This window comes from Pedosphaera parvula Ellin514, from assembly GCF_000172555.1.
In the GTDB taxonomy this organism is placed as follows: Bacteria; Verrucomicrobiota; Verrucomicrobiia; order Limisphaerales; family Pedosphaeraceae; genus Pedosphaera.
Genome location: NZ_ABOX02000028.1, coordinates 1 through 81,301 on the forward strand (window position 1 = coordinate 1; position 81,301 = coordinate 81,301).

Genomic DNA, 81,301 nt, shown 5'->3' on the forward strand with positions numbered 1-81,301 from the left:
TCCTGAACAGTGACGTTCGCATTCAAAGATTTACTCACCTTCGGAAGAATCACCCCTTTGAAAACTGCTGAGCTCGTACCTACGAAGTAGGCGATGACCAGCAAGACGATAAGAATAAGGAAGACCCAGCCTAATTTTCGGAGCCATCCACTGCGCTTTTTACCAGCAACAACTTCAGCCATAATTTAATTCCCTACTGACTTTCTGCCTATTTTTGACATCATTTCCATCAATCCCTGCAATGGGGAAAACTCTCACCCACTGCGGCGTTGGACTCATGAAACAATAACTTTGTTCAACCGATGAGCCCTGACCAAATGTAGATTGGAAGACCCTCACAGGCAATCATTGGTTACTAACAACCAGAACTCCTGAATGTGATTTCAGCATTCATTTAAAACACTTGATCTTTTCCAGTCGGTATCATTCTGACTCACTCCTGTCAGAAAATTCTTTTTAAACCTTCCGATACCTTCTAATGCCTTCCGATGGCTTCCGATACCGTCCGAACCAACTGAGGACGGAGAGGCGACCCACATCCAAACCTGATAACTTGTCGCTTTTGAATTTCATGTAAGTTCAAAAAATTATCTGCCGTTAACACTCGTTAACTCGTGTTAGCTCCGGTTAACTCGAGGTCGGAGCCTCGGGGAATTTCGAACTGACCAAATGTGATTCTCCATGACAGGCATGTTAAAAAGGGTCCATTGTCTTTCTTTCATGACCTTTATTTTAACCCGCAGACACTAACTGAGTCAATGATTATGATTCATGAATATCCAGACTAAAAGAGTAAAAGGAGGTTTGTTGGCAGTGTATATGCTTACTAATGCTTCCCAATTTCGCTTTTTCCTCGGCTCCTTGTAGTTGTGTTTTCTTCTCTCAACTGGCCAACAACTTTTCCGCCTCTTCCAACCACTCAACTTTGCAATCCTCTCCACTTCAGTGATATTCTTGCCGCATGCATAGGCCTCTCCAATCCCGTCGTTCGATGAAATGAAAGTCTCCATCGTCATACCAGCGTTTAATGAAGAAAAGCTGATCGGCGAAACATTGCGTCGTATTCAGGATGCCATCGTCGCTTTCAAGGAACGCCAATGGCAAACCGAAATTGTCGTCTGTGACAACAATTCGACTGACCGTACAGGAGAGCTGGCGCGACAAGCAGGAGCGAGTGTTGTTTTCGAACCAGTGAACCAAATTGGCCGCGCTCGCAATTCCGGCGCTCGCGCAGCTTCTGGCGATTGGCTCATATTTGTCGATGCCGATTCCCATCCGAGTCGCGAACTGTTTGCTGAAGTGGCGGACACCATCACGAGCGGCAAAGTGCTGGCTGGCGGATGTACCGTCAAACTCGATGGTGGCTCTTTCTGGGTACATCGAGTCGCCGGTTTATGGAACACTGCAAGCCGAACTTTGCACTTGTTGGCAGGATCTTTTATTTTTTGCGATGCGTCGGCGTTTCGTGAACTGGGTGGATTTGATGAAAAGCTTTACGCCAGCGAGGAAATCGAATTAACCAAAAGACTGAAACGTTTGGCCAAAGTGCGCGGAAAGAAAATCGTTATCCTCCATCGATATCCATTGATAACCTCCGCCCGCAAAATGCATCTTTATTCAAGAGGCGAGCACGTCCGTTTTCTTTTCAAAACCATCTTCAACTGGCGCGGCACCCTCACCAACCGCGATGCCTGCCACACCTGGTACGATGGCAGAAGATGAGGTCAGCGCCGTTCAGGATAATAAGACGCGGAGAAGTATTCCGGCGATGATCGCACAAAATATCAATCCACCAACAACCAGGTAAACAATTATCCTGCTTCGTCCTTTGATTTTTTCAGGTTGATTCATCGGCTTTGTTCAACACGGAGAACTTTATATCCACCATCGTACAAATGCACGTGTCTTTTCCCACCCCTGGGTTTGCGCACGCTGAAAGCCTGCGAGTATGAAAGCCCGGGGTCCAGCCCGACTTTGGGCGCAACCCCGGGTAAAACGTACAAATAGTATCCCCGCTTCGGCCTGCGATGTTAAATCGTTCAACGCGCGCAATCCGAAGCGGAACCCACCGGCGCAATCCGGGGCACGCCCCACGTTATTCCTGCCAATATTTTATTCACCTCACTCAACGGTCAAAAGGTGATATCCCTTCTCATCCACAGGCAGTTTTGCAACATCATTCAGCGAGAGCTTGCGAACAACATGATTGTTCGATTTAAGCTGAATCACACGAAGGTTGTACGGAGAACCATCACTGATCTTCACAATATCGAACAAATAAGTATCGCATCCGCGCTGCAGTTGCGGAACATCCACAATCACGCGTCCGTCAGCAGCAACTCGATACTCACTTTCGTTGGCTACGCTGATTGTGTAATGCAACGGCATCGCCGACTTCACACGAAACTTTTGTTGGGAAGCTTGGTTGTACGGACGAAGCACTTGAACACAGCCACAAAATAGCCCTGAACAAAGCACCAGGCTCGTGAGTAACATCCTGCGTGTGGGATTCGCAAAGCTGCGCTCGACTATAAAGGGCATAACCATATCCAGGTTTACAAAACTCTGAGATGATCTTGTCCCGGGACGAAATTCATTGCCAGAGCAAACAGAATCATGGAAAACCTTTGCCATGAGTTCCATGCGCCTGCTTTTCGGAATCCTGCTCTCGCTACTGACAGGTTTTGAAACTTCTCTCCTTGCTGATACAGCAAGCCAGGTAACGGGCAGTGAGCCATCCGCCGGTTGGGCCGAAGTGGAAATCACCCCACCGCTCGGCATTTATCTTGGCGGTCGCGGCGGCCCCATCACCAAGTCCACCAAGGTTCTCGATCCGCTCTACGCCCAGGTAACCTACCTCAAAGATGCCAAAGGCACCGGACTTGTCCTTGTTTCTCTCGATACGGTGGGCATTGCGCATGATCTCAGTGACCGGATTCGCACCGCCATCGTGCGCGAACTGGGGGTTGAATATAATTTGGTGGTCATCAACTGCTCCCATACCCACAGCGGACCATATATGATTCGCGATTTGATGGCTGCGGTTGAGCCAACACCACCTATTGAATCGGATTATTTCAAATCTCTTACCGACAAACTAATTCTCGCAACTCGTACCGCTAAAACCAATCTCTCTCCTGTGACGGTCGAGGTTTTTGAAGGCACATCCAAAGTCGGTATCAATCGCCGCGGCAAAAACAAGCAGGGTAAGATCGGAATCATTCCAAATCCCGACGGCCCCATGAACGAAAAGCTCTGGGTAATGAAACTCACACCCACGAATGGCAAAGCTCCGGCGCTGGTCTTTTCGTATTCATGTCATCCAGTGATTGTTTATGAGTACGCGGGTTCTGCAATCTCCGCCGACTTTCCAGGCGTCACTCGTAACACTCTGCGTGAGAAACTCGGGAAGGACCTGCACTGCCAATTCATTCAAGGCACCGCTGGCGACATGCGGCCCCGAATCCTGGCCGATTTGCAAAAAAAGCGATTCCGCGCTCCGAAGCCGGAAGATCTCCAACAAGCCGGTCACGATCTGGCTGATGATGTGATGGCCACCCTTAAGACCAGTGGAACCAAACTAAACCTGAATCTCGCCGGCACCATGGATCGTCCGTTCCTTCCGCGTGATAAACCTCCCGGAAAGGAAATTTATGAAGCGATGGCAAAAGAGGAAAAAAGCAAATATCGACAAGCCGTTGCTGCGTATTGGCTGCCCAGGTATGAATCAGGAGATGGCTTTTCTCGTGGTGATGCCTGGCCTCTCGGCTTGATCCGTCTCGCCGATAATCAATGGGTGGTTTACTCCGGCGGCGAGCCTTGCGCGGAGTGGGTTCCCAAAATCACACAATGGCTCGCTCCTCGCCATCTCGTAGTTTGGGGTTACAGCCAGGAATCGATCAGTTATTTGCCAACTGAAGAGATGTTGGCCGCAGGAGGTTACGAAGTGCACGAATCCAATCACACGCGCAGCACCACTCCGGCGGCCTTTGCCCCGGGAATCAATGAAGCTGCACGCCAAAGCCTGCTCCGTCAGGCGGCTTTCATCGAGGCTCCGGTGAAGTAACGTGTTTGACTCATTAAGAACAGGGGACGATAGTCGGACAGGAGATATTATGAACGAATTGGCACAAAAAGAATGCGTTCCCTGCAAAGGCGGCATGCCGCCGCTGAAGGGCTTCGAACTCAACAAGCTTGCCGATCAGTTGGGCAACGGCTGGCAGGTGATCCACGAGCATCATCTGGAGAAGGATTACAAATTCAAGAACTTCAAAGAGGCCCTGGCTTTCACCAACCGAGTGGGCGAACTCGCAGAGCAGGTTAATCACCATCCCGATATCTATCTCGCCTGGGGCGAGGTAAAACTGACGCTTTGGACCCATAAGATCGACGGCCTCACCGAAAGCGATTTCGTCTTTGCCGCGAAGGCGGACACCGTTCTCTGAACTGAGTGAAGTTTGGGAAGGTATTTTACAAAAGCCGATTCAAGCAACTTTTGAATGGGTTTCCTGAAACCATCATTCCTTCTCGTTAACCCCGTCGCTTCAGCGCGGGGGTGGGCGCTGTGCCGCTCTTCTGTAACCGTTTCCAACGGTTTCCACTCACCCATGCCAATCTCCGTCCGTACTCCAAATTACCCCGCGACCGCTTAAGGTCCGTAGGACCGGCACGTGTATAGTTACGCGCCTAAAAAGAATTCTCGCTTCGGCCTGCGATTTAAAACAATTCCACCCACTCACCCGAAGCGAAATCCACGAACGCAATATTGCGCACTCTATTCATTCCTCCGAAAATTTTACCCGCCTCACTTATTCCCCTTCTTCCAGACTCATCGGATTCTTCGCAAAGGCAAATTCGGACACCGTCTTTCCACCAATCAAGTGTTCTTGGATGATCCGCTCCAAGACCGGGGGCGTGCACGAGTGATACCAAACACCCTCGGGATAAACCACGGCAATCGGCCCCTTGATGCAAACTCGCAGACAATTCGCCTTGGTACGAAACACCAACGGCTTCGGACCCACAAGATTCAATTCCTTCAGCCGCTTCTTTAAAAACTCCCACGCTTCAATGCCGACACTTTGCGCGCAACACTTCGGATCCGTTTGGTCAGCGCACAGGAAGATGTGGTGCTTATACGATTCAAGGCCTAAAGTCTCGGCGGCAGATTTCAATTCGTTCGTCATGGCTTACAACAATGCTAGATTATTACTCGACTATCATGAATTCATCCTTCGCGTTGTTCGAGAAAATAATCTCTGGCGGCCAAACCGGTGCCGACCGTGCCGCACTCGATTTCGCCCTGGCTCATGGCATCCCACATGGCGGTTGGTGTCCAAGGGGTCGCCTTGCAGAAGACGGACCACTCGGTTCGCAATACCAGCTTACAGAAATTCCCTCCGCTGATTCCGCTCAACGCACCGAATGGAATGTCCGCGATTCCGACGCCACCGTGATTTTCAGTTTAAACTCCGAGCTCTCCGGCGGGACTCTGAAAACCTTGGAGTTCACGCAAAGCCACGGAAAACCACTTCTCCACATTCTCCGCTCGGAACCAAATCCTTCTCAAAGCCTGGCAAGCTTCATTCAACATCACAGAGCCAAGTCGCTCAACATCGCCGGCCCGCGTGAATCGGAAGAACCCGGCATCGGCATTTTTGTTCGGAACGCTCTGGAAAAGTTGTTCCTTCAGGGCAGGCCTGCTTAATTCCTTTTGAGACTCCGACTTACTTGTTATCGAACAAGTAAAGATCAACGATTTTGTTTGCGACGCTCGGCAATTCCGCGTCGTGCTCGTTGCTCAAAACAATCACCGTAAAATGCTGCTCAGGAAATCGGGAAATGATGGTGCGAAAGCCAATCGAATCTCCGGTGTGGTAGATGTGCTTCAGTCCACGATATTCAGAAAGAAACCATCCGAATCCATATCGGATTCCATTCTCATGCTCCGTTGATTTTCCGGGAGTATAAGCAGCTTCAAACGTCTTTTTTGAAACCAGCTTCAGATTGTATAGAGCCTGATCCCATTTGTAGAGATCGTTGACCGACGAGTAAATTCCGCCGTCGCCTAACACTGAGCTGGTTAGACTTTGGTCCGTGCGACGAAAGCCATCTTTCTCCGGTGAATAGCCGTACGCGCGATTCGAAACCGCGGAGATGCCTTGTTCATAAGCCAGGGTGTGGTCCATTCTCAAAGGCTTGAAAATGTTTTCACTGAGAAATGATGCGAAGGTCTGTCCGGAGACTCTTTCCACAATCAATGCCAGGAAAGCAAATCCAGTATTGCTGTATTTAAATTGCGAACCCGGTGAGAAATACGTCTTGTCTTGTTGCTTCAGCAGACGGAGCACATTGATATCCAGCACAGGAATCGTCGTCCCTGGAGGGATGATATCCTCGTAATCGATCAAGCCGGATGTGTGATTCAGCATGTGCCGAACCGTGATGGATTTCCCATATTCCGGAAACTCAGGAAAAAATTTGGTAATGGGATCATCGAAAGAAAGCTTTCCCTGATCGGCCAGAATCATAATGGCCATCGCGGTAAACTGTTTGCTCACGGATGCCAATCGATAATTGCTGTCGGGTGTGGCACAAACCTTTCCTTCCCCATCAGCCAGGCCATAAGATTTGGTAAAAACCTTTTTGCCATCAAGAATGACCATCACGCTCGCACCCGGCCCGTTCGTTCGGTCAAACTTCTTGAACAGGGTATCGATTGCTGTTGTGTGGTCTTTGATCTCCGCTGAGTTGGCAGTCGTTAATCCCATAAACGTCAAACTGAGCAGGAACAATAGTGAAGTTATTTTCATTGTCCAGAATAGGTATGCAATGGTTGATTCTGTATTCAACTGCCCGGCAAACCACGCCGCTTTATGCCTGTAACAATCATTCCGATTTCAATCAATGGCGGACCGGGCTTGCGCGAATCCAACCAACCGTTTAGATTGCATTTTCCACCGCGCCTAAAGAAAGGCTCGCGTTTGCAGACAGTGATGGTGACAAAAGCCTCATCCGTTCCTGCCGGTACTGGGTTAACCTCATTGGGAAATGAGAATCCAAGAATCACCATCAACCGATCAAATTCCTGTCTCGTAGCATCCACCTGAACGCTCTGTTTAAGCTCGCCACCGGAGCGGGTAATCACCTGCGCGGAGCCGGAGCGGGTGGATGCAAACAGGCTGAGGCGCACCTCAATGGAACTGCCATCTGCCAAATCCTCGGTCAAAGTGATCAACCATTCCGGCGCATCCTCACGGAAAAACTCGGAGGGTTGTTCTGGTTGCTCAGTCGGTTTTGAAAAGAGTCTTTTTAGAAAGCTCATAACTCAGGTGATTCGTTGTGACTTAATAATCGCAAAGCCTGACTACTTGAGCAACGCCAAACCCACAACTCCTACGACAGCTATAATCCCGCCCACGATGGAATGCCGACTCGGTCGTTCACCATCGATAATCCGTATTATCGGCATGGCAACCAGAGGAGTCGTTGCCACGATCGAAACCACGATAGCCGCCGGTGTGGTCTGAAACGCCCACTGGTAACAGCTCACCCCGAGCGTCTGGCCTGCCAGGCTGTTGGCCAGTATCCACGGTAGCACCCGACGCCACTTCTCCCAGGAAGGCAGGGTGTCAATTTCGTCAGACCGATTGATATGCAATTTGATTGACCGCCATTTCACCACCAGAAGACAAATACCCGCTACCAACAAACCACCAATGATCCGCTGAAACGCCGCCGTGCCGCCATCGATGAAATCCTCCTTGCTGTGAATCATGCCGTATGCCTTTCGGCTCAGCACCGCCCCGACGCCATCCCCCAGAGCTGCGAATACGCAAAACAAAACCCCGGGCACAAATTTCTCGCGCGAAAGTTTTAAGTGTCTGCCTGGAGCCAGTGAAACAACAATGCCAACCAAAATGATGCTTCCATAAAACACCTGCATTGGACGAAGCGTCGTGCCCAGCCAAAGCCATTCGATCAGTGCTGTCAAGGGGGGTGCCATGCACCGAGTCAAAAGGAGCGTCATTCCAGGACCAAGCCGTGGCAAAGCCTGGAAAAGAGCCACATCACCCATCCCGATTCCAATAATTCCACTCAGCAAAAAGATCGGAAAGGTTTCTCCCGACAAACCTTTGCCCATGGAAAATGCCCAGATCGATAGAAAGCACGTGGCAAAAGCCAGACGCCAAAAATTTGCTTCCGTTCCACCAATCAACTTTGCAGAACGACTACCACAAATGACTGAAATGGAAAAAAAGATGGTGGTTAAAAATGCGGGGAACATTTTAAAAGTCGGGCGTCGGCGGGTTAAAAAAATTCAGTCGCATGAAGCAATGCTCTCTTCATGCGACTGATGAAATTTCGATGGCCCGGTTAGACCATGTTAATGAGTTGCGGCGTGTTCAAAATGGTTGCGGCGGGGATCGGTGGCCGAAATGACCACACTCACGGATTTCTGATTGAAACCTTTGAAGCCGCCATGCCGTTGCAGGTTTTCGAGATGGCTGCCCAGCGCACCCTCATTCATGAACTTATCGAATTGCTCCTGAGTGATGAGTTTCGCAGAGAGCAGGTGTTCAGCTCGATCACGCGCCACCTTCCAACGTTCTCCTTCAGTGAAGGCCTGCCGGAGGAATTCAAAATTGGAAAATGGATTCATCGTTTTGATGCCATGTTCCTGCAATTGGTCGCGGAGCAAGTGGTAATCAAAGCGGGCTTCCAGATGGTGCATTCCGGCGCTAAGAAAACTTTCCCCATGCAAACCACACCACAGTCCCACCGTGCCCAACTTGGGAGCCGCTGGCAGGCGATGGCTGGCGAAATCGATCTGGGTTTCATCAGGCATCAAATCAACATCCGCAAAAACGGTGATGCCAACGATGGCTTGTTCAGAAATCTGCGCTCCCCAACCAGCTTCGGCTCCAGCATAATAGCGCTCACGCTTCTCGAAGCCCAACTTTAGCAAAATCTCCATCAAATCAACGAAATGCTGACGGGATGCTCGGAAGGTATGATGGTCATGATTGCCCCAGCCGAGACCCAATTGATCCTGGCGGAACTTTTGCACCCGGGCAGCGCGATTGCGCAATTCCCAGTAGGCACGCTCTTCTTCAAAGTAAATCTGACAGGTCTGATCACGACCGACGAGGGAGATGCTTTGATCCAACAAACGGTTGGCGAGCACGAAACCTTCGGCATCATTTGCAAAAAATCGACGACGGGTTTTCCACATCTCCTTCACCTTCAAAATGGCTTCCAATTCGCCAGCCTTATGCGGAGCGGGAACGAAACCTCGATAGGCGCGGCGTTCGACGGCTTCCAAGGTCGTGCCATTTTCTTCCGCAACGGTAGTCCGGCGAAAACGAGTCAATGGAGCGCCTTCAATCTCGCCTGCAAGGTTATGACGCGCCGCGAAATCCGTGACAAATTCGGGACGGAGCGCAATGACCGAAGGATTCTGCTTTTGGCCCGCACGCAGAACCACACGGGGCAGGGTGGCGCGAGGATGATGCAGCACCACATCTCCCTTGGCAGCTTCGGCTTCTTCGTCGCTGCTGAAGCCAACTGCACGCAACGTCTGTTCATCGGCGGGTGACAGAACCAGGTGATCAACCCATTCAAAAAAGTCGGTGCCTGTTTCGTCGCGCATGCGCTCAGCCAGGCGTTTTGCAAAGCTGTTCAGCGTCAGAAAACGGCCGATGTGCTCGTTGAGCAACTTTTCTGCATCATAAGCAAGCGGCCAATCGAACCGTGACGGGTCGTAAGGGGTGGAGTCGCGAAGCGGGTTTTTCGCTAGGCCGATAGTAGTTTCAGTGGCTGGGCTGGTCATAAAAATACTCTTGGTTTCTATATAATCTGAATCGGGAGTCGAATCAATTGTAATTCGGCAGAGTTTTTAAAAGAAAAAGGGCAACATCGTTGCCCTTTCGAACTGTTGTGGATGAGATCAGGAGCCAAATTGGATGCCTTGAGCCAGCGGCAATTGAGTCGAGTAATTGATGGTCACAGTTTGGCGGCGCATATAAGCCTTCCAACTGTCGCTGCCGCTTTCGCGACCACCGCCCGTGTCCTTGTCACCGCCGAAGGCGCCGCCGATTTCCGCGCCGCTGGTACCAATGTTCACATTGGCAATCCCGCAATCGCTGCCACAGCAGGTGAGGAATTGTTCAGCCTCGCGCATTTCATTGGTAAAGATGGCTGAACTAAGCCCCTGGGGAACGGCATTGTTCTGCGCAATGGCTTCGTCCAAATTATTGTAAGGTATCAGGTAAAGAATCGGTGCGAAGGTTTCTTCATGCACGATTTTGTAATCACCTTTGGCGGATGCAATGCACGGACGGACATAACGACCACCCGGGAATTGTGCGCCGCTGAGAAGCTCGCCTCCATAAAGCACTTTGCCGCCTTCGCGCTGGAGCTCCTTGATCGCGGTTTGCATCGCATCAACTGCCCTGGTGCTGATTAAAGGTCCCATGAGGACCCCGGACTCCAGCGGGTTTCCGATACGAACCTGTTTGTAGGCGGACACAAGCCGCTCCGTTAATTGCGGCAGGATGGATTCGTGTGCAAATACACGGCGCGTGGAAGTGCAGCGTTGACCGGCAGTGCCGACCGCACCGAACACAATGCCTCGAACCGCCAAATCCATGCTCGCACTTGGGGTGACAATAATGGCGTTGTTGCCACCAAGTTCCAGCAGGCTGCGGCCCAGGCGTTTGCTGACTACTTCGCCGACCTGGCGGCCCATGCGGGTCGAACCCGTTGCAGAGATAAGCGGCAGACGACGATCATTTGTCATTCGGTTGCCAACGGTTTCGGCATCGCCTGAGACGAGTGTGAAAATGGCGGGGTCGATATTGTTATCCCGGCAGACCTTCTCGGCGATTTTGGTGGTGGCAATCGCTGTCAGCGGAGTCTGGCCGGAGGGCTTCCAGATGACGGAGTTGCCGCAGACAGCAGCCAGTGCGCTATTCCACGACCAAACGGCGATTGGAAAGTTGAAAGAGGTGATGACTCCGACCACGCCCAACGGATGCCATTGCTCCATCATGCGATGCTGCGGACGTTCGGAAGCAATGGTGAGTCCATAAAGCTGGCGGGACAGGCCGACCGCGAAATCACAGATATCAATCATCTCCTGCACTTCGCCTTCACCTTCGGCTGTAATCTTACCTGCTTCCAGGGATACCAATTGGCCGAGATCTTTCTTGGCTGCACGGAGGGCATTGCCCAACTGACGGATGATTTCTCCGCGTCTGGGTGCAGGAACGTTGCGCCAGGATTCATAGGCTTTTACGGCAGCCTGAACCGATGTTTCATACTCTTCGGCTGTGGCCTGCTTCACCTTGCCCAGCACCTTGCCATCAATGGGCGAAATGCTGTTAATGACTTTGCCATTGCCGGTCCATTTGCCGTTAAACACACCGGGATTCACATCGCGGAGTCCCAGCCGCTTAAACAGGGCTGCGGGTGAGAAGGCGCTCTTTTTGCTCGAGGAAGTTGATTTAGCCATGGGTCAAAAGTTGCAAAAGTTTAAGTATTCAAACGACGGCATTCGCCATCCATAATCCGCAAGGCAGCTTCAATCGTATCCTCTTTTACGTCAAGGACCGGGCGGAGCCGAATCGAGCGGTCACCACAGCGAACGACCAGCAATCCGAGTTCATAAGAGCCTTTCCAAAAAGCATCGCGCATGGTGCCGTTGGGGAGATCGAAGGCAAGCATCAAGCCTCGACCACGCACGGCGCTGATCACCGGATGTTTGCGCGCCAGATTCTGCAACTCGCTTTGGAACAGTTCGCCCTTGAGGCGCGCGTTTTCCACGAGCTTCTCCTCTTCGATGATGCGGAGGAAATGTGTGGATCGAACGAAATCGGTAAAGTTGCCGCCCCAGGTCGAATTGATGCGGCTCGGCACGCGGAAAACATTTTCCTTCACTTCATCCAGGCGCGGTCCAGCCATGATGCCGCAAACCTGGGCTTTCTTGCCGAAGGACAGCAAATCAGGCATGACGCCGAAATGCTCGCAGCACCAGCCTTTGCCGGTTAATCCCATGCCGGTCTGAACTTCATCAAAAATCAGCAAAATATCATTCTCATCACAAATGCTGCGCAAAGTTTTGAACCATTCGGTGCGGAAATGATTGTCTCCACCTTCACCCTGAACGGGCTCAATAATAATGGCGGCAATATCCGGACCCTTTTGGGCGATGACTTCGCGAATCTGTTTCTCGGCAAGCTTTTCCTTCTCGGCCGCTGCCTGGGCACGCTGTGCTGCTGGCAGGGAGTAATCGATGTAAGGGGAGCTGATGCGCGGCCAGGGAAATTTGGCGAAGTACTGCACCTTCTTGGGGTCAGTATTCGTCAGGCTCATCGTGTAGCCAGTACGACCATGAAATGCTCTTTCGAAATGAATAATTTCAGTGCCGCGTTCGCCAAGGCCGGCTGCCAGGTTCTTGCGCACTTTCCAGTCCATCGCAGCTTTAAGGGCATTTTCCACCGCCAACGCACCGCCTTCGATAAAGAAGAATCGGTTCAGGGGTGGTAAAGGCATGACGCGGGCGAAGGTATCTACGAAGGTGGCGTACTGTACCGAATACATGTCGGCATTGGCCACCTTGATCTTCGCGGCTGCAAGCAGATCGGCCTCCACATCGGGCCGGCTGAGATAGGGATGGTTATAGCCAACGGGTGTGGAGGCATAAAAGCTGTACAGATCGACAATTTCCCTGCCGCTGGGGGCGTCCACGAGAATGGACCCACGGCTTTTCTCCAGATCTATGACGATCTTGAAGCCATCCACCAGGATATGTTTTTCGAGTTCAGCAATTACGTCGCGTGCTGCGATTGTCCCGCGGATTTTAGCCGCTGGCTTGCTGCCTGTTTCTTTTGAAGAAAACTTTTCGATCGTCGGCATATAAGTCTAAAGGAATATAGAACCTAACAGTAAGACTGGCTACGCTAATCAGAAGTCGTATGCGGATTCAAGCGAAATGGGGATTTGTCATATGGCACTTTTGTGCACTTCCAAATTTCATTTTCCAAGTGCAATATGGCCTGTTAGCGTTTCACCTCGATTATTTACATATGAACTTGAGAGCAATTCTGCTGGGTTTTCTATCGCTTTCTGCCAGTGCTGGGGTCATGGGCGCCGAGCTTAGGATCGGTATCATTGGATGCGACACTTCGCACGCCACGGCTTTTACGAAGATTTTCAATGATCCCACCGATAAAAATCATGTCGAGGGCGCCAAAGTGGTCGTCTTTTATAAAGGCGGCAGCGCTGACATTAAAGATAGTGCCGACCGTGTTGAAAAAATTGCCGGGGACTTGCGCGAGAAATATGGCGTGAAGGAAATGACATCCGTGGACGACTTATGCAAAGAGGTGGATGTGGTTTTGTTGGAGAGCCTGGATGGACGGCCCAAACTGGAGCAGGTGCGTCCTGTGCTCAAAGCTCATAAACCAGTCTTCATCGACAAACCGATTGCGAGTTCGCTCAAGGAGGTCCTGGAAATCAACAGGTTGGCGAAGGAGAGCAAAACACCCTGGTTCAGTTCCTCCGCCTATCGCTTTTACAATAGCATGGTTGAATTAAAAGGCACCAACGTCGGAACAATCATGGGAGCCATTTCATACGGGCCTTGCGAACTGGAGGAGCATCATCCTGATTTCTTTTGGTATGGCATTCACCCGACCGAGGCTCTCTTTACCGTGATGGGGCCGGATTGTGTGAGTGTCGTTCGAACATCGACACCAGATACGGATGTAGCAACAGGCGTGTGGGCTGGTGGCAGGGTGGGAACCTTTCGAGGAGCTCGGAATTCGTCTGTTGCTTCGGTCCATAAAGTAACTGTATTTGGGAGCAAGGCGGTGGTTGAGCAAGCGAAGGGAACTGATGATTACGCCCCGTTGGTGCGGCAGATCATGAACTTTTTCCAGACTGGTATTGCTCCAGTCCCGAATGAAGAGACGATTGCCATTTATGCCTTCATGGAAGCTGCTGATGAAAGCAAGCGGCAAGGCGGCAAATCGGTGAAGATTGCCGACGTCATCAGCAGGAATGGTGGACTTTGATCCGGCCTGGTCTGGATTATTATTTCCCCGGTTGAGCCGCCAGTAGCTCTGTAATTAGTCCGCTCTTTTCAGGAATGAGCGTGATACGGGCTTCGCCCGCAATAATTTTCTGGGTTTCGAGGATTTCAAACAGGGCTGCGGCAACTTCCGGATCCTGTGAAAGCTTTTGCAACGCCTGCCCGACAATTTGCGGCCGCATGGCGCCTGCTTTCGCAAAGGCAATGGCTGCCTGGCGCTCCGCAGTGCTGGTGATGATGCTCACCTGGTTGGCCCCGTCCTGTTTGATTGCAGAGGTGACCTGCCGCAACCGATTTACCACTTTTTCCTCGATCTGTTTAATCATGCCGGTGTCGCGGAAGTGAACCTTGCGAATGTAAACTGACCCGAGTTTGTAACCCCATTCGTGGGATTGCGGGGAAACTTCGGTGCGAACGGTCTGGCTCATGGAATGACGGTTCTCCAACATGTCCGCCAATTTCATGTTGCTCAGGCACCGGACAGTCGAGTTGCTCACGTTGGCGGCGAGTGAACCGCGAGGGTCGGCATTCTTATAGAGATACGAAACCGGGTCACTAATGAACATTTCATACCAGATTCCAATTCCCATCGGCGCCCCTTCTTCGGAGTTCACCGGTTGGCTGCGGAGATATTCCTGATCCAGTCGCAGGTCGATTACAAATCGATGCCCAACCCAATTGATGATTGGTGCGCGCCAGCCAAGTTTGAACAACAGAATGTGCAGGCCAGGCTCATCAATGGTGGTCACCACTTTTCCGAACAGCATATACACATGGCACCGCCGCTCCTCCACGATGGTGTATAAGCCGAATATTCTTAAGACGCCAAGCAGGATGGGCACTATGATAAAACAGGCCACGAACGTGATGGCGGCAGCCATTAAAAGGTGAATCATTTTTTTACCTCCAGAAATACTTGTTGTGCCTGGTTGAAAAGGGTGAGCCGTACATTTCGCACGTAGGAGGGCAGGGCTTCCTTCCCGCTCCGCTTCAACTCGGTGAGTTGGTTCGCGAGCGAGTTCAATGGCTCCACTTCGGCCTGGGCCTTGAGAGTTTCGATTTCCACCGCGCGCTTCGATTGTTCAATGCGCTGGTCAGCAGCAGCCTGGGCCAAACTTATATCCGAAGAGACGAGATTGTGGGCGGTGTTAATCGCGGCCAGGGCGGATTCCACCTCGGGCGGCGGATCAATGCCGGTAATTAAGGAAGCATCCAGGACGATGCCATATCGAGCGGAGGAGGAACGACATTCGCTGTCCATGCGTTCATTCAAGTCACGTAAGTTCTTGCGCAGATCATTGATGGAGATTCCGGAAGTGCTGACAACTTCGTCGGCCGGGTTGGAAGATGATGCCGGCGCTTCAAAGTTGGCAATCCGTTCACGCAGCACCGAAACGAAGTAACCCATGACGTGAGCAATCGGATTTTTTACTGCAAACAAGTAGGCATAGAGGTTCCGTTCAGCGATGCGGTAACGAATCTGTCCTGTGAGCCCGGTATTTAACTGATCCTTGGTTACGGCTTCCAGAATGGTCCCGCTCACATTCGCGGAGCGGTTTTCCGGATCGAAAGCCATGTTCAGGGTCTGTGTGGAGACAGTCACCTTATAAACTTTTTCCCAGGGCCATTTCCAATATGGGCCACCGGGTGGAATTACCCGAACTTGAGGGTAATTGTATCGTTCCTTTTCTTCGGCATCGAGAGGTTCGGAGATGGGATCATCCAGAGTCGTCGCATTGGGAACTCGTTCGGCACGTCCGAAGCCGGTTTTTACTGCTCGTTCATTTTGGTCTACGGTATAAAACCCTCCCGCAACATAACGTATGGCAAACCATGCAACGAACCCAATTAGACAGCCTAGGATGATGGTCATATAGTATTTAGGTTTGTTCTTTAGTAATGGACCAACCCTGCCAAGCCAAGTGGAAACGGACCTCGGGATTGTAATGGAGAGTAAACCTGATAGCTGGTGGGAGAGTTCTTAACCCTTTAATAATCAGGCAGCAGGATGCGTTATGGAGCAGTAGTATTAACCATTGCATTTTCCATATGCAGGTTTATGATTACAGTGTTTGTTAGATAACTTGTCGATTTCAAGGCTAGGAAAATCTTCAGTTGAACGAGTATTCAGTGATGATTTGAAACCCGGCGGTCGGGAACGGTCTGGAAAGAAACGGTCAGTCTAAGGAAAAGTAAATCATCATGAGTACTAAACTCTACGTGGGAAATCTCCCATTTACTGCAACTGAAAATGAATTGCAGGATATGTTTGCCCAACACGGTCCGGTGACCAGTGTTGATTTGATCATGGACAAATTCAGCGGCCGTCCTCGCGGTTTCGGATTCGTTACCATGGAAACCCAGGAAGGCGCCCAGGCTGCTGTCCAGGCGTTGAATGGAACTGATTTTGGTGGTCGCCCGCTAACGGTTAACGAAGCCCGTCCTCGTGAAGAACGCGGCGGTGGTGGTGGTGGAGGCGGTTACCGCGGTGGTGGCGGAGGCGGAGGCGGTGGTGGATATCGCGGCGGCGGCGGTGGTGGTGGACGCGGCGGAGACCGCGGTTCTCGTCGCGAATACCGCGGCTAATTGTTAGAACCCCATTTTCATGGTGTGGGATTCATCGGAGTTCCACACCTTTTTTGTTTCTTTTCAAAGACTGCCCTTTGACGTCTGAAACAAGTTTTTAAATCCCGGCAGTTCGTGAAGGAAAGTAATGGAAGATCATATTGAAGTAGAAGGTAGAATCCTGGCCGTTTTGGCGGGAACGATGTTTAAAGTCGAACTCGATAACAAGCATCAGGTGCTCGCGCACATTTCCGGCAAAATGCGCAAGCGCTTTATCCGTCTGACAGTGGGTGACCGCGTGAAGATGGAAATGTCCCCCTACGATTTGGACAAGGCCCGCATCGTGTATCGCCTGCAGTAAAGAGTTGGACAGTCAGGGCTTGATCTCGACCCAAAAGGGAGAAGCCCAGGCGCGGTTGCCGTCAGCTTGTTGCAACCGCACATAAAAAATATGGGATCCGGTGAGGGTCCCATCTGGTTCGAAGGAAAATGTTCCTTCTGCCGCATTCCCTGGAAGACTTTTCTTAAGGTCTCCATCCACCAGTAAATCCACACTGGAAATTGGGGCTGTTCCTTTCACTTCGACTTTGATCGGTGACATTGAGTTGGTGCTGAAACTTTCTCCCATCCAATGTTCACCAGCAAAAACCTTCAGTTTGATATGCGCCGTGGCTCCAAACGTGCGCCTTGCCTGCATCGCCCGAAAAATGCTCTCGCGCGTTGGTTTCTCGGCCCAAACACAGGCGAAGCTGGCATCAGTGGAAAGATGATCGCTGCTGGCAATAATGCCGAACTTATGGCCGCGTAAGAGACCTTCCTTCGCATCCTTCTCTTTGGCATCATTGCGAAAACCCTGATAAATTTCCATTAGGGGCCGATGCACATCGTCTTTGTAGTTCCACAAAATGCGGTTAAAAGGCTGGTGTGCAATCGTGAAGGTATTTGTATCCAACTCGGTCCAGAACTGAGTGAGCGGATAGGTGTGTGGACGCAGCATATCGTCACGCAGCGAAATGACGTTATGATCCGTGTCCACCCGGCTGCGTTCATAAGAATAAAAAGGGACGAAACGATCGATGAGTTGGTGCCGATTCACTTCCTTCCGACTGCGCCACCAGATCAAGCTAAGCGGGTTTCCCATGGCCAGGTCATGCGTGTGATCGGTGATGCCGAGAAAGTCGAGTGGTGCCGCATCAATGGCATAGCGATAAGCGTCGTCAATCGAGCCATCGCTCGGGGCAAAGCAGAGCGAAATGTCCGTGTGACGGTGAAGGTCGCCAGTGAAGAGTTCGTAGCCCTTGCCAGCGAGTTCAGTCGAGGGACGGATATGTTTGGCTGGTTTGGAATGTGGTGATGAAGCCTGTTCGATTTTGACAGAGGACACTGGAATCGCTGAGGTGCCTGCTTCCAAATGAATGTTCGCAATCGCAACACCGTGGGGTTTCTCTGATTTCCGACGATCGGTGCGCCCGGTCGTCCACACAGTTGCGATGCCATCCTGACCGGGAACTGCCGAAAAACGTTGTAAGCTGTCACCTTGCCCCACCTCGAACGAATAGAGTTTTGACCAGTTGTCACCTGTGAGACACCTTGCGTAGAGCAGCGAGCTATCCTGTTTGTGATGCTCTGGAACGATGCCGATCCAGGGAGTGTAAAAGTGGCGATAGGTAATCCAGAGACGGCCCTTGGGATCGATTGTCAGTTGACCTCCTTCATAGAAAGCCCCGGTGTATCTGAATCCTGCACGCGCTTCAGGTCGTTTGGCGGCGGCTTCCAGGGAGGGCATGGGAATTTCAATAGTCCGAATAACCGCCAGCGATTTGGAATCCAGTTCCGCCAGACGCAAGCGGCGAAAGCGATGGAGTGGGCCGAGTTGATCGGTAATCAGGGTGGAATCTTTTTCGCCTGGCGTGCGGGCACGATAAGCCTTGCCCCAATTTTCTCCATCCTCCTCCCATAAAGCCCAAAGCCGCCCGGAAGGTTCGGCCGCAATCTGAGCATGCGCCTGGAAGGCAGGGCCGTCGGCTACAGTGACAATCCTGCCAATTTCATTGCCATGCAGAGTGCGTGCCAGCACGTTGTAACTCTCGCCATCGTAACTATCCCAAACGATGTGGACATCGCCGGACTTGGTGATCGTGAGGGCAGGGGCCCAATCGCCTAGAGGTGAGTCGCTGATGCGTATCGGCTCTTGTTGATCATGGGAAGTCACATGCCGTGCGAAAATATCGAATTGACCATCATGATCACCCTGCCAGACAAACCACAAACCTTCCTTCGCATCAGCGACAACGCGATGGTTGATGTCGGCGCCTGCACCGGGACTGACGCGGATGGGAGCGGCGAACGATCCATCCTTCTTGAGTTGTTGAACGAAAACATCCCAATCTCCATCCCTGGCAGCTTCGTACGAAACCCAAAGTTCGCCTTTGGCATCGATGACTGGAGTGGGATTGGCAAAATCACCAGGTTCGGTGTTGAGGCGGATTTTTTGTGACCAGCTGCCATCAGGTTTGCGGCAACCAACCCAAAGGACATCGCCCTTTCCCGGTTGAAGTTCCAGCCATGCCAACCACAACCCATCAGGAGTTGAGGCAACCCCGGCATCGTAAAATAATTCATTCTCCAGCATGGTGGCTGGAATCTTTTGATCCGCGGGATCGTAAAGAAAAAATGGTTCCTGCAATTTTTGAGCACGAAGGCTCAGGGCAATGAGCAGGAAGAAGCAGAAGAGAAATCCGCGTTTCATCATGGTTGGTGAGCTAGACGAAACGCCGTTTGTAAAGGTTACTTCAGCTTTAAGAAGTTCTTCAGGATGGTGCGACCCTGATCCGTCAAAATGCTCTCCGGATGAAACTGCACGCCCCAGATGGGATATTCCTTATGACGCACGCCCATGATTTCGCCTTCGTCGGTTTCAGCAGTAATTTCCAGGCAATCTGGAATGGTATCGCGCTTGATCACGAGTGAATGATAGCGGGTGGCTGCAAAGGGATTCGGCATGTCCTGGAAGAGATACTTGCCATCATGCGAAATCGGCGAGGTTTTGCCGTGCATCATGCGATAATTCACAACGACTTCAGCGCCGAAGGTATGGCCGATGCATTGATGGCCGAGACAGACACCAAAGAGCGGTAGCTTGGGGCCGAAGGTGCGGATGATTTCGTTGGACAAACCCGATTCGCGCGGCGAGCAGGGACCGGGCGAAATCATGATGCGTTCAGGGTTCAGGTCCTTGATCTGGTCAAGCGTGATCTGGTCATTGCGATGGACCTGCAGGTCCACCTTCATTTCGCCCAGATATTGCACCAGGTTGTAAGTAAACGAATCGTAATTGTCGATAACGAGAACCATAAACAGACAATCAGCCTACACTACGCTGGAGGATTTGGAAACCGTAAAGGTCAGACTTCAAAAACTTTCAAAAACTTCTTTCCATCCCCGTTAACATTCTGTATCCCATCACCCGAAGAATTTCCGTGTGCGGCCCTTACGCTCGCGTCTTTGTTTACCCCGTCCCCGGCTAGCTCATCACCAACTATTACAACACCATCGCATCCCGCGTGAACCCGCCCGGAAACTTCACGGCGGCCAGCTTCCTCACACCCAACGGTCCGTCAGACGACTGCAATCCCACCGGCCCCGTTGATCTAACCAACGTCATCTCGACGCCAACTCCCAGCAACGGCACCACTGTGGGCCTCACCATTCCATCCGAATCGACCGCATGTCTTAAGCAGCAGGATTTTACATTAAAGCTTTGTCCAGCAGATAAATCCCTGAATACGGCCAGTGCTCAAGTTCCACATCTACCAGTATGACAAGCGCTTGGTCCGCGCCGGTCTCAATCATCGCACGCTCGGCAAAATTTCTCACAACTAAGTCACGCTTGGGGTATATTTCTGTTAATACTGGAGTAGCCACCACGACGGCGTTTAGAACTGCAGATTTCACGGGATTCCAAATAGCCTCTACATTTTCGAACGTTGAATGCAGTTGCTGTTTTACTTTTGTGGAAAGTTCTCCAAATTGATCTTCAAAAGCATGTTGATCTTCATCAGGCATGTCGAGAAGCACGCAGCCGATCTCATATCGTCTTCTAACACCTTTTCTGTCTAATGCTTCAAAGATCTGTTGCCACCATTTGCTTAACGATCGTTTGGGACGTTCAAATTGAACGTCATCTGAAGAGCCCATGAAAAAAGGATCCAATTTGCTACGGAGGCGGCTAAGCACAAGAAGGACCTTGGAGTCTGGTAGAGATTTTTCCGCGAATCCAGTTTGAAGATAGTAGACTAGCAGGTCGAGTTCATCCCCAATAAACTGGCGGTGCAGCTCGAAAGCAGCGCGCCGGGTTAAATAATGCAACAACTCATAAGGCGTTGCAAAAAGTTCTAATGCAATCTCAAGGTCTGCTAGCGACACGGTCGGAACTGGAGGAACGTTAGGCCTTGCAAGGCCCGCAGCCTGCAATCCAGGAAGTTGAGTCGCTATCGGCCCAAATCTTTCCAAAGTGATGGTTAAGCAAAAAATTTGTTTAATTTTTGACGCATCAACTTTGTTTACGGCTCCTCTCTCAGTTGTAAAAGCGTGTTTCCGTGGATGATCTCGCAATAAGGCGGCGAATGCATGAGCTTGTTTTGTTGCTTCAGTGATCAATTGCTCAATTTCCTGTTTGATGCTGAGTCCCCCCCTTTTTGCTATCGGATTAATCGCACCGGACTTTTCTTCGACAATAAGGGCGATAGAGTCGAAGATCAAAAGGAGGTCGTTTTCACCTTTTTCCCCCGCATCAGGATTTTCCCATTTACTGCCTTTGAAACACTCCGCATCAGGAAACCTCTGCTGGAATAGTTGGGAAGTATATTGCTCTAAAAATTCCCCTCGTCGCTTCAAATATTTTTGTTTTAAGGCCGGACTTTGACTTATAAGTGCTTCAAACAATAGAAAGCAGAATCCTTGGAAGAGCGACAAGATCGGCCAGAATAGAATATTGGGCGTCGCTCGAATGATAGGTCGCAGCCAGATCGGGTTGGCAAGAAGTAGATGGTGTCTGTTCGAATCACGCAACTCTCCGAGTTCCATCGCCCAATTGGAAAACATCCGTTGGACGTCCGGCGCAATGGCAGTATCCGAATAGGCGTTGACGAAATCACCTGCTTCGAACGCGAATGCTGTAAGCAAGAATGAATTGCTACGGTTCAAAAGCATCACTCGAACATTCTCAAACGTCCAGCCATTATCTCTTACCCAACTCCTTACCACCTCAACTTGGATGCCGTTATCCTTGAAAACTCGTAGATACGCCTCAACAGCACCTTCCACAGTCTTCGGTTTCATGAAGGATTTGACTCTAGTGACGTGTTCTTGAAGTCGTTGGCCAGCGGATTCAAGTTGCGAGCGAACAGCATCGACCACCAAACAAACACGGATGCCAAGCTCGCCTTCGATCGCTTCTTCGAGAGGCTCGTATAGCTGCTTCAGGACACGAATGGTTTGCTCTTCATAGCCCCAGTTTCTCACCACCATGGTGTGAGTTCTCAGCATCGAACGAAACCGCAACGTAGCGATTTCTTCATCGGAAAGAGTGGCGCTGTAATCAGCAAAATCTTTTGCGCTGTATAGATATGCGACATACGACGTGAGGTCTCGAAATTCTTGGAACTCCACCCCAACTCCGGCACCTACTACTACGGCTATCGCTACTATGAACCCAACCTCCAAAGGTGGTTAAACCGTGATCCAATAAAGGAAGCGGGAGGAATTAACCTCTACGGGTATGTGGGCAACAGTCCGATCAACAAGATTGATCGATTTGGGCTTCAATATGAGCCAGTGGTAGAGGAACTAGAACCGTTATTGCAAGAATTGGAACCAGCGATAGAAAAAGTAGAAGCTGAGGTTGAGGAGGGAGTGGAAACGCTATGGAGTAAGGTTGAAGATTTTTTCTCTGACAATGCAAATCAAGCCCGGGTGAACCAAGGATTGGGCCAAGCGGCTGAAAACGCAACCGGTCTTCTAAAGAATACGACACGTATTCCGTCATTGAATGGCACGGCGTGCTATCGTATTCCTGACCTGTTGCCTCAAGGATAAATGACACCGGGGATTGGACCGGATTTGGGTATTCGTTGCCTCACATTAAATGACACCGACGTGTTTATTGTTTTTCCCTCCGTCAGGAGGGTCCTTTTGCCCCTGCTGCTGCAGCAGCAGGGGCAAAAAAATTTCTCATTCTTCCATCCCGTCCTCATTTTAAGATCGGTCTGAGTTGTTTATCCGTTTGCCTGGCCAGTTCAAAGGGATCGACGGCGTAATACCAGTCGCGCAACCGTTGCGCCTGTTTCCTACCCAGTTGTCCGCTGCTCACCAGCCGCTGGTAGGCCGTCTGCGGACGGTCGTGACGGCGAACCCAGCGGCTGCCTTCCCGATGCTTGGCCACCAGCTTGGCTGAGGGCAGAAAAAAGTTCTGCAATGGCCCCCAGGTTTCCTTGTAAAGCTGGTTGATCAAGGGCACCGCTGCCGGAGATTCCAACCGGGCATAGCCCAGAACCTGCCGCGGCCACATCCAGTTCTTCTGCTCCACATGCGCATTGTCATCTTTATGATAAGGGCGTGAGCGGGTGAGTTTTACGGGCACCACGCGCTCCTGCAGGTAACGCACCAGATGCCAGTTCAGCCATTCGCTCCCATTGTCAAAATCCATCCCCAGCAAAGGAAATGGCAGGTTTTTTTCCACGTCCCGGGTTTGCTCCAACACCCCTTGGGCACCCTTGTTCCACACGGCCCGACCTTCCGTCCACCCACTCCCCAAACACGTGTAGGTCAGGCTCCAAATGAAATCACCCGCCAGGCTGGAACCGCAATGCGCCACGCTGTCCGCCTCCAAAAATCCCGGACGTTGCTCATCCCACACTTCCCCCTGAATGGGAATCTGGGTCCGCAACAGCGTGCCGGGCCGGGTGCCACATAACCGGCGAGGGACTTCCGCTTTGAGCGGCGCCAGCAGCCGGTCCAGGGTCGCGGCACTGACCTTTCCCAAGAGCTTCTTCTGTGCTGGCAAAAGACTGCCGTAGTGCTTGCCATAATGCGGCAACCACAGGGCCAGCGCCGGTTCCAGCCGCTTGCCACAAAGCTGTTCACTGGCTTTCCAGATCCGCTCGACCACCTCACGCACCGGCTCATAGACCGGTTCGGCCCCGGGGCGCACTCCGCCCTTGGGCTTGGGCAATTGATCCCCCAACAACTTGATCGCATGCTTGCGATCATAGCCATGATGTTCACAAAACTCATCGAGCATCCGCGTTTTTCCTTCCCGCCCTCGACCGGCATACCGCCTCCGCAAACGTTCCAACTCTTCCGTCCGACAACTGCTCTTTGGCATCTTCATTCTCCAAGTTTGTCGGTGTCATTTTCCCGTGAGGCAACGTATTCCTTCAGTCCGGCTTCCCAACCTCTCTCCGGTGTCATTAATTATGAGTCAACTCGCTGACCTACTCAATCCCGCGTTAAAACTTATTGGGGACACCAAAAACGTGCAATATCTTTCGATGACTCCTCAACTTCAGGATTTTATTGCTTACGCGCAGCAAATGGGGTATCAGTTTCAATTAACTGTCTCTGCTAATACTACATTGTCATCATCGGTGATAAATGCCGTTCCAAATATCATAGTGCAACAATTACCATGAGGAGATTTTCGCAGCCAAAGCGGTCGAATAGAACTGCGGGCGAGCTGTTGAAGCAGCGAGAGCGAGACCCGCAGTATCAAGATCGCTTACAGGAACAGGAAAGGCAGCGGATAGCCGCGGGAGAAGAATTTAAGGCGGCAGTGGCGCCATTAATGGCGGAACTGGCTTCATGTGGATACGATATTGGCTCGCTTGCGGCGCTTGCACAATCCGACGCATATAAAAATACTGTTCCCATCCTAACGAAGTGGCTCGTCAAGACAACAAATCCACTCGTTAAAGAAACCATTATCAGAGCGCTGTCAGTTCCATGGGCGAGCGATGCCGCAAGAGTACTTGTGACAGAATTTCGTAACACTCCTGATAGTGCGAATACGGGGTTGAAGTGGACCATTGGCAGCGCCCTTGAGATACTTGCTGACGACGAGATTTCTGACGATCTTATCGATTTGATAGAGGATAAGCGTCACGGCATTGCTCGACAAATGCTAGCCATTGCGTTGGGGAAAACAAAAAATCCTCGAGCAATGGCTGTGCTTATCAAGCTGCTTGAGGATGATGAAGTTTCTGGACATGCTATTATCGGGTTGAGAAAGCTAAATGCTAAAGAATGCCTGCCGACCATTGAACGCTTCATTAACCATCCGAAGGCTTGGATTCGCCGAGAAGCGAAAAAAACTGTCAATAAACTAAAAGACATGGGGCATTAGTGGGTTGAGAATACCATCCTCGCCGTCCTCAACAATAGACGGCAACCAATAGCAGGCTTTTGGCCAACTTTTCCGATGGCGGTACCGGTCACAGCTTCACGTTACTCACGGCCCTGTCTCTAAGTTAATAAAATAAATCCGATTAGTCCTATGAATCCTAATCGAGTTAACTACATTAACTCCGCAGAGTCATTCTTGAATCAAAACAGATGAAACTACCGTACAAAGAAGGAACCTGGTTCGCTGTCCCACTCCGACAAGGTGGTTTTGCCATAGGTGTAGTTGCGCGGGCTACTGCGAAAGGAAAAGTCATCCTCGGCTACTTTTTCGGGCCACGGCGGATGTCGGTTCCAACACTGGAAGAGGTGGAAACTTTGAACCCACAGAACGCCATTCGTAAGCTTCAGGTCGGCGACCTTTCACTAGTTAAAGGTGAGTGGCCAATCATCGGCCTTTCCAAATCATGGGAGCGGGCGGATTGGCCAATGCCGGTCTTCATCCGCCGCGATCCTCTGCGGCCCAAGGCTTGGCTGGTCTATCGCTCGGACACCGACCCCAATGTTGTTATTAGAGAAGAACCCGCGCCAAATGGACTCACAGGTTTGGAAAATGATTCATTATCAGGTGCGGGTGCTGCCGAAATTGTATTAACCAGGCTACTCACGAAGTGAGCGCTTTTGATATAGCTACGGGAGAATAGCGACAACTCCTGAACGAAAGGCGATGATGGTCAAGTATCGTATATATTTTTACAATTCAGAAACCGGAGAAACGGTTTTGCCGAAAAACGCTGTCGAGAGCGACCTCTTGCGCTCCCAAACCTTGTTTTTAAGTCTAAAGCAGCCGGACAGCTTTATCGGTTTTGAAACCGGGAATAACACAGTGATTCAATTACTCCTTCAGAAAAATGCCATGTGGTGGCTGGAACTACTGGATACCAGCAAACCCAAAGCCATTGGAACTCAAATCAATATTCCAATGGCAGAACGTGCCATTGAACTGATATATTCTGGCGATGTGAATCTCATTCGGTTCAAAGCTGAATATCCGTTCTTGCAGTGGAAGGAAGTTAGCTCGGAGCGGTCGTAATAATATTGCTTCGTAATTCTTAAGGTGTGCAGAAAGAGCATTGGCTAGGACAATGTCTTAAGCACCGGAGGAATCAGGTCCATGGAAACTTTTTGGCCGAATGCAACACGGCCAATCTTCTCAGCCAGGACGAATTTGATTTCACCGCTGCTTACTTTCTTGTCGAGCATCATGGCGGCGAACAAACGTTTCATTTGACCGGCATTAAGCTTCACCTTTATCGGGAGACCAGATCGCTTAAATAATTTGCGGATGCGATCGACGTCTTCACGGGGCAGGCCGAGCACTTGGGCGGAGAGTTCGGCGGCGGCAACCTGACCGATGGAGATGGCTTCGCCGTGAAGATATTTGCCGTAACCTGAAATGGCTTCCAAACCGTGACCTATCGTGTGGCCGAAGTTCAGGATGGCGCGAAGCCCGCTTTCGGTTTCATCCTGCCCGACGACATCGGCCTTGATCTCACAACTGCGTGCGATGACGCTCGCGAGTGCGTTGATATCCCGCTTGAGGAGTTTGGGCATGTTCCGTTCCAAATCAGCGAACATCGGTGCGTCGTAAATAATGCCATACTTGATGACTTCAGCCAGACCGGAGCGGTATTCGCGAAGCGGCAGGGTATTTAGCGTATCCAAATCGCAGAGGACGAGGCGCGGCTGATAAAATGCGCCGACAAGATTCTTTCCAGCTTTCAGGTTCACCCCAACCTTGCCGCCAACGGAACTATCGACTTGAGACAGCAGAGTCGTTGGAACCTGGACAAAAGCAATCCCGCGCAAATATGTGGCCGCGACGAAACCAGCGAGGTCGCCCACGACGCCACCACCCAGTGCAACGATGAAGGACTTGCGCTCCAGGCGATGCTTCGCAAGTTGATCATAACAGGATTGGACTGACTTAAGACTCTTGGACGACTCTCCTGCAGGGAAAGTAATCAGAACTGGATCAAAGCCTGCCTTTTTGAGTGAAGCCAGCGCGGTTTTGGCAAACTTGGGAGCGACGTTGCTGTCGGAGATAATGGCGCAACGCTGGCCAAGACCGAGCTTGGAGCATTCACTTCCTAGGCTCTTGAGCAAGTTGCGATCAATGAGAATATTATAACTGCGGTTGCCCAAGGGCACGTTGACACTTCGCATGGAGCAACAATAGGGATTCCAGACTGAATCCCGCAAGCCTTAGGTTATTTGAATCCATTCGAGAAGTGCGGGTTTAATTTGTTTTGAAGATGGAATAAAAGCGTTGGGAATCTTTACCACCGCTGGTGTCCACCCAGGAAGCACTTGAACCTGCGGCGGTGATCGTAGTGCCAAAGTCGTTCCAATTATCACTCAGCCTGGTTTTGTAGAGCACATGATACGAACCACCCGACTGGCTCGGCCAGGTGAGTTTCACGCCATTGGCATTTACTTGAATTGAAATTCCAGTGACGTTGGTGCTCCCGGTGATGGTCACAGTATCATTCTCCGGCCAGCCGATGGTGTAGCCTGGGGAAGGAAAGTCATCAGTGATCGCCACGGTCACTGTTTCAGAACCGGACTGGCCCGCGCCAACAGGAATGACATCGAGAGTGGCCGAGGCTTGCCCGGCGGGAATGACGATAATGCCGGGAGTGTTGTTCGGCGAAACCTGAAAATCACTCTGGGCGGCAGTGCCGGCAAAGAAGTAATGGACGGCCAGGTCGGTGCTCGTATCTCCAACACGCGTAATAGTGAACGTGCCATGCGAGGAGTTTAGCCGTGAAGCAGTGGGCGTTGTCGCCATGATAGTAACGGTCGGATTGCCGGGCGGAGGTGGTGGCGGTCCGGTGCCAACGGTAACTGTCGAGAAAATTCCCTGGCTGGCGTTGTAATAGGTTCCGCTGCCACTGAGCTCCAGTTTCACTGCGCGAACCATGTAGGTGAAAGTACCGGATGGCACGGTGGCATCGGTGTAGGAGGTGTTGGTCACGGGCGAATTGTTCACGCGGATGAATGGGCCGTTGGCATCTGCTGAACGATAGATGTTGTAGCCGATTACGGAATCGCCTGAGCCGTTCCAGGAAACATAGACTCCACCCGGGTTTGCGCTCAGGTATAAATTGGACGGTGGCGCCACTACATGCATGCGCAAAGCGGGGTCGCCCATGAGTGCAATGTGAACGTAGCCCGCATACTCGTTTAAGTCATTTTGGTAGAGACCGTACTGGCCATTGTTTTGAGTCAGACGCGTGCTGTAGCCGATCGGTTGCCCTAAAGCCATGTGGTGGCAAAACCAATGCGGACGACCACTCCAACCGCAGGCAAGACCGTAGGTTGGTGTCGCCAAAATGGAGCGCATCAAATCATCCTGCACATCCCAATCACCCAGCCAACTGCCGAAGATCAGCGTAAAGACCGCCTGTACATTGTTGCCTACAATATCGGTCGTGGTGCCGGTGTAATAATTCCCCTGGTTGCCGATGCCGTTGATGCTGCTCCATTCACCGGGGCCGCAGGCATAGGCCCAAAGGTAAGGGTTGGAGTTCAGCCATCGAATCCATGACCCTTCGTTCGGCAAGGAATCGATATTATTTGCTCCGAAGAAAGGAGCAAAGTTGCGCCAACCGCTGGCAGCGAAAGCTTCACCATCATAAAAGCCAAAGTAATCGCCCACCACTCCGCGCCGGGGCACATCGATTTGTTTGAAGCGAAAGTTATGATCCTTATTCAGATAGTTGCGCAGCAGGTCGAGTTCGCTCGGGAACGAGGGTGGGCTGTTCCAGGTGTTTTGACCGGGCATGTTCGCCAAGTCTACGCGGCCGACCATGAGTCGAACGGTGCCCGGTATGGTGGATTGATCAAATTTGCCGTCGTACGGGACGTTATGGTTGCGCGAGTCACTGGCGTTCACATCGTAAACCCAATAATCCGTCCAGTTGCCGTCCATGTCGCCATAATAAACATCTGCCGGCCAGGCGCCCTGGTGATCAGGAGGATGTCCGTCAGGGGAGATATCGCCGGAGTAGGGAACAGGCACATGACCAAAGAGGAAGACAGCCTTCACATTTTGTGGGTCGCCATTGTATTGGCCTTGAATCCATGACTTCACACTTTGGACCGAATCGCCGCGACCAACGTCCTGGCGCACTACGGACCATCCATCACCAACGAGGTCTTGTTGCAAAAGGCTAAGTTCATTTGCCAAGTCGGAGGCGTAAGTGTTATCAACCACGAGCAGCAGGGTGCCACGGGATTCAATCAATGGCGCATCGATGCCCGCATAATTGTAACCATAGCTGGTATAAGCCGAGGCCTGTTTTACGATTTGGTATTCGTAAGTGCCGCCGTCATTGACGTTGTAATCGGTGTAACTGGTGGAGTTGCCAGAGAGCGTGGTTCCGGAACCCCAATCTGTGGCATCAAGGGATTTGCGGTAGATAGTGTAGCTGTTGGGAATGCCGAGAGTATCCTGCGGCCATGTCAAAGTAATTTGAGGTGGCGATGACTGAACATACGCGCTGACGCGAACGGAGTATTCCCACGTGGCATCGACAGCCAAAGCGGTTCTCAGCCCAAGCGCCCAACAGAGCAACACGATGACGCTGAGTTTCGTTTTAAAAGTCTTTACAAAAGCATTCAGGCGTATGTGCCAGCCTGCCTCGGACCGGGGGACCTTCCGATATATCATACGGGTTTCCTTTATACTTCTGCATGGGCGCTAAGGTGGTCGAGAGAGCTCGATCCTGCAATTGGGGTCTAAACCTGAAAAGGCCGGGTAATTTGACTGAGTTTGAAAGGTGGTTTCCACCACCATGGCAGATCAGGTGCCAAGGTGGAAATGGTGCAGTCGGGCCAATGCGGATATTCAGGATGATCCCTGATTGCGCTTGAAAGATCGCCCTGTTTCGCATTCAAGTATTAGCGAATCATGAAATACCTTTGTTGTTTGCTGATCTTGATTTCGCTTCAGTCGCCTGCGTGTCTGCGAGCAGAAAGTTCAAATACTCTTTGCGTGATGAGTTTCAACCTGCGGTATGCTGACCTGAAGAAACCGCATGCGTGGCCGGATCGCAGGCCGGCGATGCAGGAGTGCATCAAGAGCGTTTCGCCGGACGTCATGGGGACACAGGAGGGGTTGTATGGACAGATCAAGGATATAGCCAGCGATCTGCCGGATTATGATTGGATCGGGCTGGGGCGAAATGGTGGCAGCCGGAGTGAATTCATGGCGGTATTTTATCGCAAGTCGCGGTTGGAACCGATGGAATACGATCATTTCTGGCTCTCCGACACACCGGACGTGATCGGCTCATCGACGTGGGGCAACAAGAACCGGCGCATGGTCACGTGGGTGCGTTTCAAGGACCGCCAGACGGGCAAGGAATTTTATTTCTTCAACACCCATTTCGATCACGAAGTTCAGAAGGCGCGAGAGAAGAGTGCGGAATTGGTGCGTCAACGCATCGAGGGATTGAAGACTGAGTTGCCAGTGATCCTGGGCGGTGATTTTAATGGGGGTGCAGGGACGAATGCAGCGTATAAGATTTTGATGGAGGGAGATTTTCTGAAGGATACCTGGGTCACTGCGCCGCAACATCGGGGAAACGTGGTCGGAACTTTCCATGGGTATCACAAGGCGGTGCCGAATGGACCGCGCATTGATTGGATTTTGACGCGTGGGCCGGTGACGGCGGAAGCAGCGGAAGTTATTACATTTTCCAAGAGTGGCGAAATGCCGAGTGATCATTTTCCGATTGCGACATGGCTGGAATTTAGATGAGAGTTGAGAGTAGGTTGAGTAGCCTCTCTCATAATGAATACTTCAAGGCTTTTGGAATAGTGTTACGTTGAGTGTGGATGGGGGTGATGTTTATGGCGGACAGGCGGATAAGAAGTTTTGAAGGACGACGCGGGACGCAGATGGCAGGTGCACACATGTTGAGGGGAACGAAAGGGCGCACGCATGCTGCGCTGGTATCGAGCAGCGGAACGGGAGAAATTCATGTGGTGATGCCCGATGAAAATGAGGGACAGCGTCCACTCCGCCGGAGGCGTGAGAAGAGGGTGTGTTAGTGGAAAATCCCTTTCAAATGCAGAGGGACTCGGATAAGCGCAGATTATGAAAAGCCGAGGACGGGGTGGGGGACGTAGGATTCTTCAAGGGCTTTGATTTCTTCGAGGGTGAGTTTCAATTTCAAGGCGGCAAGGGCGTCATCAAGGTGATGCGGTTTGGAAGCGCCGATGATGGGGGCGGTGACTGCTGCTTTGTGCAGGAGCCAGGCGAGGGCAACTTGAGCGGGCGGGACGCTTTTGGCTTTGGCAACCTGACCAACGCGTTCGACAACACGGCGATCGGCTTCCTGGGTTTTGCTGTAGAGGAATTTTCCGAATTCATCCGTCCCGGCGCGGGCCGTGGAGGGTTCGTCTTCCCATGGACGGGCGAGTCGACCGCGTGCGAGCGGGCTCCAGGGAATCACGCCGATGCCTTCGGACTGGCACAAGGGAATCATCTCACGTTCTTCTTCGCGATAGAGCAGGTTGTAATGATTCTGCATGGAAACGAAGCGTGTCCAACCGTTTTGATCGGCGAGATGCAAGGCTTTGCAGAATTGCCAGGAATACATGGAGGAAGCGCCGATGTAACGGGCCTTGCCGGATTTGACGACGTCGTGCAGCGCTTCGAGGGTTTCTTCGATGGGTGTTTCGTAATCCCAGCGATGAATCTGGTAGAGATCGACGTAGTCCATGCCGAGTCGTTGCAGGCTGGCATCGATGGCGGTCATGATGGCCTTGCGAGAAAGTCCACCGGTGTTTGGCTTTTTGCGCCAGGGATAAAAGACTTTCGTGGCGAGAACAATTTCGTCGCGTTTGGCAAAATCGCGGAGAGCGCGACCGACGATTTCTTCGCTGGTGCCATCGGAGTAGCTATTGGCGGTGTCGAAGAAATTGATGCCGACATCGAGTGCTCGTTGAATGAAAGGACGGCTTTGCTCCTCGTTGAGCGTCCAAGGATGACTGCCGCGTTCCGGCACCCCGTAGGTCATGCAGCCGAGGCACAGGCGGGAGACTTTTAAGCCGGTTTTGCCAAAATTTACGTAATCCATAATTCCCATCTCGTTGTTGAATGTAGTTTAAATGAAGTGGGATGGTTGTGCGAGTATTGAGATTATCGGATGCGACTTTAGAGGATGAAGTTGAGAGGGGAAGAATTAGAAGCGCAGGGACCAGTTTCTCCAGACTATTACAGACTATAATTCGTTAGTAATAGTGACCTTGTCAGTGGCCAGAAGGAGGACGGAGACGTCTTTGGGCAGCGCGGATTAAACCCACTGCTTCAGGATGATCCTGTTGTTCAGCCAGGGCAACGGCGTCATATCTTCCGAATTCCCTTTCGGGATCTGGATCATCTGTCGCTGTGGCAAAAGGGTCGGCGCCGGCAGCAAGCAAAAGTTTTATATTTTCCAAATGACCATTATAAGCTGCATAGATGAGGGCGGTGTGGCCGTGCGTCCCCCGTGTGTTCACATTTGCCCCTTTATCCAGGAGCATTTTCAAAATCTGAGGATAGGGACGTTTGGCAACCTCCATTAAGGCCGTGGTGCCGGCATTATTCTTTTTGTCCACCTTAGCCCCTTTGGCCATTAACAGTTTCACGACTTCAGCGTGTCCTTCCCGGGCAGCAGCCATGAGAGGATTATAAAATTCCCCACCGCTGTCCGCAGAACCAAAAAGGTCCACATCCCCACCTCGTGAGAGTAAAAACGCAGCGACTTCGAGCTTTCCGTTTTGACAGGCATAGACGAGAGGAGTCATACCATTTTTAGCTCTTCCATCCACTTTAGCGCCGTGGTCCAGGAGGGTTTGGATGACCTGGAGATTTCCGCCATGGACGGCAAAGGCGAGAGTTGTTGAGCCTTCGTCACTAGAACTCCGCCCGTTGGCGTTGGCACCTTTCGCAAGGAGCGCTTTCGTAATCTCCAGATTGCCGATTTTGGCCGCGAATATGAGGGGTGTCCAACCTTCTACATTGCGAGCATCGACGTGCGCACCATGATTTAACGCTTCAGTCAGCGGATTTATTTCGCCATGTTCAGCGGCGGAAAGGAGCGTTGCGTCCCAATCTTCGGCCGACAGGTTCACAACCGCGATCCCGCCCCAAAGGAAACTAAAGAGGACGGTTTGCCAAAATGTTACGATTGCGCTCCTAAAAATCATGTTCTGTTTCCAAGTTCATTCATCCGGCTTCCAGCCATGTTAGCAATAATGCGACCAACCATAACCCGTTTGCAGGAAGTGCCTCGTGACTGGCAAAAGGTCGTGCCAATGAAACCGTTGGCCGACGATTTGCTCCAGATGACAAGCAAGGATGGGAGCATGGCAACTGTCCAAATGCTAAACAGATTATGTCCAGTTTTAATTGTTTTAAACCCGGGAGGCGCAGTTGCAGCCACGGTATTCTTCCAATGTTGTTCCTCCTGCTAACGATGCTCGGAGGATTTACCGTCTGGGTGACTGATAGTTCAGCTGCGGCGGAGCGGGGCGTCAAATCCCATGCTGTACGACTCGGGATTGGCAGGTTCAATTTGGGAGTGGAGCCGAATGCTGAGCAATCGAGCGCACTTTTAGCCGATCTGCTGACTGCCCGGTTGTCCGAAGTAAAGGAGGTGGAGCTGGTAGAGAGACAGGCCATGGATCGGATTGTAAAGGAAATGTCATTGTCGCTTTCCCAACCAATGAAAGCGAGCGAGGCCGTCCAGGTTGGAAAACTAGCTGGTGCAGAGTGGCTGTTGACTGGATCCCGTCAGAAGTCGGGTGGCATCGACTCGCTCGTAATAAAAATATTGGACGCACAGACCGGGCAAATTCGTGATCTGGCACTGATTCCTGTTCAGAACAATGACGTGAATCAGACCGGCGACCGCATCGTAGATTTTGTGAAAAATTCCACCAGGATTTATTCACATCATGAACAACGTATCGTGTTTGGAATCGGCAACTTCGAAAATTTGAGTGTCGATGATCGGTTCGGCAGTTTTGGCAATGCACTTCGGACGAGTCTTGAGAGCTCTCATCAAGGAACACGGGTTTCCATTGTTGAACGTTCACAGATGGATGCATTGTATAGTGAGCTGCGTTTAAACCTCGCGGGATTGACAGAAAATAATGGCTCCACTCCCACGATTCGTCCGGCTTTTGTGCTGGTTGATGGGATTTATCGAACGTTTCAGGATACTCAATTCAAGATAAGTCTGGTGCTAAGGGTGCAAAGGATCGGAGGCATTGTGAAAACATTCAGTTTCAAGGAAATCCCTGGGGCCGAGCTGGATGTCAAAATCGCCAAGGCCATTGATTCTGTCATCGAAAATACTGACGGCACGCACCCCCCCACCTTAAAACAAAAGGAGTCTCAGGAGCATTTCGAAAGGGGCAAAGCGCTTTCCAGTTTGAGAACTTTGGTTGATGGTTATTCTTTCATTGGAGGGTATTTGATTAGTGAAAATAAGGAAAAGCGCCGGGAGAACATCGAAGCTGCCGTGCAGGAATTCCAGGCGGCTCTGCTCCTGCAACCCGAGTGGGACGAAGCCAAGATGTACCTGGCTTTTTGCTTGTGCTCGCCGGACATAGATAGACCCGAACAGGCAAGAGATTATTATCAGGAGGTTATGTCCACCGGTTCGGACGCAAAGATGCGGGAGTTGGCACGCACACTTTTCATACGATCTTACTTACAGCGGGATGACCGGAAGGCAATCCAATTGCTTTCCGCCGAGGCGGAAAGTACCACGAATGCGGACCGTCGGCTAAGGGTTTTCCGAATGATGGAGGAACCTGCAACGCAGCTTTTTCAAGCTGGAAAGATGTCAGCGGAGGAAAGGGTCGAGTATGCAAAGAAAATGGCGTTTGCGGCCTGTGAAAGAGATTTGGCATTTGCCGGGACAGTCAAGGAGAAGGATATGGACTGTTATCACATCGTCGACGGGTTTTTCAGCGAAGTCTGTTTGTTTTTACCGCGCGATAATGCACACAAGTACATCGAACAAATTTCTGATGTGATGGTGAAAGAGTTTCCAAGCATGGAGGTTTATATTCTTGGCTGTGCGTTCGTGCACGTTCCAATTGAGTCGGGACGCCATCCCAACCGACTTCGTGAGTTGTTGGCCGTTCTGGCTGGAAGTCCCGAAATAGTCAAAGCTCAAAGCCGAAGGAATCATGATTTGTTTTTACGCATTGTGGAACGGTCCATGTCCGGGAAGCTTTATGACCTGGCTGAGAAAGCTGGAACGATTGTTACGATGTTCCACGATCAAGACATGGGATGGGCGGGAAAAGAATTTCAAATTTGCATGGCTTACTGCGATCGCGAGCAGGGACGCTGGCGCGAAGCCCTGGCTGCGTTTGAATCCATGGGTAAATTGGAGATGTTGATTGGTCCTGAAGGCCCGTGGGGGAAGGAAAGAACCGAATTTAGCGCGGAAAAGGCAGCGGAGGAATGTCGTCAACATCTGGGTATTGCCGGACATTTACCAGCGGATTCTGAGGACCAGGCGAAGCGTGCACCCGGGAAGTTTTCCCTTGGAAAGTCCCTGGCGACACTCGGGCAGAATTTTTTGATTGCGTGCGACGGGAACCGCATCTGGATGGCGGACGGTTGTTTGCTATTTGAATATGATAAAAGCGAGGAAACGTATCGAGAAATAAAGCTGCCAGATGGTATAGAGCACGAAATTACCTGCATTTGTGTGGATAAGGAGCAGGTTTGGTTAGGCACTGCCGGAAATGGCATCCTGGAATTGAACAAACATACGGCACAAATTAAAGTTTATCGCGACGGGCTGTTTCTTCCGAATATTAGTTCTTTATTTCTAAGTGGAAACCGACTCTGGATCGGCTATGGCAAGCGGAGCGAAGGAGGAGTTGGTTACATGGATCTCCCGAGCAAACAAGTGCATGGACTTGGTGTCGAACTGAACGAGAAAAGCCTGCAAACCGTCACCAGTGGACTTTCTCGACACTTTGTAGGCAACCCAGAGCATGGTCCGCCAAAGGAAAGAATCGCGAGTTTTTCTCAAATCATCCCGGACGAACTTTGGGTTTTGGTTCGAGGGGTTGGTCTGAAGCGCTATTATGTAAGCAAAGATGAATGGAGGCTCAGTGTTGATGAATGGAATTCGTTGAATAGCACGATAAAGATTGATCGATCCACCTTTCGAGCCGTGGTCGCCACCCCGAATGCATTCGTGATGGCCAGTGACAGTTATGCTGGTGGGATCGATATTTACGATCGGGAAAAGCAACAACACCTTGTGGTTCCACTTCTAAAATGCCTGCGGGAGGAAAATGGCTATCGATTCAAGGGAGTAAAAGCATTGGCACTTGATGGAGGCCGCGTTTGGGCCGGGGGAGAAGGTTTTTTAGCACTTATCAATATAGCCACAGGCAGGGTGGAGAAGCTATGTGATTTGCGACACGAAGGCGTGGTTATTAAATCCGTTCAGGTTGAAGGCGATGACCTGTGGGTCTCAGCTGGAAACAAGCTGTATCGTTTGCCCCGAGAGCCAGCTCATGAGGTAAAATAGAGAATTTTTTGGGGCGCAAGTTGAGAGAGATGGTCTACTTCATGTACTGAGTTGGTTGCGTAACTCGCGAGGGAGATTAGGGTGCGGGGCGCAAGTCTCTCCAGACGGGCAATGTTCCTTACCAACGCAAGTGAAAGTGCCTGGCGGTGGGATTGAATTCCTGGGTGCTGGTGCGGAAGTGGGGTGATTTGAAATTATCAGAGTTGGAATTTTACGAGGGGAAGCAGCGGGCGAATTGTTTGAGGAGGGCGATTTTTCCTTTGAGGCGGATGCGGCGGGTGAGGAGAGCCCAAAGGATGTTGCGTTCTTTGCGAAGAAAGCCGAGCCAGGTGGTGGCGTCGGCGGTGACGTGGAGGTTGGGCGTGCCGATGAGTCCTTCCTGAACTGTGAGGCGTTTGTCGCGGATGGTGATGGTGGCATTGACAGATTCCGCGCCGGTAAAAGTAAAATGGTAGGTGACATCCAGGCCGGCAGATTGATTGGGCTGAAAGGCGACATGGAGGCGATTCAGTAATTGGGCAATGGAGGAAACGTAGAGACCGTTGTGCACTTGCTTTACGGTTTTGCAGGGGAATCGTTTTTTGACGTGGTCCTCGGCATCGGAACCGGGGATGACGTAAATGGTTTCCTTCTTTTCCTGCAGCGGGCGGAGGATGTCGGTGACGAATTGCTTTTTATTGGTGAGAAAACGACTGATGACGTCTTCACCGGCAGGACAGACGGCAAGACAGTAGGCCGCCTTGTAATTGGCACCGAAGGAGAGGCTTTGCCACATCGAGGTGGTTTCGGCACCGGTGACACGGCTCCGGTAATCGCGGGCGTTGCGACTATCGGCGATGGTCTCGACCCAATCATTGAAGCCGCCCATGAATTCGCGATAGTTATGGGTGTAGCAGGCGGAAAAATTAAAATGGCCGTCCGCGTGGATGGCTCCGACGGGACAGGCGGCAACGCAGAGTTTACATTCGACGCAGGGATTGTAATCGATTGGGTGGGAGTATTGAGTGACTTCGGCATCAATCAATATGGTGCCGAGAAGGATGAAACTGCCGAACTTGGGGTGAATGACATTGCGATGGATGCCCATGCGGCCGAGTCCGGCGGCTTCAGCAAGCGGTTTATGCGAGATGACCCAGAGCCGGCCGGGGAAACGATCGGCTTCCATTGGAAAACCGGCACTGATATTGAGCGCGCGGATGGATTTTCGTTCCAGTTCGCGGCTAATATTGTGGCCAACTTCGCTGATGATGTCGCTTGCTTGATGAAATTCCTTGTTGGCGAGGGAGCGGAATGGTGAGCGGATGGGCTCGCGATTCATGCGACAGGTGAAGCTGATGAGGGTGCGAGTGCCGGGCAGGGCAGTGAGGATATCGGCGCGCTCGGGGTCGAGGGCGGGGCGATTTAACTCAACGAATCCGACGTCGTCGGCACCGAGTTCAAGGCAAAGCTGGCGGAGAGAATCGGCGTTGAGAATTTGCCTGGAAGAGGAGGCCGAAGGTGAAGCGGTGGAGGCATTCATAAAGGTTATTTGCGGACAGCGGATGCAGGGTCTGCCAGGGGATTAAAGATTTTAGTCTTCTGAATGTTTTTGAGGCCCCAATCCGCAATGCTGCGCATCAAGGGACGGAGTGTGAGGCCCTTTTTAGTCAGTTCATAGCGGATGCGGCGTCCGTCAGCGGCATCACCCACCATGCGGATATAACCCGCGGCTTCGAGCATTTTCAGACGGGCGGAAAGAATGTTCGTCGCGATGGCTTCGGGTGAGGCGAGGAATTCCTGGTAATAATGTTTGCCGAAGAGGAGGTCGCGAACGACGAGGAGGGTCCAGCGATCGCCGATGATATCGAGCGTGCAAGCGACGGGGCAAGGGGAACGTCGGGTGGTTTTCAATGTCGATTCCATACACTGGAATATTACTTGCATAGTGCAAGTTAGTCCAGAGATAACTTGCGAAGTGCAAGTCAAATGTGATTCGCCGGCCGCCTACGCGGTCAGCACGATGAATTGGGTTGAAGCGCAAGGCAGGTCCGGGAAGCGGAGCAAGCGAATGTGCCTGGCGGGAGGATTTGGGATTGTGGGGCGCGTTCGCGGAGAAGCTCGATGTGGTGAGGAGTGTTACCGACGAGGTCAGAATTCGACAGGAGTCTCTTTCCACCATTAATTGCTTGCTGGCGCGCAGGATTTGAATCCCGGGTACCTTTTAAAGCGGCGGGGCGGGGAGGGGTTTGCGGACGAGGTGGTCGGGATATTGGTCGAGGCGGGCTTTGGTCCAGCGGGCGTATTCGGCGTGGCCGTCGGCGTAGACATAGTTGGCGCCTTTGAGGTGGCGATTGTATTTGATCCAGCCCTGATTGGCGTAGTTGCCGGAACCCCATTGAACGAGCGCGGCTTCGCCGACCCAGGTGTCGTAGTCGTCCTGGGAGACTGCGCCGTAGTCGGGGTTGTCACGGGCGTTCATGGCTTCGGAGTTACGTTCGGAGAAGAGTATGAGGTTGCGATTGGAAAGGTTGGCAACGGCGGTATCGGTGGCGAAGCCGCCCAGTGCGCCTTCGACAGCGTAACGGGCGGAGCGATGGGTGAAGACGGAGTCGAGGAGATAGCTCTCTATGGTGAGGAAATCTTTTTCGGCAAGGGCTTGCTCGGAATCGACGGGTGGCTCCTGGCTGACGTCGGCAATCTCACCGTTATATTGCATCAAGTTAACGGCGAGAAAAGTGGAGCGGACGGTGCGGTCGGAGGGGCAGAAGGCGACCTGTCGGCTTTTGAGATAAGGCTGGAAAAAGATGACCCATGGTTTTTCGGCCTGACTGTTGCCGGAGCCGCCACCGGCGCAACCGGCGGGGTCGCTGGGGAGCGTATCGGTTTGGGTGCCGTCATCGAGGACCCAGCCTTCGTGGTGGTGGAAGAGCCCGCCGTTGTAATCGTCCATGTAAAGCCGGGCGGCGAGTCCGAGCTGGCGTTGATTGCTGAGACAAGCTGCGCGACGGCCTTTTTCTTTGGCGACCGCGAGTGCAGGGAGGAGAAGTCCAGCCAGAATGGCGATGATGGCGATGACGACCAGAAGTTCAATCAATGTGAAACCGGCGCTGGCGGTTTCTTGATGAAGTGGTCGCATAGGTCCGATTCGTTTCTCAATTGGCCTGCCATCTAGAATCCAAAAGTGTCACATTTCTGGTGTGGCTTTGGGATCAATACAAAGAAAAACCGGATAAAAAGTAGAATGATGGATGGGGGGAGTGGAATGGGGGAAAACCCGTAGAGCGGAATTAATTTTTGATTTGCGATGCGAGGTCGCTTACGCGAATTGAGGCATATTCGGCAGGACAAGATCGTGGACCATGCCAGTGCGGCGCAGCGGAGGTCCTTCCGGACAGGCACGGCGCCCCACCCACCGGCCTGGCGGTGGGATTGGGATCGCCGGGTGAAAAGTAAAAGCTGTGCGGCGTTTGAGCGGCACAGCTTTTTGTAATAACCGAAGTCTTCAGAATTTGTATTTGATGCCAGAGACGAGTTTGATGTCGTTCTTTTGGCGGCCGGGGGCAGGGACGTTGTAGTAGGTGTCCTGGATGTAAGCCGTGAGGCTTACCTTTTGGGTAAGGGCGGCGTCGGCACCGATTTCGGCATTAATGAAGAAGTTGTTGAAATCGTCGACTTGCGGGAGAATTTCGAAGGATTGCCACACCTTTGCCGTGTCGCTGAACTTGTGTTCAAAGCGTTCGCCGGCGCGGAGGCTCAGGAAACCTTTGGCGTCGCCGCCTTGATTCTGATAGACAGCGGCAGGACCGACTTCACCTTTGAGGGTGGTGTCTTTTTCCTTGATAAAAAAGTAACCAACCAGCGGTGCGAGGGTGAACCGGTATTTCACGTCGGCGATGGCGTCGTGCAGGCCTTCCAACTTCACACCATAATACCAACGGTCTGAGAGGAGACGGTTATATTGGGAGAAGCCGTGAAGGGATTCGGTGTCCTTGACGCCCTTGTTTGCGCCATAGGCGGCATCGGTGCCGAGGAGGAGTTCCTGATCGGACCACTTTCTCTGGCTTGCCAGATTCGCGGTGGCGAGGACGGTTCGGCTGTTGCCGCGGGTGAGGGTGAGGCCGGCGGCGGCACTGCTTTCCCACTTGGGTTTCACAATTTCCACAACGGCGGGCACCGGGGCGTTGGTGACCGGGGCGGGTTGGGTTTGGGCGGTTACGGTTAACGGGAAGGCGAACGAGCAAACACTCGCTCCAAGGACATAATATTTCATGGTACGTAGTTTGGTATTCAGGTCTTTCCCTTTGCTGAAGGGCACGGTGTTTCCTGTCATTCAGCTGGTTACATCTTTGAAGATGGTTCACAGAGACTCGTCTGGAATAGCCGGAGCCCTGTCGACAACCTCAGTGGGAGGGTACAACAAAGGAGCGGGAAGATAGTAAAATGGTGGTGGGATGCAATAGATTTTGAGGCTTGGAATGGAATTTTTAATAAAGCTTAATGATGAGATAAGAAGGGGTCAAAATCGAGTGAAGTAAGGTTTGGCTCGCGGAATATTGGGACCTGAATCACGTCGATATTGAGGTTGGAAAAGAAAAACGAGCTGAAAAAGATCCGGGGATTAGGAATGCAACGCAAGTTATTGATTATAAGGTGGAAGTGAGCGATTGCAAAATTGTGAGGGTGGACCGCCTGTGAGGGATTTGGCGAGTTGTAAGAATGATGGCATGCTTAACACTGAATATGAGGGGTTCAGGATGTCCGATTGACATTTTTTGGCTTTTGCGCCAGTTTCCCCTCACTTGCAAGGGTGTAAAGGTCATTGAAGCAGCGTCCTTTGCGAAAAAATAAGAGTTAGATCCATGGGAAAAGCGTTAATAATTGCGGAAAAGCCGTCTGTAGCCAGCGACATCGCGAAGGCACTCGGCGGATTCACGAAGCACGATGATTACTTCGAGAGTGATCGCTATGTGTTGTCGTCTGCTGTGGGCCATTTGCTGACGATCTGCGTGCCGGAAGAGTTCGAGGTGAAGCGTGGCAAATGGACATTCCCGCAACTACCAGTGATCCCGCCGCATTTCGGTTTGCAGCCGATTGAAAAGAGCGAGCCGCGCCTGAAAGTTTTGACCAGGCTGATCAAACGCAAGGATGTCGATGTACTGATCAATGCCTGCGACGCAGGTCGCGAAGGGGAATTGATTTTTCGTTACATTGTTCAACACGCAAAATCGGACAAACCGATCAAGCGTCTCTGGTTGCAATCCATGACCCCGACGGCGATTCGGGAAGGGTTTGATGCGTTGCGCACCGGGGAATCGATGCAACCGTTGGCAGATGCCGCGGTATGCCGGTCGGAATCTGATTGGTTGGTAGGCATCAATGGCACGCGCGCGATGACGGCGTTCAACTCGAAGACCGGCGGGTTTCATCTGACCACAGTGGGCCGCGTACAAACGCCGACATTGGCGATTTTAGTTGAGCGCGAGGAGAAGATTAAAAAATTTGTTCCCAGAGATTACTGGGAAATTCATGGGACGTTCGGTGCGCAAGCCGGCGAATACATGGGGCGTTGGTTTGATGAGAAATTTTCGAGGAAAGATGGAGACGTTGACCATAAAGCAGAACGTGTTTGGGACCTGAAGCAGGCGGAGGCGGTTCGCACAAAATGCCTGGGGAAGCCGGGAATCGTCACCGAAGAAAGCAAGCCGACCACCCAGTTGTCGCCCTTGCTTTATGATTTGACCAGCTTGCAACGTGAAGCAAACGGGCGTTTTGGTTTTTCGGCGAAGAACACCTTAGGGTTGGCCCAGGCACTTTACGAAAAGCACAAAGTATTGACCTATCCGCGAACTGATTCCCGCGCCTTGCCGGAAGATTACATTGCCACCGTGAAGCAGACGTTGGGCGTGTTGGAGGGTATTACGGGTTACAGCACATTTGCGGATACGATTTTGAAGCAGGATTGGGTCAGGCCAAACAAGCGCATATTTAATAATGCGAAAGTGTCTGATCACTTTGCCATCATCCCAACGGCCCTTGCTCCCAAAAACTTGAGCGAGCCAGAGCAGAAACTTTACGATTTGGTCACGAAGCGGTTCCTGGCGGTGTTCTATCCCGCGGCAGAATTCCTGGTGACGACACGCATCACCCGTGTTGACGGTGAGCCGTTCAAGACCGAAGGCAAAGTGCTGGTGAATCCGGGCTGGATGGCAGTTTACGGCAAGGAAGTGCAGAGCGATGACACGCCGACTTTGGTGGCGGTGCAGCAAAATGAAAAAGTCGATACCAAAAACGTTGAGGTTATTGCCAACCAGACGAAGCCACCCGCACGGTTTTCGGAAGCCACACTGTTGAGCGCAATGGAAGGTGCGGGCAAGTTGGTGGAAGATGAAGAGTTGCGCGAGGCGATGAGCGAGAAGGGATTGGGCACGCCGGCGACGCGGGCTGCCATCATCGAGGGTTTGCTTTACGAGAAATACGTTCTGCGCAATGGACGTGAATTGCAACCAACAGCGAAGGCATTTTCTCTGATTACACTGTTGCGGGGATTGAATATTCCTGAATTATGCTCGCCTGAGCTTACCGGGAACTGGGAATTTAAATTGCGCGAAATGTCTCGCGGCCAATTGAGGCGCGAGGAGTTCATGCGCGAAATTGAGGACATGACCCGTGCCATCGTGAGCAAGGCGAAGCAACACGAGAGCGACACGGTTCCAGGGGATTTTGCAACGCTCAAGGTTCCTTGTCCAAAGTGTGGCGGTGAAATCAAGGAGAACTATAAAAAGTTCCAATGTCAGAGTTGTGATTTTGCCTTATGGAAAATTGTGGCTGGTCGGCAGCTTGAAATCGAGGAAGTGGAAGAGTTGATTTCGAAGAAAGTGGTTGGACCGTTGCAGGGGTTCCGCAGCAAGATGGGCAAGCCATTTGCGGCCGTCATTAAAATGACTCCCGAGTTCAAACCCGAATTCGATTTCGGCCAGGGGCAAACCAACCCGGATGGCACAGCGGTGGAAGTGGATTTCACGGGGCAGGAGCCGGTCGGGAAGTGTCCAAAGTGCGGCAATCGGATTTTCGAAACGCCCATGGCGTATGTTTGCGAGAAGGCGGTTGGCGGCAATCGCACGTGTGATTTTCGTTCCGGCAAGATTATTTTACAGCGCGAGATCGATCGCGCGCAAATGGTGAAATTGCTGACGAATGGCAGGACCGATTTGCTGCCCAAGTTTATTTCGAAGAAGGGCCGTCCATTCTCTGCGTTTCTGGTTATTGGCGAAGGTGGGAAGGTGGGTTTTGAATTTGCACCGCGGGAAAAAGCTGTCAGAGCCGCCAGGACAAAAGCGCCAGCTGAAGCGGCGACGACTGAAAAAACCTGATGATTTGTGAGCGATTCAACCTCTCCTGTGCCGGAAGGTGATCCGACGCCTGAGCCTGCCGAGGTTTCTGGAACAAATTCGGCGTCGGAGGAGAAATGGATCAAAACTTTTCTCCATCATCTTGCCGCCGATCGGGGAGCTTCCATTTATACTCAAAGGAACTATCGGCAAACGCTCGTTGAATTTTATGGTTGGCATCGCAAGGAGCGGGGAGTTGAGCCTGCCTGGGAGAATTTACATCGTGATGACTTTCGAGGTTACCTGCGATTTCTTGGCCGTGGGAACCTGAGTCGTGCGGCGATTCAATTGCGCTTTTGCGCCTTAAGAACTTTTTACAAGTTTTTGATCAGACACGGAGTTGTTTCCGCTTCGCCGATCAAAAACGTCTCGCTGCCCAAAATGGAGAAGCGACTGCCTAAATTTCTTACTGCGCAGCAGATGGTTGAACTTTTGGGAGCGCCGCTAAAACCGTTGGCGACGCCAAAGAAAAAAGGGCCCGGTCGTCCGATTTCTGCTACTGTGTGCTACCGCGACGTGGCCATTCTTGAGACAATTTATTCGTGCGGATTGCGTATCAGCGAACTCTGTGGGTTAACTGCGCAGGATATCGATTGGAATGAACAGTTGGTGCGAGTTCGTGGGAAAGGGAAAAAGGAGCGGCAGGTGCCCATTGGAGAACCTGCGCTGACCGCCATTCGCAACTATTGGAGCACGCTGGAGCAGTCGCCAGGCGGCGGCTCACCTGTTTTCCTTGGAGAAACGGAGAAAGCGGCGGCACTTTCACCCCGAGTGCTGCAACAACGGCTCAAGAAGTACCTGGCGCTCGCCGGACTGGATCCAAGCCTCACGCCTCATAAGCTCCGTCACAGCTACGCTACCCATATGCTGGATGCCGGTGCCGACTTGCGCAGTGTTCAGGAATTACTAGGTCACGCCCACCTAATAACCACGCAAGTTTATACTCATGTTAGCACCGAGAGACTGAAGCGCGCTTACGACTCAGCACACCCTCGTGCGTAAAATTCTGACGCAGTTTAGTCGCGGGATGGCGTGGTATTTGCTTACTTACGCTTACCAGTTTTTGGTTGATTAGAGCATCGGCAATATGAACTATCATATAGCCAGACTAAAGCATTCGTGCCGATAACTGGCCTTGATGTATGTGCGCGGCGAAAAACCAGCAAAATATGCCAGTAAGTAAGAGGAAGAAAACAATCAAAGTGTTGTTGGCAGATGACCATCCGGTTGTCAGAAAGGGTCTCGGCTCATGCCTGAACAACCTGGAGCACATCGAAATCGTCGGTGAAGCTGTCGATGGTCAGGAAACCGTGAGCAAGGTAAGGGAGCTTTCGCCCGAGATCGTTCTCATGGATTTAGACATGCCAACCATGAGTGGGTTGGAGGCGACCAAAATAATTCGCAGGGAGTTTCCGCTGGTAAAAGTGCTGATTCTTTCCATTCATACCAACAAAGATTACGTTCTCCAGATTATTAAATCAGGTGCCCAGGGATATGTGCTCAAAGACGCACCCTTGACTGAGTTGGTACGTGCAATCGAATCAGTCCATGGAGGTGGCGCTTTTTTTAGTCCCGATATCAGCCAGATCATGCTGGATCAATACCTTGCCGAAGCGACGAATGGCGAGGAATCGGGGAATTCCAAAAAGCTGACGAACCGTGAGACTGAAGTTCTCTCCATGATTGCCGAGGGGCAGAGCAACAAGGAAATGGCGAGTCGAATGGGGGTTGGAGTCCGCACCGTTGAGACTCACCGGGAACGAGTGATGAACAAGCTCGATATCCATAATGTTGCTGGCTTGACCAAGTACGCCATTGCACACGGCATCATCAAACTTGAGAAGTAAGTAGGGGAAATTATAACTAGACTAAATCTTGTTTATACCCCTGATGGTTAGGGCCTTGTGACTTTAAAATGTTTTAATTATCTGTAGACAACGTGTTGTCAACTTCCTATTCTTTTCGCCGAAGGAAGGGTTAGTTGCACTTCACTACTTCTTCTTCGTTTAAGAAAGGCAGGTCGTTCCAGTTAAGTCGGTGGACACTCTTTGGATATTCGTACTTTGCCGGGATCCATTCCGTAATCTCAATTGTTGAGGTTACGGCATAGTTACGAATCAGAATGGGATGCATGTGAAATGGGGCAGAGCCCGTCTACCAGTTGTTCCATGGCTGGTTATGTGTCTCAGCACCTTATGCAGTTGTAAAAATAGAACCATGAAAATTAGAAGCATTTTGTCCCTGTTAGCTGCCGTTTTTACCTTGATGTTTGCCTGGCAGGTTGTCGCGCAAACCAACTCGCCGACCGTGGTGACAGATCAAGAGGATTATGCGCCGGGCTCAACCGTTTATATTACTGCCACCGGATTTTCTCCCAACGAAATTGTTCAGCTGCGTGTCTTGCATGTAGGCGATGATGGTGATGGTGACAACACCAACAGCCCTGCCCACCAGCCATGGCAGGCTACGGCGGATGATACCGGAAGCTTTCAAACTACCTGGCTTGTCCCCGCGGACCAGGATGAACTAGGTGCTACGCTCCAACTGACCGCCACTGGATTGGCATCCGGGCTGATTGCGCAGGCCATCTTTACCGACGGACCTTTCGCCACGCTTACCGTTGGCCCCCAAGCTTCACCTGTCAACGCCGGCCAGAGTACAACCTTTCTGATTACTCTTGGTGGCAAATCCGGAGGCAACTCTGTTAATATTAATTTATCCGTCACGAATCTGCCTGCTGGAGCCACCGGAGTTTTTAGCCCCAACAATTTTTCGTCAGCAAGCAGTTCAACAACATCCACACTTACCATCACGACGACAGCTTTAACCCCGGCCAGTGTCACCAACTTCACCGTGACCGAAAGCACATCGCTTCTATCCGGTACCGGAACTTTGACTGTTTCTGCCGGTGCAGCAACAATGGTGCGGGTGGAAACAAAGGCCAATGGCACAGGTACTCTCGTGCCTGCCCAAGCTTTTGGACTTGGCACCAGTGCTTTGACCGTTTACGCGATCTCACGTGATTCACAAAGCAATTTTGTTGCGAATGTGGCCGCAACTGCTTGGACGCTGCAAAATGTCACAGGTGGTGTGGTAAGTGGCGATCTGGTGCCGTCGGCTGATAAGAAGAGCGCAACTTTTACGCCAAACCATGCCGGGACTGCAACCATCCATGCGACTTCAGGCGCCCTCACAACAACTGATTCCGGCACGCTGACAGTAAACAAAGCGACTCCAACGATTACCTGGACAAATCCCGCGGCAATCACCTATGGGACGTCTTTGAGCTCTACTCAACTCAACGCCACCGCCACCGTGCCGGGGACATTTAGTTACACCCCACCGGCTGGAACGATCCTCGGGGTCGGGAACCAAAATCTGTCGGTTACATTTACCCCCACAGATACCACCGACTATAATACCGCGACCGCAACGGCAACCGCCACGGTCAGCAAGGCGGTGCTCACGGTCACGGCCAACAATGCCAGTCGCAGCTATGGCTCCGCCAATCCCTCCTTCACCGCCAGCTATTCGGGATTTGTGAATGGTGAAACCCTGGGCACCAGTGGAGTAACGGGCAGCCCAGCCCTCACCACGACGGCCACGACCAACAGCTCTGTTTCAGGCAGTCCGTATATTATTACTGCGGCGGCAGGTTCGCTTGTTTCAAGCAACTACAGTTTCACCTTTGCCAATGGGCAGTTGACGTTGACAAAAGCCGCACTCACAGTCACTGCGAACAATGCGACGCGGGCCTATGGGTCGGCCGATCCTGTTTTCACCGCGAGCTATTCGGGCTTTTTGAATGGTGAAACCCTGGGCACCAGTGGTATAACCGGGAGCCCAGCCCTCACCACGACCGCGACAACGAACAGTCCTGTTTCGGGCAGCCCTTACACAATTACAGCTTCAGCAGGCACCTTGAGTTCCGGCAACTACAGTTTCACCTTTGCCAATGGACAATTGTCAGTGACCAAAGCCAACTCGACAATAAGCGTTGCCACTTCAGCCAATCCGTCGCCAACCGGTTCCAATGTCACACTCACGACCACCATTGCTACCACTGCCTTAAACGTGACCGCACCTTCAGGTTCAGTTCAGTTCAAGTCGGATGGCTCACCATTGGGTTCGCCGGTCACTATTGGTGGCGGTATTGCAAGCATCACTTCTGCAGCCCTGTCCCATGGTTCCCATACCATCACCGCTGAATACGCAGGGGACTCAAACTTCTCGGGCAGCACCAATAATCTGGCTGCCCAACTGGTAATCAACATTTCTCCTGTCACCCGCGCTTTTTCCTTGGCCGCTAACCAGGATAGCCCGGCAAGTTTCTCTCTCAGCAAATTGCTCAAAACTGTTTTTGATGCAGATGCAGATGTAATTGCTCTTTCGAGTCTGAGCGCTACGAGCGCCAACGGAGGTTCGATCACACTGAACAACCAGGTAATCACCTACAATCCGCCTGCCGGTTCCACCAACTCTGATTCATTTACCTATGTCGTGAATGATGGCCAAGGTGCTTCCGCAACCGGAACAGTGACCGTCACCATCAAAGGTTCCGGTCCTACTCAGCCAGCCCAAAACATCACTGGCTTCGCCATATTGGGTAATGGACATGCGGTGACCAAATTTGCCGGCATACCCGGACGCGATTATACGGTCCAGGCATCAACGAACCTGATCAATTGGCTTAACATCGGTTCAGCAACCGCAGGAACCAATGGTCAGTTCCAGTTTGAAGATGCCAACGCGCCAAGCTTTCCCTCGCGCTACTATCGCACGATTCCTTGAGGAGCCAACCTTAGTGATTTGAGGCGGTTTTGTATTTCGCTGAGTGCCCCTTGGCGGGAATGGAAATGGTGTAATTCTTTCCGTCAGAGTCAACGGAAAGTTTGATGTAATTGCCGCTGCAATGCTCTTCGAGATTTGCAATGTATTCGTTGGAAGTATTGTTTTCAGAATCTGCCCGCAGATTACGGTGAATTTGATACATCGCCTTGATTGAAGGAATCGACTTCAAAGTTGCGAAGGTTTCCTTTTCACACCCCTTGGTGGTGCCGTTACTCATTACACTGATGGTGGGTGAGAGACTGCGGAGCAGCAGGGGATTATTGCTCATGTCCAAACCATGGTGATCCACCTGGTAAACATCCACGTTGCCCACCAGGTTGGCTGGACAAACCAACTGACTCTCGAGATTCCAGGTAAGGTCACCACCATCAAAGAAACGAAAATTCCCAAAGCTCAATAACATGACAATGCTGTTGGCATTATCCGTAATGTCCTTTTCGTGAGTCTTGGATCCGGCACAGATGGTTTCATTTTGGGGATTTTTCGGAATTTCTTTTGTGAAAGCCTGTTTTGCGGCGATGCAGCGAAGAGTTAACTTTGCTGTATCCGGTTCAGTGGATTGATGGAGCGGAATAATTTGATCAGGTTTTATGATCTGGCGCGCATCCACCTGCATTTCCTGATACGGCTTGATAAGCAGTGGAAAACGTGTGTCCTGCGGATTATTGTCTGGATTGTGATCAGGGATTCCATTGTTGTAAACTGTTCCGATGGGCATCAATTTGGAAAGCTCGGCCGCGCCACCAAAATGGTCAATGTGCAGGTGAGTTGTAATGAGATAATCAATCTTTTTCAAACCGGCGATTTTGGTGGCTACGTCGTGAATGCGCCCGGCATCTCTTCCACCAGGCATGCCTGTATCGATTAAAACCGATTCATTGTTGGGGGTTACAATCAGAGTACCGCCGCCGCCCTCCACATCCACCCAATAGATATCCAGTTTGTGATCGTTCAACCCGGCCTGGCAGGTCAAAACACCTGCAAAACCGAGAGCCAATGTTGTCAAAGATTTGATTCTCATAAGATTGTGTTTGGCGGAGCAGCTTATGATTGGGGCTCTTTTCGACACAAACTCAAGAAGTTTTTTCAGAAAGAAACTTTTTATTTTATAAAATCCCTTGCCAAATGGCCTGAGTCGAACTTCAATACTGGAGGACGTTGGCTGGATAGCTCAGTCGGTAGAGCAGAGGACTGAAAATCCTTGTGTCGCCAGTTCGATTCTGGCTCCAGCCACCATCTTTCCCCAACGTTGTAATTTTCCCTCCGCTTTGGAACTTAAATCAGGTCACAATAAATACATTGATTACCAATGGAGTTAGTACCTGCTTTTTAACCTCTACCAACACGTGGATGGATTTTCTCTATGGCGCATCAAAAGAACGCCAGTAACCACATCGTCGTTATCGTCTTGACCAACGGCGGCATTAGTGCTGACTTCCGCAATATCATTGGTCCGATCAGGCGTCCCATGCTGGGAGCGGAGAAGATATCACCTGGCTGGTTCAATAGTGTTAATTTAACTTCCGAATATGTCGCAGGATTGACAACAGCCGAGGCCTGCCTTTTCAGGTCTGCTCCGGCAGCGACCAGGTCGGGAAAAGAAAGGGTGCCGGGCTTCGATTCGCCAACTCGAGCAGAAGTAACGGCCAGCGTATCGAGGGAGTCTCCCGGCACCCAAAATCTTTCGGGGGTTTTGGCCCCCACGTTAAAAGAACTAACTCTTCTTCTTTATGATCTGCGTGAGCATCAGCAGCTCATTTAGTCCAGGCCAGTGGGAATCCGTATCGGCTGATGTGCTGCCATTCGTTTTCTACGCGCATCCCAAGGCTCTTCCATCAAATGGTTCAATAATCCGATTAATACCGGCAGTGCCAGCGGCTTTTCCATCAGAGCGACAGCTCCCGCCGCCGCCGCTCGTTCGTACTGATTCGGCCGGGCGGTTATGATTACAGTAGGCAGGAACGGATTAATTTCCTGCATCCGATCCAACGCATCCCAACCGTTAATGACCGGCATGTTCACATCCAGTAAAACCACATCTATTTGCTGCTCGCTAAATCTCTCGAGAGCTTCCTGTCCATTAGCCGCCTGAACCACTTCGTAATTTTCGGACTCCAGTGCCCGTCCCAACGATTCGCGCACGGAAATATCATCGTCGACCAATAGAACTTTAGCTTTCACAACATCTGACAAAACCCCGGAGGCTGCGCTTTGAGCAACCACCAAGGGAAATCCATGACCGGCACAAGCGTCTGGAGTTGGTTTGATGTTTTCCTGCCCCGTCTTTCTGGTATGCTTAATGCCTGTAGCACGGAACGGTGATTAGCTTTTTGTATGCCAGATGGTTTATGAAAATAACTTCATTGATATTCAGGGGTTTCTGCGTTCATAGGCATTGTTTGAATCTGGCCTGGTTGGCAATTTACTTTCCATTCATGGCAACTTAGTTTCCTAAAAATGACTGCGATTAAATTGCGGCTGATTGGCTTTGCGTTGGCGATTTTTTTTGTCGCGCTGATGATTGCGTGGGCTGCGCATGCCAGTTGGTTGCGGGTGGAAAGACTGAGCGACAAGATGAACACTGCTCATATCGGCAGTTTCCAGACCGCTGATTACTTCCGTGCCAATTTTCAGGAACTGAATTACACATTGCTTAAATACCATGTTCGGCAGGACACCAAAGACCGGCAGGCCTTTTTAAGAGGATTGAATGAGCAGAATGCCTGGATCGATGCACAGCGCCCGACCTTGCTGACGCCCAAGGAGGGTCGAATCATGGATCAAATCAACGCCGCCTATGACGATTATTTTGCCGCCTCCACAAATCTGTTGAAAAAAATCGAAACATCACCGCAAGTTCGCCAGGCGGAATTCGCGGACTTTGAGAAGGTTGAAAGGGAATCAGATACGTTACTTAAACTGGCTAATGAACTGGTTGCTGCACATCAGGAATCCCTCAACAGATTTATTTCGGATTCTCAGAAATCGTTGAACTTTCTTCGGGGCCTCATTTTCGGCTCACTCTTTCTGCTATTAGTTCTGGGGGCATGGCTTGCGAGCGTGGTCTATCGCGACATGATAAATCCATTGCGCCTCAGGCTTGTGGAGAGCACGGCCATGATAGAACGCCAGGAGAAGCTGGCTTCACTCGGGGTCCTCGCTGCCGGCGTTGCCCACGAAATTCGCAATCCATTGACCGCGATCAAGGCCCGCCTTTTCACTCAGCAAAAGGCACTGACTGTTGGTTCTCCCGAATTGGAGGATGCGTTGGTTATTGGCAACGAAATCAACCGGCTCGAGCGGATCGTTAAAGACTTCCTGCAATTTGCCCGCCCAGCGGACCCTAAATTGAAACTGATGTCCGCCGAAAAGACTTTGCGCGATGTCAGGGATTTGATGGCACTGCAACTGGAACGATCATCGATCGATATGAAATTGGAACTGAATAGCGCGGGGCAAATCCTGGCTGATGCCGCACAAATCAAACAGGTTTTAATCAATCTCGTACAGAATGCTGCTGAGAGCATTCCGCAAAAGGGGACGGTGACGCTCAGAGAAAGAAAAGATGTCACCCGGTTAAACGGTCAATCTGTTCCGGTGGTAATTCTGGAGGTCGAGGATACCGGCAATGGCATCTCTGCCGAAGTGCAGAAGCGTCTCTTCGACCCGTTCTTCACCACCAAGGATAGCGGCACCGGTCTGGGACTGTCGATTGCAGCCCGAATCATTCAGAAGCACGGGGGACTTTTAGAGTTCCAAACTCAGGTCAACCGTGGCACAACCTTCGGTATTGTGTTGCCTGAAGCCAATAACTCATGAGTGTCAAAAGGACTTTATTACTGATCGAAGATGATGCGGGAGCGGCTGATGCTCTTCGTCGTGTACTGGTCAATGAGGGCTACACGGTTTCCTGCGAAGGACGCGGTGATTCAGGACTTGGAACTGCTGAAACAATTAATTTCGACGTGGTCATTTCGGATTTAAAATTGCCCGGATTGGATGGTTTGGAATTGGTGAAGCGGTTACATCAGGCGAAGCCGCGTCTGCCCATCATCCTGATGACGGCGCATGGAACCACTGAGACAGCAATCGAAGCCACCAAGCTCGGTGCGTACGATTACCTGCTTAAGCCCTTCGAAATGGAAGAGCTGCTGGATCTGGTGGAGAAAGCCGTCGAGAGCAGCCGGCTTATGTCCGAGCCTGTAAAAATGGGCGAATGTGTTTCCGCGCGAAATGCCATTATTGGCAACAGCCGGCTCATGCAAGGAATCTATAAGGAAATTGGACGTGTTGCCGCCAAGCCGATAACCGTTCTAATCCGCGGTGAAACCGGGACTGGAAAGGAATTGATCGCCAGAGCCATCTACCAGCACAGCGATCGGAGCGCAGCACCATTCGTTGCGGTTAACTGTGCGGCGATTCCGGAGACATTGCTGGAGAGTGAACTCTTTGGACACGAACGGGGTGCTTTCACCGGGGCAGATATGCGTCGGATCGGGCGCTTCGAACAGGCCAGCGGGGGCACGCTTTTTCTCGATGAGATTGGGGACATGAGCCTGAACACTCAAGCCAAGCTGCTCCGCGTTCTCCAGGAAAAGTATATCCATCGTTTGGGAGGCAGGGAACCAATTCCAATAGATGCCAGGGTGATTGCGGCTACCCACCGTGACTTGGAAAAGGCACTACATGATAAGCAATTTCGCGAAGATCTCTACTACCGCCTGAATGTTGCGGTCATCAAAACTCCTGCCTTGCGTCATAGAAGTGAAGATATTCCCAATCTGGTGAGATATCTTATGCAAATCTATGGAGCTGATTTTGACATTGAGTCACCCTCCATCCAGCCGGAAGCACTGCAGTTTTTACAAAATCAACCATGGCCGGGGAATGTGCGCGAGTTGGAAAACGTGGTGCGACAGGTCCTATTGCTCGCGGGAAGATACACCATCAGTATCGAACATGTCCGCGAGGTGGTCGCCAAAGTGGGAGAAGCAGTCGCTGGCGGCAATCAATCCATCGCCGCCGGAATTGGAACTTATCTAAGTCGGGCGAGGCGGGGGGAGATGGAAGGGGTGCATGCCACGGTTATTGAAGAAGTGGAACGAGAGTTGTTTGGCCAGGCCATAGAACTCGCCCAGGGGAATCAAGCCAAGGCTGCGCGCTGGCTCGGGGTTTCACGCATAACCATGCGCGAAAAATTAAACCATTTCGGACTGCACCCAGGGCAGAGTAACCCGGCTGATTAGCCAATTGATTCTTCGAATCCCCTATTTCGCTTGACGCAGGTTCGCGATCTTTAAGACTGGTGCATGGCAATGAATTCAAATCCGAACTGGCGGTTTGTTTCCTTCGAGGAAACAATTGTGGAGGAGTTTCCCAACAAGATGCATCATTGGTATTCCAGTCCAGCCATGGTCAAGGACACAAACCTCCTTTTTGTTCGATGCCGGATGTATCCCGGACAAGCCCACAAATTCCACTGCCATCCCAAAATGGAGGAAATTCTTTATGTGCTCTCAGGAACAGCGGAGCAGTGGGTGGAGAAGGAAAAGCGTATTATGACAACTGGGCACTCCCTATATTTGCCCGCAAATGTGGTTCATGGCACGTATAACATTGGTGCTGACATTCTCGATTTTCTGGCAATCCTTTCACCCGCCAAAAGCGAGGGGCCTGGAACCGTGGATGTAAGTGACCAGGAACCCTGGCGGCTTCTCAGAGATTAATACCTGGTCCCGTTGTTTGCTGCTATACTCCGCTTTACTCCTTCTGCTAACATGAATCCTGAGCTATGACTCTAATTGTAGAATTGAAGGCTTTTTGTTGTGGCGCATTGCCGGTGTGTAGATGAAAATTTTGCACACATATTTGATCCGCCAGGTGCTGGCCACTTTGATGATGACGGTGGCCGTTTTTACCTTCGTGCTGCTGCTCGGGAACGGCTTGAAGGAAATTTTGGTGCTCATTATTAATCGCCAGGCGACCCTTGGTGGAGTGATCCAGGCTTTTGGTCTCCTGATCCCTTTCGTCCTGGTGTTCGCTCTTCCCATGGGAATGCTGACCGCCGCCCTGCTTGTATTTGGGCGGTTTAGTGCGGACCAGGAGCTGACTGCGGTGAAATCCAGCGGAGTAAGCCTGCTCTCGTTAATTACACCTATTCTTGGTTTGAGCCTCGTTCTCTGTGGGGTAAGCGCCGCCATCAACATGGAGATCGCTCCGCGCTGCCGTATCGCGTACCTTGATTTGCGCGATGAGATGGTGGGTAAAGTGGCTGGAGCCGCTTTGCCTGACAGCATATTTGTAAAGGATTTTCCTGGTTTTCTGATTTATGTGGGGGCTAGTGATGGGAAAAATCTGACCGACATCCATATTTGTCAACTGGACGAAAATGATAAGGTCAAAACCATGACCGATGCCCCGAAAGGGCTTCTTCAAAGGTCCGGCAATCAAACCAGCCTGGAACTTTTTGACGCACGCATTTTTGACGTGCAGAGCGGCAGTTGGGCCTATCCTGGAATCGTTTCGCAGGATCTTAGTTCGATTAAGACAAACTCCACCTCAAAAAATATTCATATCGGCGACATGACTTTCCGTCAGTTGCAGAACGAATTGCAAGTTGTGGAGAATGAGTTTGCCGTTCCCGAAAAAGCCGGAAGCAAGGCGGAATTGCAACAAAGAAGAGACATCCTGGCGAACAAAAAAAAGGATGTGACGATGCCAATCCGCGTTCAGATGCATCGCCAGGTTGCATTTTCGTTCGCCTGCTTTGGCTTCACGCTGATCGGTATTCCTTTGGGGATTCAAGCTCACCGCCGGGAAACCAACGTAGGCATTGCCATGTCGCTCGCGCTGGTTCTCGTTTATTACAGTTTTATTATTTTGGGCCAATCTTTCGAGGGCCGTCCTTATCTGGCCCCCCACCTGATCCTATGGATTCCTAATTTTCTCTTTCAAGCAATTGGGGCAGTAATGTTGTGGCGTGCGAATCGCGGTATTTAGCCGAACGGAACCACACCTGCAGACACTCCGCCGGTTCACGCCTAATAAAAAAATCCCCTTGCAAGCAAGGGGAAGTGGAGAGGGAAACTACAAACTCTTTCGACGGTAAACTTTGTGAATGGCAGCCTGATCGGTCGGTTTGATCAACATCTGATCGATGTTCACGTGCGGCGGGCGGTTGGCAACCCAGAGGATAATTTCAGCAATATCTTCTGCAGTGAGAGGCTGGGTGCCTTCGTAAGGCTTTTTCGCTTTTTCGAGGTCGCCCTTGAAGCGCACAACAGAAAATTCTGTTTCCGCAAGGCCAGGATCCACCGAGCAGACCCGGAGCCCGGTTCCATTTAACTCCAGCCGAAGCGTCCGCGTAATCTGCAATTCACCGGCTTTGGCAGCACAATAGGCAGCACCGCCTTCATATGCGGTATAGGCGGCGAAAGAGCCAATGTTGATGATTGAACCACCCGGGTTGTTAACCATGAGCGGCAATGCCGCGCGTGTCATACGCAGAATTCCCAGAACGTTCGTCTGCAACATCATTTCCCAATCCTCGTCCTTGCCTTCAGCGACGGTTTCCACTCCATGTGCACCGCCGGCGTTATTGATGAGGACATCCAGCACTGGAGCTGCTGTGGCATTTATTCCGGCGATCTGTTGGCGTGCCCAGCTCATGAATTCCTCGACGCTGGAAGTTTTCGAAACATCGAGGAAGTGAGCATGGACTTCGCCAGCGCCCGCTTTCCGCGCTTCCGCCGCAACCTGATCCAAGCGATCCATCCTCCGCGCACCCAGCAGGAGTTTGGCTCCCTCTGCACCGAAGGCACGGGCCGTGGCAGCTCCGAAGCCACTCGAGGCGCCGGTAATCAATATCCATTTTCCATTGAGTCGTGATGCCATGCGTGAAATATCTAGCGCATGGAGTGAAGAAGGTCTAGGGCAATGAGTCGACGGTCGAAGGAATAAACTGTTCCACAAACTGACTCACCGGCATTGAGTCGAGGCGATGCCTGTCGTTGCAAAGCTCAAAAATGTTTTGAGCCTGCGGTTCTGGGAATCGGCAGCGGAGTGCCTTTCGAAACTTTTCCAACAACAGGGGAATTCCTTCCGCCCTGCGGCGGCGATGGCCCACCGGATATTCCACCTCAACTTTTTCCGTTGAACTGCCGTCCTTGAAAAATATCTGTACCGCATTTGCAATGGAGCGTTTATCAGGCTCAAGATATTCCCTGCTATAGCGCGAATCCTCCCTGACAACCATCCTGGCTCGCAGGGCATCCACACGTAAATCCCGGGCCGTTTCCTCCTCGTAATGATCGGCTGTCAAACTGCCGAAAAGCAGCGCAACACTCACCATGTATTGAAGGCAATGATCACGATCTGCGGGATTATGCAACGGCCCCGCCTTATCAATGATCCGGATGGCGGATTCATGGGTGGTAATCGCGATTTGTTCAATATCATCAATGCGGTCGCGAACCATGGGATGGAGTTTGAAGGCTGCCTCCACCGCCGTTTGAGCATGGAACTCAGCAGGAAAGGAAATTTTGAAGAGCACATGTTCCATGACATAGGAACCGAGAGGCCGGGCCAGCGTAATCGGATTGCCTTTGAAGAGAACATCGCAGAAGCCCCAGTTTTTCGTCGAGAGAGCTGAGGGATAACCCATTTCTCCCTTGATCGCCATAAACGCGTGTTGCACTCCGCGACTGGTAGCGTCACCCGCAGCCCAGGATTTCCTTGATCCCGTATTGGGAGAGTGCCGGTAAGCGCGTAAAGCGCCTCCATCAACCCATGCATTTGAAACAGCATTAATAATTTGTTCCCTGGTGCCACCCAGCAATTGGGTGGCAATGGCAGTCGAGGCAATTCGCACGAGCAGGACATGATCCAATCCGACTCGGTTGAAGCTGTTGGCCAGGGCCAGAACGCCTTGAATTTCGTGAGCTTTGATCATCGCGGTCAACAGGTCTCGCACAGAAAGAGGCTTTTTCCCTTCCTGCAAGTTGCGGCGGCTAATGAAATCCGATACGGCTAAAATTGCGCCGAGGTTATCCGAGGGATGTCCCCATTCAGCTGCCAGCCAGGTGTCATTAAAGTCCAGCCAACGGATGATGGTTCCGATATTGAATGCGGCCGTGACTGGATCCAGTTCGTACTGCGTGCCGGGAACGCGGCTGCCGTGGGGAACCGTGGTCCCGGGAACGACTGGTCCAAGCAACTTCGTGCAAGCAGGATACTCGAGTGCGAGAAAACCGCATCCGAGTGTGTCCAACAAACAGTACTGTGCAGTTCGGTATGCCTCGTCACTCTCAATGAGATATTTTGTGACGTAGTCGGCGATGTCGGCAAATAATTGGTCTGGCGGAGGGCGCAGATTGTTGGAGGAACTACTCATAATCAGTTGGCTTGAGAAGGTATTACCTTTGTTCTATCGGCACGTAAGGTCGCGGTTGCGGTCCAATGTATTCTGCCGTCGGCCGGATGAGGCGATTGTTTGCCCGCTGCTCGATGATATGGGCAGACCAACCTGCGGTTCGGGCAATGACGAATAGCGGAGTGAACATTGGAATTGGAATGCCGCAAAAGTGAAACGCAAGGGCGCTGTAGAAATCCAGGTTTGGAAATAACTTTTTCTCGCGCCACATCACGGCTTCGATGCGTTCAGCAATAGCGAACAGGTTCAAGTCGGCACTCGAAGATGCCAGCTTCCGAGCGATTCCCTTGATCACATCGGACCTGGGGTCAGATATTTTATATACACGGTGACCAAAGCCCATGATCACCTGCTTCTTTTGCAACAAGGACATCAAACCCGCTTCCGCTTCATCGGGTGTTTGGAACTTTTCAATGAGCCCCATGGCTTCTTCATTTGCACCGCCGTGCAACGGCCCACGTAATGTTCCAATGCCAGAGGTAATGGCCGAATAAAAGTCCGCCAATGTGGAAGCTGTAATACGCGTCGCAAAAGTGGACGCATTGAACTCATGTTCTCCATAAAGAATGAGGGATGAGTCCAGGGCACGGACGTGAATCGGATCGGCTGGCTTTCCTATCAGGAGATGAAGAAATTGAGCTGCGATGCTGGGATCGTCTGTGCGCGTCTCGATTCGTTTGCCTTGAGTGTTGAATTGATGCCAGTAGAGCAGCATTGAAGGAAAGGCGGACAAGAGTCGGTTGGCAATTTGGAGTTGCTCTCTCTTCGGGCTTTCAGGTTCGAGGCAGCCAAGGGTTGAGCAGCCAGTGCGCAAAACATCCATGGGATTCGTCTCTGCCGGCAATTGTTCCAGAACCGTTTTCAATGCATTGGGCAAGCCTCGCAGAGAGATCAATCTTTTTCGGTAATCTTCCAGCTCGTTGCGATTGGGCAGTTGACCATGGATCAGCAAATAGGCGACCTCTTCAAACGTGGAGTTTTCCGCCAGATCGTTGATGGCATATCCTCGATAGGTTAGTCCCAACCCTTCCTTGCCAACCGTGCTGATGGCCGTTTGACCTGCCACTATTCCCGCCAGTCCTGCCGATTTCTTGTCCTCGCTCATAGGATTTCCTTTCAGGCAGTGGCCTCACATGCCGATCCAACACGTGGTGTTAAGCAACTGAGGCCAGTCGCTCACGACTTCTGTTTCTTGAACATCTCATCCAGCCTTTGCTCGTAAACCTGGTAGTTCAGAAACTCATAAAGTTCAGCACGACTTTGCATTATTGGAAGCACTTCCTTCTGGGTGCCGTTCTCCCGAATGCTGCGGAAAACCTGCAACGCAGCAGCGTTCATGGCGCGAAAGGCGGAAAGCGGGTATAACGCAAGTCCAACGCCTGCCGAGCGCAATTCCTCAAGCGTAAACAAAGGGGTTTTTCCAAATTCAGTGATGTTGGCGAGCACCGGAATCTTTACGGCATTAACAAAGGTTCGATACTGGTCCAAGTTTGTCAGCGCTTCGGCAAAGATCATATCAGCGCCAGCATCGCGATAGGCGATCGCCCGTTCAATTCCACCTTCCAAACCTTCTCCGGCAACTGCGTCGGTCCGGGCCATTAAAACAAAAGCAGGATCAGTTTTCCCTGAAATAGCGCTTTTGATTCGCTCCACCATCTCGCTGGTGCTGATCAATTGCTTATTGGGGCGGTGTCCACAACGCTTGGCTTCGACCTGGTCTTCAATATGGATGCCTGCCGCTCCGGCTTTAATCATTTGCCGGACAGTTTTGGCTGGATCTCCCCAGGCAGTATCCGCATCCACCAGCAAGGGGAGGGGAGTGGTGGCTGTGATGCGCTTCACATCGGCAAGCACATCATTCAACGTTGTGACTCCGAGGTCCGGAAGCCCATAGGAGGCTGAAGCTACGCCAGAGCCTGAAAGATAGAGTGCCCTGAAGCCGGTCTTCTCCGCGAGAATGGCTGCATACGCGTTGATGACGCCGATGACCTGTAACGGCTGCTCCGCCTGGAGCGCGGCTCGAAGTCGGCCGCCTGGGGATTCGCCGGCTTTATTGGAATTGGTCCTGAAAAATTTCTTATCCACAAATGCTTTCCACTCTACGGACGCATACGGAATATAAACTCAGAGAACTGGGCTGCGTCGCAAAGCATGGCCTGTCCCTAAAATCAACGCAATGATTTTCGCCTGTTTCCGGTTGTTTGTAAAACTGCTATTCGACGTGAAAAAATCCTTTCGTCATTGAAGCCTTGGATGTTTAATTCGTCTGTTCCTGCAAGAAACCTTGATTAAATGAAAAAACTACACTGCCTTACCACCTGGTTGCCGATGAGCAAATCTTCTGCTTTAACCCTGGTTGTATCATTCCTGCTTGCGTGTTGTTCAGGTGTTGCAGGAGCAGCCGAAACGCTTGACCACGCCAAGCTGCATAAAATGGATGCGGAGATCAATCAAGCGATTGATGAAGAGAGATGTCCCGGCGGGGTGGTTTGGGTGGAGCATGGCAGGAGTCATTATTGGCAGGCATACGGCAATCGCGCCTTGGTGCCGGAGGAGGAGACGATGACCAAGGATACCATTTTCGACCTGGCGTCTCTCACCAAAGTGGTCGCTGGAACGCCGGCCATCATGATCTTGATTGAGCGCGGACAGGTAAAACTGGATGAGCCGGTTCATACTTACATTCCCGAATTTACCGGGGATGGGCGGGAAAAGGTGACAGTCCGGCAATTACTCACGCACACGTCCGGTCTCCTGCCGGATATCGAAACCTCGACCGACTGGCATGGCAAGGCGGCTGCCATCAAGAAGGCATGTGCAGAGAAGTTGCGTTCCAAGCCGGGAACCGTCATTCGCTATAGTGACGTAAACCTGTTTATGGCAGGTGAAATTGTGGAGCGGGTGAGTGGTTGCAAGTTGGAGGATTTTGTTCAAAAGGAAATTTATCAGCCGCTGAAGATGGTGGACACCGGATATCTTCCGCCAGCCGAAAAGTTGTCACGCATTGCTCCCACGGAATACGATCCCAACAAATCAGGCTCAGTCTTGCGCGGCGTCGTTCATGATCCGACGGCCCGGCATATGGGGGGCGTGGCTGGACATGCCGGCCTGTTTTCCACTGCCCATGATCTCGCACGATACGCCCGAATGTTGCTTAATGAGGGCACTCTGGATGGTGTCCAAATTTTTAAGCCGGAAACGGTCCGGTTGATGACCAGTGTGCAAACCCCACCGGAAATTCCTGAGAGACGCGGTTTGGGGTGGGATATCGATTCCGGTTTCAGTCGCCCGCGTGGGGTGTTGTTCCCGAGAGGTTCTTACGGACACACAGGCTGGACGGGAACCTGTCTTTGGATTGATCCTTTTTCGAAGACTTTCTTTATTTTTCTATCCAATCGTGTTCATCCCAATGGTAGTGGAAATGTGCTCCCTCTCTATGGCACCTTGGGAACGTTGTCAGCCGAGGCTGTGTCGGATTTTGATTTTGCCTTGGTAACAGACGAACTGCCGCCGCGAGTGCCGGCCAGGACCACCAAGGCGGAAATCCAGACCATCGATGCGTCTGATAACGATGTTCCCGGTGTGCTGAATGGTATTGATGTATTGGAGAAGCAGCACTTCGCCCCTTTAAAAGGCATGCGCATTGGCCTGGTTACAAATCACACGGGACAGGATCGAAGGCGCTATTCGACCATCCACTTGTTGAGGAATGCTCCCGGAGTTCAACTGAAAGTCCTATTTAGTCCCGAACACGGTTTGTACGGGGCTCTGGATGAACCTGTTGGTGATAGCGTGGACGAGGTGACTGGCCTGCCTGTTTACAGTCTCTATGGCAAACATACCGCCCCCACAAGGGAACAACTCAAAGGTCTGGATGCTCTCGTTTATGATATTCAAGATGTGGGCTGTCGGTTTTACACTTATCCTTCCACCATGGGACTTTGCATGGAGGCTGCAGGCAAGGCTGGTATCAAATTCTTCGTCCTCGACCGCGTTAATCCGGTCAATGGAGTTACCATTGATGGGCCTGTGTTGAAAGGCAAAACCAGCTTTGTTGCCTATCATCCCATCCCTGTTCGCCATGGGATGACCGTGGGCGAGTTAGCTCAAATGTTCAAGGACGAGCGCAAACTGAATACGGATCTTACTGTCATTAAAATGGAAGGTTGGAACCGCGAGCATCTATACGATGAGACAGCATTACCCTGGAAGAATCTTTCACCTAATATGCGCAGCCTCACGGAAGCAATCCTCTATCCCGGCGTTGGATTGCTTGAGCGCACAGCGCTTTCGGTGGGGAGAGGAACGGGGACTCCTTTCGAGGTCATCGGAGCGCCCTACATTCATGACATCAGGCTGGCCGCGGAACTCAATAAAGCCTGCTTGAAGGGCGTGCGTTTCGTACCGGTTCGTTTCACACCTACAGACAGTGTCTACAAAGGTCAGTCGTGCGCTGGCGTTAACATTATCCTCACGGATAGGGATCATTGTGAAGTGGTGGATATAGGAATCATGATAGCGAAAGTGCTCAACCGTTGGTATCCCGATCAATTCGAGGTCGACAAATTCAATGTACTGCTCGTTAACAAGGCGACGTTGGAGGCGATCAAGGAGGACGCGCCGCTGGCGGATATTAAGAAGCTCTGGACTGATGATTTGGCAAAGTTCAAGGAACGCCGGGCAAAATACCTGCTTTATTAGAATTCCTCGCTGCGCCTGGCGGGACGGGCATCATGGTTTCGGCATGGCTTGAAGAATTCCTTTTTCCGTGAGCGGGATAGTCGCGTCTGATTGCCAGGGATATTCCTTTTTGTCGATTGTGAGCACACGGGGAATTAATTGAATTTCGTGGCCGAATATGTTGAAGACGACCGTGCCCGGTTGAAATGTCGTATCCAGGAAAATGCATTGACCTATGGGAAGATCGAAAGGAACGGGGCGGGGAGGGTCAAAGACCACTGTGGCATTAGTGGCAGGTGCTTTCATGTTCGGGAAGACCAGCCTTACATTTGAAATGTTTAGCTTCGGTTCATTAATAATAACTATTGGAGCATTCGTTGTATCGCTGGAAAAGGTTACCCGCCACGGCCCGTTGCGCGTGCGACGATGCTCGATGGTCGTATAGAACACAACGTAAAGCACGAGCGCGATTAAAAATGCCAGGATAAAATGTTTTGCCGGGCTTGCTGATTTCATTTCCAAGGCAAACCTTGGCGAGGCGGGAAAGGAAGTCAAGCGAACGATGCCGCTGAAACTATTGGTGACACCTTTCTTGACCGTTGGAAATTCATTCAGCTCAAGCCGCCCTGGTTTCCATTATCTTGAACTATCTAATTTTCTAAAATTCTCTTCACTTTAGCACGCCCTGGTTCGTGTAGGATAAAGTCTGTCAGGCGCGTCAGTCTTTTGTCAGCTTGCGCCCGCATGGTGGCACAACATACTCTTCGAGTTTCGCGCAGCTGATGACCACTAAAGAAAAATATGCCGTTCTGATAGCGGATGACGATGAAGAAGATCGCTTCCTGCTTAAAGCGGCAATTCAGTCGGTGACTCCGCGCCTTAAAGTTGTCGCCGAAGTCGAGAATGGAGAACAAGTCATTGCTTATCTCTCAGGAATTGGTCCCTACCACGATCGTCAGCGCCATCCTTTTCCAGATCTTTTGCTCATAGATCTGGTAATGCCGGTCAAAAACGGATTTGAAGTTTTGGAGTGGTTAAATACAAAATGCTTCCCTCAACTCAAGGTGGCTGTCGTTTCGGGTTCTCTGGAAGACCTCTCTCACCGGCAGCGGATTCTCCGTCTGGGTGTCCAACATTTCTATTCTAAAATGGTTAATTACGACGAACTGCTCCAATCGGTAAAATTCATGCAGGACGAAATGGAAATGCTCGCGTAATACATATTAATAGGTGTCGTGGGTGGTTTTGTGCCGGGGCCACTCCATTTTCGTCATCCGCCACTTCGAGCTCGGAGGTCATTACCTCATTGTTTTAAAAAGTTTTGTTTGAAAAGCATCATGAACCCAGCACAATTCATGAATGAAAATGAAGGCCTATGTTTTGATGTTGATGAGTTTTTTATTTCTGGGCGGATGCGCTTCCAAAAACACTGACACTCACCGGACCATCGTGCTCCAGAATAAATCTTCGAAGGAAATGCACGAAACCATTCTAAATATTGGATCCTACCAGGTGGACTTGGGCTTCATGGGAACAAACTATGCAAAAGTGATCGCAAGTTACCCAAGAGAATTTCCTGATTCCGCCCGGCTATCATGGAGTTTCCGAGGATTGGAGCACGACGAGGTTGTCAACCTATCCTCCGCTATTGGCGGACAGAAGCATGGTGTCCTGATTTTGACGGTTAATGACGACCATATTGGAGCTCAATTCGAGGCCGAGAAGAAGCCCACAAAATAAATCCCCGGACGGTGAACTTGCCGGTGGCCTGGATTTTTTGAAAACCAAAGTGAATAAATTATCCGTGGGCGAACAAGGAATGATGGTGGAGTCGACAGGGATCGAACCTGCGACCTTCTCATTGCGAACGAGACGCTCTACCAACTGAGCTACGACCCCGCACCATTGATGTTTCTTAAGACCTTTCTGAAGTTTTTGCAAGCTTCTTCTGCCAACTTCAGATGTGCTACAGAACAGACTGTGATCTCAAGGGGCTTTCGGACCCACTTGCCTCGCCTTCGAATGCGAGCAAAAAATTCCAGAGGTGAGTGGTGAATTAAATTGATGACTTTGGTATTCAGCCACAGGAATTTCTTTTCCGACTCAGACTGATTTCAAGCCAATGGTATGCAAAGGCAGTATAAGATTGTCAATTTGAGCATTGCATGGAAGTGAAACATAGGCTTATTTAACTACCAGTTAAGGGCCCATAGCTCAGTGGTTAGAGCAGGCGACTCATAATCCAGAATCCACTTTTCCCCCCACCTGAGCTAACGAGGATTCATCAATGCTGACAGGCCTATTCTCAGCTTTGCAAAATCTGCTTGCTGGACCGATTTGCACCGAAAAGGACGCAAAAATCTGCATCGGGTATCATATGCAGTATCAGATTTGGCTTCGCGGGACAGTGCGCGGAGTGCATTTAATAGTTGCCAGCAAGTAGCCCCAGAGGCAGGGCGCTCACAGTTGGAGAGGTAAGGTTTGTGGTCTATCTGCAAAATTCTTTGTTGCCTTTTTTACCACGATTGCTAATTCATACGCAGGAAAAGAGGGAAATGTTCTCCTGCCGTCAGTCAGGGAGTCATACCTCAAAATACAAAATTGGGATTATATGTTGTTTCTTATAAGTCGTGTGTTAGGGAGTCGTTTTAAGACACATTTGGGCGGGCGCCTACCAATGGTTTGTTTGATTCTGGCCGCATGCACTGCTCAATTGGCGCACGCTGACATTCAACTGGTGAGCTTGGCGAGCAGTTGGAGTTATCAGCAGACAACCAATTTGGATGGGGTCAACTGGCAGTTACCGAGTTATGATGACTCTAATTGGTCCTCTGGCAATGCTTTGCTTTATGTCGAGAACAACTTCCTGGTCACCCCAAAAAACACGCTGCTGACCATCGGACGTAACACTTATTACTTTCGGAAACATTTCACTTTCCCGGTTGAGGTTACAAACGTCTATGTTGCTGTTTCCGCATACATAGATGACGGCGCTGTTTTTTATCTAAATGGACAGGAGATTCAGCGCGTTCGCATGCCCGCGTCGCCGGCCCCCATCACTTACACGAATCTGGCAACTGCCACCCCGCCAGGAGGGGACGCAACCGCAGCCGACACTTTCGTCATTTCAGGTGCGAGCCTCACCAACCTCATCAAGGGAGACAACGTGCTATCGGTGGAGGTTCATCAGAACGTGACCAACAGTGACGACATCGTTTTCGGGGCTTCCGTCGTTGCGAAGTTCACCAATTCTCCGCCTGTCCTGTTTCATCAACCAGTTGATGTTGTCGTAATGGACGGACGGCCAGCGGCGCTGGCAGCCTCGATTGACGGGAATCCTGTGCCCGCCTTCCAATGGTTTAAATCTGGTGTGGCGGTTCCGAATGCAACCAATTCAGCTTTGATATTTTCTGCTGCTTATCCTACGGATGCCGGGGTATACTCGCTGGCCGCAACGAACATCTACGGAGCTCTGATCACCAGCAACGCAGTGCTGACAGTTCTCGATGACACGAACCCTCCTGTCCTGCTTTCGGCTTATGCGCAGAAGAACGGAACGAATATCTCACTCACTTTTTCTGAACCGGTGCTGCCCTCCACTTTGACGGCATCTAATAACCTGGAAATCTTCCAAGCCGCAGTTCCGACCAACCGTCTGTCGATTTTAAGTGTGGTCCCGTCGGGCAACTCCGCCGCGGTGCTGACAACCGCACCTCGAATCCCGGGAGTGAACTACACGTTGAGGGTCAACGGCATTCGAGACATCTCCTCTCTCAGCAACCTGATCGCCGCCGATACTGAACTTCCACTGAGCTATCAGGTGGATCTCCTGCCTGTGGATGCGCAGACCCTATGGAAATACTATCCAGTCGGACAATTGCCAGGCACGAACTGGGCTTCGCCAGATTTTGATGATTCTTCATGGTTGTCAGGCGCACCCGTCTTCCAGGCCGGCACACCGTTGCCCAGCACGACTGATCCCTTGCGCACCATCCTGCCACTCAACTCTGGATCAAACGCTTTCCAAACTTATTACTTTCGAACTTTTTTCGATCTGCCTGGCCCAGTAGATACGAATACCATCCGACTGCATGACCTGGTGGATGATGGTGCAATATTTTATCTAAACGGCAGCGAAGTCTTTAGCATCGGAATGCCGCCCGTTCGGCCAGCGGTTTATTCGACTGCGGCCTCACGCTCCATCAGTACCGCAGTATATGAGCCGCCACCAGGCTTTACGCCCTGGACCATCGCGCCGACCAATCTGGCCGCCGCGCGGAACTTCCTTGCTGTCGAGGTACATCAGTCCACGAACGGACTTTCTGACGTGGCGTTTTCGGCGATTCTCGAAGCCACCGTCACTGGCTATTATCCGCGTCCACAATTGTCTATCCCATCAGTTATTCTGGAAGGCGCTGGGACGCTCGCTGGTCAGGGACAACTAACCATTCTCGAGCCGTTATCGAGCGATCTTGTTTTGCAATTGAGCTCCAGTTCCACAGGTGACATAGGTGTGCCGTCCAGCGTCAAGATTCCTGCTGGTGCAACCAATGCCGCCTTCGACCTTGTCATCGGAGACAATTTCCTAGTGGATGGTCCGCGCACGGTTTCCTTGATGGTAACCGGAACGAATGTAGTTCCTAACACTGCCGCTGCCCAAGTTTTGGATAATGAAACCAACCTCATTAGTTTTGTGATTTCGCCCACCGTATCGGAAACCAATGGAACCATTCTCGGCGAGGTGCACTTCAGCCAGGCCTCGATCAATCCCATCTCGGTGGCCCTGACTTCAAGCGATCCTACTGCGTTAGTTTTGCCGCCTTCGGTGATGATGCCAGCCGGTGCCACCTCATCCGTTTTTCAAGCCTCGGTGTTGGACGACCTCCTTCTTGATGGGCCTCGATTCGTGACGTTAGCCGCATCCGTGCCGAGTTGGACGACAGCCTCAACGACGGTACAGGTCAATGACGATGAGCGGGCTACGATTGCTTTGCAGTTACCAGTCTCGGTCGTTGAAGGAAACGGAACCTTGACCAATGCAGGCAAGGTCACCCTGGGAGGAATTGCGGTTTCCAATGTGACTGTGGCGTTCCAGTCCAGTGACCAGAACAGCCTGATACCCCCGACCAACGTCACAATTCTCGCCGGACAATCCAATGTGTTTTTTAATCTTGGCGTTGGAGATAATTTGATTGTCGACGGCGATCGATTCGTGGGCATCGCCGCCAGCGCCCCAGGCTTTACGAGCGTGAGCAATGTCGTCAAGGTGGTGGACAACGACCCTCATCACATTCGATTCGGTTCAGTCCTGCCGCTTACCGACACCAACTCAGTATTTGGCATTCAACTCACCGCCCAGAATGCCGATGGCTCAGTCCAGACAAATTTCAACGGGAGGTTGAGCATGATTGCAGAAGGGCTCGAAGGGGTATTGCCCGTAGAACCGACCAACAGTGGAAACTTTGTTCGCGGCCAGCTGTTTCTCAATTGCCGGGTGACCATGCCCGGTCATGCTGTCCGTCTTCGTGCCTTGGAGTATCCAGGCCAGAGCGATCCATTTAATGTGATCCCGCCACCGTTCTTTGCGATTGCTCAACCGGTGGCAGATATTGTCTGGCACGCAGCCTCGCAAACCTTGCTGGCTTCCGTGCCCGCCTCCGCCAGCAATTATTCCAACTGCATCGTGGCGATTGACCCAGCGACCGGTTTGGTAACGAATTCCTACCCGGTTGCATACAATCCCAGCCAGATGGAAATTTCTCCCGACGGGAATTATCTCTATGTTGCCATTAGCAACCGCACAATCCTACAGCGGTTCGACCTGAACACCCGAACCGCAGGGCTCAAGGTTTTGCTGGGAACCAGTGCCACTACCTTCCGCTTCGCCTACGACTTCTGCATTCCTCCCGGTTTTTCCAACTCCGTGGTGGTGGCGGCGAGAGACCAGGACACTATCGGCAATACCTCTCTGGCGGGGATCTGGCGCTATGACAATGGGGCGGCGGTTTCGTTACCGTCCTTCACCGGTAGCGGCGGATGGAGGACCGAAAGCCTGAATACAGGCCGCGACGTCATCTTGTCGCCTCCTTTGTCGCGTGGGGATGCCGAAACCGGTACGATCCTCGTTAGCACCACGAATTCCCTGGGAAGGGACATGAATTTTCGCGACGGCCAACTTTTTGACGACCAGGGTAACTTTTATACTTCCACAGATCTCAGGCTGCTGGGAACTTTTCCAAATGTCATCGAAAGACTTAATAATAACGCTCTGCCCGCAGTAAATTCCATGTTGCGGCGTGTTTTCTATCTGGCGGGATATTTTAATTTTGGTCAAAGTATCTACAAACTAAAAGTTTACGATCGTGATTTACTGCAGCCGCTCCTCGAACTGCCCGTCCCGGCCACTCCCGGAACTCCCACACGTTTCCTCCAATGGAATACTAACGGCCTCGCTTATGTCACCAGTAACAATCAGCTCTGGTTCGTCCAGCCGGAAGCGGTTCAGCCTACCAATCCTCCAGCCGAGTTAGGACTCTCATACTCCTCGCTACCGCCGACTGCGGTTGTGGGCACGGACTACACCTTCTCGCTTTCGTTGTCGAACGCCGGCCCAGGCACCGCCTCCCTCGTTCGTGTGACCAATGCGTTGCCGGTCAATGCCACGTTGGTACAAATCTCACCATCAACGGGCATTGTTGTTCCCACCAATTCGGCTTTTACGTGGAATGTGGCTGCTTTACCTGCAGGCTCGGATGTCACCCTCCAGGTCACTCTGCGCTTCAACACTGGAGGCTGGCAGACGAATACTACATGGGCTTTGGGATTCGAAGCTGATCCAGTTCCTGCAAACAGCAGCTTAACGCTCCCAATTTTCGTGCAGCTACCAACAACGGTCCCGGGTGCCTTTGCCGTAAATTGTTCAAGTGAGGATCTGATGTATGATCCAGTGCGGGATCGGTTGCTGCTTTCGGTCGGCAGTGGAATAGTTTCCAATCAGACTAATGGGCTCGCAGTGTTCAATCCATATAACGGTGTGACCGAGTCCTTCACTGCCTTGGGCAAGAAACCGTCCAAGCTTGCTCGTTCCTATGATGGAACATCTTTGTACGTCTCACTGCCAGATGATGCCCTGGTGCGAAGGCTTAATCTGCCGACGTTGAGCCAGAATTTGGAATTTGGTCTGGGGGGTGAATACATTTATGGCGTTTGGTATCCTTTTTATGCGAATGATTTTGCGAGTGTGCCGGGCGATTCGGATTCATTGGTGGCCTTTCGGGTTCGTCGGGCAGGTCCAATGGCTGACGAGTTTGGGGAGGGGTTAGCCTTGTTTCAGAATGGTGTCATGCGCACCAACGTGACTGAAACTGGGGGCTCGTGGAAGGTTGAGTTCGACAATGACACCGGAACCCTTTTTGGTTTCAACCTTGGGGACCTTCGGCGCTGCTCATTTGATTCAAATGGTGTCTCGTTTATTGAGCAATATCCCGCTTTTGCTTCGTACTCTGCAGGTAATGATATCGAGTATGGTGCGGGTCATTTATTCACCACCGCCGGCAAAATGGTTGATTATCAGCCATTCCGCCTAGCATGGGTTTTTTCCGGCGCCGAGAACGCCACCTTGGTTGAGCCAGATGCAGTTTCCCGCCGCGTATTTTATTTGGTGCAAACGAACGGCTGGCAGATAAGGGCTTATGATGTGCAGAACCGGTTGTTGCTGGGAAATATTCCAGTGCCCAATGTTCTGGGAACCCCCAGCACACTCATCCGTTGGGGGACGAATGGCCTGGCTTTCCGCACCTCAAGCAACCAGCTTTACGTGGTTCGCTCGCCGCTTATTTCCTCCAATGCAGCGACAGATATTGCGCTGAAACTTAATGGTCCCGGGACTCCCATCTCCCTGGGCAGTAACGCAGTGTTTACTTTGACGATTACAAACCAAGGCTCCGTCCTGGCAACTGGCATACAAGTTACCAACACCTTTTCTTCGGCCATGAATCTGGTCTCTGCAGTCAGCAGTGCTGGAACTTGGATGACTAATTATGGGGTTTTGATTTGGACTTTGCCCGCGTTGGGCGTCGGAGAACAGGCCACTTTGTCCTACACCATTACCCCTGGACAGACTGGATTGTTTACCGCCATAGTGATCGCCAGTGAGGACACACCGGACCTTCAACCCGGTAACAACAAAGCCATGCGAAGCGTGCTCGTTGGCACGCCACCCACTCTCGATAACGCAATCGCCCTGTTCCTTCCTGTCAATGGCATGGTTTGGTCGCCCTCAGTTGGGAGATTGCTTCTCACTTCGTCGACCAATACGCCAAACTGGGGTGGAGCGCTTTTGTCTGTCGATCCTACGACACTTGCCGTTCAATTTGAATCTTCACTGGGCGCCGATGCAGGACGCCTGGCAATCTCCCGCGATGACCTTTTAACGTGGCGGGGGTGGACTATGGTGTGAGCGCCATTATTATACCTGGCCTGACGCTTGCGAACCAATTCGTAATCAACCCAATGGACCCCAAGGGATTTGCCTATGACATGAAGATCGTTCCGGGCTTGAATCAGACCGTTGTGGTTGCAAGCAAAAGCCGGACCGACAACTCAACCTGGCTTGGAGCATATGAACAGGGGATTCTACGGACGAATAGTGACTTTTTCTATAGCACAGGGTTGAGCCTCGAATTCGGCAACGACCCTTCACTGCTCTACAGCGAGGACTATACGGGGGCGGGCTTTCGCCGTTACACGGTCGATGCGGGAGGAATCACTTTATTGGACGGGACTGCAAGCTTGCTTCCTACGTTTACTCCCATGGATATCGTTTGGAATGCTGGGAGGATTTACAGTTCCGTTGGCAACGTCATCAACCCTATAAACCGCACGATCGTGGGGACCATTGCAGGGATTCCTGCAGGTTCTCGTGTTGTCTATGACACGGTGGAAGGGCGTGTTTTCTATCTCTGCCCTGGGGCCAACCAGGCTGTGCTGCGGGCGTTTGACGGTCCGACGCTGCTTCCCATTGGCAGCAGGACAATCCCTGGCGTCAGCGGCTCGACTGCGAATTTCGTGCGATGGGGTATTGACGGTTTTGCATTCACTACGAGCAGCGGCCAACTGATCAGCTTCCACAGCAGCCTAGTGGCCACCAATCCGCCAGCGGATGTTGCAATCTCACTCGTACATCGCCCGGCTCCGTATATTTTCGGCAGCAATGTTCAGGCAACCATCACCATTACAAATACCGGCCCCAATGTGGCAACGGATGTGGCTTGGGCCAACACTTTGCCGGTTGGAACAATCATCGCCAACGCCACGTCGTCCTCGGGCAGCCTTGTAATTGCTTCCAATACCGTCTCGGGAGTCCTGCCAACGCTTGCCGTTGGAGCTTCGGCTACTGTAAGCGTCGTGTTCCTGCCTTCAGCCACAGGAATCGTCACCAACCAGGTTGTAGTCACCTCCTCCTCGATTGACCCTGTGTTTACAAACAATCTCTATTCCGCGCTGCTCTGGGTACAACCTGCTTCAGGTTTGCCGGCTACGATATCTCTTGGGCTGCCAGTCAAGGACCTTGAGCGCGATCCAATCCGGCCATTGCTATATGCCAGCTTTGGTGCAAATGCCGGGGCGATTGCAAATAGCGTGGCAATAATTGATCCGATTAACGGGAGTATTAGCTCACCAGTCCTCGTCGGTTCTGATCCGGGAAAACTGGCTGCCTCGCCCGACGGTCAATTTTTATATGTCGCACTCGATGGGGAAGGGGTCGTTAAAAAGTTGGCTTTGCCAAATTTGAGTTGGGTTGGTTCATTCCCTGTTCCTCAAAATCAAACGGTGAGTAGAATGGTTGTTTCACCTGTCAATTCTGACATGGTGGTGATCCGCCGAATGCCGGATGCCATAACTAGCTTGCACATTGCCGGTGTGCACCAGCCAGGGGAACTGGGCAGCCAGGGTTTGTTCGCATTCTCTCAAGCCAGCGGGCAACTCTTTGGCTGCGATGGATTCCATAGCAATGTAAAACTTTACCAGTTGAATACCGGGACGAATGGGTTGACCCTTCTCGATGGCCAGGCTGGTAAGCAAAGCCAGTCAACGGACCTGAAATCTTCAAGTGCATTCCTCTTTTTCAATGGAGGGATGATCGTCAATCCCGCTACCAAGCGCGTGCGTGCTGTCATGCCCGTGCCTTACAACTCCTTAGTCGAACCTGATTCAGGCTGTGGCAGGGCCTTTTACCTTACCCCTGCCGGTAGCACCTGGACGTTGCGCGCTTTCGACATAGACCAGGGTATTGAGGTGGGATCCTTGCCCATAGTTCTGTCGGGCACGCCACAACGCCTGCTACGTTGGGGAACCGATGGACTCGCTCTTTACACCGCAAACTCCCAAATACTCATTTTGCGGGGACAGCTCGTTCCTACCAATCCGCCGATTGATTTGGTAATTCATCAATCGGTTGGCTCGTCTATCGCCACGACTAATGACACGTTAAATATTTCGCTCCAGCTCACGAACCTTGGGCCCGTAACCGCCTCTGGAGTCGTGGTTACTCAGGCGTTTTCGCTGTCAGTCACGAATCTCACATTTGGCGGAACGGACGGTACCGCCACCTACACCAATGGCATTGCGACCTGGCGGGTAGGCAATCTGTCGACTGGCACCGTGGCTTCCTTGAATGTCTCTCTGCGTGTCTTAAAGCCCGGAACCTTCACCGTGTCGGCTGGCGCATATCACAACCTCAATGATTCATTCTGGGGCAATAATACAGCGCTCAACTCGATCAATATTTTCAATCCGGCAGCGTCCAACGTGCTTCAAGTCCTGCTGCCTACGCGCGACCTCGTTTATGATGCCGTTCGTGATCGGCTCTATGCCTCAACTCCTGCTACCAACGGGCTTGCTGGTAATCTTGTGGCGGTGATCGATCCTGCCAGCGGAACAATGGAGCGTGCCTTCCCGGCCGGATCTGAGCCTGATCAACTCGCGCTCTCCGAGGACAGCCGGTTCTTGCATACGGCGCTGGATGGGGCCATGGGTGTGCAGCGTTTTGACCTGCAATCGAACATTGCGGACCTCTCGTTCTCGTTCGGCACAAATGATATTTATTTTGCTCAGGATCTGAAAGTGCAGCCTGGCCATCCTGAAACCATCGCGGCATCGCTCGGCTCATTCAATTTTGCATCCGGATATCCCAGCGATGTTGTGGTCTACGATGCCGGGGTGCCGAGGAGTCTAAGGGGTGGGCCTTCGCGGGGAGTTACTTTTTCCTCGGAAGGTTCGTATTTGTTCGGCTACGTGTCTCCGAGCTTAAGCTTCGGGTTTATGCGCATGAAATTAGGGGATGCTGGTTTTGTTTCTTCCGAAAATTTGCCTGGGTTTACTTCCGGCCCGGGGGACCTTAAATTCAGCAACGGTCGACTCTATAGCTCTTCAGGTCAGGTGCTGGATCCATATGCCCCGGTGCTCATCGGCTCACTTTCAGCCTCAGGAACCAAGGCGATTGATCCTGACGTGGGACGGGCATTCTACCTTTCGCAGAATGGAACAAATTGGGAACTCCGTGCCTTTGATTTGGCAACACTCCAATCCACGGGAACGCAGGTCGTCGCCAACGTGCAAGGCACTCCAAGCAGTCTGGTCCGCTGCGGCACTGATCGCCTCGCCTTCCGCACCTCCAGCAACCAACTTTTTATCGTCCATAGCCAATTGGTGCCGACCAATCAAGTCGGATTTGCAGACTTGGCTGTCAGTCAGCAGGCCGCGCAGGATCATTCAGCCCCCAACGAAACTTTGCGATTTACGATTACGGTGACCAACCGCGGCCCAAGTGCTGCAACCAACGTGCTCCTCGCGATCCAACCACCCGCACCCATCGCGTCGTTGACAATTCAACTGCCTCAAGGATCGAGCTCCAATGTCAACGGCAATTACCTTTGCAACCTCGGCACGGTTGGGGTTGGCCAAAGCCTGGCTGTCGTCCTGAGCACAGTTATCACCAACTCGGCACGGTATTCGAATTCAGTCAGTGTTTCAGCATATACGCTTGATTCAAATCCTTCCAATAATACATCCGCCATTGACATGCAGGGGCTCTTCTTCCAACGCTCCGATAGCACGAAAATTTACACCGCCGCGACCACTGCAATGGCCTACGATCCCGTGGGACAACGATTGTTTGCAGCCTTGTCTCCCAGCGGCGCGACCAACCAACTCGCCTGGTTCGATCCGCAGTCGGGAGTGATGATGGGAAGTAAAATCCTAGATATCATCTCGCCTACCTCGATGCTGATTACTGAGGATGGCCAGTATCTGTATCTCTCCTCCAAGAACATCGGACAGGTGCAGCGAATCAATCTGCCCTCGCTAACTGTGGATCTGAGTTTCACGCCACCCGGCGCAACGGCTGTCCCTGCCTTGGCCTTGGTGCCGGGAAATCCAAGATCAGTCGTCCTCACTTACTGGGTCACCAATACCCCCATCGCAGCTGTCTTTGACGACGCAACGCCGCGCCCCAATCAGATTATTGGCAACCAGTTTACCTTGTTGGCTGGGGCTACGGATGCACCTGCGGTCTATGGCTATTCCTATGTCGGTACGGGGATTCCGGACGTCTATCGAATGAACCTTACGGCCTCTGGGATGCAGCCCCTTGACTACGGACCAAAGGATACTCCATGGGGGAACCAGACGCAGATGAGCTATGCTTCAGGTCGATTGTTCTTCGCGAGCGGCTCGGTAATGAATCCGTCCAGCTGGACCCAGGAACAAAGTTTTACATTGCCGTACTACGGGCTTTCCATGGCCCTGCTTCCTGGCGCAGACCGCGCCACGTTTTTGACCGGCGATAGCGTCAGTGGGTTCCTTGCTCATTTTTGCATCGATTCCATCAGCAGCCGGCAGCAGTTGGCTCAAATTGATGTCCGTCTCAGCACTTTGGGATTTGGGAATCTCACGTACTGTGGCGCCGATCGGTTTGCCTTTCGCAGTCCGAATGAGATTGTGTTTATTCGGTCCAGCGCCATCCCGGCCGCAGACCTGACCTTGCATTCGTCTCTCTCCACCAATCAAATCATGGTCGGGGACACCGTGAGTCTTCAGTTGGTGGTTTCGAATGCTGGTCCGTATGCGGTCTCCGGCGTATTCCTTAGCAACAACCTGCCCGTCGGCCTGAACATTGTTACTTCCTCTCTGACTCAAGGAACGGTCAATGCCAATGCACACCAGGTAATTGCTTCCATTGGGACACTCGCAACGAATGGCACGGCGACACTCAATCTGGTTCTTTCGCCAGACGGAGCAACTTTGGGCTCCGTGACAGTCTCAAGCGACGTGTCCGGATCAAATCTTTCCGATCCAATTCCCTTCAATAACCACGCCATTCAGCAACTTCTGGTGTTGCCAAAGGATAGCGATCACGACGGGATTCCCGACGACTGGGAATTGGCGCATGGGCTTAATCCGTTCGATGCCTCCGACGCGCTGTTGGATTCGGACTGTGACGGAAAATCCAATCTTGAAGAGTATCTGGCGGGCACTGACCCGATGGTGTTCGACGGTTTGAGAATTGTTTCCATGCAGTCTGACCACGATGGCGGGTTTAAACTAGTGGTGCACGGCGCCATTGGGAAAACCTATGCCATCGAGACCTCAACCAATGTTACCGAATGGTCAGAACTCAAATCATTCGTATGTACTGCAGACAATCAAGAGGTTCGGGTTCTCTCGACAGGCTCCATTCAAAAATCCTTCTATCGTCTCCATACCTCGACTAATGCGCCGCTGCCTCTGCTGACTTTGATCAACAGCTCAGCCGCCACCAATGCACCTTTGCTCCAGGTTACTGCTCCACCCGGATATTATTATGCCTTGCAGACCTCAACCAACCTGGTGGATTGGACCGTGGCAACAAATTTCTACGCCACCTCCTGCACTTCCCTGATCTCGGGCTCCCACTCCCCCGTGACTGGAAGCGTCTTTTATCGGGTGAAATCCGAGTAAGTGTGAACAGCCGGGAGGAGGCATACAAGCGTGGACGCCAGTCGCTCTATCCGACGAAGATTAGGAGACCAAGCGGATGCCAACGAGAAGCGACTTAAAGCAGGGCTGGAAGATGCAGGAGAACCACAACCACTCCATTTTGTTCTGCAAGGTTCCTACGCGATGCGTACGACGGTGCAGCATCCAAAGAATGATTACGACATTGACGATGGAGTTGTCTTCTCGCGTGAATTTTTGAAGGGAGCACAAGGGGCCGATAAGACCGCTCTCGATGCGCGAAAAATGGTATGTGAGGCGCTTTACGACGATGCTTTCAATCGGGTGCCCGAAGTGAGGACTAACCGTGTTCGCGTGTATTACAACGAGGGCCATCATGTTGATGTTCCCGTGTATCGAATGGAGAACCCGGATTCAGAAAGTACGCTTTATGAGTTGGCTAGTTCCGACTGGAAGGAGTCGAACCCAGAAGCGGTGACTAAATGGTTTCAAAAGCAACTTGAAGCAAAACATTTGTCTGAGGAAAAGGATGGACACCATCAAATGAGGCGGCTGCTCCGATTGCTTAAAAATTCGCCATTAGCCGTGACAGCTGGAACATGCCAAGCGGTTTCGTCCTCACCGTGCTCACGGACGAGAAATATTCGACCTATCAACAGCGTGAGGATCAGGCCTTTTACAATCTTCTCCAGGTATTGAAATCTCGTTTGGATTATAATTTGGTTGTTCAGCATCCAATCCTCTTTGAAAGCCTTACCGTGACTAACGACGATGCTTGCATGAGAGAGTTGCGTGAGCGAATAAAGTGGGCACTTTCGGAACTTGAGGTTTTGAAGACAACCGACTCAAAGGCAAAGGCTTTGAAAGCGTGGAAGAAGGTGTTTAATACTGACTACTTCGATGATTGGATTGAAGAAAATAATGCAAACTGTTCCGTAGTTATCGCGAACGAAGAACCGACCGGGCCGGTTCTCAAAGCTGGAGGAGGCCGGTTTGGCTGAGCGATCTAAAATTGTTCAGCAGTTGCGAGAGGAACAAATCAGGGAGATCAATGAGTTCCTGATCTCTAATTTCTCTGCCCGGCTTCTCACTGACCATGAGCTAGCTCACGAAGGGCGCATCTTCGCGGGTTGGCTCATCGAGATATCCGCGGACGGACGCCAATTCGGTGTCCGTGTCCTAATTGGAAGAGAGTTTCCCTTCCATCCCCCCGAAATATATCTACAGGATGCTTCCTACCATCTTAAATTCCCACATGTTGAGAAAACTGGGAAGCTCTGCCTGACTCCCGTTCAAGCCTCATTCTCTCCCGCACGCCCGAAGCAGATGGTGAAATATCTTCTTGATCAAGCTCGTCAACTGCTTGTGGATTCGCTCGCCGGGACAAACCGTGAGGATTTTATTACCGAATTCCAAAGTTATTGGCCAGGTCACCTACCTGAAAAAACTGTTCCCTTCTACCGTATTCTGGAACCAAAAGAGGAAAGCCGGATCGTTCATTATTGGTCAGGGAGCACCTTTACGCTATTTGCGGAGACAATTGCTGAATGTCGCGAGTGGGTCAAAAATATCAACGGCGGCAGTTTGCCGAAAGGAATGGAGATCTACCCCTCCGTTTTTGTCTGGTTGCAAACGCCGCTGTATCCGGATGACTACCCAATGACTACCCAGTTACAAGTGCGACCTTCCGACGTTTGGCACAATCGTCGAACCCGAACATTGACCAACTTCTGACTAAGATCGCTCCTCAGAATGCACGAACTCTGGCAGTAACGTTTGGGTTCCCAACAAGCGAAGGAGCAGTTTTTGCAGGCTTGGTGCTGAAAGAGCCGAAAATCAACTCGATCGCCAGTAAGGTTACTCGCAATTCCAAGACTGACGGTTTCCGGCAGGGAAGAATCCCTAATGACGTTCTTCTGAATAGGTATTTTGGGGCAACGTCTGCTAGTGGATCAAGTGTGTTTCGGGCCGATGCTGCGTGGATTCAAAAGCGGGGTGGTAGTGGGCGCAATTCTGAGCTGCACAAAAAGCGCGTTGGTATATTCGGTTGTGGTGCGTTGGGAGCAGATATCACTTTCCTTCTTGCCAAAAAGTGGAGTGGGTGCCCTTTACCTCGTGGACAATCAGGTGCTTTCGGTCGACAATGTCGGGCGACATCTGCTAAGTGAAGTTACAAAAGTTATTGCAAAAATGTCCGTAACCAAAAGGTTTTTGCCAGTATGCCTGCTTTGCGCCGGGTTTCCGTCCTGCTGAGGGAAAGGACCCAGCGTTCGGCAAAGGAAGCAGTCGACCTGGATCAGTTCCAATTCCAACAGAAGAACCAACGCTTCCGGTGAGTGGATCGATGGTGACGACACTTTGTCGGTATGCTGTGGAGCTTCCAAGGACGCCAGCCAAGATCTTTTGATGCACTGGATCATAAGCAAAGTCCGAAATGGGCAAGTTTAGAACCTGGGCCGCGATGATGTCGAATGGGTTGCTTAGGCCACTATGCCCAAGACCATCAGTCACAGTGATCACAACACCCGTGTTCGCAGCCGCCAGAGTTACAGGCCCGCTCCATACTCCGTTGGTGAATGGTCCAACGACGAATGGTTGAACGGTGACGCTTCCTGAGGCTCCACTGGCCGCAAGATTAGCGTTTCCAGAGTAGCCGCTGAGAACTATTCCGCTGAGATTTTCAGCGTAAACGGTCAGAGTGAACGGTTGCCCCGCTACCTGGATAGAAGGAAAGGGCGCGACGGCGAATTGGGAAATGCCATTGTCTATCACCATTACGCTCCGGATGGCATTGGTAAAGCCGACAGCGCTGGCTGTCACGAGAACAAACTGATTGCCATCGTTTAACGTGTCATTGGGCGCGATGACATTGAATGATGCGCTGGTTTGTCCGGCCGCAATGGTCAGACTGTCAGGTAACAGTAATTTCGTGGGAATGTTGTTGGTAAAACTGATAACCAGATTGGACGTCAGAATCCCTGAGAGGGAGACGGTGCCTGCATTGGTAATCATGCCACTGCCAGCTGTGATTTGAGTCGGTAAGCCCAGCGTCAGCCTGAAGTTTTCATTGTCTGTAACTTGAATCGTTCCCTGGCCAGAAGTCCACCCGGGCACGGTCGCGGAAATCATCGCCGACACGTTGCCATCAATCCGGTTGTTATCGGGTGCGATGATGCTGAAACCGACTGAAACCTGTCCTGCAGGCAAAACGACGTAGTCTGGAACCTGGAGCCTATCGGGTTGATTCGAAGAGAGGCGGATGCGGACCGGTTGGGCAGAGGGTGCACTAGAAAAAATGGACCCTGAAATGGAGGCGCTTTCGGTGACGAACGAAGGGACCGAGACTGTTAGCGTGAGGCCGGATTGATCGTAATTGGTGATGGTGTCGCTGGCAGTCTCCCATCCAGAAGCCGATGCAAGAATGGTGACCGCCAGCGGTCCGGTCACCAAACCATCATTAAAATTGGTGACGTTGAAAAGGGCATTGGTCTGTCCCGCGAGGACTGTGACATTGGCGGGCACTGCAATTTCAAGTGGCAGGCTGCTGGAAAGCGTCACCGTGAGATTGTTGGTCAAAGGCTGTGGCAGACTGACAATGCCTTGTCCAACTAATCCCGGAGTCGCTTTGAAAGCTGCGTGGGGCACCTGCAGTGCCAGTGCATCGCGACGTCTTACCAGCAGTGGTGTGCTGTCACCGGAATGCCCCGCATTCTCGTCTGCGCGAAGGATTGCGTTCGTTGCGCCAGTGCCAGCTACGATCTGCCCACTCCAAACGCCATTGGTAAGGTAGACGAGCGAAGGCTGGGTAGGAGAAATGGTGTATCCACCTAGAAACGGGATGGACAAACCCGGGTTAAACACGCCAATGCTATTGGTAGTCAGCAGCCAATCCGCCGAATTGTGATGGCTAAGATAACCGCTTCGTTGATAGGAAAAGGTGGGGGATGAGAAGTTGATGATGCCAGGGGGGCCGCTCCATAGATCATTATCAATTGATATAGGCAGCGTAATTAGCCCTGGCAACGCAAGCTGACCTGCGCAAAAGAAATCAATTCCATTGCCACCGGCATCAAGGAGCAGAACCACCTCAGGGAAGTTGGGAGAAGTGAACCAATTCAGATTGATACCAGTGGCGAAAGCGGGGTATGATCCGGGAAAGGAGCCGCCTCCGGTAACTTGGAAAACCCCTCCACTGGGACAAATGGTGCCCGTTGGGAACGCAAACGTCACCCGTGGTGCCGGCCAACTCGTACTATCATAGAAAACGACCTTCCATCCGCTCACATCCACTGGATTT

At 51.6% G+C, this 81,301-nt stretch carries 65 protein-coding genes and 2 tRNA genes; 34 read left to right on the top strand and 33 right to left on the bottom strand.

Annotated elements, in window-relative coordinates; all coding sequences use genetic code 11:
- On the bottom strand, positions 1-182 hold a 182-nt coding region (locus CFLAV_RS19465), incomplete at its 3' end, for a hypothetical protein (protein WP_007416524.1).
- 814 nt (positions 183-996) lie between these two features.
- Here CFLAV_RS19465 and CFLAV_RS19475 point away from each other — a divergent pair.
- A complete protein-coding gene (locus CFLAV_RS19475) occupies positions 997-1,722 on the top strand; it encodes a glycosyltransferase (RefSeq protein WP_007416525.1) in 726 nt (241 codons plus the stop codon).
- 399 nt (positions 1,723-2,121) lie between these two features.
- Here the strand turns inward: CFLAV_RS19475 and CFLAV_RS19480 are convergent, their stop codons facing one another.
- Entirely contained in the window at positions 2,122-2,541 is a 420-nt protein-coding gene (locus tag CFLAV_RS19480) for a hypothetical protein (RefSeq protein ID WP_150107504.1), read from the bottom strand.
- A 91-nt stretch (positions 2,542-2,632) separates the two neighbouring features.
- Here CFLAV_RS19480 and CFLAV_RS19485 point away from each other — a divergent pair, with 91 nt between their 5' ends.
- Positions 2,633-4,066: a hypothetical protein gene (locus CFLAV_RS19485; RefSeq protein ID WP_007416527.1), complete on the top strand. Its 1,434-nt coding sequence runs from the start codon at positions 2,633-2,635 to the stop codon at positions 4,064-4,066.
- A gap of 49 nt (positions 4,067-4,115) precedes the next feature.
- Positions 4,116-4,445 (top strand): 4a-hydroxytetrahydrobiopterin dehydratase, encoded by a 330-nt coding sequence (locus CFLAV_RS19490; protein WP_007416528.1) that lies wholly within the window; start codon positions 4,116-4,118, stop codon positions 4,443-4,445.
- A 363-nt stretch (positions 4,446-4,808) separates the two neighbouring features.
- Here the strand turns inward: CFLAV_RS19490 and CFLAV_RS19495 are convergent, their stop codons facing one another.
- The gene (locus tag CFLAV_RS19495; RefSeq protein ID WP_007416530.1) at positions 4,809-5,186 is read right to left on the bottom strand and encodes a (2Fe-2S) ferredoxin domain-containing protein; all 378 of its coding nucleotides are present in this window, start codon (positions 5,184-5,186) and stop codon (positions 4,809-4,811) included.
- A 35-nt stretch (positions 5,187-5,221) separates the two neighbouring features.
- Between CFLAV_RS19495 and CFLAV_RS19500 the strand changes: the two genes are divergently transcribed.
- Positions 5,222-5,707, top strand: coding sequence for a putative molybdenum carrier protein (locus tag CFLAV_RS19500; protein WP_040549516.1), 486 nt, complete (start codon positions 5,222-5,224; stop codon positions 5,705-5,707).
- A gap of 19 nt (positions 5,708-5,726) precedes the next feature.
- Here CFLAV_RS19500 and CFLAV_RS19505 read toward each other — a convergent pair whose 3' ends face one another.
- The 3 genes from CFLAV_RS19505 to CFLAV_RS19515 are packed head-to-tail and all read right to left on the bottom strand — an operon-like array spanning position 5,727 to position 8,242.
- Positions 5,727-6,812, bottom strand: coding sequence for a serine hydrolase domain-containing protein (locus CFLAV_RS19505; protein WP_007416532.1), 1,086 nt, complete (start codon positions 6,810-6,812; stop codon positions 5,727-5,729).
- Positions 6,813-6,847: 35 nt separating this feature from the next.
- Positions 6,848-7,324 (bottom strand): hypothetical protein, encoded by a 477-nt coding sequence (locus CFLAV_RS19510; protein WP_007416533.1) that lies wholly within the window; start codon positions 7,322-7,324, stop codon positions 6,848-6,850.
- A 42-nt stretch (positions 7,325-7,366) separates the two neighbouring features.
- Positions 7,367-8,242 carry a DMT family transporter gene (locus CFLAV_RS19515; RefSeq protein WP_491066586.1) on the bottom strand — a complete coding sequence of 292 codons (876 nt, stop codon included), beginning with the start codon at positions 8,240-8,242 and terminating at the stop codon, positions 7,367-7,369.
- Between CFLAV_RS19515 and CFLAV_RS36565 the strand changes: the two genes are divergently transcribed.
- Positions 8,142-8,357 (top strand): hypothetical protein, encoded by a 216-nt coding sequence (locus tag CFLAV_RS36565; protein WP_237712428.1) that lies wholly within the window; start codon positions 8,142-8,144, stop codon positions 8,355-8,357. The genes CFLAV_RS19515 and CFLAV_RS36565 overlap by 101 nt on opposite strands.
- A 29-nt stretch (positions 8,358-8,386) precedes the next feature.
- Here CFLAV_RS36565 and CFLAV_RS19520 read toward each other — a convergent pair whose 3' ends face one another.
- From CFLAV_RS19520 to lat, 3 genes are all read right to left on the bottom strand, one after another.
- Positions 8,387-9,832, bottom strand: coding sequence for a hypothetical protein (locus tag CFLAV_RS19520; RefSeq protein WP_007416535.1), 1,446 nt, complete (start codon positions 9,830-9,832; stop codon positions 8,387-8,389).
- Positions 9,833-9,949: 117 nt separating this feature from the next.
- Positions 9,950-11,515, bottom strand: a complete 1,566-nt coding sequence (gene amaB, locus CFLAV_RS19525; RefSeq protein WP_007416536.1) for an L-piperidine-6-carboxylate dehydrogenase — start codon at positions 11,513-11,515, stop codon at positions 9,950-9,952.
- Positions 11,516-11,535: 20 nt separating this feature from the next.
- Entirely contained in the window at positions 11,536-12,918 is a 1,383-nt protein-coding gene (lat, locus tag CFLAV_RS19530; protein WP_007416537.1) for an L-lysine 6-transaminase, read from the bottom strand.
- Between the two features lie 170 nt (positions 12,919-13,088).
- On the opposite strand from lat, the gene CFLAV_RS19535 reads away from it, so the two are divergent.
- The gene (locus tag CFLAV_RS19535) at positions 13,089-14,078 is read left to right on the top strand and encodes a Gfo/Idh/MocA family protein (RefSeq protein WP_040549521.1); all 990 of its coding nucleotides are present in this window, start codon (positions 13,089-13,091) and stop codon (positions 14,076-14,078) included.
- A 19-nt stretch (positions 14,079-14,097) separates the two neighbouring features.
- Here the strand turns inward: CFLAV_RS19535 and CFLAV_RS19540 are convergent, their stop codons facing one another.
- Both CFLAV_RS19540 and CFLAV_RS19545 read right to left on the bottom strand, forming a co-directional pair.
- Entirely contained in the window at positions 14,098-14,991 is an 894-nt protein-coding gene (locus CFLAV_RS19540; protein ID WP_007416539.1) for an SPFH domain-containing protein, read from the bottom strand.
- Entirely contained in the window at positions 14,988-15,968 is a 981-nt protein-coding gene (locus tag CFLAV_RS19545) for an SPFH domain-containing protein (protein WP_007416540.1), read from the bottom strand. Before CFLAV_RS19545 ends, CFLAV_RS19540 begins: the two co-directional genes overlap by 4 nt.
- A gap of 329 nt (positions 15,969-16,297) precedes the next feature.
- Here CFLAV_RS19545 and CFLAV_RS19550 point away from each other — a divergent pair, with 329 nt between their 5' ends.
- Both CFLAV_RS19550 and infA read left to right on the top strand, forming a co-directional pair.
- Positions 16,298-16,681, top strand: coding sequence for an RNA recognition motif domain-containing protein (locus CFLAV_RS19550; protein WP_007416541.1), 384 nt, complete (start codon positions 16,298-16,300; stop codon positions 16,679-16,681).
- A gap of 127 nt (positions 16,682-16,808) precedes the next feature.
- Complete coding sequence (gene infA, locus CFLAV_RS19555; RefSeq protein ID WP_007416542.1) at positions 16,809-17,021, top strand: translation initiation factor IF-1; 213 nt, start codon at positions 16,809-16,811, stop codon at positions 17,019-17,021.
- Positions 17,022-17,033: 12 nt separating this feature from the next.
- Here the strand turns inward: infA and CFLAV_RS19560 are convergent, their stop codons facing one another.
- The 4 genes from CFLAV_RS19560 to CFLAV_RS19570 form a co-directional block, all read right to left on the bottom strand.
- The gene (locus CFLAV_RS19560) at positions 17,034-19,412 is read right to left on the bottom strand and encodes a DUF3604 domain-containing protein (protein ID WP_007416543.1); all 2,379 of its coding nucleotides are present in this window, start codon (positions 19,410-19,412) and stop codon (positions 17,034-17,036) included.
- Between the two features lie 35 nt (positions 19,413-19,447).
- Entirely contained in the window at positions 19,448-20,014 is a 567-nt protein-coding gene (locus CFLAV_RS19565; RefSeq protein WP_007416544.1) for an anthranilate synthase component II, read from the bottom strand.
- A gap of 187 nt (positions 20,015-20,201) precedes the next feature.
- Positions 20,202-20,369: a hypothetical protein gene (locus CFLAV_RS35615; RefSeq protein WP_007416545.1), complete on the bottom strand. Its 168-nt coding sequence runs from the start codon at positions 20,367-20,369 to the stop codon at positions 20,202-20,204.
- A 38-nt stretch (positions 20,370-20,407) separates the two neighbouring features.
- The gene (locus tag CFLAV_RS19570) at positions 20,408-22,330 is read right to left on the bottom strand and encodes a hypothetical protein (RefSeq protein WP_150107505.1); all 1,923 of its coding nucleotides are present in this window, start codon (positions 22,328-22,330) and stop codon (positions 20,408-20,410) included.
- On the opposite strand from CFLAV_RS19570, the gene CFLAV_RS19575 reads away from it, so the two are divergent.
- Positions 22,319-22,756 (top strand): RHS repeat-associated core domain-containing protein, encoded by a 438-nt coding sequence (locus CFLAV_RS19575; RefSeq protein ID WP_007416547.1) that lies wholly within the window; start codon positions 22,319-22,321, stop codon positions 22,754-22,756. The genes CFLAV_RS19570 and CFLAV_RS19575 overlap by 12 nt on opposite strands.
- A 154-nt stretch (positions 22,757-22,910) precedes the next feature.
- On the opposite strand, the gene CFLAV_RS19580 is transcribed toward CFLAV_RS19575, so the two are convergent.
- Entirely contained in the window at positions 22,911-24,050 is a 1,140-nt protein-coding gene (locus CFLAV_RS19580) for a hypothetical protein (RefSeq protein ID WP_083808748.1), read from the bottom strand.
- A gap of 85 nt (positions 24,051-24,135) precedes the next feature.
- Between CFLAV_RS19580 and CFLAV_RS19585 the strand changes: the two genes are divergently transcribed.
- The 4 genes from CFLAV_RS19585 to CFLAV_RS19600 all read left to right on the top strand — a co-directional run bounded on the left by CFLAV_RS19585 (position 24,136) and on the right by CFLAV_RS19600 (position 26,150).
- A complete protein-coding gene (locus CFLAV_RS19585) occupies positions 24,136-24,351 on the top strand; it encodes a putative toxin (protein WP_007416548.1) in 216 nt (71 codons plus the stop codon).
- On the top strand, positions 24,348-25,061 hold the full coding sequence (locus CFLAV_RS19590; protein ID WP_007416549.1) for a HEAT repeat domain-containing protein: 714 nt from the start codon (positions 24,348-24,350) through the stop codon (positions 25,059-25,061). Before CFLAV_RS19585 ends, CFLAV_RS19590 begins: the two co-directional genes overlap by 4 nt.
- A 209-nt stretch (positions 25,062-25,270) precedes the next feature.
- The gene (locus CFLAV_RS19595) at positions 25,271-25,732 is read left to right on the top strand and encodes an immunity 26/phosphotriesterase HocA family protein (protein ID WP_007416550.1); all 462 of its coding nucleotides are present in this window, start codon (positions 25,271-25,273) and stop codon (positions 25,730-25,732) included.
- A 106-nt stretch (positions 25,733-25,838) separates the two neighbouring features.
- Complete coding sequence (locus CFLAV_RS19600) at positions 25,839-26,150, top strand: hypothetical protein (RefSeq protein ID WP_150107506.1); 312 nt, start codon at positions 25,839-25,841, stop codon at positions 26,148-26,150.
- Between the two features lie 44 nt (positions 26,151-26,194).
- On the opposite strand, the gene aroB is transcribed toward CFLAV_RS19600, so the two are convergent.
- Together aroB and CFLAV_RS19610 are read right to left on the bottom strand one after the other, a co-directional pair.
- A complete protein-coding gene (gene aroB / locus CFLAV_RS19605; protein WP_007416552.1) occupies positions 26,195-27,283 on the bottom strand; it encodes a 3-dehydroquinate synthase in 1,089 nt (362 codons plus the stop codon).
- A 73-nt stretch (positions 27,284-27,356) separates the two neighbouring features.
- Positions 27,357-29,792 carry a fibronectin type III domain-containing protein gene (locus CFLAV_RS19610; RefSeq protein WP_007416553.1) on the bottom strand — a complete coding sequence of 812 codons (2,436 nt, stop codon included), beginning with the start codon at positions 29,790-29,792 and terminating at the stop codon, positions 27,357-27,359.
- 327 nt (positions 29,793-30,119) lie between these two features.
- Between CFLAV_RS19610 and CFLAV_RS19615 the strand changes: the two genes are divergently transcribed.
- Positions 30,120-30,884, top strand: coding sequence for an endonuclease/exonuclease/phosphatase family protein (locus CFLAV_RS19615; RefSeq protein ID WP_007416554.1), 765 nt, complete (start codon positions 30,120-30,122; stop codon positions 30,882-30,884).
- A 337-nt stretch (positions 30,885-31,221) separates the two neighbouring features.
- On the opposite strand, the gene CFLAV_RS19620 is transcribed toward CFLAV_RS19615, so the two are convergent.
- Positions 31,222-32,208, bottom strand: coding sequence for an aldo/keto reductase (locus CFLAV_RS19620; RefSeq protein WP_040549526.1), 987 nt, complete (start codon positions 32,206-32,208; stop codon positions 31,222-31,224).
- 172 nt (positions 32,209-32,380) lie between these two features.
- A complete protein-coding gene (locus CFLAV_RS19625) occupies positions 32,381-33,319 on the bottom strand; it encodes an ankyrin repeat domain-containing protein (RefSeq protein ID WP_007416557.1) in 939 nt (312 codons plus the stop codon).
- Between the two features lie 248 nt (positions 33,320-33,567).
- Here CFLAV_RS19625 and CFLAV_RS19635 point away from each other — a divergent pair, with 248 nt between their 5' ends.
- The gene (locus CFLAV_RS19635) at positions 33,568-36,681 is read left to right on the top strand and encodes a CsgG/HfaB family protein (protein WP_007416558.1); all 3,114 of its coding nucleotides are present in this window, start codon (positions 33,568-33,570) and stop codon (positions 36,679-36,681) included.
- Positions 36,682-36,892: 211 nt separating this feature from the next.
- Here CFLAV_RS19635 and CFLAV_RS19640 read toward each other — a convergent pair whose 3' ends face one another.
- Entirely contained in the window at positions 36,893-38,200 is a 1,308-nt protein-coding gene (locus tag CFLAV_RS19640; RefSeq protein WP_007416559.1) for a 4Fe-4S binding protein, read from the bottom strand.
- Positions 38,201-38,205: 5 nt separating this feature from the next.
- Positions 38,206-38,604 (bottom strand): winged helix-turn-helix transcriptional regulator, encoded by a 399-nt coding sequence (locus CFLAV_RS19645; protein ID WP_237712423.1) that lies wholly within the window; start codon positions 38,602-38,604, stop codon positions 38,206-38,208.
- 86 nt (positions 38,605-38,690) lie between these two features.
- Here CFLAV_RS19645 and CFLAV_RS35620 point away from each other — a divergent pair, with 86 nt between their 5' ends.
- A complete protein-coding gene (locus CFLAV_RS35620; protein ID WP_160164620.1) occupies positions 38,691-38,867 on the top strand; it encodes a hypothetical protein in 177 nt (58 codons plus the stop codon).
- A 14-nt stretch (positions 38,868-38,881) separates the two neighbouring features.
- Here CFLAV_RS35620 and CFLAV_RS34255 read toward each other — a convergent pair whose 3' ends face one another.
- A complete protein-coding gene (locus CFLAV_RS34255) occupies positions 38,882-39,796 on the bottom strand; it encodes a type II secretion system protein (RefSeq protein WP_007416561.1) in 915 nt (304 codons plus the stop codon).
- A 366-nt stretch (positions 39,797-40,162) separates the two neighbouring features.
- Complete coding sequence (locus CFLAV_RS32720; RefSeq protein ID WP_007416562.1) at positions 40,163-40,990, bottom strand: DUF481 domain-containing protein; 828 nt, start codon at positions 40,988-40,990, stop codon at positions 40,163-40,165.
- 529 nt (positions 40,991-41,519) lie between these two features.
- Between CFLAV_RS32720 and CFLAV_RS19665 the strand changes: the two genes are divergently transcribed.
- From CFLAV_RS19665 to CFLAV_RS19680, 4 genes are all read left to right on the top strand, one after another.
- Complete coding sequence (locus tag CFLAV_RS19665; protein WP_007416564.1) at positions 41,520-44,030, top strand: DNA topoisomerase III; 2,511 nt, start codon at positions 41,520-41,522, stop codon at positions 44,028-44,030.
- A 6-nt stretch (positions 44,031-44,036) separates the two neighbouring features.
- Entirely contained in the window at positions 44,037-45,050 is a 1,014-nt protein-coding gene (locus tag CFLAV_RS19670; RefSeq protein WP_007416565.1) for a tyrosine recombinase XerC, read from the top strand.
- Between the two features lie 167 nt (positions 45,051-45,217).
- On the top strand, positions 45,218-45,895 hold the full coding sequence (locus CFLAV_RS19675; RefSeq protein WP_040549528.1) for a response regulator: 678 nt from the start codon (positions 45,218-45,220) through the stop codon (positions 45,893-45,895).
- Between the two features lie 370 nt (positions 45,896-46,265).
- On the top strand, positions 46,266-48,839 hold the full coding sequence (locus CFLAV_RS19680) for an MBG domain-containing protein (RefSeq protein WP_007416568.1): 2,574 nt from the start codon (positions 46,266-46,268) through the stop codon (positions 48,837-48,839).
- A 10-nt stretch (positions 48,840-48,849) separates the two neighbouring features.
- Here the strand turns inward: CFLAV_RS19680 and CFLAV_RS33710 are convergent, their stop codons facing one another.
- Positions 48,850-49,920, bottom strand: coding sequence for a ComEC/Rec2 family competence protein (locus CFLAV_RS33710; protein ID WP_007416569.1), 1,071 nt, complete (start codon positions 49,918-49,920; stop codon positions 48,850-48,852).
- 139 nt (positions 49,921-50,059) lie between these two features.
- Here CFLAV_RS33710 and CFLAV_RS19690 point away from each other — a divergent pair.
- Together CFLAV_RS19690 and CFLAV_RS19695 are read left to right on the top strand one after the other, a co-directional pair.
- Positions 50,060-50,135: transfer RNA gene (locus tag CFLAV_RS19690), tRNA-Phe, on the top strand.
- Between the two features lie 127 nt (positions 50,136-50,262).
- Positions 50,263-50,661, top strand: a complete 399-nt coding sequence (locus tag CFLAV_RS19695) for a hypothetical protein (RefSeq protein ID WP_007416570.1) — start codon at positions 50,263-50,265, stop codon at positions 50,659-50,661.
- Here CFLAV_RS19695 and CFLAV_RS19700 read toward each other — a convergent pair.
- Positions 50,658-51,080, bottom strand: a complete 423-nt coding sequence (locus tag CFLAV_RS19700; RefSeq protein ID WP_050785866.1) for a response regulator — start codon at positions 51,078-51,080, stop codon at positions 50,658-50,660. The two genes, CFLAV_RS19695 and CFLAV_RS19700, sit on opposite strands and share 4 nt — an antisense overlap.
- 276 nt (positions 51,081-51,356) lie before the next feature.
- Here CFLAV_RS19700 and CFLAV_RS32725 point away from each other — a divergent pair, with 276 nt between their 5' ends.
- The 4 genes from CFLAV_RS32725 (at position 51,357) to CFLAV_RS19720 (ending at position 55,898) form a co-directional block, all read left to right on the top strand.
- Positions 51,357-52,718, top strand: coding sequence for a two-component system sensor histidine kinase NtrB (locus CFLAV_RS32725; RefSeq protein WP_007416572.1), 1,362 nt, complete (start codon positions 51,357-51,359; stop codon positions 52,716-52,718).
- Positions 52,715-54,145, top strand: coding sequence for a sigma-54-dependent transcriptional regulator (locus tag CFLAV_RS19710; protein ID WP_007416573.1), 1,431 nt, complete (start codon positions 52,715-52,717; stop codon positions 54,143-54,145). Before CFLAV_RS32725 ends, CFLAV_RS19710 begins: the two co-directional genes overlap by 4 nt.
- A 63-nt stretch (positions 54,146-54,208) precedes the next feature.
- Complete coding sequence (locus tag CFLAV_RS19715; protein WP_202796925.1) at positions 54,209-54,625, top strand: cupin domain-containing protein; 417 nt, start codon at positions 54,209-54,211, stop codon at positions 54,623-54,625.
- Positions 54,626-54,746: 121 nt separating this feature from the next.
- Entirely contained in the window at positions 54,747-55,898 is a 1,152-nt protein-coding gene (locus tag CFLAV_RS19720; protein WP_007416575.1) for an LptF/LptG family permease, read from the top strand.
- Positions 55,899-55,985: 87 nt separating this feature from the next.
- Here CFLAV_RS19720 and CFLAV_RS19725 read toward each other — a convergent pair whose 3' ends face one another.
- From CFLAV_RS19725 to prpB, 4 genes are all read right to left on the bottom strand, one after another.
- Entirely contained in the window at positions 55,986-56,792 is an 807-nt protein-coding gene (locus tag CFLAV_RS19725) for an SDR family NAD(P)-dependent oxidoreductase (protein WP_007416576.1), read from the bottom strand.
- Positions 56,793-56,826: 34 nt separating this feature from the next.
- Entirely contained in the window at positions 56,827-58,290 is a 1,464-nt protein-coding gene (locus CFLAV_RS19730) for a bifunctional 2-methylcitrate dehydratase/aconitate hydratase (RefSeq protein WP_007416577.1), read from the bottom strand.
- Positions 58,291-58,312: 22 nt separating this feature from the next.
- Entirely contained in the window at positions 58,313-59,434 is a 1,122-nt protein-coding gene (prpC, locus tag CFLAV_RS19735) for a bifunctional 2-methylcitrate synthase/citrate synthase (protein WP_007416578.1), read from the bottom strand.
- Positions 59,435-59,505: 71 nt separating this feature from the next.
- Positions 59,506-60,414 (bottom strand): methylisocitrate lyase, encoded by a 909-nt coding sequence (prpB, locus tag CFLAV_RS19740; protein ID WP_007416579.1) that lies wholly within the window; start codon positions 60,412-60,414, stop codon positions 59,506-59,508.
- 207 nt (positions 60,415-60,621) lie between these two features.
- Here prpB and CFLAV_RS19745 point away from each other — a divergent pair, with 207 nt between their 5' ends.
- Positions 60,622-63,030, top strand: a complete 2,409-nt coding sequence (locus CFLAV_RS19745; RefSeq protein WP_007416580.1) for an exo-beta-N-acetylmuramidase NamZ domain-containing protein — start codon at positions 60,622-60,624, stop codon at positions 63,028-63,030.
- A gap of 30 nt (positions 63,031-63,060) precedes the next feature.
- Here the strand turns inward: CFLAV_RS19745 and CFLAV_RS19750 are convergent, their stop codons facing one another.
- The gene (locus CFLAV_RS19750) at positions 63,061-63,525 is read right to left on the bottom strand and encodes a hypothetical protein (protein ID WP_007416581.1); all 465 of its coding nucleotides are present in this window, start codon (positions 63,523-63,525) and stop codon (positions 63,061-63,063) included.
- Between the two features lie 218 nt (positions 63,526-63,743).
- Between CFLAV_RS19750 and CFLAV_RS19755 the strand changes: the two genes are divergently transcribed.
- Together CFLAV_RS19755 and CFLAV_RS19760 are read left to right on the top strand one after the other, a co-directional pair.
- The gene (locus tag CFLAV_RS19755) at positions 63,744-64,226 is read left to right on the top strand and encodes a response regulator (RefSeq protein WP_237712424.1); all 483 of its coding nucleotides are present in this window, start codon (positions 63,744-63,746) and stop codon (positions 64,224-64,226) included.
- Positions 64,227-64,368: 142 nt separating this feature from the next.
- Positions 64,369-64,749, top strand: coding sequence for a hypothetical protein (locus CFLAV_RS19760; RefSeq protein WP_007416583.1), 381 nt, complete (start codon positions 64,369-64,371; stop codon positions 64,747-64,749).
- 83 nt (positions 64,750-64,832) lie between these two features.
- Here the strand turns inward: CFLAV_RS19760 and CFLAV_RS19765 are convergent.
- Positions 64,833-64,908: transfer RNA gene (locus tag CFLAV_RS19765), tRNA-Ala, on the bottom strand.
- A gap of 787 nt (positions 64,909-65,695) precedes the next feature.
- Between CFLAV_RS19765 and CFLAV_RS19770 the strand changes: the two genes are divergently transcribed.
- The 5 genes from CFLAV_RS19770 to CFLAV_RS19785 are packed head-to-tail and all read left to right on the top strand — an operon-like array spanning position 65,696 to position 78,738.
- The gene (locus tag CFLAV_RS19770) at positions 65,696-71,467 is read left to right on the top strand and encodes an immunoglobulin domain-containing protein (RefSeq protein ID WP_237712425.1); all 5,772 of its coding nucleotides are present in this window, start codon (positions 65,696-65,698) and stop codon (positions 71,465-71,467) included.
- Positions 71,464-77,007 (top strand): DUF11 domain-containing protein, encoded by a 5,544-nt coding sequence (locus tag CFLAV_RS19775; RefSeq protein WP_150107508.1) that lies wholly within the window; start codon positions 71,464-71,466, stop codon positions 77,005-77,007. Before CFLAV_RS19770 ends, CFLAV_RS19775 begins: the two co-directional genes overlap by 4 nt.
- Positions 77,008-77,037: 30 nt before the next feature.
- Positions 77,038-77,703, top strand: coding sequence for a nucleotidyltransferase domain-containing protein (locus CFLAV_RS37890; RefSeq protein ID WP_425500534.1), 666 nt, complete (start codon positions 77,038-77,040; stop codon positions 77,701-77,703).
- Positions 77,604-78,005: a hypothetical protein gene (locus CFLAV_RS32735; RefSeq protein WP_007416589.1), complete on the top strand. Its 402-nt coding sequence runs from the start codon at positions 77,604-77,606 to the stop codon at positions 78,003-78,005. The genes CFLAV_RS37890 and CFLAV_RS32735 overlap by 100 nt, the downstream gene beginning before the upstream one ends.
- A complete protein-coding gene (locus tag CFLAV_RS19785) occupies positions 77,998-78,738 on the top strand; it encodes an E2/UBC family protein (protein ID WP_007416590.1) in 741 nt (246 codons plus the stop codon). The genes CFLAV_RS32735 and CFLAV_RS19785 overlap by 8 nt, the downstream gene beginning before the upstream one ends.
- A gap of 426 nt (positions 78,739-79,164) precedes the next feature.
- On the opposite strand, the gene CFLAV_RS35625 is transcribed toward CFLAV_RS19785, so the two are convergent.
- A partial coding sequence (locus CFLAV_RS35625; protein ID WP_007416592.1) for a lamin tail domain-containing protein occupies positions 79,165-81,301 on the bottom strand: 2,137 nt, incomplete at its 5' end.

Bases quoted from the DNA above. Each gene is read 5' to 3' on its own strand.
- CFLAV_RS19475 (WP_007416525.1), top strand. From the start codon at position 997: ATGAAAGTCTCCATCGTCATACCAGCGTTTAATGAAGAAAAGCTGATC.
- CFLAV_RS19480 (WP_150107504.1), bottom strand. From the start codon at position 2,541: ATGCCCTTTATAGTCGAGCGCAGCTTTGCGAATCCCACACGCAGGATG.
- CFLAV_RS19485 (WP_007416527.1), top strand. From the start codon at position 2,633: ATGAGTTCCATGCGCCTGCTTTTCGGAATCCTGCTCTCGCTACTGACA.
- CFLAV_RS19490 (WP_007416528.1), top strand. From the start codon at position 4,116: ATGAACGAATTGGCACAAAAAGAATGCGTTCCCTGCAAAGGCGGCATG.
- CFLAV_RS19495 (WP_007416530.1), bottom strand. From the start codon at position 5,186: ATGACGAACGAATTGAAATCTGCCGCCGAGACTTTAGGCCTTGAATCG.
- CFLAV_RS19500 (WP_040549516.1), top strand. From the start codon at position 5,222: ATGAATTCATCCTTCGCGTTGTTCGAGAAAATAATCTCTGGCGGCCAA.
- CFLAV_RS19505 (WP_007416532.1), bottom strand. From the start codon at position 6,812: ATGAAAATAACTTCACTATTGTTCCTGCTCAGTTTGACGTTTATGGGA.
- CFLAV_RS19510 (WP_007416533.1), bottom strand. From the start codon at position 7,324: ATGAGCTTTCTAAAAAGACTCTTTTCAAAACCGACTGAGCAACCAGAA.
- CFLAV_RS36565 (WP_237712428.1), top strand. From the start codon at position 8,142: ATGGAAAATGCCCAGATCGATAGAAAGCACGTGGCAAAAGCCAGACGC.
- CFLAV_RS19520 (WP_007416535.1), bottom strand. From the start codon at position 9,832: ATGACCAGCCCAGCCACTGAAACTACTATCGGCCTAGCGAAAAACCCG.
- amaB (WP_007416536.1), bottom strand. From the start codon at position 11,515: ATGGCTAAATCAACTTCCTCGAGCAAAAAGAGCGCCTTCTCACCCGCA.
- lat (WP_007416537.1), bottom strand. From the start codon at position 12,918: ATGCCGACGATCGAAAAGTTTTCTTCAAAAGAAACAGGCAGCAAGCCA.
- CFLAV_RS19535 (WP_040549521.1), top strand. From the start codon at position 13,089: ATGAACTTGAGAGCAATTCTGCTGGGTTTTCTATCGCTTTCTGCCAGT.
- CFLAV_RS19540 (WP_007416539.1), bottom strand. From the start codon at position 14,991: ATGATTCACCTTTTAATGGCTGCCGCCATCACGTTCGTGGCCTGTTTT.
- CFLAV_RS19545 (WP_007416540.1), bottom strand. From the start codon at position 15,968: ATGACCATCATCCTAGGCTGTCTAATTGGGTTCGTTGCATGGTTTGCC.
- CFLAV_RS19550 (WP_007416541.1), top strand. From the start codon at position 16,298: ATGAGTACTAAACTCTACGTGGGAAATCTCCCATTTACTGCAACTGAA.
- infA (WP_007416542.1), top strand. From the start codon at position 16,809: ATGGAAGATCATATTGAAGTAGAAGGTAGAATCCTGGCCGTTTTGGCG.
- CFLAV_RS19560 (WP_007416543.1), bottom strand. From the start codon at position 19,412: ATGATGAAACGCGGATTTCTCTTCTGCTTCTTCCTGCTCATTGCCCTG.
- CFLAV_RS19565 (WP_007416544.1), bottom strand. From the start codon at position 20,014: ATGGTTCTCGTTATCGACAATTACGATTCGTTTACTTACAACCTGGTG.
- CFLAV_RS35615 (WP_007416545.1), bottom strand. From the start codon at position 20,369: ATGGTGAGGCCCACAGTGGTGCCGTTGCTGGGAGTTGGCGTCGAGATG.
- CFLAV_RS19580 (WP_083808748.1), bottom strand. From the start codon at position 24,050: ATGAAGATGCCAAAGAGCAGTTGTCGGACGGAAGAGTTGGAACGTTTG.
- CFLAV_RS19585 (WP_007416548.1), top strand. From the start codon at position 24,136: ATGAGTCAACTCGCTGACCTACTCAATCCCGCGTTAAAACTTATTGGG.
- CFLAV_RS19590 (WP_007416549.1), top strand. From the start codon at position 24,348: ATGAGGAGATTTTCGCAGCCAAAGCGGTCGAATAGAACTGCGGGCGAG.
- CFLAV_RS19595 (WP_007416550.1), top strand. From the start codon at position 25,271: ATGAAACTACCGTACAAAGAAGGAACCTGGTTCGCTGTCCCACTCCGA.
- aroB (WP_007416552.1), bottom strand. From the start codon at position 27,283: ATGCGAAGTGTCAACGTGCCCTTGGGCAACCGCAGTTATAATATTCTC.
- CFLAV_RS19610 (WP_007416553.1), bottom strand. From the start codon at position 29,792: ATGATATATCGGAAGGTCCCCCGGTCCGAGGCAGGCTGGCACATACGC.
- CFLAV_RS19615 (WP_007416554.1), top strand. From the start codon at position 30,120: ATGAGTTTCAACCTGCGGTATGCTGACCTGAAGAAACCGCATGCGTGG.
- CFLAV_RS19620 (WP_040549526.1), bottom strand. From the start codon at position 32,208: ATGGATTACGTAAATTTTGGCAAAACCGGCTTAAAAGTCTCCCGCCTG.
- CFLAV_RS19625 (WP_007416557.1), bottom strand. From the start codon at position 33,319: ATGATTTTTAGGAGCGCAATCGTAACATTTTGGCAAACCGTCCTCTTT.
- CFLAV_RS19635 (WP_007416558.1), top strand. From the start codon at position 33,568: ATGTTGTTCCTCCTGCTAACGATGCTCGGAGGATTTACCGTCTGGGTG.
- CFLAV_RS19640 (WP_007416559.1), bottom strand. From the start codon at position 38,200: ATGAATGCCTCCACCGCTTCACCTTCGGCCTCCTCTTCCAGGCAAATT.
- CFLAV_RS19645 (WP_237712423.1), bottom strand. From the start codon at position 38,604: ATGCAAGTAATATTCCAGTGTATGGAATCGACATTGAAAACCACCCGA.
- CFLAV_RS34255 (WP_007416561.1), bottom strand. From the start codon at position 39,796: ATGCGACCACTTCATCAAGAAACCGCCAGCGCCGGTTTCACATTGATT.
- CFLAV_RS32720 (WP_007416562.1), bottom strand. From the start codon at position 40,990: ATGACAGGAAACACCGTGCCCTTCAGCAAAGGGAAAGACCTGAATACC.
- CFLAV_RS19665 (WP_007416564.1), top strand. From the start codon at position 41,520: ATGGGAAAAGCGTTAATAATTGCGGAAAAGCCGTCTGTAGCCAGCGAC.
- CFLAV_RS19675 (WP_040549528.1), top strand. From the start codon at position 45,218: ATGCCAGTAAGTAAGAGGAAGAAAACAATCAAAGTGTTGTTGGCAGAT.
- CFLAV_RS19680 (WP_007416568.1), top strand. From the start codon at position 46,266: ATGAAAATTAGAAGCATTTTGTCCCTGTTAGCTGCCGTTTTTACCTTG.
- CFLAV_RS33710 (WP_007416569.1), bottom strand. From the start codon at position 49,920: ATGAGAATCAAATCTTTGACAACATTGGCTCTCGGTTTTGCAGGTGTT.
- CFLAV_RS19695 (WP_007416570.1), top strand. From the start codon at position 50,263: ATGGCGCATCAAAAGAACGCCAGTAACCACATCGTCGTTATCGTCTTG.
- CFLAV_RS32725 (WP_007416572.1), top strand. From the start codon at position 51,357: ATGACTGCGATTAAATTGCGGCTGATTGGCTTTGCGTTGGCGATTTTT.
- CFLAV_RS19710 (WP_007416573.1), top strand. From the start codon at position 52,715: ATGAGTGTCAAAAGGACTTTATTACTGATCGAAGATGATGCGGGAGCG.
- CFLAV_RS19715 (WP_202796925.1), top strand. From the start codon at position 54,209: ATGGCAATGAATTCAAATCCGAACTGGCGGTTTGTTTCCTTCGAGGAA.
- CFLAV_RS19720 (WP_007416575.1), top strand. From the start codon at position 54,747: ATGAAAATTTTGCACACATATTTGATCCGCCAGGTGCTGGCCACTTTG.
- CFLAV_RS19725 (WP_007416576.1), bottom strand. From the start codon at position 56,792: ATGGCATCACGACTCAATGGAAAATGGATATTGATTACCGGCGCCTCG.
- CFLAV_RS19730 (WP_007416577.1), bottom strand. From the start codon at position 58,290: ATGAGTAGTTCCTCCAACAATCTGCGCCCTCCGCCAGACCAATTATTT.
- prpC (WP_007416578.1), bottom strand. From the start codon at position 59,434: ATGAGCGAGGACAAGAAATCGGCAGGACTGGCGGGAATAGTGGCAGGT.
- CFLAV_RS19745 (WP_007416580.1), top strand. From the start codon at position 60,622: ATGAAAAAACTACACTGCCTTACCACCTGGTTGCCGATGAGCAAATCT.
- CFLAV_RS19750 (WP_007416581.1), bottom strand. From the start codon at position 63,525: ATGAAATCAGCAAGCCCGGCAAAACATTTTATCCTGGCATTTTTAATC.
- CFLAV_RS19760 (WP_007416583.1), top strand. From the start codon at position 64,369: ATGAAAATGAAGGCCTATGTTTTGATGTTGATGAGTTTTTTATTTCTG.
- CFLAV_RS32735 (WP_007416589.1), top strand. From the start codon at position 77,604: ATGCCAAGCGGTTTCGTCCTCACCGTGCTCACGGACGAGAAATATTCG.